Here is a 113,000-nt window from a genome sequence, read left to right as displayed (position 1 = left end):
ATCCACTACGTACCGTGCAAGTTCTCGTCGCTGTCGGGAACCGTAAGTAGTGATGTGTTCAAGAAGTGAATGAATGATTCCGTGCGTAGGTCTGGAATGAAACTTTCGATCTGCTGGCGGACGAGTGGTTAAGGCCGTATGACGCGCAAGTGGACGTACCCAGACACCTTCGATCTGGGTATGTTCCTCGCCGTCAGGGCAGCCACCCGAGTCCTCTAGGAGTCGAGACCCGTGTCGGAAAACAAAGATCCTCACGTACCCACGCCGGAGCTCCTGGGGCAGAAGTTCGTTTATGACTTCACCGAGGGCAACAAGGATCTGAAGGACTTGCTCGGCGGCAAGGGTGCCAACCTCGCCGAGATGACGAACCTCGGGTTGCCCGTCCCTCCGGGCTTCACGATCACCACTGAGGCGTGCAAGGTCTACCTCGAGAGTGGCGAGGAGCCGACGGCGCTCCGCGACGAGGTGAGTGCACACCTCGCCGCCCTGGAGAAGCAGATGGGCAAGAAGCTCGGCCAGGCCGACGACCCGCTGCTGGTCTCCGTCCGCTCCGGCGCGAAGTTCTCGATGCCCGGCATGATGGACACCGTTCTCAACATCGGCCTCTCCGACGCGTCCGTCGTCGGTCTCGCCGCCCAGGCAGGCGACGAGCGGTTCGCATGGGACTCGTACCGCCGACTGATCCAGATGTTCGGCAAGACCGTCCTCGGGGTCGACGGCGACCTCTTCGAGGAGGCGCTGGAGGCCGCGAAGGAGGCCAAGGGCGTCACCGTCGACGTGGATCTCGACGCGGCCGACCTGAAGAAGCTGGTCAAGCAGTTCAAGAAGATCGTCACGCGCGACGCCGGGCGTGACTTCCCGCAGGACCCGCGCGAGCAGATGGACCTGGCCATAAAGGCCGTCTTCGACTCGTGGAACACCGACCGAGCCAAGCTCTACCGCCGCCAGGAGCGCATCCCCGGCGACCTCGGCACGGCCGTCAACATCTGTTCGATGGTCTTCGGCAACCTCGGTCCCGACTCCGGTACGGGCGTCGCCTTCACCCGCGACCCGGCCAGCGGCCACGCGGGCGTGTACGGCGACTACCTGCAGAACGCGCAGGGCGAGGACGTCGTCGCGGGTATCCGCAACACCGTGCCGCTCGCCGATCTGGAGTCGATCGACAAGAAGTCGTACGACCAGCTGATGCAGATCATGCAGACCCTCGAAACGCACTACAAGGACCTGTGCGACATCGAGTTCACCATCGAGCGCGGCCAGCTGTGGATGCTCCAGACCCGGGTCGGCAAGCGCACTGCCGGTGCCGCGTTCCGGATCGCGACGCAGCTCGTCGACCAGGGGCTCATCGACGAGGCGGAGGCGCTCCAGCGCGTCAACGGGGCTCAGCTGGCGCAGCTGATGTTCCCGCGCTTCGACGAGGACGCGAAGACGGTGCTGCTCGGCCGTGGCATCGCCGCGTCACCGGGCGCCGCGGTCGGCAAGGCGGTCTTCGACTCGTACACCGCGGTCAAGTGGTCCCGGTCGGGCGAGAAGGTCATCCTGATCCGCCGCGAGACCAACCCCGACGACCTCGACGGCATGATCGCCGCCGAGGGCATCCTGACCTCGCGCGGCGGCAAGACCTCGCACGCCGCCGTCGTCGCCCGTGGCATGGGCAAGACCTGTGTCTGCGGCGCCGAGGAGATCGAGGTCGACACCAAGCGGCGTCGGCTGACCGTCGGCGGGACCGTCGTCGAGGAGGGCGACATCGTCTCGGTCGACGGCTCCACCGGCAAGGTGTACCTGGGTGAGGTCCCCGTCGTGCCGTCCCCGGTCGTCGAGTACTTCGAGGGCCGGATGCACGCGGGCGCCGACGACGCCGACGAGCTGGTCGCCGCCGTGCACCGGATCATGGCGTACGCGGACCGGGTGCGCCGGCTGCGGGTGCGGGCCAATGCGGACAACGCCGAGGACGCGCTGCGGGCGCGGCGCTTCGGCGCCCAGGGCATCGGCCTGTGCCGCACCGAGCACATGTTCCTCGGCGATCGCCGCGAGATGGTCGAGAAGCTGATCCTCGCGGACACCGACGAGGAGCGTGAGGCCGCGCTTGCCGCGCTGCTGCCGCTCCAGAAGGCCGACTTCATCGAACTGTTCGAGTCGATGGACGGGCTGCCCGTCACCGTGCGGCTGCTCGACCCGCCGCTGCACGAGTTCCTGCCCGACATCACCGAGCTGTCGGTACGGGTCGCGCTCGCCGAGTCCCGCAAGGACGCGAACGAGAACGACCTGCGGCTGCTCCAGGCCGTGCACAAGCTGCACGAGCAGAACCCGATGCTCGGTCTGCGTGGCGTCCGGCTCGGTCTGGTCATCCCCGGTCTGTTCGCGATGCAGGTGCGGGCGATCGCCGAGGCGGCCGCCCACCGCAAGAACGCCAAGGGCGATCCGCGCGCCGAGATCATGATTCCGCTCGTCGGCACGGTCCAGGAGCTGGAGATCGTCCGCGAGGAGGCCGACCAGGTCATCGCCGAGGTCGAGGCGGCCACCGGCACCGAGCTGAAGCTGACGATCGGCACGATGATCGAGCTGCCGCGCGCCGCGCTGACCGCCGGTCAGATCGCCGAGGCCGCACAGTTCTTCTCCTTCGGCACGAACGACCTGACCCAGACGGTGTGGGGCTTCTCCCGTGACGACGTGGAGGCCTCGTTCTTCACCGCGTACCTGGAGAAGGGCATCTTCGGGGTGTCGCCGTTCGAGACGATCGACAAGGACGGCGTCGGTTCGCTGGTCCGCAGCGCCGTCGCGGCCGGCCGGGCCACCCGCCCGGACCTGAAGCTCGGTGTCTGCGGCGAGCACGGCGGCGACCCGGAGTCGGTGCACTTCTTCCACGAGGCGGGCCTCGACTACGTCTCCTGCTCGCCGTTCCGGATCCCGGTCGCGCGCCTGGAGGCAGGCCGGGCGGCGGCAGAGGCGAAGGGCAGCGACAGCCGCTGACCTGATCACCCGGACTCCGGGGCTGTCGTCGGCTCACATCCACCCTCGACGACTCGACGACAGCTCCGGACGACCATGAAGCGGCGGCACCCTGCGCGGGGTGCCGCCGCTTCGTCATGTCCGGATCCCGGGCGGAGGCGCGTCCCCGGCGTCGAGTACTGAGAGCCCGTCGTCCCGGTCGCCGGTCTGTTCCCGGAGCCCCTCGGCCGGCAGCTTCTCGGGGTCTGTCGGCCGGTTGACCCGCTGCCTGCTCCGTCCTTCGGAACGTTCATGTCTCCGACGGCAAAAACTCCGGAAGATTCTTTCGCCGTCGGCGATGAGTTCGATGGCGGCCGGGCGTCTACCCCTTGGAAGCGCTCGAGAGGGGCGCCACGGATGAGCAGAGAAGAGTGGACATGAACCAGATGATCTTCGTGAACCTGCCGGTCAAGGACCTTGAGAGGACGAAGGGCTTCTTCGCCAAGCTCGGCTTCTCCTGCAACCCGCAGTTCACCGACGAGTCCACCGCGTGTCTCGTCATCAGTGACACGATCTTCGCCATGCTCCTCACCGAGCCCCGCTTCAAGGAGTTCACCAAGAAGGACATCGCGGACGCGTCGAAGTCCACCGAGGTGATCATCGCGCTGAGCGCCGAGAGCCGCGAGAAGGTCGACGAGCTGGTCGACACGGCGCTCGCCTCCGGCGGCTCGCCGGCCAACGAGCCCGTCGACCACGGGTTCATGTACGGCCGGTCCTTCCAGGACCCGGACCACCACATCTGGGAGATCATGTGGATGGACCCGGCCGCTGTCCAGGGGCAGGGCTGACGCGTCGGAACACCCCGGGCCTCAAGGGGTGAGGCCCGGCCAGGTCACCCCGGTGAGCTGCTCGGACGCCACCCACAGGCGTTCGCTCGCCACATCGTTCCGCGTCCAGCCCGTCCGCCAGGACGGGGCGGGCGCACCCCGCCAGCCCAGCAGCTTCGGGCCGGTGAACGAGTCGGGGCGCACTCCGGGCGCGGTGGCCGCGTACAGCGTCGGCAGCGCACCGGAGGACGCGGGCTGGGCGAGGATCCGGTTGCCGAGTCCGGCCATCCGTTCCGCGGTCCTGCGGTTCTCCATCCTGGCGCCTGCCGTCTGCAGATTGGTCGCCGCGTATCCGGGGTGCGCGGCCGCGGCGACGACGTCGGAGCCGGCCGCGGAGAGCCGGCGCGCCAGCTCATGGACGAAGAGCAGATTGGCGGTCTTCGAGCGGGCGTAGGCGATCCAACGCCGGTAGTTCCGCTCGCTGTTGAGATCACCCATGTCGATGTTGGACAGAGCGTGCATCCCGCTCGACACGCTCACCACCCGGGCGCCCGGGGTGTTGAGGAGCTTCGGCAGCAGCAGACCGGTGAGAGCGAAGTGCCCGAGGTGGTTGACGCCGAACTGGGTCTCGAAACCGTCGGCCGTCCTCCGGTAAGGCAAGGCCATCACGCCGGCGTTGTTGATCAGCAGATCCAGTCGGTCGGACCGGTACGAAGCAGCGAACTCCCGTACCGAGGAGAGATCGGCCAGATCCAGCGGTGCGAACTCCACCTCCGCGCCCGGCATGGCCGCCCGGAGGCGTGACTCGGCCTCCTTGCCACGGGTCTCGTCACGGCACGCGAGCAGTACCCGCGCACCGCTGCGTGCCAGTTCGCGTGCCGTGACGAGACCGATACCGCTGTTGGCTCCGGTGACCACGGCCGTACGGCCGCTCTGGTCGGGGATGTCGCTCGCGTTCCAGCCCTGGGTCATGGATCAAGCGTACGACCGGAGCCCCACGGCCGGATTCAGCTGCGGAACGGCCCCTTCACCTTGCACGTGATGCCGCCGGAGCAGCGGCGGCCCTGTCGTTCGCCGTCAGGCGGCGAGTACGGCGTGGACCGGTCGCGCCGCGTTCTTTCCGTCTGCGTCCTCATGGTGAGAAGCGTGTGCTGCGGGTGTTGCCCGACCGGATCCTCGCTGTTTCCCGGGAGGAACCTTGCGCTCAGCACCTCCGAAGAGGGTCTGTGAGGGCCGCGGAGCCCCGGAAGCTCAGAGTTCGCTCAACTTTCCGGTCATCCCGCAGAAGCAGTTGGACGGGACACGTATCGCGTCCATAGGGTCGCGAGCATGCCCGACATCACCCTGACCGCCCTCGTTGTCCTGTGCCTCGCCGCTGCCGCCGCGGGATGGATCGATGCGGTGGTGGGCGGCGGCGGGCTGCTCCTGCTGCCCGCGCTGCTGCTCGGTCTGCCGCACGTCCCGGCCGCGCATGTCCTCGGCACCAACAAGGCGGTGGCCGTCGTCGGTACCTCGGGCGCCGCCGTGACGTACGTGCGCAAGGCGCCGGTGAAGGTCGGGACGGCGGTGCGGATCGGTCTGATGGCGCTGGCCGGGTCGATGACCGGTGCCTTCTTCGCCGCCGGGATCAGCAGTGACGTGCTCCGTCCGGTGATCATGGTGGTGCTGCTGGCGGTGGCGGCGTTCGTCATGCTGCGGCCGCAGTTCGGCAAGGAGGCGGGCGGAGGCACGGACCGGCAGGTCACCCGGGCCCGTACCGTCACCGCGATCGTGCTGGTCGGCGGCGGCATCGGCTTCTACGACGGGCTGTTCGGGCCGGGCACCGGCACGTTCCTGGTGCTCGCGCTGACCGCCGTGCTCCACCTCGACCTGGTCACGGCGTCCGCCACCGCCAAGATCGTCAACGTCTGCACCAACGCCGGTGCCCTCGCGATGTTCGCCTACCAGGGCAGCGTGCTGTGGCAACTGGCCGCGCTGATGGCGGTGTTCAACCTGGCGGGTGGGCTGCTCGGTGCGCGGATGGCGCTGCGCAAGGGCAGCGAGTTCGTCCGTGGTGTGCTGCTGGTCGTGGTGTTCTCACTCGTCGCGAAGCTGGCGTTCGACCAGTGGGCCTGACGGCCTCGAGCACGACAGGGAGTGGATCGGCGACCGGGGTCAGCGCACTCCGGTGAGGTGCGCGTACGCGACCACGTTGCCCTGGTAGCCGGTGTCCCGTGAGAAGCCGCCGCCGCAGGTGATCAGCCGCAGCGCGGCGAACGGCGAGGCGCCGTACACCCGCCGGTCGGGGAAGTCCTTGTTCTTGTACACCTCGATGGCGTCGATCGAGAAGACGGCGGTGCTCCCGTCCTGCCGGACCACCTCGACGGTGCTGCCCTTGGTCAGGGTCCCCAGGTCGTAGAAGACGGACCGTCCCTTTGCGTTGTCGACATGGCCGGCGACGAGCGCGGTGCCCTTGGCGCCGGGCGGGGTGCCGTCCTTGTACCAGCCGACGACGTTGCGGTTCTCGGCCGGTGGCACGTCGAGGCTGCCGTCGGACCCGAGCCCGAGGCGGATCATCGGGGCGTCCACCTTGATGCTGGGGATACGGAGACGGACGGGCGTCGAGGGCCGCAACGGGGCGGCGACGGGCGAGCTGGGCTGCACTCCGGGACCGGCGGCGAAGGCCTGGGCGGTGGTCGGCTGCGGCGGTACCAGCACGGTGCCGGCGCCGTGCTGGATCAGCCAGACGCCGACCAGTGCTGCGACGGCGACCAGCCAGCCCTTGGCCTTCTGGAACACGGTCGTCCTCCGGGGTGTCGTCCTCCGGGACGGGGAAGGACGTGAGGAAGGAAGTGGGGGTCCCGCCCCGGTGACGCGCGGCCACCGGGACGGAATCGTGGCGGTACGGGGACGTGGGTACGTCCCCGTCAGCTGTCCGCCTGCGTGCCGCTCGCCCGACGACGCAGGAGCCAGGCTCCGCCGACGGCGGACGCGGCGAGAACGCCGGCACCCGCCGCGATCTGGGAGGTGTCCGGGCGGACGCTGCCGCCTACACCAGTTTTGACGTGCCCGGTGGGAGAGGCGGGCACGGTGGAGCCGTCGCGGCCGTACCCGTTCCCGGTGTCACCGCCTTGGCCGTTTCCGATGTCACCGCCTTGGCCGTTTCCGGTGGTGCGGCCGGTCCCGTTGCCGTTGCCGTTGTCGCGGCCTTGGCCGTTTCCGGTGTCACGACCGGTGTTGCGCCCGGTCCCGTTCCCGTTGTCGCGCCCGGTCCCGTTCCCGGTGGAGTTGCCGGTACCGAAGGGGTTCTGGTTCCCGAGGAGGCTCTCGCCCCTGGCTGCCAGGTTGTCGAGGGAAGGCACCGAGTTGCCGCTGCCCGTGTTGTTGCCGGAGCCGTTGTCCTCCACGGTGCGGGCGGGGGAACCCGCGGCGACGTACTTCGCGCCGTTCGCCGCCTTCACCCGCAGCGTGCCCGTGGCCATTGTGCCGTTCTCGCAGGTCACCTCGATGCGGTACGGACCGGCATGGGCCTCCTTCGGCACCGTGAACGTGCCGACCACCTTCTCCTCGCGAGTGATGGACGCCAGCGTGAAGGCGCCCGCTTTCAGAGGGTTCGCATCCCCGGCGGCCTTCGTGTCGTTCCCGCAAGCGGTGGTGCTCAACGTGACCGTGGTGCCCGGAGCCGCTTCCGCCGGGGAAATCTCCAGCTGACCGACATCCCCTGCATACGCGGACGGCGCGGCGGTGGTCAGGCCGAGCGTCGCAGCCGTGAGTGCTGCGGCGGCGGTGCCGGTCACGAGGCGGGCAGGACTGCGCATGGGGGTTCCTCCGAGCAGAGGCGTTGGCGAGTATCTCCTGGTGCCGAGCTAACGGGCGGCGCGCCACCCATGCATGCTGACACCCGGTCAGCTTTCACCCGACCGGTCCGGGCCGGGCTCCTTGCCGCGAGGTAAATATGCAGGTCACAGCGGGGATGGGAGGGCGGGCGGTCGGCCTCGCGACACACCGTGCTGATCGGGTGACGAGCTACGGGAATGAGTGGTGTATGTCACATGTATGACCTTGCCGGCCCCGGGCACACGCATGACACCCCACGGGACGGCCTTTCCCCCGCCGCCCCGGGTCGCCGCCCTCATCGGACCCACCCCCCTGGGCCCGATGGGGGCGGTCCCGTCCCGTCACCCGGGGGCGAGGGCGGTCCAGGTGACGGCCGGTGGCCGGACACGGGCGCAGGGGGGCTGCCCCTCGGCGCCGGGGAGGTCGCTGCCGGGCCGGCAGGTGCGGCCGGGGAGGTCCGAGCCCTCGATGCCGATCTGCACGGGCCTCATGCTTCCGTCAGACGGTGTCCCAGGGCGCAGCCTCGTACGCCGACCCCACGCGCTTCATGAGTTCCTCGTCGACCACGAACTCGGTGTCGTCGATCCGCCGGATCGGAGCGATGCCCTGCGTGTTGGTGAGGAATGCCGACCGGTAGTCGCCGATCCCGTCCAGCGTCACCGGGCGCCGTACGGACTCCAGCCCGGCGCCCGGCAGTTCTCGTTCCAGCAGGGCCATGGTGATGCCGAGCAGTGCGGGCGCTTCGGGCCAGACGACCGAAGTGTCGTCCCAGAAGGCGACGTTGGTGATCGCCCCTTCCGTCACCGTCCTGTCCGGTGCGATCAGCAGCGCCTCGTCGAAGCCGGAGCGCGCGGCGAGCTGCCCGTAATAGGTCTGGCCGAACTCGCCTGGGCGCTTGATGTGCGGGACGGTGCGGACATAGGGAACGGACATCAGGCAGTGCGGTTCGGTGGACTTCTGCGCCGGTCCGCGCACGGTGACCATGACGGTCGTCCCGGTGTCGCCCGGCGGCAGGAAGGCGTGCACCCGGGTCGAGGCATCCCGTACGCCGGCGCCGTCCAGCGCGTGCCGGATCAGCTCGCGCACCCGGCCGCCGTCGAGCCCATGGCCGAAGAGCTCCCGGTTGGCGGCGTCCAGCCGGGCCAGGTGGAGCGCGAGGCCGCGTGCCTTCCCGTCCCTGACCTGCATGGCGGTGAAGTGACCGTAGTTGGAGAAGGCGGGGATCCGGAGATCTGCCTCCGTTGCTGCGTGTCCGTTGAACTCGACGTACAGGGGCGCGGCGGTCGTCATGTGTTCCACGGTACGCCGGAGAGGTGAGAGGCGGCGCTTGACCTCAACCAAGGTTGACATACGAGTCTCGCCGCATGGAACTCACCACATCACCCCTGAAGGTCGCGGTCATCCTTGCCAGCAACCGCGAGGGCCGCTTCGCCCCGGTCGTCGCCGACTGGTTCCTCTCCCGCACCGCCGCTCACCCGGGCATCGAGACCGACCTGATCGATGTCGCCGAACTCGATCTCCCGTTCGCGCTCACCCACCGCCCGGGACCGGACGTGCAGGCCCGACTGGCGAGAGTGTCGTCCAGGTTGGCCGCCGCCGATGCCTTCGTCGTGGTCACGCCCGAGTACAACCACTCGTACCCCGCCCCGCTGAAGAACCTCATCGACTGGCATCACGCCGAATGGCAGGCCAAGCCCGTCGCCTTCGTCTCGTACGGGGGAGTGTCCGGCGGTCTGCGGGCCGTCGAACATCTTCGCCAGGTCTTCGCCGAGCTGCACGCCGTCTCCCTCCGCGACGCCGTGTCGTTCCACAACGCGGGCGCTCTCTTCGACGACGAGGGCCGGCACAAGGCCCCCGTGGTTGTCGACGCGGCGGCGAAGACTCTGCTCGACCAGCTGACCTGGTGGGGGAGTGCGCTGCGGGACGCCAAGGCGGTCCGCCCGTACGGCGGCTGATCCCTTCTCGACCGGAGGCAGGTCCCGGAGCGAGTGCTTCCGGGACCTGCTCCGTGTCAGCCGACCGAGACCGCGGACCAGGCCGCGGCCACCGCGTTCTGCTCCGCGCTGCCTGCCCCGTACAGGTCCTTCGCCGCGTTGAGCGTCGCAGTGCGGGCGACGGCGTAGTTGGTCGAGGACGTCATGTAGACCGTCAGCGCCCGGTACCAGATCTTGCCGAGCTTGTCCTTGCCGATGCCGCTCAGCGTCGCCCCGTTGCATGTGGTGCCGTTGTGCTGGGCGCCGCCGATCGTCTTCGGGCCGCTGCCCTCGGCCAGCAGATAGGCGAAGTGGTTGGCGACACCGGACGAGTAGTGCACATCCAGATTGCCGACCGAGGAGCTCCAGCAGTCCGCCGATTTGCCGTCCTTGGAGGGCTGGTCCATGAACCGCAGAGCGGCCTTCCCGAAGCCGGACTTCACGATCTTCTCGCCGATCAGATAGTCGCCCGGGTCCTGCGCGTTGTTCGCGTGGAACTCGACCAGCGTGCCGAAGATGTCGGAGGTCGCCTCGTTGAGACCGCCCGGCTCACCGGAGTAGGTGAGGTTCGCGGTCTTGGACGTCACGCCGTGCGACATCTCGTGCCCTGCCACGTCCAGCGCGACCAGCGGCCCGAAGGTGGATCCGTCCCCGTCGCCGTACGTCATGCAGAAGCAACTGTCGTCCCAGAAGGCGTTGTTGTAGTTGTTCCCGTAGTGGACGCGGTTGTACGAGCCCTTGCCGTCCCCGGCGATGCCGTTCCGGCCGTGCACGTTCTTGTAGTAGTCCCAGGTCGTGTCCGTGCCGTACTGGGCATCGACCGCCGCCGACGCGCGGTCGGAGGTGGCGCCGTTGCCCCAATGGTTGTCGGCGTCGGTGAACAGCACCGCAGGGGCCCGGCTCCAGCAGATGGAGAAGATGCAGCCGTCGGTCTTGTTCTGCGCGTCCCCGGTGTACGTGTTGCCGCGCGTCGCGTCCTTGAGCTGGTACGTCGACCCGGACAGGGTCGTCTCCAGCGGGACCGTACCGCCGTAGAGGGACTGGCCGTCTCCGCCGGCCGTCTCCAGGCCGTCCCAGGCGTCGATCTGCCGGCCCGTGCGCGCATCGGTGAGCACGACGCGGGCGACGGGGTTGCCCAGCGAGTCCTTGCCCGCGGCCTCGGTGCGCCAGGCCAGTCTGGGCGTGCCGTGCAGGGCGTCCACGACGAGCTGCGGCTTGGCGGCGACCTTGCGGAGTTTCTCGCCGCGGTGGGCGGAGCGGAGGGCGGCCGCACCCAGGTCCGCGGCCGTCGGCGCGGAGAGGGACGGGTTCACGGTCGGCACAGCGAGATCCCCGCGTACGGCCCGGTCGGCGCTCCGGTAGCCGCCGCCGGGTGCCAGGTGGACGATGAAGTCACCACCCAATACGGGGAGTTGGTGATAGGTGCGGTCGTAGCGCACGTGCTGACTGCCGTCGTTGTCGACGATCACATCGCGCACGGTCGCGTCCTGGGCGACGGTGAGGCCCAGCCCGGCGGCGTGCTCGGCGAGGGCGGCCTCGGCGTGGCGGACGGCTGTGGCGCGGCTCGGGGCGGGGTGGTCGGCCGCGGCTGCGCCCGCGGTGGCGGTGAGGGTGGAGGCCAGCAGGGTCACGGCGGCTGCGGCCACGGCGACCGGGGTGAGGTGCGATGCGTGCCGGATCGTTCTCATCGGACTCCTCGGTGTGCGCGGGGCGATGACGACAGATCTGAGTACGCATCAGATTTAAGGGTTCATGACAGGTCATGTCCATACCGCGTCGGGGGATCGAGGGGAGGACAGCGGGCCGGAGCACCCGGACAATCGACGAAGAAGGAAGCCCGACAGGCAGAAGAACCGAGAAGAACCGAGGAGACCGACGGTGACATCGCCGGCATGGCTGACCGTACTGACCACCACGGACAGCGAGGAGAAGGCCCACGCCCTGGCCCAGGGTGCGGTGGAGGCACGGCTCGCCGCGTGCGCGCAGATCTCCGCGCCCGTCACCTCCGTCTACCGGTGGCAGAACGCCATCGAGACCACCGAGGAGTGGCAGGTGCTGTTCAAGACCACGGCCGAGCGCTACGACGAACTGGAGGAGCACCTCCGGGCGGCGCACGACTACGAGACCCCGGAGATCATCGCCGTGCCGGTGGTACGCGGAAGCGCCGGCTACCTCAACTGGCTGACATCCCAGACCGGCCCGGTCGCGGCCCCCTGACCATGCCGCAGACCGCCCCCGAACTGCCCTTCTTCGTCTACGGAACACTGCTCCCCGGCGAACCCAACCACGACCTGTTCCTCCGCGGCCGGGCGATCGCGGAACAGCCCGCCCTGCTGCCGGGCGCCCTCCTCTACGACGGCCCCGGCTACCCGTACGCGATCGAGGGCCATGGCACCGTGCACGGCACGATGGTGACCGCCGCGCCCGCGAGCTACGCCGAGCTGCTCGTGCAGCTCGACCGGCTGGAGGAGTACGTCGGTCCCGGACACCCGGGCAACCTGTACGAGAGGGTCGCCCGAGAAGTCCGCCTCCCGGCCGGGAAGCCAACCGGCACCGGAACCGCCCGCGCCTGGGTCTACCTCGCCGCCGCTCCGGTCGCCCGCTCCCTCCGCTCCAACGGCACCCTCATCCCCGGAGGCAGCTGGCTCACCCGCCGGCAGCCTCCACCCGCACCGCGCACACCGTGAACTCCGGCATCCGCGACACCGGGTCCAGCGCCGGGTTCGTCAGCGTGCCGGCCCGGCCTTCACCCGCCCGGTGGAACGGCATGAAGACGGTGTCCTGCCGGATGGCCCCGGTGATCCGGGCAGGTGCCACCGCCCGCCCGCGCCGCGAGGCCTCCACCGGGACCGTGAAGTCGGCCGGTGCCTCACCCCTGAGGGGGTGTCCGGACCCTCAGTGCCTCCCCGACCCCGGGCTCCTTCGGCCCCAGGAAGTGCGGGTCCGGCTTGAACGTCGCGTCCAGCGCCGCCTTCCCCGCCGCGAACACCTCCCGCGTCCCGCCGTAGTACCAGGTCGCATCGTGCTTGGCGTCGACCCCGACGCCGTAGGCATCGATCCCCGCGGCGCGGCACAGCGCGATCGCCCGTCGGATATGGAACCCCTGGCTCACCAGCACGGCCCGGTCGACACCGAAGATCTTCTTGGCCCGCACGCAGGAGTCCCAGGTGTCGAAGCCGGCGAAGTCGCTGACGATCCGCTGGTCCGGCACCCCGTGCGCGACGAGAAACGTCCGCATGGCGTCCGGCTCGTCGTACTCCTTCCGGCTGTTGTCCCCGGTGACGAGCACGACCTTCACCTTGCCGTCCCGGTACAGCCCGGCGGCGGCCCGCAGCCGGTTCGCGAGATACGGCGACGGCTTCCCGTCCCACAGCCCGGCCCCGAACACCACGGCGACCTGCTGCGCGGGCGCGTCCGCGGCCGTCCGGACCCGGGCGTCGGCCACGGAGTATGTCCACGTGGAGGGCGCCAGCCCCAGCACACAGGCGATCATGACCCCTTGCACGGCCCGGCGCTGTCCACGCCGCGTGCGCGGCCGCAGCCGCCCCAGCCATTGTGGCCGCTTCCCTCGCATGGGAGCCCCTTGTCAGTGTCGTTGCGTTACCTGGTCGGACGGATATCCGGGCGCAAGGGTTCTCCGCCCTGCGGACTTCTTCGCCGGCGAGCCGTCCACGCGCTCCTGGTGAACCACTGACGAGCCGTCGACATACGCCTTGCGACCGCACGCACCGGACGACGCTCCTCGCGGGGCAAGCATTGCCGGTCACGGAAGTAGCATCGTCCGATGCTGCTTCCCCGGATGATCGCCTCCGACCTCGACGGCACTCTCCTGCGGGGCGACGGGACCCTCTCACCCCGCACCCTCCGCGCCCTGCGCACGGCCGAGAGCGCCGGTGCGGAGGTCGTCCTGGTCACCGCCAGGCCGCCCAGGTTCGTCGACCGGCTCGCCGACGCGACCGGGCTGGCGGGGACGGCGGTGTGCAGCAACGGCGCGCTGGTCTACGACATCGCGACGCGTACGGTCGTCTCCTCCCGCGCCCTGTCCGTCGCCGTCGCCCGGCGCGTGGCCACGGCGGTCGCCGCCGCTGTGCCGGAGGTGGGATTCGCCCTGGAGACCGGCAGCCAGGTGCTGTACGAACCGGCGTACCGGCTGCGGCTCTCCGAGGACATCGACGCCGAACTGCCCGTACCGACCCTCGCCGACCTGTGGCTCACCGACGTGCCCGTCACCAAACTCCTCGCCTGGTCCGCCCGGCTCGACGCGGACACCCTGCTGGCCGCCGCCTGCGAAGGGGCGGGCGCGGCGGGCCGCGAGGTGCAGTTCACGCACTCCGGCGGACGCGGACTCCTGGAGATCAGCGCGTCCGGAGTCACCAAGGCGGGCACCCTCGCCGAGCTCTGCGCCGGGCGCGGGATCGACGCCAGGGAGGTCATCGCCTTCGGTGACATGCCCAACGACCTGACCGTCCTGGCCTGGGCGGGCACCGGCTACGCCATGGGCAACGCCCACCCGGCCGTGCTCGCCGCCGTACCCACGCACACGGTGTCCAACGAGGAGGACGGGGTCGCGCACATTCTGGAGGGCCTCTTCGGGCCGTCGGCCGCTCCGTGAGCCCGCGGCAAAGACCGTCACCGGTCCCGCCCCTCCTGCCCCGTTACGACCGGGCGCCGGCCGGCCAGGCACGTTCCGGCGCACGTGAGGCGCATGAATCCGCAGCGACCGGGCCTCTTCCGGCGTCCGCCTGAGCCGTCTTGTCGGTCCGGCCGATTACTGTCGGAACCATGGACGGTACGCAGGGCACACAGGACCACGGCACCGCGCCCTACGGTGCTGCCGACGCCGAGCGCTGGGACACCGAGCCCGACAAACGGCCCGGTCGCACCGCCTTCCAGCGGGACCGCGCCCGCGTGCTGCACTCCGCGGCGCTGCGCAGACTCGCCGGCAAGACCCAGGTCGTCACGCCCGGCACCCGCAGCCTCGCCTGGGACGCCAGCCCCCGGACCAGACTCACCCACTCCCTGGAGTGTGCCCAGGTCGGCCGGGAGCTCGGGGCCGCACTCGGCTGCGACCCCGACCTGGTCGAGACGGCGTGCCTGGCGCACGACCTGGGGCATCCGCCGTTCGGGCACAACGGCGAGCAGGCGCTCAACGACTTCGCCTCGGACTGCGGGGGCTTCGAGGGCAACGCCCAGTCGCTGCGGCTGCTGACCCGCCTCGAACCGAAGCGGTTCGTGCGCGATGTGCGGACCGGCGAGCTGGTCAGTGTCGGGCTCAATCTGACCCGGGCCGCGCTCGACGCCGCCACCAAGTACCCGTGGCCGCGCGGCGCCCACCCCGCCGACCCCGGCTCGCCGAAATTCGGGGTCTACGAGGACGACCTGCCGGTCTTCCGCTGGGCCCGCGAGGGCGCCCCGCAGCACCGCAAGTGCTTCGAGGCCCAGGTGATGGACTGGTCCGACGACGTCGCGTACTCCGTGCACGACTTCGAGGACGGACTGCACGCCGGTCACATCGACCCCAACTGCCTCTTCGCCGAGCCGGAGCGCCGCGAGATCTGGGACGTCGCGATCGGACGGTACGTCCCGGCCGACACCGACCCGCAGGAGCTGGCCGACGCCCTCGAGCGGCTCATGGCCCAGGAGTGGTGGCCGCACGGCTACGACGGATCGGCCGTCGCCCAGGCCCGCCTGAAGGACGCGACGAGCCAGCTGATCGGCAGGTTCTGCCTCGCGGCCGAGACCGCCACCCGGCAGGCGTACGGGCACGGCCGCCTCGGACGGTACGCCGCCGAACTTGTCGTCCCCCGCGAGGCGCGCAACGAATGCGCGGTCCTGAAAGCGGTGGCCGACCGCTATGTGATGCAGCGCTCCGAACAGGAGGCGATCCGTGCCGACCAGCGGATCATCATCGCCGAACTGGCGGCGGCGCTGACCGCGCGCGCCCCGGAGGGCCTGGAACCGCAGTTCCGCGCGCTGTACGAGCACGCGCCCGACGACCGCGCAGGCAAGCGGGTCCTGGTCGACCAGATCGCCGCCCTCACCGATGCCTCGGCCCGTTCCCTGAACACCTCGCTCACCTCGCGGGGGCGGTGGGCGCGGGAGGGCTGAGAGCCCGCCCCTCGGGCATGTCCTGCGGCGGTGGGGCGCGGCGATGCCGCACAGCGATGCCGCGGGTGATGTGCTGGGAGCACATACCGCACTGCGCAGGGGAGCCGGGACGCCGTGAAAGCAGCCGTCGCACAGCACACCCCATGCCACCGGCCCACTCCGGCCCCGTGGACCGGATGTCGCCGGCTCCGTCCGGAGCACCCTGCTCCGCGTGGTGCCGGCCCGGTTGGCAGACTGGCCTGTGACCACAGGGTGTGACCTGATCGGGGTACACCCTCTTTCGCCATCACGCTGTGTGCGGGACGCTCGCAGTTGGCGGCGCCGCGCAGCAAGCACCGAGGAGGCATCAAGTGGTCGACGCACATCGCACGTTCGTCATCGTCGGCGGAGGACTGGCAGGAGCGAAGGCGGCAGAGACACTCCGGTCGGAGGGGTTCACCGGCCGGGTGATCCTGGTCGGCGATGAGCGTGACCATCCGTACGAACGGCCTCCCCTCTCCAAGGGCTATCTGGCGGGCAAGGAGGCACGCGAGAGCGTATTCGTCCACGAGACGGCCTGGTACGCGGGCGCCGATGTGGAGCTGCACCTCGGCACGCCGGTCACCGCCCTCGACCGCGACGCCCGCTCCGTGGAGCTCGGGGACGGCACGGTCATCCACTACGACAAGCTGCTGCTCGCCACCGGCGCCGAACCGCGCCGCCTCGACATTCCCGGTACCGACCTGGCGGGCGTCCACCACCTGCGCCGCCTCGCGCACGCCGACCGGCTGAAGAACGTGCTGTCCGCACTTGGCCGCGACAACGGCCATCTGGTGATCGCCGGAGCCGGCTGGATCGGCTTGGAGGTCGCGGCGGCGGCCCGCGGATACGGTGCGGAGGTCACCATCGTCGAACCGGAGGCGACCCCGCTGTTCCGGGTCATCGGCCCGGAGCTCGGCCAGATCTTCACCGAGCTCCACAGCGACCACGGCGTCCGCTTCCACTTCGGCCGCAAGCTCACCGAGATCATCGGCCAGGACGGGATGGTTCTCGCCGCCCGCACCGACGACGGTGAGGAACACCCCGCCCACGACGTGCTCGCCGCGATCGGTGCCGCCCCGCGCGCCGCCCTCGCCGAGGCCGCCGGTCTCGACATCGCGGCCCGCAGCGACGGCGGCGGCATCGCCGTCGACGCCTCGCTGCGCACCTCCGACCCGCACATCTACGCGGCCGGGGACGTCGCCAACGCGCTGCACCCGCTGCTCGGTACCCGGCTGCGCGTGGAGCACTGGGCGAACGCGCTGAACAGCGGCCCGGCCGCGGCCCGCGCCATGCTCGGCCAGGACGTCAGCTACGACCGGGTGCCGTATTTCTTCTCCGACCAGTACGACCTGGGGCTCGAATACTCGGGCTGGGCGCCGCCGGGCTCGTACGACCAGGTCGTGATCCGCGGGGACGCGGGCAAGCGGGAGTTCATCGCGTTCTGGCTGAAGGACCGCAGGGTGCTGGCCGGGATGAACGTCAATGTGTGGGACGTCACCGAAACCGTGCAGGAGCTGATCAAGGCCGGCCGGCCGGTCGACGCGGACGCGCTCGCGGACCCGTCGGTACCGCTGGAATCCCTGGCCTGAGCCCTTTGCGGAAGCTGCTGTTCCGTGCCGGGCGGGTGCGCTCACGGTTCCACCCGGCGCCCGCGACACCCATGACGGACCCGTCCTGTCCGAGCCCACCCGTAGACTTCACCCGTGGCAGGCAGGATCAATGACGACGATGTGAAGGCGGTCCGGGACGCGGTCCCGATCGACGCCGTCGTGTCCGAGTACCTGCAGCTGAGGAACGCGGGCGGAGGCAACCTCAAGGGGCTCTGCCCGTTCCACGACGAGAAGTCCCCCTCCTTCCAGGTCAGCCCGAGCAAGGGTCTCTTCCACTGCTTCGGCTGCCAGGAGGGCGGCGACACGATCGCCTTCGTGATGAAGATCGACCATCTCTCCTTCTCCGAGACGGTCGAACGCCTCGCCGCCAAGGCGGGCATCACCCTGCGGTACGAGGAGGGCGGCTACAACCCCTCCCACCAGCGTGGCGAGCGCATCCGGCTGGTCGAGGCGCACAAGATCGCCGCCCAGTTCTACGTCGAGCAGCTGGACAGTCCCGAGGCGGAGATCGGCCGGAAGTTCCTTGCCGAGCGCGGCTTCGACCAGGCGGCCGCCGCCCACTTCGGCGTCGGCTACAGCCCGGCCGGCTGGGACCACCTCACCCGCTATCTACGCGGCAAGGGGTTCAGCGACCGGGAGCTGATCACCTCCGGCCTCTCCCAGGACGGCCGCCGCGGCCCCATCGACCGCTTCCGCGGCCGGCTGATGTGGCCGATCAGCGACACGTCGGGCGAGGTCGTCGGCTTCGGCGCCCGCAAGCTCCGCGACGACGACAACGGCCCCAAGTACCTCAACACCCCCGAGACCGCGATCTACAAGAAGTCGCAGGTGCTGTACGGGATCGACCTCGCGAAGAAGGACATCGCGAAGTCCAGCCGGGCCGTCGTCGTCGAGGGCTACACCGACGTCATGGCCTGCCACCTCGCAGGGATCACCACCGCCATCGCCACCTGCGGCACGGCGTTCGGCGGCGATCACATCAAGATCCTCCGCCGGCTCCTGATGGACAACGGCAGCGCCCGCGTGATCTTCACGTTCGACGGTGACGCGGCGGGTCAGAAGGCCGCCCTGCGCGCCTTCGAGGACGACCAGAAGTTCGCCGCGGAGACGTACATCGCGATCGCCCCGGACAACATGGACCCGTGCGATCTGCGTCTCGTCAAGGGCGACGAGGCCGTTCGCGAGCTGGTCGAACCCCGCACCCCGCTCTTCGAGTTCGCGCTCCGCCAGATCGTCGGGCGGTACGACCTGGAGACCCCGGCGGGCCGCGGCGCCGCGCTGGACGAGGCCGCGCCCGTCGTCGCCCGGATCAAGAACAGCTCCTCCCAGCACGAGGTCGCGGTCCAGCTGGCGGGGATGCTCGGCATTCTCGACACCCAGTTCGTCGTCAAGCGCGTCGCGCAGCTCGCCCGCTGGGCCCGCGAGCGCGGCGACCGGGGTCCCGCACCCGCACCCTCCCGCGGCGGCCCCCCGCACCAGCAGGTCCAGGCCCCGACCGGCCCCTCGGGCCCCGCGCTCAACCTCCGCAGCCCCGCCCACCGCACCGAGCGGGAGCTCCTCAAACTCGCCCTGCAGAAGCCCGCCCTGGTCTCCCCGGCTTTCGACGCCTACGGGGTCGACGAGTTCACCGCCCCGCCGTACGCCGCGGTGCGCCAGTGCATCGCGGAGTCGGGCGGCGCCGAACAGGGCCTCGCCGACAACCGCGAGTATCTGGTCGGCGTCCTCGACGCCGCCCCCAACGACACCGTGCGCAAGCTGGTCACCGAGCTCGCCGTCGAGGTCTTCCACGGCAAGTCCATCGACGAGGCGTACGCGGGCGAGCATCTGGTCAAGGTCCGGCTGCGCGCCGTGGACCGGCGGATCAACGACGTCCAGGGCAGCCTCACCCGCCTGGGCAGCAATGTCGCCCCGGATCACCTGGCGGCCGCGCAGAACGAGGTCTGGGTGCTGCAGCAGTACGCCCAGTCCCTGCGCAATCACGGTGCCGACGCACTCTGACCGCCCCCCCGAGGGCAGCACCCTCCGGTAACCGGCCGGTTACGGACCGGACTCAGAAAGTCCGCGCACGCCCCTCGTGGCAGTGATGTGTCTTCCCCCACACTGGATGGCGGTGCCTGAGTCATCGGAGCGCGGTCCGCCCACTGCACGGTGGGCCCCATCCCCCGCGATCCGGCAGCGATCACCTGGAGGTCGCCCCCGTGCAGACCCGGACCGTGACCACAACCGAGCGTGTCTCGGCCGTCCCCGCGCAGAACCGGGCCATGCATCATCCGGAGGCCGCGGTGGACCCGCCGACACCCGAACCGCCCGAGCTGTCGGACATACCCGAAGCAGCCGGCGTCATGGAGGAGCAGGCGGAGGTGCCCGAACCGCCGGAGCCGCGCGGGCGCCCCGACCCCGGCGGTCCGTCCTCCGACCTCTTCCGTCAGTATCTGCGGGAGATCGGACGCATCCCGCTGCTCACCGCCGCCGACGAGGTGGAACTCGCCCGCCGAGTCGAAGCCGGTCTGTTCGCCGAGGAGCGGCTTGCGGGCACCCCGGACCCGGACTCCCGACTCGCCGTCGATCTGGACCGGTTGGTGGTCATGGGGCGGATGGCGAAGCGCCGTCTGATCGAGGCGAACCTGCGGCTCGTCGTCTCCGTCGCCAAACGCTACATCGGCCGCGGGCTGACGATGCTCGATCTGGTCCAGGAGGGGAACCTCGGGCTGATCAGGGCGGTCGAGAAGTTCGACTACGCCCGGGGCTACAAGTTCTCGACGTACGCGACCTGGTGGATCCGGCAGGCCATGTCCCGCGCCCTCGCCGACCAGGCGCGGACCATAAGGGTTCCCGTCCATGTCGTCGAGCTGATCAACCGCGTCGTACGGGTCCAGCGCCGGATGCTCCAGGAGCGCGGCTACGAGCCGACGCCCGAAGAGGTCGCCGCCCAGCTCGACCTGACACCGGAACGGGTCGACGAAGTGCTGCGGCTCGCCCAGGAACCCGTCTCGCTGCACGCACCGGTCGGCGAGGAGGACGACGTCGCGCTCGGCGACCTGATCGAGGACGGCGACGCGGCGTCCCCTGTGGAGTCCGCCGCGTTCCTGCTGCTGCGAGAGCACCTCGAAGCGGTGCTCTCCACCCTGAACGAGCGGGAGCGGAAGGTCGTCCAGCTGCGCTACGGGCTGGACGACGGCCGGCCCCGCACGCTTGAGGAGATAGGCCGGATCTTCGGCGTGACGCGCGAGCGCATCCGCCAGATCGAATCCAAGACCCTCAACAAGCTGCGGGACCACGCCTTCGCCGACCAGCTCCGCGGCTACCTCGACTAGGTTCTGTGGTCACACGGCCGGACGTCGCACGGCACGCACACACCGGGCGCCGGGCGGCCGCCCTTCGGGCGACGACGGCAGTGTGACCACAGGACTTCCGCGAGGGATCAGTCGACCTCGGCGACCGCCTGCGCGAACTGCGCCGCGTACAGCCGGGCGTAGGCCCCCTGCGCCTCCAACAGCTCCTCGTGCGTGCCCTGTTCGACGATCGACCCGTTCTCCATCACCAGGATGACGTCCGCGTCCCGGATGGTGGAGAGCCGGTGCGCGATCACAAAGCTCGTACGGCCGTGCGCCAGCCGGGCCATCGCCTTCTGGATCAGCACCTCGGTTCGCGTGTCGACGGAGCTCGTCGCCTCGTCGAGCACCAGGATCACCGGGTCGGACAGGAACGCCCGCGCGATGGTGATCAGTTGCTTCTCACCCGCGCTGACCCCGGAGCCCTCGTCGTCGATCACCGTGTCGTAACCGTCCGGCAGGGTACGGATGAAGCGGTCGGCGTGGGCCGCCCTCGCCGCTTCCTCGATCTCCTCCCGGGTGACCTCGCGCGCAGCGCCGTACGCGATGTTGTCCGCGATCGAACCGCCGAACAGCCAGGTGTCCTGCAGGACCATGCCGATCCCCGACCGCAGCGCGTCGCGCGACATCTTCGACACGTCGACCCCGTCGAGAGCGATCCGCCCGCCCGTCACCTCGTAGAAGCGCATGAGCAGGTTGACCAGCGTCGTCTTGCCGGCGCCGGTCGGGCCGACGATCGCGACCGTGTGGCCCGGCTCGACATTCAGCGACAGGTCCTCGATGAGCGGCTTGTCGGGGTCGTAGCGGAACGACACCTTCTCCAGCGAGACGCTGCCGAGCAGTTCCGCCGGACGCTCACCCGTGCTGGGGTCGGCGTCCTGCTCCTCGGCATCCAGCAGCTCGAAGATCCGCTCGGCGGACGCGACGCCGGACTGCACCAGGTTCGCCATCGACGCGACCTGCGTCAGCGGCATCGAGAACTGCCGCGAGTACTGGATGAACGCCTGGACGTCACCGATCGACAGTGAACCCGACGCCACCCGCAGACCACCGACGACGGCGATCAGCACATAGTTCAGGTTCGACACGAACATCATCAGCGGCTGCATGATCCCGCTGTTGAACTGCGCCTTGAAGCTCGCCTCGTACAGCGCGTCGTTCTGCTCGGCGAAGTCCCTCGCGGACTCCTCCTGCCGTCCGAAGACCTTCACCAGGGTGTGCCCGGTGTACATCTCCTCGATATGGGCGTTGAGCTTTCCCGTCACCTTCCACTGCTGCACGAACTGCGGCTGCGACCGCTTGCCGACCCTCGTCGCCACGACCACCGACAGCGGGACCGTCACCAGTGCGACCAGCGCCAGCAGCGGCGAGATCCAGAACATCACGACCAGCACGCCGATGATGGTCAGCAGGGAGTTGATGAGCTGGCCCATCGTCTGCTGCAACGTCTGCGAGATGTTGTCGATGTCGTTGGTCGCCCGGCTGAGCACCTCGCCGCGCTTGGCCCGGTCGAAGTAGGACAGCGGCAGCCGGGACAGCTTCGTCTGGATGTCCTCGCGGATCTGGAACACAACCCGGTTGATCACCCGAATCGACAGGCGTGTCGACACCAGCATCAGCAGACCGGCACCGACGTAGATCGCCAGCGCCGCCAGCAGTACGTTCCCCACCGCATCGAAGTCGATGCCCTGCCCGGGGGTGAAGTCGACCCCGGAGAGCATGTCGGCGAGGCGGCTGTGGCTGTTGCGCAGGCCCTCGACGGCCTGTTCCTTGGTCGTTCCCTCGGGCATCTGCCGGCCGATGACGCCGGCGAACACCAGGTCGGTCGCCTTGCCGAGGATCTTCGGCCCGACGACCGAGAGCCCGACGCTCAGCACACCGGCCGCCAGCATCACGTACAGCGTGGCCTTCTCCGTCGCGAAGCGCCTCAGCAACCGCTTCGAGGACCCCTTGAAGTCCATGGACCGGTCGGTCGGCGCCCCGCCCGCCATCATGCGTCCGCCAGGACCGGCCATTACGCGGCCTCCGCTTCCGTCAGCTGGGAGAGCACGATCTCCCGGTAGGTCTCATTGCCGTCCATCAGCTCGTAATGGGTGCCGGTCCCGACGACCCGGCCCTCGTCGAGCACCAGGATCCGGTCCGCGTCACGGATGGTGGACACCCGCTGCGCCACTATCACCACGGTCGCCTCGGCCGTCTCCCGCGACAGCGCTTCGCGCAGCGCGGCATCCGTCGCGTAGTCGAGCGCGGAGAACGAGTCGTCGAAGAGATAGATCTCCGGTCGCTGCACCAGCGTTCTCGCGATCGCGAGTCGCTGCCGCTGCCCGCCGGAGACATTGGTGCCGCCCTGCGCGATCGGCGCGTGCAGCCCATGCTCCAGCTCCTCGACGAACTCCTTGGCCTGCGCGACCTCCAGCGCGTGCCACAGCTCCTCGTCGGTCGCGTCCGGGTTTCCGTACCGCAGATTCGTCGCGACGGTACCGGAGAACAGATACGGCTTCTGCGGAACCAGACTCACCGTCTTCGACAGCAGCTTCGGCTCCAGCGTCCGTACGTCCGTGCCGTCGACCAGCACCTGGCCGTCCGTCACATCGAGCAGCCGCGGTACGAGACCGAGCAGCGTCGACTTCCCGCTGCCCGTCGACCCGATGATCGCGGTTGTCTCGCCGGGCCGTGCCACCAGATCCACCGACCGCAGCACCGGCTCCTCGGCGCCCGGGTAGCGGAAGTCCACACCCCGCACCTCCAGATGACCGTGGGCGCGCAGCTCCCGCACCGGCTCGACCGGCGGCACGACACTCGAATCGGTCTCCAGGACCTCCTGGATGCGCTCGGCACACACCTCGGCGCGCGGCACCATCATGAACATGAAGGTGGCCATCATCACCGACATGACGATCTGCATCAGGTAGGCGAGGAACGCGGTCAGCGCGCCGATCTGCATTCCGCCGCTGTCGATCCGGTGCGCACCGAACCAGACCACGGCGATCGACGACACGTTCACGACCGTCATCACGGTCGGGAACATCAGCGCCATCAGACGCCCGGTGGAGAGCGCCACATCGGTCAGCTCGGTGTTGGCGCCGCGGAACCGCTTCTCCTCGTACGAGTCCCGCACGAAGGCACGGATGACCCGGTTGCCGGTGATCTGCTCGCGCAGCACCCGGTTCACGGTGTCGAGCCGCTCCTGCATCGTGCGGAACAGCGGCCGCATCCGCCGCACGATGAGACCCACCGCGATGCCGAGTACCGGCACCACCGCGAGCAGTACCGCCGACAGCGGAACATCCTGGCCGAGCGCCAGAATGATGCCGCCTACACACATGATCGGTGCCGAGACCATCATGGTGAACGTCATCAGGACCAGCATCTGGACCTGCTGGACGTCATTGGTCGTACGGGTGATCAGCGAGGGTGCCCCGAAGCGCCCGACCTCACGTGCCGAGAACGACTGAACCCGGTCGAAGACCGACGCCCGGACATCCCGGCCGAGCGCGGCCGCGGTGCGCGCACCGTAGAAGACCGCCCCCATGTTGCAGACGACCTGGGCGATGGAGACGCCGAGCATGATGCCGCCGTACTCCAGGATGTAGCCCGTGTCCCCCGCGACGACACCGTTGTCGATGATGTCGGCGTTGAGGGAGGGGAGATAGAGGGTGGCGCAGGTCTGCAGCAGCTGGAGCGCCACCAGCAGCATGATCGGTTTCTTGTATGGGCCGAGGTAGCCCCGCAGGAGTTTTATGAGCACGCGTGTCTCTCGGAGTCGGCATGAGGTCGGGAGTCGACCCATTTTCCGGCAAGGACCGGTGTGACCGCGAACGTTTTTCCTCAAGCCCAGGTCAAAACGGGACCCGGTCCACCCGCCGGAGAGCGAACCTCCGACCGGGGACCGGCCTATGTCACCGAGAGCGCCCGGCTCAGAGCGTGGAGTCGAACGCCCCGGGGTAGAACTGGTCCCGCGTGGCGGTGTACTGCTGCCGCACCGCCTGGCCGACCGGCAGTTCCTCGCCCGGCTCCAGCACCTGGGCCGCCGCACCCTGCCAGGCCGGGGGAGTCCGCGGATCGAGCGTCCCCTGAGAGACCCCGAGCGCCCAGGCCGCCTGCCGGGCGGCGCCCAGCGCCGCGTACTCGGCCGGCTGCGGTACGACGACCTGTGTACCGAACAGCGCGGGGGCAAGACCCTGCACGGCCGGCAGTTCGGCCGCCGCCCCCAGCAGGAACACCCGACGGACCTCGACTCCACGGCCGCGCAGCACATCGAGGGCGTCGGCCAGCGAGCACAGCATCCCTTCGAACGCCGCCCGCGCCAGATGCTCCGGCTTCATCGACTCGCGCCGCAGCCCGCTCAGCGTTCCCGCGGTGTGCGGCAGATGGGGCGTGCGCTCGCCTTCCAGATAGGGCAGGAGTACGAGTCCGGAGGCGCCCGGCGTCGACTTCAGCGCCAGCGCGGACAGCTCCTCCAGGCTCTCCAGCCCCAGCATCTCGGCGGAGCCCCGCAGCGCACGCACCGCATTGAGTGTGTGCACGACCGGCAGATGCATCCCGGTGGCATCCGCGAACGACGTGATGATCCCGGTCGGATCGGACAGCGCCTCGTGGTGCACCGCCATGACCGAACCGGAGGCTCCGAGCGACACGACCGCATCGCCGACCCCGACCCCGAGTCCGAACGCCGCCGCCATCGTCTCGCCGGTCCCGGCCGAGATCAGCAGCCCTTCGGGCGTCGTCCCGGCCGCATCGGAGGGACCGAGCACCTCCGGCAGCGCCGCCTGTTGTCCGAGCGCGAGCTCCACCAGATCGGGCCGGTACGAACCGGTCCTGGCCGACCAGTACCCCGTCCCGGACGCTGCACCGCGGTCGGTGGTCCGCCGGCTCGGCCGGCCCAGCAGTTGCCACACCAGCCAGTCGTGCGGCTGCAGCACCGCGGCGACCCGCCGCGCCGAATCCGGCTCGCTCCGCGCCAGCCACCGCAGTTTCGACACCGGCTGCGCGGCCTGCGGGACAGCCCCGACCGCCTCGGCCCAGGCCTGCCGCCCGCTGAGCCCGTCGACCAGATCGGCCGCGGCGACCTGCGCCCGCTTGTCGTTGCCGAGGAGCGCCGGACGGACGAGATTGCCCTGCTGGTCCAGCGGCACCAGACCGTGCTGCTGCGCGGAGACACCGATGGCCTGCACACCTTCGAGCAGCCCGCCGGTGGCTGCCTCACCGAGCGAGAGCAGCCACGCCTGCGGGTCCACCTCGGTGGCCTTCGCCTCGACGGGATGTGCGGCGTACCCCTGCCGGAGTACGGCACCAGTGTCCGCATCGCAGACGACGATGTGTGTGAAGGCCGAAGAACTGTCCAAGCCGGCGACTATGCCCATGGGGAGATTCTGCCGCACCGCCGGACCATTCCCGTACGGATGGAGGGCCGGCCGGCCCGGTTACGTGTTGCTGGTGCCCCAGTCGTCCTCGATGCCCTGCCCCCGGCTCCGGTCCCGCAGCGACCGCATCCGCTCGGCCACCGAGGCGGGCATCTTTTCCCCTACTTTGTCGCTCACTGCGTGGTACGCCTTGCCGGCGAACTCGCGGCCGGTCTGCGCCGCAGACTCGGCGCTGTTGCGCACGGCCGGATTCTGGGCGAACTGGCGTGCGGACTTCTTCATCTGCTCGTAGCGCTCGCGTCCGGCCCGTGTGCCGAGTACGTAACCGAGGGCCAGTCCGGCGATGAACGTGAGCCGGTACCGCATGGTTGCCACCCTTCTCCTGCTCCGTGCGACGTGTGCTGCCCGCCTACCCGTCGGCGCCCGAGATCACCCCGCGCGATACCGATTGGCAAAGCACCCCCCTGCTTGCGCTAATGTATGTGTCGCAGCGAACGCGCGCCGCCCGGCAGTAGCCAGGCAGGTAAGGTTCGGTGCAACGCAGCAATCCCCTGTAGCTCAATTGGCAGAGCAGCCGGCTGTTAACCGGCAGGTTACTGGTTCGAGTCCAGTCGGGGGAGCGCGATCCCCTGTAGCTCAATTGGCAGAGCATTCGGCTGTTAACCGGAGGGTTACTGGTTCGAGTCCAGTCGGGGGAGCGGAACGGAAGAGGGCCCTTCGGGGTCCTCTTTCGCGTGCCGGGCCGGAGCCGACGCGGACTCTTTCGCGTCTGATTTCCGCTGTTCGGAAGCGGCCGGCGGCCGACTCTGTCTTCATGGTCATGCGAAGCCGACCATCCGGAGCGAGAGATCGTATGACCGGCTATGCTGCGGCAGACGGCGCGCACACTTGTACGCGCCACGCCGAAAAGGGGCGGTAGCTCAGCCGGTTAGAGCAGCGGACTCATAATCCGTCGGCCGTGGGTTCGAGTCCCACCCGCCCCACGTTCACTGTTCCTGGCGGAAGCGTTTGACCTGGAACAACGCAGAGGCCCCCGCGTCCGCGGGGGCCTCTGCGTGTCCCTCGTGATCGCTCGCTCGCCCCATAGTCGGCCGAAATGTCGATGGCGTCAGGGAGGCGCGCCGGTGGCTTCCCTCGAACAGCGGGTCGCACTGGTGCCGTGACTGGCACTGTTTACCCCATGAGGAGCGCCGTCCGGCGCATGCGATCGCAAGACGGCCGGAGGTCCTGGGGTGGGGTCTCCCCTGCTCGAACGAAGCTGGGAGCTCGGGGGAGGAACTGCCAGGCTTTTTGGCCGACGCGGAAGGGGGTCCCCCTGGCCCTCAATGCCTTGGGGGATGGCGTGCCGGGCGACGCGACGGGGCTGAGCCTGCCGGGAGGGGTACCGGCACCCGCCCGGCCGGACGGTCCTGCTGCTGGAGGTCGCAGAAACGTGGAACGGCGAGCCTACGACCAGTGACTGGGCCTTGACGCTCCTGCGGAAGCATGGGCGCCTGGAGTCCCGGATCCGTCGGCTCCGCAAGGCGGCGTGGGAGCGGACCGTCGCGGACCCCCGGTGGGCAGGGGGTCTGCTTGGCCGGAGGCCGAGGCCGCCCGAGGCGTTGCCCAGGAGCTGACGCGGGAGCTGCGCATGCCGCCGAGCAGAGGGCGGGCGACCCTCACGCGTCGGGGCGACGGCGGCCTGCACGTTATTTGGCGACCTGCACGTTATTAAGGAGTCGCTGCGCCACTCCACGATCCTGCTCGCCCCGGATGCCTGCACGTCCTTGCTGAGGAAGGCCGAACTCGCGATGGGGGAGCGGGCCGCGGCGTGGTGCCGCGGGCCCGAAGGGGCGATGTGCGGCCGGTGGCGGAGTGACGCCCTGCGTGTTCGTCCCGGGGTGCGTCACCGCAGGTCGCGGGGCGTCCTTGCGCGGCCGAGCACCCCACAACGGGGGGTGGACGGTATGAGCTGTCACGAGGAAGTCGCGCCGTGCGGTTGCGCGTTGCTCGCCCGAACCGGCCCGGTGGGTGCCGATGCGGCGCTGCGGTCCGGGGTGCCGTGGTGTGGGTCGGCCGGGATGCGGTCGGAACCTCCCGTGCCTTGAACCGTCAGAAACCGTGTCGGTGAGCCTGGTTGGTGTGCCGCTCGGTGCGCACAAGGGGATGGCCGAGAGTTGCGCATATGCCAAACGAATATGTCATTGGTATATGCATGCTTCGGGGAGTGTGCGGATGCCCAGTCAGGTGCGCCTCGCCCGGCGAGGCACCGTCAGGTCGATTCAGCGAGGGCCCCGTACGGCCCGCCGGCGGGCGGTACGGGAGGGGTGTGCCGGGGAGTCATGCCCGGCAAAGCCCGAGAATTCGGGGCATTTCGTAAGTTTCGCCTGAATCAGCTCTTGCCCGACTTGTTGCGAGTTGGGGGTGGTCGTAATCTCGGAGGTGCCGCAGTTGGAGCAAGGGGCGGCACATCAACCTCGTTAGGAGCCGGAGATGAACGCACGCAGCATCTTCCGCGGAGACAGGGGCCGGGGCTTCGGAGGCTACGGCCGCGGAGGCGGCGGATACGGATTCGGCCGCGGAGGCGGCGGATACGGATTCGGTCGCGGAGGCGGCGGATACGGATTCGGCCGCGGAGGCCGTGGATTCGGCCGCGGATATGGTCGCGGCGGCGGGTGGTGCGGTTACTGACCGTACATCCTCCATCCCAACTGCTTCGAGGCTGGCTCGCGCTTCCGCGCGGGTCCGCCTCGAAGTGTTGGGGCCTGCGTCTATGGCGACGGACCATAGCCCGAGCACCCCTGTGACGTGACGCCCATGAGCCTCCGCAGCTCACCCCGGCATGCAGCCCGCCCTGACGAGCCGACCCAGTACTCGGCCACTGATGTGCCGATCCGCACCGATCCCATCAGTATCGCCGTCTCGTTCCGGCGCTTCTGGCCACTGACGCGGGGGGACCGGCGCTGGATCGTCCTGATCTGTCTGTTCGCCGTCATGGCCGCGATCGCCGAGACCGTGACGATCCTGCTCTTTGCCCAACTCACCGACAAGGCCCTGCAGACAGGCTCCGTCAGCGCCTTCTGGAAGCCCGCCGGTCAATGGTTCGCCGTCGCCGCCCTCGGTGCGGTGGTGGGGTATCTGGGCAGTTCGCTCGCGGCCTGGACCGCCGAACGCTTTGTACTGCGGCTACGGGCGCGGGTCTTCTCGCATCTCCAGACGCTGCCGCCGCACTTCTTCCAGCGCAACCGCCGCGGTGACCTGGTGGAACGACTGACCGGCGACGTGGAAGCCATCGAGCAGCTCGTGGTCTCCGGCATCGTCGGGGTGGCCTCGGCCCTTTTCAGCACGATCTTCTTCTCCGCCGCCGCCCTGTGGCTGCGGTGGGATCTGGCCCTCGCCACCTTTGTCCTGGTCCCGCTCTTCTTCGTCATGACCCGCATGTTCACGGGGCGTCTGCGTGAGGTGTCCCGTCGAGGACGCGCAGCGGACGGTGCCATCACGGCAGTGGTCGAGGAGACGCTGGTCAACGTCGTTCTGACCCAGGCGTACAACAGGCAGCGGGACGAGGAGGAACGGCTCCAGGACAAGGCGCGAAAGCGGCTGAAGGCGGCGGTATCCGGCGTCCGCCTCACCGCGCTTTACGCCGAGACCGTGGAGGTCCTCGAAACGCTCTGCATCCTGACGATCATCGGTCTGGGGGCATGGGAGATCGCCGCAGGACGGATGACCCTGGGACAGCTCCTGGCCTTCGCCGCCTTCATCGGCTACCTCTACCCACCGGTGCGCTCGCTGGGCCAGCTCGGCCTGACGGCCACCGCTGCGACTGCCGCTGCCGAGCGGCTGCTGGAGATCCTCGACGCCCCGCCCGCCGTCACCGACCCGGCCGATTCGGTGCCCGTGCCCGTCCGCAGCCGCGCATTCGGCAAGGTGGAAGCACGCCAGGTCTCCTTCCGCTACCCCGGCAACAGCGAGCCGGTTCTCCGCGACCTCTCCTTCACCGCGAGCCCCGGGGAGCTGCTGGTCATCACCGGCCCCAGCGGCGCGGGCAAGTCGACCTTGGCGTCCCTGCTGCTGAGGTTCTACGATCCCGACTCCGGCAGCATCCGACTGGACAGCGTGTCCGTGGACCGGATGCCGCTCACCCACCTCCGCCGGAACATCACGCTCCTTCCCCAGGACACACTCGTCCTGCACGACACCATCGAGGAGAACATCGGCTGCGGACGTCCCGGCGCCACCCACAGTGATGTCGTGGATGCCGCGCGGGCAGCCGACGCCGACGGCTTCATCAGGGCCCTTCCGGATGGCTACGGCACCGTCATTTCCCCCGGAACCGCCCGGCTCTCCGGAGGCCAGTTGCAGCGCGTCGCCATTGCCCGCGCGATGTTGCGTGACGCGCCCGTTCTGCTGCTCGACGAGCCCACCACGGGGCTGGACACCGTGGCCGCTCAGCGCATCCTCGGACCGCTGCGGCGCCTTGCCGAAGGGCGCACCACCATCGTGATCACCCACGATCTGGCCCTGGCCTCGGACGCCGACCGCATTCTGGTGCTGGACGAGGGCCGGCTGGTGGAGTCGGGCACGCATGCGCAACTTCTCGGTCGGAGTGGTCTGTACGCCACGCTGTTCTCCGCCCAGCCCCCGCCGCGGAACGGTGTCGCCCGCCCTGCTGCCGGCACGTCAGAGGTTTTTTGGCAGTGAGCGGGAGCGGGTGAGCGGGTGAGCCCCGGCGTGCCGGTCCGCGCCGGACGGCAGGCCCCGGCTTCGGCGGCCAGGGCAGCTCCGGGCGAAGGCGGGCGGGGGCCGGTCGTTACCATCCGCTGTGACCGAAACGAGCGAAGAACCCGCCCAGCGCCTCCGCATACTCGCCGACCTGACCCCACTGCGGACCTCGCTCGACTACCGCAGGCTCTGGTTCGGGAACACGGTCTCCTGGATCGGGCAGGGGATGACGGCGCTCGCCGTGTCCCTGCAGGTGTACGACATCACCGGATCCGCCTTCTCGGTCGGGCTGATCGGAATCTGTTCGTTCCTGCCGCTGGTCGTCTTCGGTCTGTACGGCGGTGCCGTCGCGGACACCGTCGACCGTCGCAAGCTGGGGCTGGCCAGCTCGTCCGGTTCGTTCGTGCTCTCCGTCGCCCTGGTCGCCGCCACCGTCGCAGGGGTGGAGCAGGTGGGGCTGCTGTACGTGGTCGTCGCCCTTCAGGCGGTCTGCTTCGCGCTCAACTCACCGGCCCGCAGCTCGATGATCGCCCGGCTGCTGCCGGCCGAGCAGCTGCCCGCCGCCAATGCGCTCAACTCCATGACCAGCACCACCGGTGTACTGGTCGGGCCGATGCTCGGCGGGCTCATCGTCGGCTGGTGGGGGTACCGGGCCGCGTACAGCGTCGACGCCGTCACCTTTACCGCCTCGCTGTATGCGATGTGGCGGCTGCCTCCGATGCTTCCCGAACGCGGGGAGGGTGCGGGGAAGGGGAGCGGGGAGAAGCGGGCCTCCGTCGCCGACGGGCTGCGTTTCCTGGGAGCGCGGCCCAATCTGCGGATGACCTTCTTCAGCGACCTGTGCGCCATGGTCCTCGCCCATCCGCGGGCCCTCTTCCCGGTCGTCGCCGTGGTCTGGTTCGGCGGTGACGCGAAAACCACCGGGCTGCTGGTCGCTGCTCCGGCGCTGGGGGCGCTGCTGGGCGGGGTGTTCTCCGGCTGGCTGGGCCGGATCAGGCGGCACGGGCTGGCGGTGATCGTCGCGGTGATGTGCTGGGGGAGCGCCATCGCCGTTTTCGGGCTGACCCGTCAGCTCTGGCTCGGGCTGATCCTGCTGGCGCTCGCCGGATGCTCGGACACCATCTCGATGGTCTTCCGCAACACCATGCTCCAGGCGGCGGTGCCGGACGAGATGCGCGGGCGGCTGCAGGGCGTGTTCATCGTGGTGGTGGCCGGTGGGCCGCGGCTCGGCGACTTTCTGGCGGGCTCGGTCGCCGACCTGACGTCCCCGGCGGTGGCGGTCACCGGGGGCGGGATCGCATGCGTGGTCGCGGTGTCGCTGCTCGCGCTGAGGTGGCGCGGGTTCACCCGGTACGACGCGCGTGATCCGCAGCCGTGACCGGTCGGACGCCATACCGTCCAAGTGCGGGGCTCGCGGTCCGAAGCAGCGCTCTCGCTTCTGCGCGGTTGGGTACGGAGCCAAGTGGAGGGGCAGAGACAGCAGCCGGTCGCCGACAGACAGCGACCGGCTGGCTGTGACCGGCTGCCGGTGGGCCGGACGGCCGGACTGTGCCGCCGCTCAGGCGGTCGAGTTGGAGAACTCCGGCATGTCGCCCCCGGTCGTCTTGACGTCGATCACCGAGAACGCCGCACCCTGCGGGTCGCTCAGTGCGGCGAACCGGCCGAAGGGGCTGGTCATCGGACCGAACCGGAGGATCGCCCCGCGCTCCGTCGCCTTCGCCACCGCCGCGTCGCAGTCCTCGACGGTGAAGTACACGTTGATGTACGGCGGGACCTCGGGCGGGAAGTCGTCCGTCATCTTCATCCGCCCCATGATCGGGTCGGCGCCCAGGTCGTAGATGGAGAAGTCGATCGCCTCGTCCTTCATCTGCTTCACGTTGTACGGGAAGACGGCGGGGAAGAAGGAGTCCGCCGTCGCGGGTTCCCGGGTGAACACCTCCGACCAGCAGTACGCACCGGGCGTGCCCTTGGCCTCGAATCCCTTGTGCTGCCCCGCCTGCCACACGCCGAACGTCACACCGCTCGGATCGCGGGCCAGCAGCATCGTGCCGAAGTCGCCGACCTGCATCGGGTCCATCAGCACCTCGCCGCCGTTGTCCCGGATCTTCGTGGCGGTGGCGGCGGCGTCGGGCGACGCGAAGTACAGGCACCATGCCGACTGGCCCTCCTGGCCGGGCATGGGCGGTACGACGGCGGCCACCGCCTTGCCGTTCGCGTACGCCTGCGTGTAGTTGCCGAACTCCGACGACGCCTCGCTGAAGGTCCAGCCCAGCACGTCACCGTAGAAGCTCTTCGCCCCCTCCAGATCGGTGAACATGGCGTCCGCCCAGCACGGCGTGCCCTCAGGTTCTGCGGCCATTACTCTGCGCTCCTGACTCGATGATTGGTCCCGTTTTTCACGCTAACCAGCCATTCGTCGCCCCGCATGGTGGACTCGCCGTCGGGTGCCGCGATCGCCTGCCGCGCGTCGGCCGCCTACGCACCGAGCGACCGCTTCATGATCTTGCCCATGTCGTTGCGGGGCAGCGCCTCCAGATAACGGACCGTGCGCGGCCTCTTGTGCGGGGCGAGCTGAGCCGCCACGTGGTCCGCCAGCTCGGCCTCCGCGGGCGGGGCGCCCGGATCGGACGGCACCACCCAGGCGACGATCCGCTCGCCCAGATCCGGGTCCGGCTCCCCGGTGACGGCGGCCTCGCGGACGCCCGGGTGGTCCAGCAGCGCGTTCTCGATCTCGCCCGCGCCGATCTTGTAGCCCCCGCTCTTGATCAGGTCGGTCGCCTTGCGGCCGACGATCCGTACACAGCCGTCCGCGTCGAGGGTCGCCATGTCGCCCGTACGGAACCAGCCGTCCTCGGTGAACGCGGCCGCCGTCGCGTCCGGGCGGTTCAGATAGCCGGTGAAGACGTTCTGGCCGCGTACCTGGATCTCGCCCACAGCGCCCTCGGCCGTCGGGTCGGCAAGCGGGGTGCCGTCCTCCTCGACCAGCCGGAGTTCGACGCCGAGCAGGGGTTTGCCGACCGTCCCGGGCCGCGGTTCGCCGTCCGCACGGACACCGGTGTTCATCAGGGTCTCCGTCATGCCGTACCGCTCGACGACGTGGCGCCCGGTCGCCGCCGCGATCCGCTCGTGGTCATGGACGGGCAGCGCAGCCGACCCCGAGACCAGCAGCCTCGCTCCTGCGAGCGCCTTCGCCAGCCCGGCGGCGTCCGTCGCCGAACTGTCACCGAGGGTCTCGGCCAGCCGGTGGTACATCGTCGGTACGCCGAACAGCATCGTGCCGCCGGACCCCAGTTCCTGGGCCACACCCTCGGCGGAGAACCGCCCCAGATGGCGCACCGAACCGCCCCGGCGCAGCGGACCCAGGACGCCGAGGATCAGACCGTGCACATGGAACAGCGGCAGGGCGTGGACGAGGACGTCGTCGCCGGTCCACTGCCAGGCGTCCTCGAGCGCGTCCAGGGAGGCGGCGATCGCCCGGCGCGGCAGGATCGCGCCCTTGGGCGGGCCCGTGGTGCCGGAGGTGTAGACGATCAGGGCGGGGGACTCGGCGGAGGGCTCGGGGAAGCCGGCGCCGCTCGCCACCGTTGCCGACATGTCGACATCCGTACGGTCCAGCGCGCGCAGCGCGGGCGGGAGCACGTCGCCCGCTCCGGCCAGCACCGCCGACGGGGCGCTGTCGGCGACGATGTGGGCCAGTTCCCGCTCGCCCGTCCTCGGGTTGAGGGGCACGGCGGGCACCCCGGCCCGCAGCGCCGCCACCACCGCGACCACGGTCTCCGGGGTCGGTGTGGCCCAGACGGCGACCCGCCCGGTGCCCGCGAGCCGCGCGGCGAGGGCGTCCGAGGCCGCGGCCAACTGTGCGTACGTCAGGGAGCGTCCGCCGAACCGGACGGCTTCCCGGGAGGCGGCCGGGCTGGAACCGTCCTGGAGCGCAGGCAGAAGAGGAGTCACCCTTCCGACCCTAGTGCTGCGACCGGAAAGGTTTGCCCGGAAGCTCGCGGCGTCCGGTGCGGTGCATCGCAAGGCGGAGGATCGCCCTCGTACCGGACGTACTCGGGGGATGCGACAACGCGGCGAGGGATGGGGTCTCCCCTGCTCGAGCGAAGCCGAGAGCTCGGGGAAGTGCCGGGCGTCGCGAGCCGGTGAACCTTTCCGGTCGCAGCACTGGCGGCGTCCCCCACGACAGGGAGTGGGCTCCCGACTCCCTGTGGGAGGCCCCTCCGCGCCGCGACGCACGCGTCCGACGCCGCGCGCCGATCCGCCGGGGACGACGGGGACGACGGGACAGCCCTCAGCCGGTCCCGCTGGTCAGCGCCGAGACCAGCGGGAGCATCGGCCGGGCGCCGTATTGGCCGGTGAGCGCTCCTGCCGGGATCCGCCCCGGCGAACCGACGGACAGCAGCGGTGGGCCCGAGGACGTACACCTTGTGGGGCACGGGAACCCAGCGCCAGGTCTCCGCAGTCGCAATCCGCCACAAGCTGCGACAATCGCGGTATGGACCGTCTGGACAGGGAAATCCTCAGCGTCCTCCAGGAGGACGCACGGATCTCGTATCGCGATCTGGGGGTACGGGTCGGCCTCAGCGCCAACGCCGCGGCCGACCGGGTGCGCCGGCTGCGCCGGGACGGCGTCATCCGCGGCTTCACCGTGATCATCGACCCGGCCGCCGACACCCGGACGGGCCTGGTGGTCTTCATCGATGTGACGCTGCGTATCGACACGAGCAACGAAGTGTTCGAACGCGCGGTGCTCGCGCTGCCCGGAATCACCGAAGTGGTGCATGTGACGGGCGGGCACGACTATCTCGTACGCGCCACGGTCGCCGATACCGCCGCCCTGGACGGACTTCTGCGCAGGCTCAAGCACGAGGCGGGCGTCGCCCACTCCAGCACCCGGGTCGCGCTCAGAGCGGCGCCTGCCAGGTGACGGTCGCCGAGCGCGAGCCGTCCTCGGTGCGCCCGTCGTCGGCAACCAGCAGCCGGACCGCGGACCGTCCGTCCGGAAGCCGCACAGTCGCATCCACCTCCACCTCTATGGCCGACACTCCGGCCCGCCGGTGCGCCGCCGCCAGGGCGCCCCGCAACGCCGCGAGGAGCTGCTGGTCCACCGGCTGCCGCACCAGGGCGTCCACCGCCCCGGAGAATTGCACCGACGGCTGGAATCCGAGCACGGCGGCCGCGCCCCCGGTCTCCCGCAGCACCCGGCCGCGGAAGGTGGAGGGCGCCTCGGCAGGCGGCTGCTGGAGGGCGAAGATCGCGGTCCGCACTTCCTGAATGGTGGAGTCCAGCTCGTCGACGGCCCGGCTGAGCAGCTCGTCCGTCTCCGGCGCGACGGCCCGGCGGCGGGTCGATTCGAGCATCATTTCCGTCGCGAAGAGCCGCTGGACGACGAGATCGTGCAGATCGCGGGCGATCCGGTCACGGTCCTCGTACACCGCGAGCTGTTCCCTGTTCTGCTGGGCGTCCGCCAGCACCAAGGCGAGCGCCGCCTGCGAGGCGAACTGGGAGGCCAGCAGCCGGTCCACCGCCGTGTACGGCGCGCCGCCGCGCCGCCGGGGCAGAGCGAGGGTGCCGATGAGCCGCCCGCCGCTCTGCAGCGGCAGCATCATGCTGGGACCGAACCGGGTCCGTACATGCGTCGTCATCCGCGGATCGGTCGCCGAGTCGTCGATGAAGACCGGCTCACCGCCCAGCAGCTGCACCAGTACGGGAGAGCCGGGCTCGATGGCGGTGCCGACAATGCCGGCCGGGTCGTCGAGCGTGGAAGCGGTGACGATCTCCATGCCGCCGTCCGCGGTCGGCTGGAGTATCACCCCGGCCGAGGCGTCGGCGAGGATCCTGGCCCGCTCGGCGACGGTCATGAGCGCGTCGGCCGCGTTCGTGCCGCTCAGCAGGGCCGTGGTGACGGCTGCCGCACCCTCGATCCAGCGCTCCCGTTGCCGGGCCGTCTCGTACAGCCGGGCGTTGCCGATCGCGATCCCGGCCTGTGAGGCGAGAACCTGGATCAGCGCCATGTCCGTATCGGTGAAATGCCCGGTGCTCTTCTCCGTGAGATAGAGATTGCCGAACACCTCGTGGTGCACCCGGATCGGAGCCCCGAGGAAGGAACGCATCGTCGGATGGCCGGGCGGCACACCGGAGGAGCGCGCATCGGCGGTCAGGTCGTCGGAGCGCAACGGCTGCGGATGGTCGATGAGCACGCCGAGCAGCCCCGAGTGCCCGTCCGGGAAGCTGCCGATGCGCTCCCGCTCGGCGTCGGTCAGACCGGAGGTGAACAGCTCGGTGATGGTGCCGGCCTCGGGATCGAGGACGCCGAGCGCTCCGTACCGCGCCCCGGTGAGCGCGGTGGCGCTGTCCACGATCTGGGCGAGCGTGGCCCGCAGTTCGAGATCGGTTCGGACGCCGAGCACCGCCTCCAGCAGCATCGGCAGCCCGGGAGGCTCGCCGCTGGAGCGGTTTGCCGCCGGCCCGTCCGCCGCGCCCTGGTCCTCGTGCGTCATGCGGCGCCGCCGCGGTCGTCAGGCGGCCAGCGGGTTGAGGACCAACGGCTCGATCTTGCCGTCCAGCATGGCGCCGAGCCCCAGGACGGAGCAGACGTCGGGGCGCTCGGCGATCTGTACCGGCATGCCCGTCGCATCACGCAGCATCTGGTCGAGGCCCGGCATCAGCGCGCTGCCGCCGACCATCATGATCCCGCGGTCCGCGAGATCGGCCACCAGATCGGGCGGGCAGTCGCGCAGCACCTTGCCGACGCCGTCGTGGACCGCGGTCAGCGGGGTCTCGAAGGCGTGCCGCAGGGCGGCGGTGTCGACGTGCACCGAGCGGGCCAGACCGGTCGCCACGTCACGACCGTGGATCTCGGTCGTCGCGGGACCGTACGGGGTCAGACCGTTGCCGCTGAGCGCCAGCTGCAACGGGCGTACCGACTGACTCGGCAGCATCAACTCGTGGTGCTGGCGCAGATGCTGGATCACCGCGTGGTCGATGGCGTCGCCGCCGATCGGGATCCGGGCGGCCGTGACGATCGAACCGAGCGAGAGCACCGCGATCTGCGTGGTCGCCGCCCCGCACACCATGATCATGCTCCCGACCGGCTGCTCGACCGGGAGCCCACAGCCGACGGCCGCCGCGATCAGCGTGTCGACCAACTCGACCCGCCGGGCGCCGAGCCCGACCAGCGTTTCGACGGCGGCCCGCTGGGCGAGCGGATCGCTGTCGTGCGGGGTGCAGGCGGCCGCCCGCAGCCGCGGCTTGCGGCGCAGCTGGCGGCGGAGCTTCTCGCCGAGCAGATGGCGGAGCATGCGCTGGGCCATCTCGATGTCGATGACGGTTCCGCCGGAGACCGGGCGCGCCACCCGGATGTAGTCGGGGGTGCGGCCCGTCATCTGCTCGGCGAGCGCACCGACGGCGATGAGCGAGCCGGTACGGGTGTTCACTGCGGCGACGCTCGGCTCGTCGACGACGAGCCCGAGCCCCTTGACATACACCCGGGTGCGGGCGGCCCCGAGGTCGACGGCGACATGGCAACGGCGCAACTGCTCAAGACTGACGGTCACGGCAGGTTCTCCCGAGAGCGCTGATGGGGGTGCCGGCGGCAGCCGGCCCTCTCTGCATCGTGCGCCGTCCGGACGAATGGCGCGCGTTGGGATGAGCCGGAGGGAGTATGAGGCTGACGGGTCGACAGATGCGTGCGGCGCGCCGGAGTCAGCCGGGCAGCAGTCGCTGGAACAGCCCCCAGGTGAATTCGGCTACGTACAGCGCACCCGTCAAGGGGTCGGTGATCGCCAGCGCCCAGCGGGTCGGCGCGCTGCCCTCCATCGGGCGGGCCGGGGCGAAGGCACGCGCCACTTCGTCGACGGTGCACGACCAGGGGCGCAGATCCTCGACAGTGCGCAGTTCAGGGCCGGCCGCCCCCGGGGCTCTGACCAGCCATTCGTTCCATACGGCCGCGCCGGGCGCGACCATCACCTCGAACCGCAGATCCGGCCAGAGCGGCACCGGCCAGAGCAGGGCATCGCACTCCAGGTCTCCGATCCGGCGGCGTACGGAGGACTCGGGTTCGCCCAGCACCGATCGGTAGCGGCGCAGCGAACCGCGGCCGCGGGGCGCGCGCACCATCGCCTGCCAGCGGCGGTTCGCCTCCCGCATCTCGGAGAGCGAGGCGTTCAGTTCGTGCCGGGCGTCCTCGACGAGGCCCGGCTGGTGGTCGGCCATCCGGCGGAGCAGGACGAGCTGGAATTCGAGCGGACCGAAGGGGGCGGTGGTCATGGAAGCAACGCTTCCACACAGGATCCTCACATGAGCGGCTTTCTCTGGTGTCCTGTCGGCACTTAATCTTCGGGCGCCATGGATTACTGCCACCCGTGTCAGCGGCATCTCAACGGAGCCCTCGCCTGTGCCGGGTGCGGAACCCCCGTCGAGGCGCTGAGCCACTACGCCACGCCCGCCCTCTCCGGCCACGAACCGGACGCGGAGCGCGCGAAGACCGCACCGCCCGTGCCGGCCGGACGCCGCCGGTCCCGCGGTGCCGCCGAACCTGCGCGGCGCGGTGGCCGGGCGCGGAGCGGCGGCAGCGACGGACCGGCCGGCCGGCAGGAGCGGGGTGGCCGGGGCAAGCGACGTGGCCGGGAAGGGCGAGGTGTCAGGGAAGGCCGTGGCCGTCGGTCGCACCGCCGCCGCGGCCGTACGGCTCTGCTCGCCGTCCTCGGAGTCGTGCTCGCCGCCGGTGCCCTGAGCCTCGCCCGGTCGGCCATCGGCCCGAACGGCGACGACCGCGCCTCCGACTACGTACGTGAGGCCACCGACGTCACGACCGAACCGGCGCCGGACCCTTCGTCGAGCCACGGCATCGACGGCCCCGCACCGGTGGACGGTCCCTCCGAGGCCCCGGCCGGCGAGGCGCACACCTCCGGCACCGGCCGTCCGGCCGCCTCGACCGGCACCGGGGTCCCGGGAGGTGAGGGCTCCGCCCCGCTCGCGGCCACCACCACGCCCTCCAGCGGCGCCGGCCCCTCCACGGAGCCGCCGTCCGGACCGAGTCCCTCCGGGACACCCCGCGACCCGGAGGAGTCGGGGCAGCCCACCGGCAACACGTCACCGTCCCAGAGTCCGACACAGCCCGCACCCGCGCCCAGCCCGACTGCGACGGAGACGTGCTGGTTGCTGTTCTTCTGTTCCTAGGGCGTGTTTCGAAAGTGGCGTCGTCCTCACGTAGGGCGTGCCAGACGCCGCCCGGCAGGCGGGACTTTCGAAACACGCCCTAGGACTCCGCGTCCACGCCCAGCATCCGTCGCAGCAGATCCCGCAGCACCGCGCGGTCCGTGTCCGACAGCTTCGCCAGGGGCTCCCGGGCGAAGCTGAGCGACTCGCGCAGCTGCCGCGCGGTGTCGATGCCCTTCTCCGTCGGGGCGGCCAGTTTCACCCGCCGGTCGGCCGGGTCGGGCCGGCGCTCGACCAGGCCACGGGTCTCCAGCCGGTCGACGATCCCCGTCACGTTCGACGGCTCGCACTTCAGCTTCTGAGCGATCCTGCGCATCGGCATCGGCTCCAGGGCGAGCAGCCCCAGAACCCTGGCCTGCGCGCCGGTCAGTGAGTGCGCGGCCGCTGCCTGGTCGTACTCCTCGTAGTAGCGCGCCACGACCGTGCCGATGAGCTCGACGACTTCGAGGGTCAGAGGGTCTGTTCGCGTGGTGGCCATGACACTCAGGATACCCGGTTGCTTGACAACATGAAATATTTAGGAGCATGGTTGTTTCACGTCATGAAGCTTTTCTCCTTGCAGGAACGCTTCCCCCCACCCGTAAGGCATTGAGGAGACCCTGAGCCCATGTCTGCAGCACTTCCCACGTCCAGCCGTGAATGGCACCTTGTCGCCCGCCCCCACGGCTGGCCGAAGGCCGAGGATTTCGCGCTGCGTGAGGCCGCGGTCACCGCTCCCGGCGAGGGGCGCATTCTCGTCCGCAATCTGCACTTCTCGGTCGACCCGTACATGAGGGGAAGGATGAACGATGTGAAGTCGTACACCCCGCCCTTCAAGCTCGACCACCCCATGGAGGGTGGCGCGGTCGGCGAGGTCATCGCCTCCAACGCCGAGGGGATCGCGGTCGGCGACCACGTCCTGCACGGTCTGGGCTGGCGCGAGTACGCCGACGTCCCCGCCGAGCACGCCGTGAAGGTCGACCCGGACCTGGCCCCGCTCTCCGCCTACCTCGGCGTGCTCGGCATGACCGGCCTCACCGCCTACGCCGGCCTCTTCGAGGTCGCCTCCTTCAAGGCGGGCGACGCCGTCTTCGTCTCCGGCGCCGCCGGTGCGGTCGGCAGCCAGGTCGGCCAGATGGCCAAGCTCAAGGGTGCCTCGCGGGTCATCGGCTCGGCCGGATCCGACGAGAAGGTCAAGCTCCTCGTCGAGGAGTACGGCTTCGACGCGGCGTTCAACTACAAGAACGGCCCGGTGGCCGAGCAGCTGCGCGAGGCTGCCCCCGACGGCATCGACGTCTACTTCGACAACGTCGGCGGCGAGCACCTCGAAGCGGCGCTCTCCTCGCTCAAGGTGCACGGCCGCGCCACCATCTGCGGAATGATCGCCCAGTACAACGAAACCGAGCCGGTGCCCGGCCCGCGCAATCTCGCCCTGGTCATCGGCAAGCGGCTGCGTCTGCAGGGCATGCTCGTCGGCGATCACGCCGCGCTCCAGCCGCAGTTCGTCCAGGAGGTCGCCGGCTGGCTGGCCTCGGGCGAGCTGAAGTACAGCGAGACCTTCGTCGAGGGCATCGAGAACGGCTTCGACGCCTTCCTCGGTCTGATGCGTGGCGAGAACACCGGAAAGATGATCGTCTCCCTCGCCTGAAAGCCACTCACAGGCACCCGTTAGTCTCATTAGAGACCGTCGCGATCGTGGGCGCGAGTCGCGGCGCTACAGCAGAGGAACCCTCAGCATGAGCATTCAGGACATAACCGTCGCGTACACCGCTGTCGCCACCGCAGAGAACGGCCGTGACGGCCGCGTATCCTCCGACGACGGCCGGCTCGACGTCGTCGTCAACCCGCCGAAGGAGCTGGGCGGCAGCGGTGCGGGCACCAACCCGGAGCAGCTCTTCGCGGCCGGCTACAGCGCCTGCTTCCAGGGTGCTCTCGGCGTCGTGGCCCGTCAGGAGAAGGCCGACATCTCCGGCTCCACCGTGACCGCCGCCGTCTCCATCGGCAAGACCGCCGAGGGCGGCTTCGGCCTGGAGGTCGCGATCTCCGCGACCATCCCGAACGTCGACACCGCCACCGCACAGTCGCTCATCGAGAAGGCCCACCAGGTGTGCCCGTACTCGAACGCCACGCGCGGCAACATCAAGGTCGAGCTGTCGGTCGTCTGATCTTCCGTACGGCTCGTACGTGACCGAGGGCCGCATCCCCGCCAGGGTGCGGCCCTCGGTTTTCCAGTGCCGTGACCGGCATTGTTTGCCCGTGAGGAGCGTCGACCAGTGCGTGCGGTCGCAAGGCGGCCGGACGACCTTGGGGAAGGAGCTACCAGGGCTTTCGGCCGCTGCCGGCGCACCTTGCGCCTGCTCTGCATCCTCGTCGACCGGTGCGCACGCCCTCCACGGACGACGGGGACGGCGCTCATCGCGCACCCCGCCTCGGCCTCCTCTCCGCTCAACCCTTGCCCGCACCGTCCGGTTGGCGCTCGACGACGTACAGCAGGAGACCGGTCAGAACACGGACAGCCCCGTCAGTGTGGTGAAGCGGTCCAGGGCCGCGACACCCGCCACCGAGTTGCCGCGTTCGTCCAGGCCGGGGCTCCACACGCACAGGGTGCAGCGGCCGGGCACGACGGCGATGATGCCGCCACCGACGCCGCTCTTGCCGGGCAGGCCCACGCGGTAGGCGAAGTCGCCGGCGGCGTCGTATGTGCCGCAGGTGAGCATGACCGCGTTGACCTGCTTGGCTTCGCTGCGGGTGAGCAGGCGGGAGCCGTCGGAGCGGACCCCGTGGCGGGCCAGGAAGCCGGCGGCCAGGGCGAGATCCGCGCAGGACGCCTCGATCGAGCACTGCCGGAAGTACTGGTCCAGGAGGACGGGCACCGGGTTGGTGATGTTGCCGTAGGACGCTATGAAGTGGGCCAGCGCGGCGTTGCGGTCGCCGTGCGCGGACTCGGAAGCGGCGACCTCCTCGTCGAAGGTGAGATCCGTGTTGCCGCTCTCGACGCGCAGGAAGTCGCACAGGGTGCTCACCGCGTTCCCGGTCAGGGCCTGCAGGCGGTCGGTGACGACGAGGGCGCCCGCGTTGATGAACGGATTGCGCGGGATGCCGTTCTCGTATTCGAGTTGCACCAGGGAGTTGAACGGGTTGCCGGAGGGCTCGCGGCCCACGTGCTCCCACAGGGTCTCGCCCTCCAGGGACAGGACCAGAGCGACTGTGAAGGCCTTGGTGATGGACTGCGTGGAGAACGGCACCCGCCAGTCGCCGACGCCGTACACCGTCCCGTCGAGCTCCGCGACGGCCATGCCGAAGCGGCGAGGATCAGCCGAGGCCAGCGCCGGAATGTAGTCGGCGGGCCGGCCCCGGCCCGGCGTGCTTGCGATGTCGGCGGCGATACGGTCCAGGACCGGCTGGAAGGACGAGGACACGGTCACTCCGGGTTCGTGCGGTGGTTCATCGTCCGCAATTGTGCCGGTCGGCCGCAGGGACACGGCGGGCGGCATCTCGCGCCGCGCCGGCCGGTCGGCGGCACCGCCGTACGGGCCGGGCCCCGACTCCCCGGTCACCGGCGTCCGCCGCCGCCAGTACGCTGACGCCATGCGTGATCTAGGGGCGGGTTTCAGCTATTTGATCAAGGGGCAGAGCTGGGTGGCCCGGCACGGACGATGGTTCGGCTTCGGCCTGATCCCCGGCCTCATCACACTCGTCGTGTACGCGGGAGCGCTCATCGGTCTCGGCTACGGCGCCGACGACCTCGTCGCCTGGGCGACGCCGTTCGCCGACGACTGGTCCAGCCCCTGGCTCGGTCTTCTCCGCACCACGCTCACCGTGCTGGTCTTCGCCCTCGGCCTCTTCCTTGCCGTGATCACCTTTACCGCCGTGACCCTGCTGGTCGGCCAGCCGTTCTACGAGTCGCTCTCCGAGGAGGTCGACCGCACGGAGGGCGGCGAGGTCCCCGAGTCGGGGCTGCCGCTCTGGCGCGAGCTGTGGATCTCCGCCCGTGACAGCATCCGCATCCTGGTACGCGTCACGCTCTACGCCGTCCTGCTCTTCGCTCTCGGGTTCGTCCCGGTCGTCGGCCAGACCGTGGTCCCCGTCATCGGCTTCTGCGTCACCGGCTACTTCCTCGCCGAGGAACTCACCGCCGTCGCGCTCCAGCGCCGCGGCATGGTCCTGGCCGACCGGCTCGTCCTGCTGCGCGGCCGCCGCATGCTGATCCTCGGCTTCGGCGTACCGCTGGGGCTCGCCTTCCTGGTCCCGTTCGTCGCCGTGTTCCTGATGCCGGGCGCCGTCGCCGGGGCCACCTTGCTCGCCCGGCACCTGGTGGCGCCGCCCGCCGGCGACGAGGAAGGGGACAAGGGCGCGTCCCCTTACTCGTACAGCGTCAACACGACTGAGGAGACCTGAGCCGATGACCGAGATCATCGCCGTCGCCGTCATCACCGTTCTCGCCGTCATCAGCCCGGGCGCCGACTTCGCGATGGTCGTGCGCAACAGCTATCTGTACGGCCGGACGACCGGGCTCCTCGCCGCCGCCGGTGTCGCCGCAGGTGTCCTGGTCCATGTCACGTACACCATGCTCGGCGTCGGGCTGCTGATCGCGTCCTCGACCGTCCTGTTCACCGCGATCAAGCTGGCGGGTGCGGCGTATCTCGTCTACATCGGGGTACGGACCTTCTTCGCCCGCAGCGACCTCGCCGTCGACCTGGAGTCGAAGCCGGGACTGAGCCGTCTCGGGGCCCTGCGCACCGGCTTCCTCACCAATGCGCTGAACCCCAAGACCACCCTCTTCGTCGTGTCGACGTTCACCCAGGTCGTCGGACCCGACACCGGCCTGTGGCGGCAGGCCGGCTACGGGCTCTTCATGTCCTTCGCCCATCTGGGCTGGTTCGGACTGGTCGCGCTGTTCTTCTCGCACGCCCACCTGCGTACCGCGATGCTGCGGTGGCAGAAGGTCCTCAACCGGGGAATCGGATCGGTGCTCGTCGGACTGGGTGTCACCCTGGGCTTCGCCCGCTGAGTCCGTGACGGACGTCAGCTCGTGTGCACGTCCAGTGCCGTGCGGACCGCCGACTCCAATGCCCCTTCGATCCAGGCGGGCTTGACCGAGGTGTGACAGCCCGCGAAGTGCAGCGGCCCTTCGACCGAGCGCACATCGGCGAACAGTTCGGTGTTCTGGCCGGGCAGCAGCACCGACGCTTCGCCGTACGCGTACGGGTCGCGCATCCACGACTGGGTGGCGCCGACCCCCGTGTAGAAGACCTCGATGCGCTGCCCGTACACGTGAAACTGCACGCCGCCCAGGGCGTGCGGGTAGCGCTCGTCGTCGTCCAGGGAGTCCCACTTCAGGGCGTCGTCGGCCCAGCTGTACGAGGGAGGAGCGGCAGCCCCTCGGTCCGGAGAGCCGTGGAGCGGCACCTGACCCCGCTCGGGGCTCTCCTCATCCGGTCAGCGCACCGAGAACCCGTACACGGTCGTCGACACGTACTCCTCGCCCGGCCGCAGCACCGTGCTCGGGAACTCCGGCCGGTTCGGCGAGTCCGGGAAGTGCTGCGTCTCCAGCGCGATCCCGGCGCCGGGCGGGTACGGCCGCCCGTCGAGGTGGTCGGCGGTGTACAGCTGCATCCCGGGCTCGGTCGTGGTGACGGTCAGGACGCGCCCCGAGCCGGGGTCGCACAGCTCGGCCACCGGACCGTCCACCGCCTCGTCCAGCACGAAGTTGTGGTCGTACCCCGTACCGACCGTCCGCGCCTCACGGAAGTCGAACCGGGTGCCGTCCACCGGCAGCAGCTCGCCCGTGGGAATCGACTCGCCGTCCACCGGGGTGATCCGCCCGGCCGCGATCCGCAGGGTGTGCCCGGCCGCACTGCCATGGTCGGCGCCGGCCAGGTTCCAGTACGTGTGATTGGTCAGGTTCACCACGGTCGGTGCGTCCGTCGTCGCCCGGTACGCGATGCGCAGCGCCCCGTCCTCGTCCAGGGTGTACGCGGCCGATACCGCCAGCCGCCCCGGGAAGCCCTCCTCGCCGTCCTCCGCGACCAGCGACAGTTCCACGCCGCCCGGGACCTCCCGCGCCTCCCACACGCGCTTGTCGAAGCCGCGGGCCCCGCCGTGCAGATGGTTGCGCCCCTCGTTCCGGGTCACGTGGTGGGTCTGCCCGTCGAGCACGAAGGAAGCGCCCGCGATCCGGTTCGCGTACCGTCCGACCAGGGCCCCGAAGTAGGGGCCCGAGAACGTCTCGTACGCCGCGAGGTCCGGCAGCCCGAGTGTCACTCCGGCCCGCACGCCGTCCCGTCCCGGCACTTCCACCGACTGCACGATGCCGCCGTAGGTCAGGACGCATACCCGCGTACCGGCCCGTTCCAGCGTCCAGCGGTGGACGGCGGTGCCGTCCGCGAGGGTGCCGAAAAGTTCCGTACGCATCGCCGTGCTGCCCAAACCGGTGTCCATGATCACGGACCTTAGAGCACGTGCCGGTGGCGACGCCGGTGGCTACGCCGGGGGCTTCCGAGCCGTGACATTGCGGTACGCGATCTCGGCGAGCCGGGCCTGGCCGCTCAGCCCCGGATGGAACCAGTCCCACGGACTGAGCTGCCGGCCGGTGAACCGGTAGTCGAAGACGGCACCGCCGTCGTACCGGCAGCGCAGATCCTTCGCACACACGTTCCGCAGTACCTCGTTGTACGCCACGACCCGCTCCTGCACCGAGGCGCGGCGCGCCTCGGCCCCGGCGCTCATGTCATCCGCATGGCCCAGCATCGACTTGCAGATGCCCAGCTTCCAGATCTGCCTGCCCAAGGGGTTGTCGCGCCCCGTCGACCAGAGGCGTTTGAGATCCGGCACGCTCGACACGTACACCTGCGCCTTCGGCGCCTTGCTGCGGAGCTGACGCATCGACGCCTCGAACGAGGCCCGGAAGTCCGCCACCGGCGTCATCAGTCCCGCCGAGTCCCGGCAGGCGTCGTTGGCGCCGATCATCACGGTCACCAGGTCCGGCTTCCGCTGTGCCGCGAGAGCCATCTGTTCCGGCAATTGGGCGATCCGGGCCCCGGTCTCGGCGTGGTTCCAGCTGTGCGAGGCCGCACCCGAGGAGCCGAGCAGCCGCACAGCGAGGCTCCTGACCTCGCTGTCCGTGCCGGTCGCCCAGGAGACCTCGGGGCAGTCGGCCAGCACGGAACAGGCGTCGAAACCACGCGTGATGGAATCCCCGACCGCGGCGACCGACCCTGGACTGGGGTTCCAGACGGGGGACGGTGCGGCAGACGGGTGGTGCCGCCCGGCGGCGGACCCCTTGGTCGTCGTGTCCGGCCCGGTGTCACAGCCGGCCAGCGCGGCCACGGCGATCACCGGAAGCGCCGTCAGAACGGCGGCACCGGTGCGCGAGCGATGGCTCGCGGAACGATTCTGCATCCCTCATGCCCTCCCGTTTATGCCCCCGGCAACCCCCGTGGTCCCAGGCGACACACCTGCGCGCCCTGCCGGGTGAAAGCTCTGCGAATGATGGGCACAGGACCGACGGTACGTCACACCTCGGGCGCCACCGCACGGTAGCTTTTCTCCGTCGAACCAGTGCCGCGTTCCGCCACCCGACTCCACTTGGGTGGCTTCGTATCATCACATCACGTCACATACTGTCCCTTTTCCGGAGATTAACTCCCGATGCTGTTTACTGACGACAGCCTCGGGGACCGGCCGAGTAAAGGCGGTACGGGCGCGAGGCCGCTGGGGAAGGCGAACCTCGTCCCACACTGGAGGTCCCGGTGACGACACGTGGAGTTCTGTACGTTCACTCCGCACCGCGCGCGCTCTGCCCACATATCGAATGGGCGGTGGCGGGTGTCCTCGGTGTGCGGGTTCAGCTCGACTGGGTCAGACAGCCGGCCTCGCCCGGCACCTGGCGGTCCGAGTTCTCCTGGAAGGGCGCCGCGGGTACCGCGTCGAAGCTTGCCTCCGCACTGCGGGGGTGGCATCTGCTGCGCTTCGAGGTGACGGCGGAGCCGTGTGCGACGGCGGAGGGCGAGCGGTACAGCTCCACGCCGGAGCTGGGCATCTTCCACGCGGTCACCGGCATGCACGGCGACATCCTGGTGCCGGAGGACCGGCTGCGGGCCGCGCTGGCGCGGTCGGTGCGGGGGGAGACGGAGCTGGAGGCGGAGATCGCCAAACTTCTCGGCAAGCCGTGGGACGACGAGCTGGAGTCGTTCCGGCATGCGGGGGAGGGGGCTCCGGTGCGGTGGCTCCACCAGGTGGTGTGAGGGGCGCCTGCGGCGGGCCTGTTCCCCTGGCTGCCCCTTCCCGAAACCGGGGCTCCGTGTCTCACACGCCGGCGAGACCGGAATCCGGCGCGACAAAAATCAGCCCAGCCGGCGATCGAGGAGCGGGGCCCGCGCACAGAGCCCCGCCGAAACGTCCCGCACGGCGGACGAGGCCCGCCTCCCCACTCGGGGGAGGCGGGCCTCGGTGTACCGGGCGCGGGCCGTGGATCAGACGCTGCGGAACGCCAGCACCACGTTGTGCCCCCCGAACCCGAACGAGTTGTTGATCGCGGCGATCGGCCCCTCGGGCAACGGACGGGGCTCATCGCGCACGATGTCCGCATCCACCGCCTCGTCGAGGTCGTCCACGTTGATCGTCGGCGGAGCCATCCGGTGGTGCAACGCCAGGACCGTCGCAACGGTCTCGATGCCGCCCGCGCCACCGAGCAGGTGACCGGTCATCGACTTCGTCGCGGAGATCGCGACATGGTCGAGGTCGTCGCCCAGAACCTTGCGCAGAGCCTTCAGCTCCGCGACGTCGCCCTGCGGCGTCGACGTGGCGTGCGCGTTGAGGTGCACGACCTCCGACGGCTTGAGATCCGTCTGGTCCAGCAGGTTCTGCATCGCGGCAGCGATCCCGCGCCCCGTCGGCTCGGGCTGGGCGATGTGGTGGGCGTCCGCGGACAGCCCCTGCCCCAGCACCTCGCAGTAGACCTTGGCGCCCCGCGCGGCGGCGTGCTCCGCGGACTCCAGGACCACGACGCCCGCGCCCTCGCCGAGCACGAAGCCGTCACGGCCCGTGTCGTACGGACGAGATGCCTTCTCGGGCTCGTCGTTGTTCTTGGACATCGCCATCATGTTGGCGAACGCCGCGATCGGCAGCGGGTGGATGGCCGCCTCGGTGCCACCGGCGACCACGACATCGGCGCGGCCGGTGCGGATCATCTCGACGGCGTACCCGATGGCCTCGGCACCCGACGCACAGGCGGAGACCGGGGTGTGGACACCGGCCTGCGCGTTGATCTCGAGGCCGACGTTGGCTGCTGGGCCGTTCGGCATGAGCATGGGCACGGTGTGCGGGGAGACGCGGCGTACGCCCTTCTCCTTCAGCACGTCGTACTGGTCGAGGAGCGTGATCACACCACCGATACCGGAGGCGATGACCGAGCCGAGCCGGTCGGGCTGGATCTTCTCGTCCTCACCGGCCTTGCCGGTGAAGCCGGCGTCCGCCCACGCCTCGCGGGCCGCGATCAGCGCGAACTGCGCCGAGCGGTCCAGCTTGCGGGCGAGCGGGCGGGGCAGTACGTCGCCCGGGTCGACGGCCGCGAGGGCAGCGATCCGGACGGGCAATTCGGCGAAACGTTCGCCCTCGAGAGGCTTGACGCCGGAACGACCGGCCATCAGACCTTCCCAGGTCGACGCCGAGTCGCCACCCAGCGGAGTGGTTGCGCCGATACCGGTGACGACCACGGTGCGATTGGTCGAGTTCACTGGAAAATCTTCTCCACGTGTAGAGGGTCGTGAATCAGCGGCGCCACCGCCGGGTGGCGACACACGAGCCGGCTGGATCAGGCCTGGTGCTTCAGGATGTAGTCGGCAGCGTCGCCGACCGTCTTGAGGTTCTTGACGTCCTCGTCCGGGATCTTGACGTCGAAGCGCTCTTCGGCGGCGACGACGACCTCGACCATGGACAGCGAGTCGACGTCCAGGTCGTCGGTGAAGGACTTGTCCAGCTGGACGTCCTCGACCGGGATACCGGCGATCTCGTTGACGATCTCGGCGAGACCGTTGACGATCTCTTCCTGGGTGGCGGCCATGTTGGCGCTCCTTCGATGTGTTTCTGCAGGGTACGGACGTCCGGGCCGGAAGGTCCGGTGTGCCTAGGGGAGAGTAACGACCGTCGCGGCGTAGACGAGACCCGCCCCGAAGCCGATGACGAGCGCGGTGTCGCCGCTCTTCGCCTGACCGGTCGCCAGAAGCCGCTCCATAGCGAGCGGAATCGAGGCGGCGGAGGTGTTGCCGGTGGTCTCCACATCACGGGCGACCGTGACGTTCTCCGGCAGCTTCAGGGTCTTCACCATCGAGTCGATGATCCGCATGTTGGCCTGGTGCGGGATGAAGACGTCCAGGTCTTCCGGAGCGATCCCGGCCGCGTCCAGCGCCTGCTGGGCGACCTTCGCCATCTCGAAGACGGCCCAGCGGAAGACCGCCTGACCCTCCTGCGTGATGGCCGGGAACTTCTCCGGGCGCTCGGCGTGGAACTCGTCCCACGCCACGGTCTGCTTGATCGTCTCGGACTTGTCGCCCTCGGAGCCCCAGACCGTCGGGCCTATGGCGGGGACCTTGGAGGGGCCGACGACGACCGCGCCGGCACCGTCGCCGAACAGGAACGCCGTCGCGCGGTCGTGCAGGTCGGTGAGGTCGCTGAGCCGCTCCACGCCGATGACGAGGACGTACTCCGCCGAACCCTCGACGATCATGCCCTTGGCGAGGGTCAGACCGTAGCCGAACCCGGCGCAGCCGGCGGAGATGTCGAACGCGGCGGGCTTGCCCGCACCGATCTTGTGGGCGATCTCGGTCGCGATGGCGGGCGTCTGCTTGAAGTGCGAGACGGTGGAGACGACGACGGCGCCGATCTGCTCCGGCATGATGCCGGCATCCGCGATGGCCTTGCCGGACGCTGCCACGGACATCGCGGCCACGGTCTCCTCCTCGGAGGCCCAGTGGCGGGTGGCGATGCCGGAGCGGGAGCGGATCCACTCGTCCGACGAGTCGATCGTTTCGAGGATCACCTCGTTGGGCACGACACGGGTCGGGCGGTAGCCGCCGACACCCACGATCCGTGCGTACGGGGCGCCCTGACTGGGCTTGATCTTCGACATGCTCTCGGGCTCCTTAGGCGTCTGCGTGCTCAGCGAGGAGCGCGCGGGCCGCGTCGAGGTCGTCGGGGGTCTTGAGCGCGAGGGTCCGCACCCCGGGCAGTGCCCGCTTGGCGAGACCGGTCAGGGTTCCACCCGGGCAGGCCTCGATGAGCGTCGTGACTCCCAGCTCCTTGAACGTCTCCATGCACAGGTCCCAGCGGACCGGGTTGGCGACCTGGCCGACCAGCCGCGAGATGACCTCGGCGCCGGTGGCGACCGGCTTTCCGTCGGCGTTCGAGACATATGTCACAGTCGGCTCGGAGACCGTCAGTGCCGCGGCGGCCTCGCGGAGCCGGTCGACCGCGGGAGCCATGTGGTGCGTGTGGAAGGCACCGGCGACCTTGAGGGGCACCACGCGGCGTACGCCCTCGGGCATGTCCTTGGTCAGCGCGGCGATCTGTGCGGCGGTGCCGGCGGCGACGATCTGGCCGCCCCCGTTGACGTTCGCCGGGGTCAGCCCGAGCATCTCCAGGTGAGGGACCGTCACGTCGGGGTCGCCGCCGAGCAGCGCCGCCATGCCGGTCTCCGTGACTGCTGCGGCGTCCGCCATGGCGAGCCCGCGGGTGCGTACGAGACGGAGCGCGGCCTCCTCGTCGAGGACACCGGCGAGCGCCGCCGCGGTGATCTCACCAACGCTGTGACCTGCGACAACATCGGGCGACGCGCTCAGTGCGGCGGCGGACAGCAGGCCCGCGGCGACCAGCAGCGGCTGAGCCACCGCGGTGTCGCGGATCTCGTCCGCGTCGGCCTTCGTGCCGTAGTGGGCGAGGTCGAGCCCGATGGCGTCGGACCAGGCCGCGACGCGGTCGGAGGCACCGGGGAGGTCGAGCCAGGGAGTCAGGAAGCCGGGCGTCTGAGCGCCTTGGCCGGGAGCGACGAGTACGAGCACCCTCACACTCTCTCTTGTGAACGGTCCTGAACGCCCGTGGGGACAGGGACGAAGAACCGTAGGGGGAATTGTTGATGTCCGACAAAAGTTTAGGACGGGGTATCCCTGTCGGCCAGGCGCCCCAGAATCAGGGCGATTCGCAGCGTGAACGCCGAGCGGACATCGGAGGGTGACCATCCGGTGACGTCTGTCACACGTCGAAGCCGGTAGCGCACGGTGTTGGGGTGCACGAACAGCATCCGGGCCGCGCCTTCCAGGCTGCTCGCCTGCTCCAGGTACACGCTCAGTGTCTCCAGCAGCGCCGAGCCCGCTTCCTCCAGCGGTCTGTAGATCTCCTCCACCAACTGGTCGCGCGCGGCGGGGTCGCCCGCAATGGCGCGCTCCGGCAGCAGGTCATCCGCCAGAACCGGCCGCGGTGCGTCCTGCCAGGCACCGCACGCCTTGAGCCCGGCGGCGGCGGCCTGGGCGGACCGGGTGGCCGCCAGCAGGTCGGGCACCACGGGCCCGGCGACGACCGGGCCGGCCGCGTACGGGCCGATCAGCGCCTTCGCGACGTGCAGCGGGTTGTCGCTGCCGCCCGCGATGACGACCAGACGGCTGCCGAGCACTCCGGTGAGGACCTGGAGTTTGGCGTGGCGGGCGGCGCGCCGGATCGCCTCGACAGTCAGTTCGCTGTCGCCGTCGGGGGCCGTACCGAGGATCACGCACACATGCTCGGGGGAGTTCCAGCCGAGCGCGGCGGCCCGGGAGACGGCGCCCTCGTCGGCCTCCCCGGACAGCACCGCGTTCACCACGAGCGATTCCAGCCGGGCGTCCCAGGCGCCGCGCGCCTCGGCCGCCTGCGCGTACACCTGGGCCGTCGCGAAGGCGATCTCCCGCGCGTAGACGAGCAGCGCCTCGCGCAGCAGCGACTCGTCGCCGGGCGCGGCGACCTCCTCGATCGCGGCCTCCATGACCTCGATCGTCGTGCGCACCATCTCGACGGTCTGGCGCAGTGTGATCGCTCTGGTCAGCTCGCGCGGAGCAGTGCCGAACACATCGGTGGAGATGGCCTGCGGCGTCTCCGGGTGCCGGAACCACTCGGTGAAGGCCGCGATTCCGGCCTGGGCCACCAGGCCGATCCATGACCGGTTCTCCGGTGGCATCGCCCGGTACCAGGGCAGCGACTCGTCCATGCGGGCGATCGCGTTCGCGGCCAGCCGGCCGGAGGACTGCTCCAGCCGCTTCAGTGTCGCGGCATGCAGGTGGGCGTCATTCGCAGCAGGCTGCTCAGGATCGGGTCGGGGCACGGAGACAAGATTGCCTTATCGGGCCGCGGGTACGGTGGGCCGGGGCCACCGCGGGTCGTACGTCGGGTGCTGTCGCGGGTGGTACTGCCGAGTAGCGGCGAGGGTGGTGGCGGGACCGCCGCGCCGGGCTACCGTGGGCGGGTGATATCCGTTCAGCGCTCCGACGACCGCTTCACGGGTGGGGACGAGGCCGCCGGCATCGAGTCCCTGCACGCCTTCTCGTTCGGCGCCTTCTATGATCCGGACAACCTCCGCTTCGGCGCGGTCCTGGCCTGCAACGAGGAGCGGCTCGCCCCCGGCGCGGGCTTCGACGAGCACCCGCACAGCCATACGGAGATCGTCACCTGGGTCGTCGAGGGCGAGCTGACCCACTGCGATTCGGCCGGTCATGCGACCGTCGTGCGGGCCGGGGATCTCCAGCACCTCAGCGCCGCGGCCGGGGTGCGCCACGTCGAGCGCAACGACGGAGACGTTCCGCTGACGTTCCTTCAAATCTGGCTGGCCCCGCTCTCCCCGGGCGGCGAACCCTCCTACACGATCGTTCCCGGCATCGCCGACTCCACCCCGTACGCCCTCCCGGCGGCAGGCGCCCTGCTGCACGTGCGCAGACTCGCCGAGGGCGAGCGCACGGCGGTGCCGGACGCGGCGCGGGTGTACGTCCATGTGGTCGCCGGGGGCGTGCGGATCGGCGACGAGGAACTGGCACCCGGCGACGCGGCGCGGATCACCAGGGAGGAGGGGCTGGAGCTGATGGCGGTCGAGCCGGCCGAGGTGCTGATCTGGGAGATGGCGGCCTGAACCGGCAGGACCACGGGCAGCCCGAAATCCGGTCGGTCACGGACGTGGCGATGAGTTTTCCCGGCTCGAGGAGTCTCATCACTGTTGCCGAAATTGTTGCCGAAATTGTTGCCGAAGAAACGGGAGGAACGCATGGCTCAGCTACTGAGAGTCCAGAACTTCAATGTCTCAAGTGACGGAGTCGGGGCCGGTGAGGACCAGAGCTTCGAGAGTCCGTTCGGCCACGTCAACCCCGAGAAGCTGTTCGCCTGGGCCGGCGCCACGGCGAGCTGGCCCATGCGCACAGACCCCGGAGGGAGCCGGGGCCTCGACGACTACTTCACGCGCGACTACGCACGCAACATCGGCGCCGAGATCATGGGCCGCAACAAGTTCGGGCCCCAGCGCGGTCCCTGGCAGGACCACGAGTGGCGCGGCTGGTGGGGCGACGAGCCCCCGTTCCGCACCCCGGTGTTCGTCATGACCCACCACGGGCGTCCTTCGTTCACGCTGTCCGACACCACGTTCCACTTCGTCGACGGGGATCCGGCCGCGGTCCTCCAACAGGCGCGGGAGGCAGCCGAGGGCAAGGACGTCCGACTCGGCGGCGGAGTCACCACCGTCCGGCAGTTCCTCGACGCCGGTCTCATCGACACCCTGCATGTGGTGGTCTCGCCGGTGAAGCTCGGATCCGGACTGCGGCTCTGGGAGTCACCCGACGAGCTGCTCGACCGGTACCACCTGGAGGTCGTCCCCAGCCCGAGCGGTGTGGCGCACCACCTGTTCTGGCGGAAGTGACACGAGGGGCCACTCGGAGAGGTCGGCGGGGCGCTACCGGTCCGCGCCCCGCCGCCACATCGACCACATCGGTGGCCCGGCCCGGAACGTCATCTCCTCCTGCACGACGAAGCCGTGCCGCCGGTAGAAGGTCAGATTGCGGCGGTTGCTCGACTCCAGGAACACCGGGCTCCTGTCCGCGTCCGCCTGCTTCAGCAGCCCGCCGAGCACCTGCGACCCGCGCCCGGTGCCGCGCGCGTCCGCGTGGGTGCCGATGTACTCGACGTACCAGTGCGCGGGGTCGGCCGGGTGGCGGTGCTCCAGTGCGAGCAACCGCATTCCGGTCCGGGGAAGTTGGGCCCGCCCCGCCCGCAGGAGCGTGCCCGCGTTGCGCAGCAGATAGCTCACCGGGAGCTTCCACTTCCCGGGCTCCGCCCACACCGCCGCCACCGTGCGGTCCGGGTCGGTCCACACTCGGCCCGCCGGGACCTGCTGAGCCAGATGCGCGGTGAACAGCAGCCGCAGCCGCCGGTCCCGGTCGTGCGGCATCAGCCAGGACCAGACGGGGTCCTCGGCATAGGCGCTGGCGAGTACGGAAGCGAGCGCCGGTACGTCGGAGGCGGCGGCGCGGACTATGTCGGCCATGGCCGAGGAGGGTAGCGGTTCCCCCGGCCTCGGACGAGGACCCGTCGCCCCCCGGGCGTGTGCATGCACATCCGTCCCGAGCCCCTTCGGCGGAGGGCTTCGGGTGAGGTCAGCGGAGCCCGTCGACGAAGCTCTGCCAGGCGGCGGCGCCGAGAGTAAGGACGGGCCCGTCCGGGTTCTTGCTGTCGCGGACGGGTACGGCGCAGGGGAGGCCGTCGGCCACCTCGATGCATTCGCCGCCGGTGCTTCCGCTGTAACTGGACTTACGCCACCGCACGTTCTTCAGTTCGGGACCGGTCTCCATAACGCTCCTCCATCACGCGGGTGATCAGAGCCGCCGAGTCCTCGACAGAGAGGGCGGCGGCCTGCAAGCGAGCGTAACGGAGCGTGGCCTCCTTGACCGTGTCGGGGTTGGCCGTCATATGGCCGGAGACGATGTCCTCCGTGTAGACGATGTCGGGATCGTCGTCGAAGCGCATCGTGGTGAACGAGCCGTCGAGACTGGCGTGTTCACCGGCTGCGAAGGACAGCACCTGGATCTGCATCCAGCGGTGGTCGGCGAAGTCCAACAAGCGCTGGAGTTGCTTCCGCATGACCTCCCGACCTCCGATCGGCCGGTGCAGCACGGCCTCATCAAGGACGACCCAGGCGAGCGGCGGCCGTTCCCGCTCCAGGATGCGCTGGCGCTCCATGCGAGCCGCCACCAGACCTTCGAGGTCGTCCGGCATACCGGTCGCCAGCACTGCCCGCGCGTACTCCTCCGTCTGTAACAGCCCGTACACCAACTGCGCCTGGTACGTGGAGATGTACGCGGCGCGTGACTCCATTTCGGCGTGCGGCTGGAACCAGGTCGGCAGCTGGCTGCGCAGGACCAGGCCGATCAGCCGCGAGAACACCCCGTCCGTGCCGAGTGCCGCGTCCAGCCGCTCGGAGAAGTCGCGGGTGGGCACCTTCTTCGTCGTCTCGACCTGGCCGATCAGGGAACCCGTGCAGAAGATGATGTCGCCGAGCTGGCCCTGTTTGAGGTTGTTGGCCTCTCTCTGGCGGCGCAGCTCCCAGCCGTAATAGTCCAACGGGGAGGCGCTGGGGTCGAGCGATTGGACGTTGGCCACAGCGGGGCACCTCCGGCGTTCAACGCCTCACGGCGTTCGTTTCGGTACGTAGCCGAGCGTAACCACGTCGCTGCACTCTGGTGACATGAATCATGTAATTGATCCGCAGGCCGACGATCTGCTGGAGGCGACCTACCGCGCCGACTTCGCGATCGGTGAGCACTCAGCCAGGCATCTGCGCCGCATCCTGCGCCTCTACCTGACCCGCTGGGGGCTTCTCGACGTCGCCGACGCTGCGGAGTTGGCGCTCACCGAACTGATCGCCAATGTCGTACGGCATGTCCCTGGCCGCCGCTGCCAGACGCTCATCTTCCTGCTCCCGGCCAGGGGTGTGCGCGTCGAGGTCGCTGACGACTGTCCGGAACTGCCTCGTGCGGTCGAGGGCGACGCGCTCGATGAGGGCGGGAGAGGGCTGATCCTGGTCGACGCCGTCACCGACGGGTGGGGCGTGGAGGCGCGCCGCGACGGGACCGGCAAGACGGTGTGGTTCGAGTGCCTGGCCACGAAAAGCGGCCGACGGATGACGTTTCTCAGTGGCGGGAGCCGAGCTCCGCGAGCACCGCGTCCGTGAACGGCGGCCACACCTCCACCGCCCACGACCCGAAGGCCCGGTCGGTCAGCGCGACGCAGGCCGCACCCGCTACCGGGTCGATCCACAGGAACGTGCCGGACTGGCCGAAGTGCCCGAAAGTCGCGGGTGACGAGGAACTGCCGGTCCAGTGCGGCGACTTGTGGTCCCGGATCTCGAAGCCGAGCCCCCAGTCGTTGGGGTTCTGGTGGCCGTAGCCCGGCAGCACGCCCTTCAGGCCGGGGTGTACGACGGTCTGCGCGGCCAGCACCGTACGCGGGTCGAGCAGCCGCGGCGCCTGTATTTCCGCCGCGAACCGCACGAGGTCGTCGACGGTCGAGACACCGTCCTTGGCGGGCGAGCCGTCCACCGTGGTCGCGGTCATCCCCAGCGGCTCCAGCACCGCCTGGCGTATGTACTCCGGGAACGGGATGTCGGTGGCCTTGGCGATGTGGTCGCCGAGCACCTCGATGCCCGCGTTGGAGTACAGCCGCCGGGTGCCCGGCGCGGCCGTCGCCCGGTGCTCGTCGAAGGCGAGCCCGCTGGTGTGTGCGAGCAGATGCCGGACGGTGGACCCCTCGGGCCCGGCCGGTTCGTCGAGCTCGACCGCGCCTTCCTCGTACGCCACGAGTGCCGCATAGGCCGCGATCGGCTTGGTGACCGAGGCGAGCGGGAAACGGTGCGCGGTCGGGCCGTGCGTACCGACGACGGTTCCGTCCGCTCGTACGACGGCCGCCGCCGCGGTGGGGACGGGCCAGTTGTCGATCATCGCCAGGTTTTGCATGTGTACGAGCCTAAAGGGCCGTCCTGCACTGCTCGGAGGGGGTGGCCCGACCGCCGCCGAAACCCGACCCCGTTTGCGCTTGCTTAGAGTGCACTCCAAGGTTCTAGCGTGGAGGTCATGACGGTGATGGAAAGCACCTCCGCAAAGGCGGACGCAAGCGCATCGGCACCCAGGGCGCATCCGCGCCCCGAGGGGCAGGACCGCTACACCATCAGTGAGGTCGCCGCCATCACCGGGCTCACCGCGCACACTCTGCGCTGGTACGAGCGGATCGGGCTGATGCCGCACGTCGACCGGTCGCACACCGGCCAGCGCCGCTTCACCAACCGTGACCTGGACTGGCTGGCCTTCGTCGGCAAGCTGCGGCTGACCGGCATGCCGGTCGCCGACATGGTGCGGTACGCGGAGCTGCTGCGCGAGGGCGAGCACACCTTCGATGAACGGCAGGAGCTACTGGAGGCGACCCGCCGCGACGTGAAAACGCGGATCGCGGAGCTCCAGGACACCCTCGCCGTCCTCGACCACAAGATCGACTTCTATGCGAGTGCCCGACGGGCGCCGGAAAGGCCTTGTGCCTGATGACTGACAACAAGATCGCCACGGTGGAGCTCGGCGACGGCGGCCCGCGGGTCGGCGTGCAGGGACTCGGCTGCATGGGCATGAGCGAGTTCTACGGGGACACCGACGAGGCGGCGGCACGCGAGACGCTGGAGACGGCGCTGGAGGCGGGAGTCACCCTCTTCGACACCGCCGACATCTACGGCAGCGGCGCCAACGAGACGTTCCTCGCCCCGTTTGTCGGAGCGCACCGGGACGAGATCACCCTCGCCACGAAGTTCGCCATCGAGCGGAAGGCCGACGACCCGCAGTACCGGGCCGTGCGCAACGACCCCGCGTACATCCGGCAGGCCGTCGAGGACAGCCTGCGCCGACTGAACACGGACGTCATCGACCTGTACTACATGCACCGCCGCGACCCCGCCGTCCCGCTGGCCGAGTCCGTCGGTGCGATGGCCGAGCTGGTCGAGCAGGGCAAGGTCAAGCAGCTCGGGCTGAGCGAGGTCACCGGCGCGGAGCTGCGCGAGGCGTACGCCGTGCATCCGATCGCCGCCCTCCAGTCGGAGTGGTCGCTCTTCAGCCGGGACGTCGAGCGCAGTGCCGTGCCCGTCGCCGTGGAGCTCGGGGTGACCTTCGTGCCGTACTCTCCGCTCGGCCGGGGTTTTCTGACCGGCGCGTTCACGGACGCGGCGAAGGAACTGTCGGAGGGCGACTTCCGCAAGTACCAGCCGCGCTTCACCGGCGACAATGCGAAGACGAACGCCGCCCTGCTGGAGCCCGTCCACAAGATCGCCGCGGCGCACGGCGCTTCGGCCGCGCAGGTGGCGCTCGCCTGGGTGCAGCAGCGGGCCCAGGTGCACGGGCTGACCGTGGTGCCGATCCCGGGCACCCGCAAGAGCAGCCGGCTGCTGGAGAACGTGGCCGCCACCCGGCTCACGCTGACCGGGGAGGAGCTGGCGCTGCTGGAGCCGATCGCGGGGCAGGTGGCGGGGGACCGGTACCCGGACATGAGCACGACGTCCGCGGCGCGCGAGTAACCGGCCGCCCGAGGCTCACCGCACCTTCCGGGGATCACCGCGCCTTCCCCTCGGTGATCGCGGCGAAGGCGCGCAGCGAGTCCGTGCCGGGGGCGAAGTAGCCGGTGTGGCCGCGGGCGTCGTCGGCCGGGACGCGGCGCGCGCCGAACTCCGGGGCGGCCGGATCGGGGCCGTGGCCGAGCCCTGCCACCTCGACGTTCGGCACGTTGCCGATCCAGTCCGTGGCGTCCTTCGCGGCCCAGACCCGGGCGTCGGTGTGCAGATCGGCGACGTCGTCCGCGCGCATCCCGGGCGAACCGAGGACGACCAGGTCCTTGGCGCGCAGCCGGGACGCGGCGAGCCCGCACACGACAGAGCCGTAGCTGTGGCAGAACACGGCGGGCTCGGGCACACCGTCGGCCGCGAGACCGTCCGTGAACCGGGTCAGCCGGCCGGCCCCCGCCTCGGCGAGCCAGCCCGTCGCGGCATCGATGCCGAGGCCCACGGGGGTGGTGTACCCGGCCCAGGCGACGACGGCGCTGCCGGGCCCGGTCCGGGCGTACAGCGCCTTCGCCATGCCGGCCGGAGTGCCGTACACATCGTTCGTACGGTCGAAGGTCCCGGCGTCGATGTCCGAGCCCGGCACCACGACCGCGACATGGCGCGCGGTGCGCAGGTCGCCGAAGACTTCGGCGACCTGGCCGCGTCCGCGCGGGTCGAACGCGAGGATCTGCCGGCGCTGCCCTGCGGATCCGGCGAGACGGGCGTACCTGGGGTCGTGACTGGCTTGCAAGGAAAGGGCGTTGGCCTGGTAGCGCAACTCGACGGGGACGCCGTCCAGATTGCCGACGACGAGCGGATGGCTTACGACCAGAGCCTGTTGCTGCGCGGCGGTCAACCCCCTGAAGAAGCGGGCCACTTCGTCCGGTGTGTTCCGCCCGGGGTCGGGAAGCTCCCGCCCCAATGCATGATCCGCGCGCCAGGCCGCGGTGCCCGGGGGCGGCCCGGTGAGGGCCTGCTGGGCGTTCCCGGACGCCCACCCGGCCGATCCTGCCGCCACGGTGGTGGCCAGTGCGAACGCGACCAGAGTCCTCGCGTAGCGGCGCATCCCGTCGTCCTCCCTCTCCGGCTGATCCGGCTCCCGTGCGCCGTCCGGCGCGACGGGGAGGAAAGTAGGGAGAGGGCGGGTCGGGGCGCGTCACACCAAGGGGCCAAGTGCGGAGTCATACCCGGGTAGGGCATGGTGGCCACCACCGCCCCGACGGTGCCGCATTCGTCCGGACAGCCGGGTTCGCGGACTGCCTCGCGGATCTGAAGTGACGGACCCTCACCCCTCGCCCGGCACCACGAGCCCCGCCTCGTAGGCGAAGATCACCGCCTGTGCGCGATCCCGCAGGTTCAGCTTGGCCAGCACCCGCCCGATATGCGTCTTCACCGTCTGCTCGGCCAGTATCAGTTTCCCCGCGATCTCCCGGTTGGACAGCCCCCGCGCGATCAGCTCAAGTACCTCCGTCTCGCGCGGAGTCAGCCCGTTCAGCCGCAGTGCCTGACCGCTCCGGGTGGCTCCGGACGGTCCCTGCCGGGCGAAGTCGGCGATCAGACGCCGCGTCACGGACGGTGCCAGCAGCGCCTCACCCGCCGCGACCACCCGTACCGCCGAGATCAGATCCGTCGGCGGCGCGTCCTTCAGCAGGAAACCGGACGCCCCGACGCGCAGCGCCTCGTACACGTAGTCGTCCACGTCGAACGTGGTGAGCATCAGCACCTTGGGCAGGTGCACCACCCCCGCCGGAGGGTTCAGCAGCTCGCGGGCCGCCGCCAGGCCGTCCATCTCGGGCATCCGGACATCCATCAGGACCACGTCCGGGTGGACCCTCCGGCTGACATCGACACCCTGGCGCCCGTCCGACGCCTCACCGACCACGTCGATGTCGCTCTGTGCCGCGAGCAGTGCCGCGAACCCCGCCCGCACCATGGCCTGGTCGTCGACGATGATCACGCGGATGGTCAAGAGTCCTCCGAGGTCGGGGGCGGAACGGGGGCGAGCGGTAGCCGCGCGGCCACCCGGAAGCCGCCGTCGGGCAGTGGCCCGGTGTCCAGCGTGCCGCCCGTCAACCGTACGCGCTCCCGCATGCCGACCAGGCCGTGCCCGGTCCCGGTCGTCTCCAGCGGCGAACCGGGCTGCTCCGCCCGGTCGTTGACCACCAGCACGGTCAGGTGCTCACCGTCGGACGCGACCGACACCCGGGTCCGGGCGCCGGGCGCGTGCCGGACCACGTTCGCCAGAGCCTCCTGCACGATCCGGTACGCCGACAGATCCACCGCCTGCGGTACGCCCGGCAGATCGGCGGCCAGCGACAGCTCGGCCGGCAGCCCCGTCCGCACCGTCGCCTCCACCAGCTGCTGCACCCGGTCGAGTCCCGGCTGCGGTGCCCGCTCGCCCTCCGTGCCGTCGCTGCGCAGGACCGTCAGCAGCCTCCGCATCTCCGCCAGGGACTCCCGCGCGCTCGCCGCGATCGTCCCGAACTCCTCGCGCGCCTCCTCGGGCAGCCCGCTGATCCGGTACGGCGCGGAATCGGCCTGGACCGTGATCACGGACATGTGGTGCGCGACCACGTCGTGCAGCTCACGGGCGATCCGGGTGCGCTCCTCCAGCAGCGTCCGCTGCGCCCGCTCGGCCTCGCTGATGGTCTCCTGCTCGACGAGCCGCCGCTGCGCGTCGCCCCGTTCCCGCAGCGCCGCGCCGATCACCAGGACCACCGCGCCGAGGATCACGAGCAGCAGCGCGCTGCCGTTGCTGCGGTCCGGCGAGATCAGGTGCAGGAGCAGGCTCGCCGCACCCGTCGCCACCCAGACCGAGATCAGGGTCCGCCGGGTCTCGCGCAGGGCCAGCGCGAGCAGCAGGAAGAGATAGCCGATCAGCGTGGGCGGGGGCCACGGCCAGACGTCGTACCTGTGGACCGGATACCCGAGCAGAGCGACCGCGCCCAGGACGTCGGCGGGGAAGATGATCCACCAGGCCTGCAGCGGCCGGTGGGCCAGCATCAGCAGGGGCGCGGCCTGCGCGACGGCAAGGGCTCCCGCCACACCTCCGTTCACCTCGTACTGGTCGGTCAGGACAGTGATCGTGACCGGGACGAAGATCGCGGCGAGGGCGAGGACGACCACGTACGGCAGCAGTCGCTGCCGCCGCTTCGGTGCGTCCGCGAAGAGTGGCGTTGCGGGGTGGGACGGGTGCGCGAGCCTGTGAGCGAGCTTGCGCAGATTGCGACGGGCGGCGCTCGCCAGGCCGTCGGTGACGGGCGGCGGGGGCGGCCCGTGCGGCGGGGAAGAGGACATGGCCCGATCAGCGTAGGCATGGACGGGCGCGAGGGCGTCATACCGGAGTCCCGGTCCACCGCCGCACTTCTCGTACGGGAGTACTACCGGCGTGCCGGACGCCGGGCGTCCGGCGCCGCACGCCTACAGCTCCGCGAGCAGCTGGGCCTTCTTCGCGCTGAACTCGTCGTCCGTCACGAGTCCCGCCCGGTGGAGTTCCCCGAGGTGCCGGATCCGCTCGGCGATGTCCGCCGGATCGCGACGCCCCGCGCCCGCCAGGACGGCGGTCGCCGACACGGGGGCGGACTGGTTCCTGCGTACGGATTCCAGGACGGCGGCGGCGAACGGCAGCGACTCGTGCACCGGGCCGTAGCCGAGCCCGAAGATCACCGCTGCGGGGTCCTGATCGGCCTGGGTGGGCCGCGGGGTCATTGCCTGCGGACCGGGCGCGGCGTCCGTACCGGGCGCCCCGTCCTCCGCGGCCGCACCGGCTTCCACGTCCGCCACGGAAACCGCACTCGCGGCGCCTCGCGGGACCAGCCGCAGGTAGCCGCCGAACGCCTCGGGCGACCGCCACTCGACCCCGCACAGCTCGGTGACCGGAAACGTCTGGTCGCCGGCCTTCCACTTCGCTGTGGAGGCACCCGTCCAGAACCAGCGGAAGGAGATCCGGTCCCCGTCGAAGCCGGCCCGGCCGTCGTACGCCTTGAACTGCATCGGCGCCTCGGGGGCCGCGACCATGAAACGTTCGGCGGGCTCCCCCGCGTCCGCTCCGAGCAGTGCGCGCAGCTCGTCCGCGTAGTACTCGGCGAGCGTCCCGCGTTCGGCGGGCAGCACCAGCCGGTACGGATCGCAGCCGTCCTTCAACTGCCCTGCCGCAGCTTCGAGCAGGGGATCGGCACCGGGCCTCGGCACCGCATGCAGCACCACCGTGCCCCGCTTGCCCGGAGTCAGCGTCACCGACGACAACGCCGCGTGCGGAATGCGGCGTTCACGCAGGCTCTGGAAGAGCTTCGGCGTGCGAATACTCCGTTCGAAGCGGATGAGCACGGAGTCGGTGTCGAACTCCCAGGTGGCATGAATTCCCGCCAGCACATCACCCATGTGCCTCATCGTATGCGGCACTTGCCCGCACGTCCCCCCTCGGCGTATGCCGCAATTCATGCTCCCCAAGAGCTGTTTACGCGCGTCACACGCCTTCGGCGCCGGAAATTCCCTTGTGGCAGGCGCTGTCGGCGCTCGCACAGGTCACCGAGCCGTAGGCACCCACGCCGATGGCGGCGAAGTTGCGAAGGCTCTCGGTGCCCGGCACGAAATAGCCGCTGTGCCCGTTGGCGTCGCCCGCCGAGACGACACGCGCGCCGAAGCCCCGGTCCACCGGATCGGCCCCGTGGCCGAGCCCGCCGACCTCCATGTTCGGTACGTCCTGGATCCAGTCGTTGCGGTCCCGCATCGCCCAGACGGCGGCCGATGTGTGCAGCTGCGCCGCGTGCTCCACCCGCATGCCGGGGCTGCCCGCGACCGCGATGTCGGTGACCCGGGACGGCAGATCCTCCGCGGCGACACCGCACAGCACGGACCCGTAGCTGTGACAGAACAGCGAGACCTTTGCCGTGCCGGGCAGCGCACCGACGAGCGCATTGAGCCGGACCGCGCCGCGCGCGGCGAGGTTCCCCAGGGCAGCGTCCATACCGATACCGGCGGGCGCGGTGTAGTCGGCCCAGGCGATGACGGCGGTCCGGGTGCCGGGGCGGGCGGCGCGCTCCGCCGCGTACAGCGACTTCGCCATGCCGACGGGGGCGGCGTCGACCTTCGGCCCGGTCCGCTCCAGTGTCAGCAGATTGGTGTCGACACCGGGCACGACCATCGAGATCCGCTCGGCCTTGTCCAGGTCACCGAACACCTCGGCGGCGCGGCCCTTCCCGGACGGGTCGAAGGCCAGGAAATGCCGGCCGTGGGCCAGCATCGACCCGAAGCGATTCATCCGGCGCAGCGCCTCCGCGCGGCCGTCAGGGGAGAGCCTGACGTCGTGCATGCGCCGCCGCTCGACCGCCCGTGCCTGAACCAGGGCCCTCCGGTTGGCGCGGTAGCGCAGGGTGACCGGGGCGCCGTTCATATTGCCGACGACCAACGGGTACCCGGTGGCGAGCGCGGACCGCTGCGCGGCGGTGAGCGTGGCGAAGAACTGCGCCAGCCGGTACGGCGGTGCATCGGCGTCCGGCAGCGGGTGACCCGCTATCCGCCCCCGCGCCCAGGAGGCGAGTGCGATGTCGCGCGGCTCGCGGGAGGGTTGGTGACGTACGGCTGTCCAGCCGGTGGTCGCCAGCATCACGAACACGACCGCGACGGCGAGCAGTGCGCGCCATGCGGTGAGCGTGGGGGAGGAGTCGAAGGAAGTCACTTCGGCCCACACTAGGAGACGCGCGACGACCTCTGTGAACCGGGTGACACACATCACTCGCTTGCAGGGAATTGGGGCGGATTTCCCTCACGCTCCGTGCGCGTGCCCGGTACGCTCCGGCGGGTTTCGCGCCGCTCCGGTCCCGCACGGGCCGGTTGTGGTATGGCAGTTGTGAAGTCCGTCATGTTCCGAGATGAGGCATTCGGCACATGGCCGGGGTGGAACTATCCGGCGGAAGGTGCGGGCGTGGCGGTCGCGGGTTCGACCGGCGTACGCCAGTTCCCAGCGAGCGCCGGGGCCAGTTGGTCCAGATAGTCCTCGGTCAGCGTGCGCAGCGACTCCATGCTCGTGTCCCGCCCCTGCCCCCACAGCTGCCCGGTCACCCGCATCACCCCGGAGAAGGCGGCCACGGCAACCCGCGGTCGCGGATCCGTCAGCATGTCGAGGCCCTCGCGCCCGGCGATCACCTCGGCTATCTCGGTCTCCAGGTCGAAGCTGCGCCGCAGGTGGGCCGCGAGCAGGCAAGGGGTCGACTCGATCATCCGGTACGTACGCATGTGGAGTTCGACCGTGACGATCTCCTCGATCGCCTCGCCGATACTGTTCCACGTGCACAGGACCGCGCTGCGCATTGCCTCGAAAGGGGCTTCCGCTGCGGGTCGTTGACGCAGCTCGGAGAGGAAATGCGATTCGATCATTTCCTGGAGGGAGAAGACGGCCTCCTCCTTGCTGGCGAAATAGCGGAAGAAGGTGCGCTGGGAGACCTCGACGGCGTCGACGATCTCGTCGATGGTGGTCGCGTCGTACCCCTGGGTGGTGAAGAGGTCGAGGGCGGCATGCAGCAGGGCGTCCCGGGTGTGTCGCTTCTTGCGTTCCCGCAGCCCGGTCGGTTGCTCTGCGGCGCGCCGGGCATCGGTCACTGAGCGGTCCTCTTTCTGTCTCTTTGGCCAGCTCAGGGTACCTGTGAGCTAAGTGACAGTTACCGGCTAGTGAAATGGTTTGTCAACTGTCAGCGGCTGACACTAGTGTCCCTCGCATGACTAGTCAGACCACCGCAGAAAAGCCGTTGCGGGAGCCGCAGGGCGCTCCTGCTCCCGCCCCGGCCAAGGGGCTCCGCGGCCACCCCTGGCTGACGCTCTTCTCCGTGGCCATCGGCGTGATGATGGTCGCGCTCGACGGCACGATCGTCGCGATCGCCAACCCCGCCATCCAGCAGGACCTGAAGGCCTCGCTCGCCGACGTCCAGTGGATCACCAACGGCTACATGCTCGCGCTCGCGGTCTCCCTGATCACCGCGGGCAAGCTCGGTGACCGGTTCGGCCACCGCCAGACCTTCCTGATCGGTGTCGTGGGCTTCGCCGCGGCATCGGGAGCCATCGGTTTCTCCAGCAGCGTGGCCCTGGTCATCGCGTTCCGGGTGCTGCAGGGTCTCTTCGGCGCCCTGCTGATGCCGGCCGCGCTCGGCCTGCTGCGCGCCACCTTCCCGGCCGAGAAGCTGAACATGGCGATCGGTATCTGGGGCATGGTCATCGGCGCCTCGACGGCGGGCGGACCGATCCTCGGCGGTGTCCTCGTCGAGCACGTCAGCTGGCAGTCGGTCTTCTTCATCAATGTGCCGGTCGGAGTGATCGCGCTCCTGCTCGGTGTGGTGATCCTCAAGGACCACCGCGCCGAGAACGCGCCGCGCTCCTTCGACATCGGCGGCATCGTGCTGCTGTCGCAGGCGATGTTCTGCCTGATCTGGGCGCTCATCAAGGGTGCGGAGTGGGGCTGGGGCGACTTCAAGACGCTCGGCTTCCTGGGGGCGGCGGTGGCCCTGTTCGTGGTGTTCGCCACCTCCCAGAAGAACGTCAGGGAGCCACTGATCCCGCTGGCGATGTTCCGCTCGGTGCCGCTGTCCGCGGGTGTGGTCCTGATGGTGCTGATGGCGTTCGCCTTCATGGGCGGACTCTTCTTCGTCACCTTCTACCTGCAGAACGTGCACGGTCTGAGCCCCGTCGACAGCGGTCTGCACCTGCTGCCGCTGACCGGGATGATGATTGTCGCCTCGCCGCTCGCCGGCGCCATGATCACCAAGTTCGGCCCGCGGGTCCCGCTGGTCGGCGGCATGGTGTGCACGGCGGTCGCCATGTTCGGGATGTCCCAGCTGGAGATCGGCACCGGCACCCTGACCATGTCCATCTGGTTCGGTCTGCTCGGCCTCGGCCTCGCCCCGGTGATGGTCGGCGCCACCGAGGTCATCGTGGGCAACGCTCCGATCGAGCTCTCCGGCGTCGCGGGCGGTCTTCAGCAGGCCGCGATGCAGGTCGGCGGCAGCCTCGGTACGGCGGTGCTGGGCGCGGTCATGGCGTCCCGGGTCGACTCGGAGCTGGCCGGCAACTGGGCGGACGCGAAGCTTCCGCCCCTCGCGCCGGAACAGCTGGACGCCGCGTCCTCGGCCGTCGAGGTCGGCGTGGCACCGGTGGCCGGCAACACTCCGCCGGAGGTCGCGGCGCAGATCGCGGGCGTCGCCCATGACACGTTCGTGTCGGGCATGAGCACGGCGTTCATGGTCGCCGGCATCGTCGCGGTGGTCGCCGCGCTGGTCGCCACGCTCACCAAGCGCGGTGCGAACGCCGAGGCGGGCGCGGGCGCGGGTCACATCTGACCGCTCGCCGCGACGCCCCCGTGGCGTCAACACAGTGCGTACGACAGCCCCGCCGGAACGTTCCGGCGGGGCTGTCGCCTATCAGGGTGGTGTGCTCCGCAGCCCCTTCCAAGGGTGCAGACGGGCAGGTCAGGGTGTGTGCAACTGATGCGCACCACCACGGGGGTCGATGTCCATGCGTACGACCGTTCTTGCCGCCGCCCTGGCTGTCACAGCCCTGATTCCGCAGGCCGCGGCCCGCACCGCACCCGCCCGCCTCGGAGCCTGCGGAAGCGGTCAGCTCTGCCTCTGGGAGAAGCCGGACTTCACCGGCGCCCGGCAGGTCCACGAACTGTCCACCATCGACATCGAGAGCTGTGTCCCGCTGCCACCGGCCGGCCAGGCCCAGGCGCTGGCCAACCGCACCGGCCGGCCCGTCACCACCTACCAGTCGGCGGAGTGCGCCGAGACCGGCGAGTTCGAGACCTATCCGGGCGGTGGCACCTGGGTGCCGCAGTCCCCGTACCGGGTCAGGGCCTTCAAGATCTGGGAGAACTGACGCCGAAGGGCGGCGGACCAAGAGGTCCGCCGCCCTTCGGATCTGTCTGTTCGTGCCTACGCTTCGCCGCCGGCCGCGCCCGGGTCGGCCGCGGTCACGTCCAGGAGCTCGTACCGGTCGATCGCCTGCTTCAGCAGCGAACGGTCGACCCGTCCCTCCTTCGCGAGCTCGGTGAGCACCGCGAGGACGACCGACTGCGCGTCGATGTGGAAGTACCGGCGGGCCGCGCCACGCGTGTCGGCGAAGCCGAAGCCGTCCGCCCCCAGCGACTGGTACGCACCGGGAACCCAGCGCGCGATCTGGTCCGGCACCGAACGCATCCAGTCCGAGACCGCCACGAACGGGCCCTCCGAGCCGGCGAGCTTCCGGGTCACGTACGGGACACGCTGCTCCTCCTCCGGGTGCAGCAGGTTGTACCGCTCCACCTCGACGGCCTCGCGGCGCAGCTCGTTCCAGGAGGTCGCCGACCAGACGTCCGCCTTCACGTTCCACTCGTCGGCGAGGATCCGCTGCGCCTCGAGCGCCCACGGGACCGCCACACCGGACGCCATGATCTGGGCCGGGATCATGCCCTTCTCGCCGCTCCTGAAGCGGTAGATGCCCTTGAGGATGCCCTCGACGTCCACGTTCTCCGGCTCGGCCGGGTGCTGGATCGGCTCGTTGTAGACGGTGAGGTAGTAGAAGACGTCCTCGCTGTTCTCGCCGTACATCCTGCGCAGACCGTCCTTGACGATGTGCGCGATCTCGTACCCGAACGCCGGGTCGTACGCCACACAGCCCGGGTTCGTCGAGGCGAGCAGCTGCGAGTGGCCGTCCGCGTGCTGCAGACCCTCACCGGTCAGCGTCGTACGGCCGGCGGTCGCACCCAGCACGAAGCCGCGCGCGAGCTGGTCGGCCATCTGCCAGAACTGGTCACCGGTGCGCTGGAAACCGAACATCGAGTAGAAGACGTACACCGGGATCAGCGGCTCGCCGTGCGTGGCGTACGCCGAACCCGCGGCGATCAGCGACGCCGTGCAGCCCGCCTCGGAGATGCCGTCGTGCAGCATCTGACCGGTCGGCGACTCCTTGTACGCGAGCAGCAGATCGCGGTCCACTGCCTCGTACTGCTGACCCAGCGGGTTGTAGATCTTCGCGCTCGGGAAGAACGCGTCCATGCCGAAGGTGCGGTACTCATCGGGCGCGATCAGCACGAAACGCTTGCCGATCTCCTTGTCCCGCATGAGGTCCTTCAGGATGCGGACGAACGCCATGGTCGTGGCGATCGACTGCTGACCCGTACCCTTCTTCGCGGTCGCGTACGTCTTGTCCTCGGGCAGGACCAGCGGCTTCGCGCGCACCACACGGGTCGGGACGTAGCCGCCCAGACTCTTGCGGCGGTCGTGCATGTACTGGATCTCTTCCGAGTTGCGGCCCGGGTGGTAGTACGGCGGGTAGCCCTCGTCCAGCTGCTTGTCCGTGATCGGGATGTGCAGCCGGTCGCGGAACCGCTTGAGGTCCTCGACTGTGAGCTTCTTCATCTGGTGGGTCGCGTTGCGGCCCTCGAAGTTCGGACCCAGGGTCCAGCCCTTGACCGTCTGCGCGAGGATCACCGTCGGCTGGCCCTTGTGGGCCTTGGCCGCCGCGTACGCCGCGTAGACCTTCCTGTGGTCGTGACCGCCTCGGCCCAGGTGCAGGATCTGGTCGTCGGTCATGTCCTTGACCATGTCGCGCAGCCGCGGGTCGTCCCCGAAGAAGTGCTGACGGATGTACGCGCCCGACTCGGTGGCGTACGTCTGGAACTGGCCGTCCGGCGTGGTGTTCAGCTTGTTGACCAGGATGCCCGTGCGGTCCTGGGCCAGCAGCGGGTCCCAGGAGCGGTCCCAGACCAGCTTGATGACGTTCCAGCCGGCGCCGCGGAACTGCGACTCCAGCTCCTGGATGATCTTGCCGTTGCCGCGCACCGGACCGTCGAGGCGCTGCAGGTTGCAGTTGACCACGAAGGTCAGGTTGTCCAGGCCCTCACGGGCGGCGATGGAGAGCTGGCCCAGCGACTCGGGCTCGTCCATCTCGCCGTCGCCCAGGTAGGCCCAGACGTGGGACCGGGAGGTGTCGGCGATGCCGCGCGCCTCCATGTAGCGGTTCATCCGGGCCTGGTAGATCGCGCCGAGCGGACCGAGGCCCATCGAGACGGTCGGGAACTCCCAGAAGTCCGGCATCAGCCGCGGGTGCGGGTAGCTGGACAGTCCGTTGGGCGCCTTCGACTTCTCCTGGCGGAAGGCGTCGAGCTGCGCCTCGTTCAGCCGGTCGAGCAGGAATGCGCGGGCGTAGATACCGGGGGACGCGTGCCCCTGGAAGAAGATCTGGTCGCCGCCCAGACCGTCGTCCTTGCCCCGGAAGAAGTGGTTGAAGCCCACGTCGTACAGCGAGGCGGAGGAGGCGAACGTGGCGATGTGACCGCCGACGCCGATACCCGGGCGCTGGGCGCGCGACACCATCACGGCCGCGTTCCAGCGGGTCGCGTTGAGGATCTTGCGCTCGATCTCCTCGTCGCCGGGGAAGAACGGCTCGTCCTTCGTGGCGATCGTGTTCACGTAGTCCGTACTGCGCATCTCCGGCACGGCGACGCGCTTCTCTCGCGCGCGCTCGATGAGCCGGAGCATCAGGTAGCGGGCCCGCTCACGGCCGCGCTCGTCGACGGCGGCGTCGAGTGAGTCGAGCCATTCCTGGGTCTCCTCGGGATCGAAGTCCGGGACCTGGCTCGGAAGGCCGCCAATGATGATCGGGTTGCGATCGGATCCGGAAGCCACGCTGTTCCTTCGCTGTTCGGTGCTGCTCTACGGGGCCTGGTTACGGGAGGCATGCCCCCGGGATGTATGCATGTACGTCAGCACCATCGTGTACCGCGACGGCGCGTACGTCACCTCTACCGAGGGGTAACCGCCAGGTGGGGAGGCATCATGTCCGGTGTGCCAGGGCGGCCCGGCAGACGGGTTGGATCAAAACGCAACCATACGCCCAACCCGTCCAAGCGTTCCCAAAGGCTGTTCGACTCCGATTGGCGGACTGAAACGGCATAAGCTGTGCAAGGACGTAAAGGGTGTGGACGGCCGTGTGGAGCCCAGTCAGGGACCTGCCGATCGTGCGGCGACGTGGCAGGGAACGTCACCGTTTAGGCGGTCTCGCACGCTGGGTACTTGCGCGATCCGCCGCGCCCGTGTGGACTACGGCCAATGCCCCGCGCACGCGCGTGGCTGAAGCATTTTCCGAAACATGATCAGGAGGCAACCCGTGAGCGCGACCGCGGACCACGCGGAGGAACGGACCAACTCGGCTGCACGGCTGGGGTTCGAGCCCGGACAGGTGGTCCAGGAGATCGGCTACGACGACGACGTCGAGCAGGAGCTCCGTGAGGGCATTGAGGCCACTACCGGCCAGGAACTCGTCGATGAGGACTACGACGACGTCGCTGACGTCGTCCTGCTGTGGTTCCGCGACGAGGACGGCGACCTTACGGACGCGCTGGTGGATGCCATTGGTCTGATCGACGAAGGCGGTGTGATCTGGCTGATGACGCCGAAGACCGGCCGCGAAGGCTACGTCGAACCGAGCGATATCAACGAGGCCGGCCAGACAGCCGGTCTTTCCCAGACCAAGAGCATCAATGCGGGCAAGGACTGGACGGGCAGCCGTCTGGTCACCCCGAGGTCGGCCAAAGCCAGGCGCTGAACCGCACTCACCACGAGGCCCCCGCCGGTCGTGCACCTGCGGGGGCCTTCGCATGCCCGTACGCATGTCCCCCACCCGCGCACATCCCTCTCCGCGGGCCCGCCGAGGTCTCTGCGTAGGCTGGGAGCCCACCCGGACAGCCCAGCCCGGTGAAGCAGTGAAGGGACGCGTTTCCATGGCGATCGAGATCGGTACCCAGGCCCCGGATTTCGAGCTGAAGGACAACCACGGCCGGACCGTGAAGCTCTCCGACTTCCGCGGCGAGAAGAACGTGGTGCTGATGTTCTACCCGTTCGCCTTCACCGGCGTCTGTACGGGTGAGCTCTGCGCCCTCCGTGACGAGCTGCCGCGGTTCCAGAACGACGACACGCAGCTGCTGGCCGTCTCCAACGACTCCATCCACACCCTGCGCGTCTTCGCCGAGCAGGAGGGCCTCGAGTACCCGCTGGTCTCGGACTTCTGGCCGCACGGCGCGGCGTCCCGGGCCTACGGCGTCTTCGACGAGGAGAAGGGCTGCGCGGTGCGCGGCACCTTCATCATCGACAAGGAGGGCGTGGTGCGCTGGACCGTCGTCAACGGCCTGCCGGACGCGCGCGACCTGAACGACTACATCAAGGCCCTCGACGCGATCTGATCCGGTTCCGGACGATCCCGCCCCGGTGTTCCGGACGATCTCCTGGCGACCCCCGGCCAAAAGCCTGTTTTGGCCGGGAACCGGTCACTAGGATCCAGTCGTTGATCCGATGCCAACGCAACGTGGAGGCGCCGGCAGTCGTCGGCCCCCAAGAAACCAATGGGAGGACTCGTGGGAGTCAGCCTCAGCAAGGGCGGCAACGTCTCGCTGACCAAGGCCGCGCCCAACCTGACCGCCGTCGTCGTCGGTCTGGGCTGGGATGCCCGTACCACCACCGGTGGAGACTTCGACCTCGACGCCAGCGCGCTGCTGACCAACGCCGAGGGCAAGGTCGGCAGCGACGGTAATTTTGTCTTCTTCAACAACCTCAAGAGCCCCGACGGCTCCGTCGAGCACACCGGTGACAACCTCACCGGTGAGGGCGAGGGCGACGACGAGGTCATCAAGGTGAACCTGGCCGGAGTCCCGGCCGACGTCGACAAGATCGTCTTCCCGGTCTCGATCTACGAGGCCGAGACCCGCCAGCAGAGCTTCGGCCAGGTGCGCAACGCGTACATCCGCGTGGTCAACGAGGCGGACAACAGCGAGCTCGCGCGGTACGACCTGAGCGAGGACGCCTCGACGGAGACCGCGATGGTCTTCGGCGAGCTGTACCGCAACGGCGCCGAGTGGAAGTTCCGTGCCATCGGCCAGGGCTACGCCTCGGGTCTGCGCGGCATCGCGCAGGACTTCGGCGTCAACGTCTGAGGTCCGGCCCGGAGCGCGCGACCGGGCCGTACCTGAGAAGGCACAGCCCGGGCCGCGCCCCGGAGGTGTCCGGCCATGATCCGCCGTACACCCCCAGCACGTCCCCGTCCGGCGCCGCACCGAGTGCGGCGCCGGACGCGCTCAACAGACGGTTCATCGACTCGGGGAGGACTCACATCATGGGCGTCACGCTCGCCAAGGGAGGCAATGTCTCCCTCTCCAAGGCCGCACCCAACCTCACCCAGGTGCTCGTCGGCCTCGGCTGGGACGCACGATCCACCACGGGCGCCGACTTCGACCTCGACGCCAGCGCGCTGCTGTGCCAGTCGGGCCGGGTGCTCGGCGACGAATGGTTTGTTTTCTACAACAACCTCACGAGTCCGGACGGCTCCGTGGAACACACGGGCGACAACCTCACGGGTGAGGGCGAGGGCGACGACGAGTCGATCATCGTGAACCTCAACCAGGTCCCCGCCCACTGCGACAAGATCGTTTTTCCGGTCTCGATCCATGAGGCCGACAATCGCGGCCAGACATTCGGTCAGGTCAGCAACGCGTTCATTCGCGTGGTGAATCAGGCGGACGGCCACGAACTCGCGCGCTACGACCTGAGCGAGGACGCCTCCACCGAGACCGCGATGATCTTCGGGGAGCTCTACCGCTACAGCGGAGAGTGGAAGTTCCGTGCAGTGGGACAGGGGTACGCGTCCGGGTTGCGGGGCATCGCTCTAGACTTCGGGGTCAACGTTTCGTAAAGCCGCGCTCAGCGGGGGAGCCCCGTACACATCCGGGGGAGACCCAGTTACATACATGATGGGGTAACCAGTGCTTCTGAAAACCTTCGGCTGGTCGTTCGCGGTTACCGCGCTCGGCCTGGTCGCAGCGGTGATATACGGGGGGTGGGAAGCGTTCGGCGTGGTCGCGATCCTTTCCGTCCTTGAGATCTCGCTGTCCTTCGACAATGCGGTGGTCAACGCCGGAGTCCTGAAGAAGATGAATGCCTTCTGGCAGAAGATCTTCCTCACGGTCGGTGTGCTCATCGCGGTCTTCGGTATGCGGCTGGTCTTCCCCGTCGTGATCGTGGCCATCACTGCCAAGATCGGGCCCATCGAGGCGGTCGATCTCTCGTTCAACCAGCCCGACCGCTACCAGCAGCTGGTCACGGACGCCCACCCGGCGATCGCGGCCTTCGGTGGCATGTTCCTTCTGATGATCTTCCTCGACTTCATTTTCGAGGACCGTGACATCCAGTGGCTGCGCTGGATCGAGCGCCCGCTCGCCAAGCTCGGCAAGGTCGACATGCTGTCGGTCTGCATCGCGCTCATCGTGCTGCTGGTCTCGGCCATGACCGTCGCGACCCAGGCGCACCAGCACGGCGGTGCGCACGCGGACAAGGCGGAGACCGTCCTGCTCGCGGGTGTCGCGGGTCTGATCACGTACCTCATCGTCGGCGGTCTTTCCGGCTACTTCGAGAACAGGCTCGAGGAAGACGAGGAGCGCGAGCACGAGGCCGAGGAAGAGGCCAGGAAGACCGGCAAGAAGGTGTCCGCGGTGGCACTCTCCGGCAAGGCCGCGTTCTTCATGTTCCTCTACCTCGAAGTCCTCGACGCGTCCTTCTCCTTCGACGGTGTCATCGGCGCCTTCGCCATCACCAATGAGATCGTGCTGATGGCCCTCGGCCTCGGTATCGGCGCCATGTATGTCCGGTCGCTCACCGTCTACCTGGTCCGCCAGGGCACCCTGGACGACTACGTCTACCTGGAGCACGGCGCGCACTACGCCATCGGCGCGCTGGCCGTCATCCTGCTCGTCACCATCCAGTACCAGATCAACGAGATCATCACCGGTCTCGTCGGCGTCGTGCTGATCGGCTTGTCCTTCTGGTCCTCGGTCCGGCGCAACAAGGCGATGGAGGCCGGAGGGGGCGACAACTCAGGCTCCAGGGCGGAGGTCCCGTCCGGGGTGTGACCCGGTAGGGATTGAGGAACGCTCTCAGCGGGGCGGTCCGTACGGCGACGGTTCTCCGGGAACACCCGGACCCGGCCCGTGGGCCGCCCCGCAGTGATGCGTGCGGGGCCTGGGCACTACCGAGACATGTGGGGGTTGGGGATGGCGTTCTGGGACAGCCTGTGGCCGGGGCGGGAAGCACAGTTCGAGTCGGGCAACGCGGCAACCAACTCCATCGTGCTCTCCAAGCGGCACGCCACGGTCTCCCTCACCAAACAGGGCGCGCTGACCGGCAACCTCCGGGTCAACCTCTCCTGGCGGATGCGCACGTCCGACATCGAGGGCAGATCGCGGCAGAGCGGCCGGCTGCTGCGGCCGTTCAAGCTCTTCCAGCCCGATGTGGTCCAGGCGCACACCCAGGGCGTGGTCAACGTCGACCTGGACCTGGGCTGCATGTACGAGCTGACGGACGGCACCAAGGGTGTGGTGCAGCCGCTCGGCAACCTGATCGGCGATCTGAACGCGCCGCCGTACATCAGGCTCAGCGGGGACGACCGCTTCGGGGCGCCGTCGGGGGAGACCGTGTACGTCAACCTCGACAAGCGGGACCAGATCAAGCGGCTGCTGTTCTTCGTCTACATCTACGACCAGACGCCGGCCTTCGACCGTACACACGCCAAGGTGACGCTTTACCCGGGCAACGGCCCGCGGATCGAGATCGAGCTCGACGAGCGGGCCCCGCAGGCGCGCTCGTGCGCCGTGTTCACCGTGGAGAACGTCAAGGGCGATCTGGTCGTGCGGCGCGAGGTGAAGTTCGTCTACGGATTCCAGTCGGAGCTGGACCGGCTGTACGGCTGGGGAATGCAGTGGGGGCGCGGCTACAAGTCCCGGGCCTGAGCGGGCGCCCGCCGCCGCGGCGGTCAGGAGCGGACGAACTGGGGGCCCTGCGGCGGCAGCACGAAATTCGGGTCCGGGGCGGGCGCGGCGGCCGCCGCGGGCTGCGGATAGCCGTATGCGGGCTGCGGTGCGGCCGGCTGCGGGTAGCCGTATGCGGGCTGAGGAGCGGGGGCGGCCGCGGGCTGCGGGGAGCCGTACGCAGGCGGGGCGGCCGGGGCGGCTGCGGGCTGCGGGGAGCCGTACATGGGTTGCTGGTGCTGGACCGTGGCCTGTGAGTCGGTTCCGAGTGCCGGTGCCGGGGGAGACACCGGGGTGACCGTCGGTACGGCGGGGGCAGGATCGGGCTCGGCCGCGGCCTCCGCCTCGTCGACCGAGATGCCGAATGCGGTCGCGAGCCCGACCAGTCCGGTCGGGTAGCCCTGACCGACCGCCCGGAATTTCCAGCCATCGCCGCGCCGGTAGAGCTCACCGCAGATGATCGCGGTCTCCTCGCCGGTCTCCGGCCGCACATCGAACACGGCGAGCGGGTCGCCGCCCGCCGATGCCGCGTCGTAGAGAAGTATGCGGAGATCGTGGACCTGCTGGAAGGCGGCCCCGTCGGAGGAAGCGGCGACGACCACCTGTTCGACCGACGGGTCGAGCGCGCCCAGGTCGGCTTCGATGGTGTCGGTGAGCCCCTCGGCGACACTGCGCTTCGGCAGCCGTCGTACCAGGCCGGAGGGGTGCCGGGGCTGGTTGTAGAACACGAAGTCCTCGTCCGAGCGCACACGGCCACCGGCGCCGAGAAGCAGGGCCGAGGCGTCCACATCGGGCACCCCGGCACCCGGGGTCCAGCGCAGCACGGCCCGTACGGCCACGGCATCGAGGGGGACGTTCGAGCCCTTCAGCATCGCGTGCGTCATGGCGGTCATCCTGCCTGCTGGCTGCCTGCGCAGACAACGTGGGGCCCGAACCATGTCTCGGCAGTGCGTCGGAACCACATCCTCCGGGCCCTGCGGAACCGTCGGGAAATGGACGAGTTACCCGGAATTCATGCATGTGGGGAACCCTCGACACCCGTCCGTACGTACTATTACCGGCCACACGTCGTCCGGCCGATCCGGCAGTACGGGGGAATCACATGCGTCATTTCGGGCACATCTCGCCCGCTGCACGGGAAGGTCTGTTCTTTCAGCAGCCGTGCGAATTCGGTGCGGACTCCCCCGCCCGTATGCTTTCGGCCGCTCTCGGCGCCACCCTGTACTCCCCGGCCACCCGGCCGCGGCTGGCCGATGACGTCCTCAAGCAGGCCGGGCGCGGTGTTGTCTCGATGGTGCTGTGCCTGGAGGACTCCATCGACGACTCCGAGGTGTTGGACGCCGAGGAGAACCTGGTCAGGCAGTTCCGCGACCTCGCTGCGCGCGGCGCCGAGGTGCCGCTGCTCTTCATCCGGGTCCGCGAACCGGAGCAGATAGCCGACCTGGTGCAGCGGCTCGGCAGCTCCGTCCGTTTGTTGTCCGGTTTTGTACTTCCGAAGTTCACGGAAGAGCGTGGTCGTCCGTTCATGGAGGCGCTCACCAAGGCCGAGACGGTCAGTGGACAGCGCCTGTTCGCGATGCCCGTTCTCGAATCGCCCGAGCTGCTGCACCTGGAGACCCGCGCGGCGGCGCTCCGGGGAATCGTCCGCACCGTCAACACGTACCGGGACCGGGTCCTCGCCCTCCGGCTCGGGGTCACCGACTTCTGCTCGGCGTACGGACTGCGCAGGGCGCCCGACATGACGGCGTACGACGTCCAGCTCGTCGCCGCGGTCATAGCCGATGTGGTCAATGTGCTGGGCCGGGCGGACGGGACGGGCTTCACGATCACCGGACCGGTGTGGGAGTACTTCCGCCTTCAGGAGCGCATGTTCAAGCCGCAGCTGCGCCGCAGCCCCTTCCTGGAGGGCCGGGCCGAGGAGCTGCGCACGACACTGATCGAGCACGACCTGGACGGCCTGCTGCGGGAGATCGAGCTCGACCGGGCCAACGGGCTGCTCGGCAAGACCTGCATCCACCCGTCGCACGTCGCGCCGGTGCACGCGCTGTCCGTGGTCAGTCACGAGGAGTTCAGCGACGCGCAGGACATCCTGCGGCCGGAGCGGGGCGGTGGCGGAGTGATGCGTTCCGCATACACGAACAAGATGAACGAAGTGAAGCCGCACCGCGCCTGGGCCGAGCGCACCCTGCAACGGGCCGAGGTCTTCGGTGTCGCGAAGGAAGACGTCGGCTTCGTGGATCTGCTGGCCGCGGGGCCGGCGGAATGAGCGCGTCTCGATGAGCGAACGCGCAGCAAGGAAAGAGACAGCGAACGTGGTGTGGTCGGGTAGCTGGGTGGCGGAGCGGCTGGGCGTCGAGCTCGTCGGCGACGGAAAGCCCGAGGGGGACGGGGAGCTCCGGGAACTGCTGGGCCTCGCCCTGCGCCGCAACCCCAAGCGGGCCCATCTGCTCGTCTCCAACGTGCTGGGCAAGCATGTGCCGCAGCGGCCCTCCGTGGTGTACGGCGCGGGGTTCGAGCTCGGCCTGAGCGTGCGCGCGCTCCTCGGGGAGGCGGAGGCCCGCCGGGCGGTGGTGCTCGGGTACGCGGAGACGGCCACCGGCCTCGGCCACGCGGTCGCCGACGGGCTGGGCGTGGTCCCGTACCTCCACTCGACGCGGCGTCCGGTCGAGGGCGTGGCCCGGGCGGGCGGCTTCGAGGAATCGCACTCGCACGCGACGTCGCATCTGCTGCTGCCGGAGGACCCCGCCTTGCTGGCGCGCGGGAGCGGGGCGCCGCTCGTGCTGGTGGACGACGAGTTCTCCACGGGCAACACCGTGCTCAACACGATCCGCGCGCTGCACGAGCTGTACCCGCGCGACCGTTACGTCATCGTGGCTCTGGTGGACATGCGGTCGGCGGCCGACCGCGAACGGCTGACCGGGTTCGCCGCCGAGATCGGCGCCCGCGTCGACCTGGTGGCCAGGGGTACGGGTACGGTCCGGCTCCCGGACGGCGTTCTGGAGAAGGGCCAGGCCCTGGTCGCCGCCCACGAGCCGGAGCGGGAACCCGCCCGGGCCGACGCGGCAGGGCCCGGCAGCCCATGCACCCGGGTGGAGCTGGAATGGCCCGCCGGCGTGCCCGACGGCGGACGGCACGGCTTCACCCCCGCCCACCGCGAGACGCTCGAATCGGCCCTCCCCGCCATGGCTGCCCGCATCGCCGGTGCCCTGGGCGGTGACGCCCGCCGCATACTCGTCCTCGGCTTCGAGGAGCTGATGTACGCACCGCTCCGGCTGGGTACCGCCCTGGAGGAGCACACCGACGCCGAGGTGCGCTACTCGACCACCACACGGTCCCCCGTCCTCGCCGTGAACGACCCCGGCTACGCGATACGGAGCCGACTGGTCTTCCCGGCCCACGACAATCCGGCCGACGGCCCGGGCGTCCGCTACGCGTACAACGTCGCGGACGCCGGTTTCGACGCCGTGGTCGTCGTCGTCGACTCCGCCGCCGACACCCCGGAACTGCACGCCCCGGACGGCCTGCTGGCGGAACTCGACGCGCACACCTCCCACGTCCTGCTGGCCGTCGTCCCCTCGTACGTCCCGTCGTCCGCCCCCTCCACCGCCCCCGAACGGCAGGAACCTCCCGTGCTGTCCGAGCCCCTCCGCGGCCCAGCCTTCTCCTCCTACGCACCGGAAGAAGTCGGCTGGCTGCTCCAGGACCTCTCGGACACCGAGCTGGAGGCGCCCACCGAGGAGCGCGAGGAGGCGATACAGAGCGGCGGCGCGCACTACGCCGAGTCGCTGCCCGTCGAGTACCAGCCGTCGGCCGAGTACCAGGACCTGTTCAAGGCGGCCCTGGACCTGTCGGCGGCCCGCATCGCGCGGGCCGTCGGAACCGTCACCGAGACGGTCCTCGCCGAGCGCACCCCCCGCCCCGTCCTGGTCTCCCTCGCGCGGGCCGGCACCCCGGTCGGCGTGCTGATGCGCCGCTGGGCCCAGCACCGTCACGGGCTCGACCTGCCGCACTACGCCGTCTCCATCGTGCGCGGCCGGGGCATCGACGCGAACGCCCTGCGCTGGCTGGCCGCCCACCACGACCCCGCCGACGTCGTCTTCGTCGACGGCTGGACCGGCAAGGGCGCCATCACCCGCGAACTGGCCGCCGCACTCGAGGAGTTCGACGGATTCGACCCCGAGATCGCGGTCCTCGCCGACCCGGGCGGCTGTGTCCGCACCTACGGCACCCGCGAGGACTTCCTCATCCCGTCCGCCTGCCTCAACTCCACTGTCTCCGGGCTGATCTCCCGTACCGTCCTGCGGTCCGACCTGGTCGGCCCCCACGACTTCCACGGCGCGAAGTTCTACCAGGAGCTCGCGGAAGCCGATGTGTCCGGCCACTTCCTCGACACCGTCGCCGCCCACTTCGACCAGGTCGTCGACACCGTGGACGCCGAGGTCAAGGAGCTGCTCACGGCCGACCGCGCCCCCACCTGGGAAGGCTGGGCGGCCGTCGAGCGCATCAGCGAGGAATACGGCATCCACGATGTGAACCTGGTCAAGCCGGGGGTCGGCGAGACCACCCGCGTACTGCTGCGACGCGTCCCCTGGAAGATCCTCGCCAAGCGCGGCGCCGGTGCCGACCTCGAACACATCCGGCTGCTGGCCGAGCAGCGCGGCGTGCCGGTCGAGGAGGTCGACGGGCTCCCGTACACGTGCGTCGGACTGATCCACCCGAAGTACACCCGCGGAGCTACAGGCGCGAACGGCAAGGCGGTGGCGTCACAGTGACCCACCCGGCCACTACGACCACCCCGACCGCCCCGACCACCCCTGTGACGCTGGTCGCCAGCGACCTCGACCGCACCCTCATCTATTCGACGGCGGCACTCCAGCTCGCCATGCCGGACGCGGACGCCCCCCGGCTGCTCTGCGTCGAGGTGTACGGGAACAAGCCGCTCTCCTACATGACGGAGACGGCCGCCGCACTCGTCGACGAACTGGCCCGCACCACGGTCTTCGTACCCACGACCACCCGCACCCGCGAGCAGTACCACCGCATCCAGTTCCCCGGCCCCGCACCGAAGTTCGCCATCTGCGCCAACGGGGGACACCTCCTGGTCGACGGCGTTTCCGATCCCGACTGGCAGGACCGGGTGGCCCGCCGGCTGGCCGACGAGTGCGCCTCGCTCGCCGAGGTCCGCGCCCACCTCGTGGCCGCCGCCGACCCCGCCTGGCTGCTGAAGGAACGAGTCGCCGAGGACCTCTTCGCCTATCTCGTCGTCGAACGCTCGCTGCTGCCCACGGACTGGCTGCAGGAACTGGCCGAGTGGGCGGGGCCCCGCGGCTGGACCGTGTCCCTCCAGGGCCGCAAGATCTACGCCGTGCCCAGGCCGCTCACCAAGAGCGCCGCGATGCACGAGGTCGCCCGCCGCTCCGGCGCCACGCTCACCCTCGCCGCCGGCGACTCGCTCCTCGACGCCGATCTGCTCCTCGCCGCCGACCTCGCCTGGCGTCCGGGCCACGGCGAACTCGCCGACACCGGCTGGAGTGCCCCGCACGTCGACGTCCTGACGGAACGTGGTGTGGCGGCGGGCGAGGAGATCCTCCGCCGATTCATCCGGGCCTCCGTCCCCCGGCGCAGTCTCTGAATCCTGCGCGGCCGGCGCCGAACGGCTGCACCGGTTGCGCGGAGCAACACGTGGACGCGATCTTCGACAAGCCCGGGCCGACAGGGAACAGTGGCTGGCAGCCGCCGCGTTCCCGTCGTACGCCGGTACTCGGGGACCTGACCAGCCTGCCCGGCAGGCACGAAGAGAGTCTGCGATGAGCAAGGGAAACGAAACCAAGATCACGGACGAGCTGTACGCGTACATGCTGGCGCACAACCCGCCGCTCGACGCAGTGCAGCGTGAGCTCGTCGAGACCACATACGCACGCTTTCCCGATCAGGCCGGCATGCAGTCCGCCGAGGAGCAGGCGCCACTGCTCGCCTTCCTCGTCCGGCTGACCGGGGCCCGGCACATCGTCGAGGTCGGGACATTCACCGGGTTCTCCGCCCTGGCCATGGCGCAGGCGCTGCCCGCCGACGGGCGGCTGATCGCCTGCGACATCTCGGAGGAGTGGACGGCCTACGGCAGGGAGGCGTGGGAGAAGGCAGGCGTCGCCGACCGGATCGAGCTGCGCATCGCACCCGCGCTCGACACGCTGAGGGCGATGCCGTCCGACCCGCACATCGATCTCGCCTATCTGGACGCGGACAAGGGCAACTACATCCCGTACTGGGAGGAACTGGTGCCCCGCATGCGGCAAGGCGGCCTCGTCGTCACCGACAACGTGCTGTTCCACGGCGGCGTGACCGACCCGCAGGCGACCGGCGGGGCGGCGGCGATCAAGGAGTTCAACGAGCATGTGGCCGCCGACCCGCGGATGGACAGCGTGATGCTCACCGTGGCGGACGGGCTGACACTCTCCCGCAGGAGGTAGCGCCCGCCCGCCGGGTCGAGCGGCGCGGCCGCGTCAGCCGCAGCAACCCCCACCGCAGCAGCCCCCGCCGCCACCGCCACCCGACGGTGCGGCGGGCGCGGACGTGGCCGAACCCCCGCCCACAGCCACGGTGGAGAGGAGCTTCACGGTGTCCTCGTGCCCGGCGGGGCAGGAGGCAGGGGCCGAGGACTCGGCCATCGGACGGCTGAGTTCGAAAGTGTCTCCGCAGGAGCGGCAGCGGTACTCGTAACGAGGCATGACCTCAGGCTAACGGCTACCCCGCAATCGGCGGCGCTGCCCGGCAACGGGATCCGGGGCCGATACGGGAGGGTGCACCGCCGCGCCGTGGCCGCTTCTACGACCGGGCAATCGGCATGGACTGCCGCCGGCTGCGGCGCAACTCCTGGGCCGCCTCATCGGGATGGCGGGCCTGCCAGTAAGGGTTGTCGTGCGGGAGCCCGCCACTGACCCTCCCGTACATCCCGAACATCATCAGCATCAGCCCGACGACAAAGCTGAACAGCACGTTCTGCAGGTGGAAGGCCAGGAAGTTGTAGTCCGTGTCGAGCAGCGCGAGATTGATGAAGCCACTGAGGATGAACGCGATACCGAGGACCATGTTGAGCGTCGAGGCGAAGTTGCCGCCGATCACCATTCCGATGAACAGGAGCAGGCCGACGCAGATGGACAGGACGCTGAGCGCGCCGTTGGTGTTCAGGCCCGCGACGGTGGCACCACCCGTGTCGAAGAAGCCGATCTTGTCGATGAGCCCCAGGATGCCGAAGGCGAGCAGCACCAGTCCCATCAGCCCCGCCCCGACGCGGTAGACGCTGCTGAGCCGGTGATCGACCGGGAGATGCTCGTCCAGCCGGGCCATTCTGCTGGGTTTTGCCGGACCTCGCGCCGCTCGCTGCGGGTGATGAGGGAGACGCGGAGCATGAGGATGGGCCATGGCGGTGCGGCCTCCTTCGGAGTACCACCATGATCTGCCCCGCCCCGGGCCCCGACAACTCGGCTCAGCCCCCGGCGCCACGTTCCTCCCGGATCTCGGAGACCACCCTCGCAGCCGTCTGCCGCACCGCTTCCGTCTCGGTCAGAAAGTGCCAGTAGTCGGGGTGGCGGCCCTCCAGTCCGGCGACGGCGCGCTCCAGCCGGGCCACCCCGTCGTCCAGCGGCCGCGCATGGCGCGGGTCGGGCGTATTGCGGCCCGCCATGGCCAGACGCTGCGCGTCCCGGATCGCGAACCGGGTCCGCTGGATCTCCTGCTGCGGATCCTTGGCCACGGCGTCGAGCCGGTGCAGCCGGTCGCCGGCCGCGGACACCGCCTCGTCCGTCGCGTTCAGCAGGGCCCGTACCGTGGAGAGCCGCGAGGTCGCGTCCGCCCAGCGCTGCTCGTCCCGCGCCGTGGCCGCCTCCTTGAGCTTCTCCTCGGCCTGCCGCACATTGACCGCCGCCTGCTCCGGAACCGGCTGGAGGTCCTGCCAGCACGCGGCCGAGAAACGCCGCCTCAGCTCACTCAGCACCGGCTCCACCGAGCCCGCGCGGGTGGTCAGCGCCTGGGCACGGGTACGCAGCGACACCAGCCGGTGGTCGATCTCGGCGGCACGCTCGGGAAGCTGCGCTGCCTCCGCCCGAATGGCCTCCGCATCGCGCAGCACCTGATCGGCGCGGAGCAGCGTCTCCTGCACGCCGTGCCGGCCGGCGCCCTGGTTGAGCTTGGTCAGTTCGGGGGCGAGGGCCGCCAGACGCGCGGCGAGATCGTCCGCCCGCAGCCCGGACGCGCGCACGGCGTCGAGAGCATTGCTCGCACCGAGCAGCGCCTGCCGGGCCCGCTCCACGGCGGGAGCGAGCCGGGCGAGCTGTGTCTCCGCGTTTGCCAGGAGCGGACCGAGTCCCTGGGCGAACCGGTCGAGCTCGCCCTTGACCCGTACGAGCTCGTCTTTGGCGCCCGTCAGTTCCGTCCTGGCACGCGCGGCGATCGCGGGTTCGAGATCGTCCCGGTCCAGGTCGTGCGCGTCCACCGCCGTGATGTACGCATGGCTCGCCTCGTCGATCCGCCGCCCCAGAGCGGCGAAGTCGTCCACGACCTTGCGCGCGGCGGGCGAACTGTCCACCGCGGTGATCGTCTCGATCGAGATCTGCAGATCGCGCTGGGCGGTGTCCAGCTCGTAGAAAGCCTCCGCGGCCGCATCCTTCGCCGCCTGCGCCTCGACACGCTGGCTCTCCCCACGGCCGCCGAACCAGCGCCGCGTACCTCCACCGGCGAAGGAAGCCGGCAGCGTGGCGGCGAGCAGCGGCACGGGCAGCAGCATCAACCCGAGGACGTCCCTGACGGCGGAAGTGGCACCCGCTCCTGCTTGCGGCCGCGCGTGTGTCGCCGTCACATCCCTCTCCCGTGCCGTTTCGCCCTGCCCGGTTCATTCTCCCACCAGGTAAGGACGAACACACGGGCCGGTTAGTTCGCCGTTCGCACCGTGATCTGGCCGTTGTCGCTGTGCGCCTTCACCACATGGGCACTGTTGTCGCTGCGCGGCACCTTCACCGAGACGCGCCCGTCCCTCGCGGTGGCGGTCACCGCGTACGCCTCCGAACCGTGCGGCAGGTCGATCGTCACCCGGCCGTTGTCGCTGACGCTGTCCACCAGATCCGGCACAGCGCTGAACCCGAGCTGGATCCCCCCGTTGTCCGAGCGCGCGGAGACGGACCTGCTGGAGATCCGCTCCGTGACGACGCCCCCGTTGTCGCACTCCAGCTTCAACGGACCACTGGAGTCACGCACGGTCACGGTTCCGTTGTCGGAGTGGAGCGTGAGGGGAGTGTCGAACCCGGACGCGAGGATCCGCCCGTTGTCCCCGTTGACCGTCACCGCGACGCCACGCGGCACCTTCACCTGGTGGCGCGACCCGCAGTTACTGATCACCGCGTGGCACTTCACCCGCAGCGTGAGCGTGTCGTCCCGCATCGACCACCGGGCATCGGGCCCGCTCCCGAGCACCACCCACCCGTCGACGCGCCGGGTCACCTCGACCTTGCGCACATCGGCCGGCACGAGCTCCACGGTCGTACCGCCGGAGTCGATGGTCAGCGCCTTCCCGCTGAGCGCGAACGACTTGTGCTCGGCCTGCGCGCCGTCCACATCCGCGCTGCCACAACCGGTGAGGGCCAGGGCGACGAGGACAGCCCCGCCGGACGCGACGAGCACGCGGGGTCGGGTGCGAGCGCGGGTGTGGGCGCGGGTGTGAGTGCGAGTGCGGAGTGCCACGGTGATCGATCCCCCATCCGGTCCGGCGGGCTGTCCCGCCGGTGTGGATCCACCGTAGAGAGCGAGCCGGCCCGGGGAGAATCCGGGCGGCTACCGTAAGCGGGGTGGGGATATCCCCCGTCTCCCCGCCGGTCCGGACAACCGTTTGTGAGCATGGGCCCTGTGCCATGTACGCTGTTGCTTCATCCACGGGTGCGTAGCTCAGGGGTAGAGCGCTGCTCTTACAAAGCAGATGTCGGCGGTTCGAAACCGTCCGCGCCCACCAGCCAGAACGCCCCCGCAGCGACCCGCTGCGGGGGCGTTGACGGTAGTAAGTGACGGCAGTTCCTCAGGCGCATCGCGTAGCGGTGGGCTGCGTGAGTAGAGACTTTCTCTACGGGTTCCAGGCCGCTCAAGCCGCGGGGGCCATGTCGATCGGTTACGCCAACAAGCCAGGCAAGGCCGAACGGCTGCACCGAGCCGGAGCCACGGCAGTCATCGAGGACATGGCCGACCTAATCCGGCGTAGCTGACGCGAGCGCGGTGAGAGTTTCTCTACTTCATCAAGGCTCCTCGCTCCGCTCGTCGCGCGCTCCCCGGCTCACCGCCGGGGCCCTGCGCTCCTGTCTCCGCCCCGCTCTGGGCCCCGGCTACGCCGGTCGCGCAACTAGAGCGAGAGATTCTCGACGAAGGGAAACGCAAGGCACAAGACATGCCTCCGGCGGGGGCGCTCAGACTCCGGGATGGACGGGGCACCGTTCGCGAGTGCCGGCCGAATCGTGGCGAGTGTCGTGGAGCTCCCATCCCGACCACCTTCGACCCAGGCAGAGCCGAGCAGCCGCGGCCCAGGGCGTCAAGGTCGTTCGTACAGTGGCGCGCTCCACCTTGACGCCCTGAACCACGCCCGCTCCACGGAGTGTGGGCCGAAGGCGGACGGGATGGGAGCAGGGGTGAGTGGTGGGCAAGGAAGTGGATGGGTGCCGCTACTCGGAGGCGTGCGCTCACCGAGACGCATATCCGTAAACCAGCATCCCGAGACCGACGGAGATGGCAGCCGCCCCTTGCATGAGCGCTGCCTGGAAGGACCACGGGCCCTCCGTCTGCTGCACCTTCCACCTTCTCCAGCGGGCGCAGAAGCCGAAGACAAGGACCAGCATGCCGATGATCACGAAGCCTGCCCCGCCAGCTATTGGATCATTATTGGTCTGGGTGGCGGCAGCGAGACTCGACGGCATGGCGGCCACAGTAGATGACGCAGGTGACCGTGCCCCATCTATGCCCGGTCGTGCGGGGAACCACGGCGAACCACGGGAACAAGTGGGCAGCGCTCAGGACAGCGGCCCCCAACCGATCTACCTGGTCAGGGGCCGTTTACCTGCGGTGGGTGTGGGATTTGAACCCACGGTGACATCGCTGCCACGACGGTTTTCAAGACCGTGCGCAGGGCGCGGTTTGTCGACGCAGCCCCCACGCCCTGAACCGGCCGCTCACGAAGATGCCGACGCCGATGGACAGTGCGATCAGCAAACCCGAAGCCCCACCCTCCAGAGTCGAGTGGCGGCCCTGGGCTGTCGAGGACCCCAGAAAGACGACGATTGCAGCGAAAGTCGCGGCTGTCACGACAAGGCCGATTGCCATTTCAGCCCACCACATCGCCTGCGTCGGTCGAGTCGTCATGGCGTAGTTTTACATCACGCCTCCCTCTCCAGCAGCGAGGTACAGCAACCATCGCGACCGGGCCCAACCGCCAGCAGCCCCGCATGACCGTCTGAGCAGCCGAGCAAACCCCAGCGACCGTGCCGCCCATAGTTCGCATCGAGAGGTTCATCGTGCCCGCTGCGTGCCCGTTCGGAGGGGACGCAGCGGGGACTCACGGGGAACAGCGGCGCCAACCTCGCTCCGGACCAGGTCAGGGAGTCGCCAGGTCAGCGGCCATCCGCATACGGCGTCTTCCAAACTGGTGACATGCCGCACATGCAGCAGCCGCCTACGGCAGGGCCGCAAACCGAAGAACTGGCCCGCAAGGGAATCGTGTCCGAAGTCTGGTCTAGGTTTTGCCTGTGAACCACAGCCGTTCCAACGCCGGGGCGCCCCGCGAGCCCGACTTGCCGCCGTACCAGGTAGTCCTGGCAGAGACTGATTGGGGTTCGCTTGAGACCGCTTTCGGAAACGGTGATGACCTTCCCAAGGTCCTGAGACGGCTGTTGGAGCCCGATCCCAAGGCCCAGGTCACCGCTTTGTCGGAGCTAGGTGAGATGGTCAACCACCAGAGCTCCATCTACGAATCCACTGCCCCCGTCGCCATGTATGTCGCCGGCATCCTCACCCACCCGGCGGCTACGACCCCCCGGCCCTATCGGAACGTACCCATCCGCGCGGCGCTGTTGAACTGGTTGGTTTCCACGGCCTACGACGCCTCCGACGAGATTGTTCGCCGCATGGAACAGTGGTTTCCTGGCTTCCTCACCCACGACAGCACCATGGCGTCCTTCCGGGAGCTGCGCCCGATACTTTATCGGGCCGTCTCGCCCTTCCTGCAGGACGGCCACGAGGACGTGCGCGAAGCAGCCGTCATTGCTGCGCTCATCCTCGCCGAACACCCTGCGCTCGCCGAACACCGCGATCACCTCGCCACGCACGCGCGCCGCATCCTGGACACCAGCAGCGACGACCCCAACCGACGCGTTGCCCGAAACGCCCTCGAAGCATGGGGCCACGACGTCCCCAACCTTGAACGCTTCCAGGAAAAGCCCTGGGACTGCGGGCCACACAGCGATGGCCGCGGCGATCTCGAACCTCCCTTCTGACCGATACGCGCACGGCCCGAAAACGGAACACTGCAGCGGGTGAGAGACACCAACCCAAGGACGCGCGGCCAGCCGAGTTGCTTCGGGACGAAGAGCGTCCGTGCCACATCCGTGCCAGAACGGGCGGGGTCTCACGGGGAATCAGAGTGCGCAGGAGTACGTGGTGCCGGACTCCCCCAGGGCGAGGAGCCCGAGGTCAGGTCCAGAGCGCCCAACCTCGCTTACAAAGCAGATGTCGGCGGTTCGAAACCGTCCGCGCCCACCAGCACAAAGACCCCCAACCGATCATGGTTGGGGGCACCCGCCGCTCTGTGCGAGATCGTTTACGAGGTGCCCGTCAACCGCTAGCCGCCTCAGTCCCGCAGGTCGGGCCAGCCGTCCTTGTTGGAGTAGCTCTCGAAGCAGTACTGAGTTTCCCGGTCCCACTCCTTGGCGGTGGCCAGTTCGTACGCCTCTTCCGGCACGTACAGCAGCCACTCGCCGTCGCGTTCGGTCGACGTGTACGGGGAGAACTTGTCGACGTTGAAGAAGACCCCTTCCCATACGGCCTGTCCTGCGGCGACAACAGCGCAACGGGCGTACAGGAACCCGTCGGCCGACTGCGGGAAGGGGCTCCCGCTCCGGCCTGTCATGTCGGCGACGGGAAGAGCCCCGAACTTCTCCTGGTCCAAGCGGTAGAGAGCCTCAGCATGGCGTTCCGCGAAGCCGATGATGTCGGGGACGGGGCGGCGGCTCAGCTCCTCGGTGAGGCGTTGGCAGCTCGCGTGCGTGGCGACGCCGTCCAGGGTGGCTATCAGTGCCCAGAAGTCCGTCCAAGTCATTCTCATGGGCGCAGGATCTCAGGGCGGTCTGACATCCAAAACTGACATCAACGGCGGCGGATGACGGCGGTCGTACGCGGCTTGCCGTGGCAGGGGCGAGCAGCAGTCCCTGCCCGGTAGCGGCACCGCGGGCGAACTTACAAAGCAGATGTCGGCGGTTCGAAACCGTCCGCGCCCACCAGCCAGAACGCCCCCGCAGCGACCCGCTGCGGGGGCGTTGACGGTAGTAAGTGACGGCAGTTCCTCAGGCGCATCGCGTAGCGGTGGGCTGCGTGAGTAGAGACTTTCTCTACGGGTTCCAGGCCGCTCAAGCCGCGGGGGCCATGTCGATCGGTTACGCCAACAAGCCAGGCAAGGCCGAACGGCTGCACCGAGCCGGAGCCACGGCAGTCATCGAGGACATGGCCGACCTAATCCGGCGTAGCTGACGCGAGCGCGGTGAGAGTTTCTCTACTTCATCAAGGGCTCGCTTCGCTCGCCGTCGCTCCCGGCCTCCCAAGCTGCAAGCAGTCCGATCGGAGATCCAAGGTGCCGCGCACAGCGCGGCGGCGCCGGTCGGTCGCCGCCGCGCCGCTCCTCCTGCCCTGAACCACGCCCGCTCCACGACGTGTGGGTCGAAGGCGGACAGGATGGGAGCTGGGGTGAGTGATGGGTTCGGGTGAGCGGCGAAAGCGGGCACTCACCCAGGAGCAGGAGCGGGGTGTCGCGCCGCGTCAACGTCCGTCCCGTTTCGCAGCGGCGACCACGGCGGAAATGACGGCGGTCACAACGAGGCTCCCCACCATGACCATCCCAACGCCAACCATGAAGAGGCCGCTGGAGTCGTCCGACCAGTCGTCATAGGCGGCAACGGTCAGGCCAACCGTGGTGCCGAGCACAGCGCCTGCGATGTAGCGCCGGGCTGCCGCCCAGTACACCGGCGCCAGCAGAGTCAGCACCAGCCCGATCACCTGCCACGCTTCGTACGGGCCGGTCGTCGTACCGTCAGGTTGCACGTCACGATGCTGGTCCCAGCCCAGCCAGGCAGCCCACGCCGCTAGCGCCACCGCAGCCAGCACGAGTATCGCCAAGAGCTGGGGGACGAGTTTTCGTAGTCGCTGTCTCATGGTTCAAGCGTTCCGGCTCACCCCATAACCGATCAGAGCGTAAGTACTCAGCTCTACCCGAGTACTTCAGCCACGACCGTGATCCACTGTGAGTGGACCACACCGTCATGCCTGGGAATGCCTGTCAGGAGGCGAGGATGGAGAGGCCGTCTCCGAGCAACTTCAGCCCGAGGACGAAGAACAGGACGGCCATCACGGCGACATTGTGCTGAGCTGCCCACTCTTTCCAGTTGCCGAGCGTGGTCTTGGCTCGCTCTCCCCCGAGGAGGAAGACTGCCAACGGGGCCAGCAGGCCGAGGGTGGCGATCACGACGAAGACAACCAGCGATGCGATCTGCTGCCCGACCGGCAGTCCGGCTGAGCCGATCGCGGCGCCCGCGGCGATGGTCAGCGGTGCGTTCTTGGCGTTGAGGGCTGCCAAGGCCAGTCCGAGTGCGAAGACCTTGACCGGCGTGAGACGGTCGATCGCGCCCATCCACTTCGGCAATTGGGCTTGCGACGGATCCTTCGGGCGCCGGCGCCATTGCCGGGCGCCGAAGAGAACGAGGAACACGCCCAGAGCGAGTTTGAGGGCTCCCACCCAGGTGGCCGGGTGTTTGTGGGCGGAGGCACCTGCGGGGGAAGCGATCGCCAGCATCACCGCACCCAGGGCCGAGAGCCCCAGGATCCAGCCGACAGTGAAGAGAACTCCGTTGAGACGTCCCCGAGGCGTGGCGAGTATGAGGATGATGGCGATGATCGGGAGCGGGCTGACCGCGACGGCGGCCGCGAAACCCAGCACGTCACCGAGAACGTGGCCCATGGTTGCCTCCGGGTGGCGATCCAGTGGAGCAGGGGGCGGTGAAAGCGGGTGACCCGGCCGCCCGGGCGGCGGCAACGGGTTGGTGTGCGATGGGCTGCGACACTGTCTTCACGGCCGCGCGGAAGTGGCTGCCCGACAACGGTGATGACGACGTACTCGGCAGGTCTCACCGCATTCCATCTTGCTGCGCCCGGCAGGATCTGTCCTCGGGAGCTTTTCGGGACGCGAGGACCCCGGCGTCGGCCCGCCGCGCCGAACAGGCGACCCCGCAATTGCCGGAGCTACTTGAGATATCACCCTCGGTGACCACAACGCTCCTGGGACGAGATGCGAGGCAGCTCAGCCGCAGGGAGTATTGAAGATGTGAGGGCGATGGCGCCTCATGTCCGAGCGCACGGCTCGCCTCACGCCGGAGCCGACGCACGACTGGGCGCTGCCACCGGTTCCTGACGCCGATGCCCGGCAGGACGGGGTCTTCCAATCTGGGGACCTTGACCGGCGCTCGGTCACCGAATCAGGGCGACGACGGCTGCCTCGATGGGTTCGATGTCCGGATCACCATCATCTGAGGTATCGACTTCAACGACGGCATCGACTCCATTCGGCGGATCGAAAATCGAGCGCTTCATCTCGCCTCGCTGGAACTGAGATGAGAGCTGCCGGTCGACTGCCCCGCCTTCGGCCGCCCGGGCGCGGAGGCGCTCGCCGATGACCGATTCGCGGGCGACGACATGAACAGCGAGCACTCGGGCGTCACATGTGAGTAGCGCATCGAGCAGCTTGCGCGACAACACGGAGGACTCCACGACGAAGCTCGCTCCTGAGGAGGCGAGCAGCTGGGCTGTGTTGACCATCACGGTCTCAGCGCGGAGGCTCAACGGACCGCCGGCGATGTGGAATTCCGAGTTGAGCTGAACACCGCCGTCCTTGGCGACGGAAGCGGAGGACAGCCCGAGACCGGCCTTGATCTCATCCCGGGTCAGGAACGGCACACCGAGGCGACGCGCCGTTGCGCAGGCAACGGTGGTCTTTCCGGCCCCCGGGGACCCGCATACGGCAACCACCACCGGCCGTTCCCACCTCAACATCCGCCGATCCTGCCGGATCTTGACCGTGATGTCTACGAGCCGATCATGGTCGGCTCAGCAGCCTTCAGCGACCGCACCGACCATGGTTCGCATCGAGAGAGCCCAAGGAACGGCCCCAGGTAGACCTGGCATGTACGCAGGTGGACACCTCAGGAGGACCCCAGCAGACCGCCAAGACTTGTACTGCGTCCGCAGAGCCGGCTCAGCGGACGCCATCGCACGCAGTGTGTGGAGGTCGTCAGCCAGCAGCCTTGGCGACGATGCGATCCATCTCCTCCTGACCGAAGGCCCGCAGACTCGTGGTACGGACGTTGCCCACTCCGCCGAGCTGCAGGAGTGTCGCGGTGGCCGTTTCCTCGTCGGGTGCCTCGACGACGGCCACCAGGTCGTATGGACCGACGGTCCAGTAGATGTTCAGGAGTTTCGCCCCGAGCTTCTGTGCCGCTGCGGCGAAGGCCTCGGCGCGTTTCGCAGTGTCCTTATAGTTTTGGACCCCTTGATCGGTCCAGTTCAGCAGCGTGACGTACGTCGGCATGTTCTTTCACCTTCATGAGGAAACCCATTGCGAGGCTCAGCCTGGACGTCATGACTGAAGCCTGCACGAGGTGCGCACCCGAACGAGCACGGGGACGGCACCGCGGGGCCTGTCCCTGAGTGGTGGACACTTCGCGGCGGCTCTGTCGGAGTCCGGCCCCCTACGAGCGGCTCAAGCAGAAGACGACCCAGGCGTAAGCGATCAATGTCAGTCGCACAGGCCTGGGCCGACTCGCCCGGCCCTGGAGCGCGTCATAGCCTGGGGGGACAATTCCAGATCCTGACCAGGCAGCAGGCCGCCTCCCGGCAGGCGGCCGCGCGTCCCGGATCGGCCTTGTCGCCGCCGACCCAGAGGGCTCGCTCCATCATCGTCCGGCACCTGTGCGGCCCGCTTCGGCGCCCTCGTGAGACCGCCGCTGTGCAGGGCCCAAGGCCGGGATCTGTACGTCCTCGCTGGAGGGACTGCCATGCTCTCAGACACCTCTCGGCCTGTCGTGGCAGCAACACTGCCGGTCGTCGCCGAGCACATCGGAGAAATCGCCCAGCGCTTCTACCGGCACATGTTCGCCGAGCATCCGGAACTCCTGAACGGCGTCTTCAACCGCGGCAACCAGGTCCACGGAGATCAGCAGCAGGCGCTGGCCGGATCGGTGGCGGCGTTCGCAAGCGGACTGGTGGAATCACCGGAGCGCATCCCCGAGCACCTGCTCTCGCGGATCGCACACAAGCACGCGTCCCTCGGCATCCGTCCCGATCAGTACCAGATCGTCCACGACAACCTGATGTGGGCGATCGCCGACGTCCTGGGCGACGCGGTCACCCCAGAGGTCGCCGCCGCCTGGGACGATGTCTACTGGCTGATGGCCAATGCTCTGATCAACCAGGAACGCGGCCTCTACAGTGCGCGTGGGGTCAGGCCGGAGACGGTATGGCGGCAGTGGAAGGTCGAGAAGAAGATCCGGGAGACTCCCGACGTCATGACCTTCGTGGTCAAGCGGATCGACGACCGCCTGGTGAAGACCTCGCTGCCCGGCCAGTACGTCACTGTGCGGATGACGATGCCGGACGGGGTGCTCCAGCCGCGCCAGTACAGCCTGACCCGGGCCGACGACGGGGAACACCGCCAGTTCTCGGTCAAGCGGGTCCGCGGTGGCGAAGAGCCCGACGGGGAGATGTCGACGCTCCTGCACGACTCGGTGGACGTGGGCGACATCCTGTCGCTGTCGCTGCCGTACGGCGACGTCGTGCTGGACGACTCGGGACGGCCGGTGGTGTTCGCCACGGCGGGCATCGGGATCGCCCCGGTGGCCGGGATGCTCTCGCACCTCGCCAAGGCCGGGTCCGGGCTGGACATCACGCTCCTCCACGCCGATCTCGACGAGCCCTCGTTTCCCCTGCGCCGCCAGGTCGTGAGCGACGTCCTGGAGTTGCGGCGCGCGAAGCTGTACGCCTGGTACGAGAAGGGCGTGGAGAGCATGGAGCCGCTGAACGGGGTCTTCCAGGGGCTGATGAACCCCGCAGCAGCCGATCTGCCCGACGACGCCCTGTACTACCTGTGCGGCCCGCTGCCGTTCATGCAAGGTGTGCGCAGCAGGTTGCTCGAGCGGGGTGTCGCGCCCCAGGACATCCAGTACGAGGTGTTCGGCCCCGACCTCTGGCAGGCGGACCTGGACTAGGGCGTGTTTCGACAGTCCCGCCTGCTGCGCGACGGCTCATGCCCGCGCATTCCCTGTCATGACTGATGCCATGTCGATGCCGTCACTCGTACGGACGCGTCCGGGTGGTCGTGCGGGCGGGTGCCACGCAGGGTCGGATTCGTTCAGTTGTTCCGCTCCGGTCAAGGAGACTCCCATGGCACAGTCTGCTCCCGCCCCCGGTTACCGGCGCACCTCCGACTCCTTGGATGAGAATCCCTGGGCGGCGGGGGGAGTCTTGTTCGCCGGTGTTCTGCTGATGGTGGACGGCGCCATGGGGATCATCAAGGGGATCTCCGGTATCGCGTCCGACGAGGTCTACAAGCGCATCAGCAAATACACCTTCAAGTTCGATGTGACGGGCTGGGGCTGGATCCACCTCGTGCTCGGCGTGATTCTCGCGCTCGTCGGCTGGAGCATTCTCAAGGGTGCCGGCTGGGCCAGGGCGACGGGTGTGGTGCTGGCTGCGCTCAACATGATCGCCAATTTCATGTGGCTGCCCTACCAGCCGATCTGGGCGGTCATCTCCCTCGCGATCGACGGGTTCGTGATCTGGGCCCTGTGCACCGCCCCTTCGAAGGCGGTCATCCAGTGACGGCGGGAGCAGCGCGTGCGACGGCGGCAGCGGAGGCTTGGATCCGGGGCTGTCCGCTGCTGCGGTGCTCACCGTGAGCGGCCGTGGCAGGGAAGGCGTGCAGGTGATGGGCGAACCGAACGGGCAGGGCGAAGACCTGGTAGCTCTTGCCGCCGAGGCGTACGTGTACGGGTATCCGCTGGTCGTCGGCCTGTCGACGGTCGAGAGATCGATGCAGGAGGGCCTCGGCCCGCTGGCACCGACCCCGTTGAACCACTTCGCGCACGCGGGGCCATGGGCCGGCCCCGATGTGCATGCCGTCTCCGTCGACAACGACACCGCTCATTCGATCGCCCAACTGGACCTGTCCGGAGGGCCGATCCGGCTGCATGTCCCGGACACCGCCGGGGCCTACCACGTGCTGCAGTTCGTGGACGCCTGGACCAACAACTTCGCCTACGTGGGGCGCCGGGCCACCGGCACCGGCGCGGGTGACTGGCTCATCGTGCCGCCGGGCTGGTCGGGCAGGGAGCCCAGCGGGCTGCGCGGGGTGATCGATGCGCCGACCTCCGTCGTCTCGGTCATCGCGCGCAACGTCCTCGGCGGTCCGGACGACATGACGCGGGTGCGGGCGCTCCAGGAGCAGTACACGCTCACGTATCTCGAACCCGGCACGCACCGGACGGGGCTGCCGGCGCCCGACCCCGACGTACCGGCGGAGCTGCGGTTCTTCGAGCAGCTCAGGGTGTGGATGGCCGACTATCCACCGGCCGCCGGCGACTGTGCGTACCAGGACCGGTTCCAGCCCCTGGGGCTGCTGGAGGAGGGGCCCTCGCCGTACGTCTCCGCCGATTCCACTCTCGTCCGCGCACTCACCGAGGGGATGGCGCAGGGCGGGGAGCGGGTCGAGGCGGCTGCCCGGCCGAGCACGGTGACGGGCGGGGGATGGGGGATGGATCCGCATCTCTTCGACTACAACCTCGACCACTTCGGGGTGGGGACGATCGGCTCCCCGGAGTGGAGGATCGCCGACCGGGAGGCGTCCTACCTGGTCAGAGCGGTGGCGGCGCGCGTGGCTCTGTGGGGGAGCCACGGGTACGAGGAGGTGCGCGCGCGCACCTCCCACGACGCCGACGGCAATCCGCTGAGCGGTGTGCACTCCTATGTGATGCGCTTCGAGCAGCCGCCGCCGGTGGAAGCGTTCTGGTCCGTGACCGTGTGCGACACGCCGGATCACCAGCCCGTCGCACACCCGGCGGGCCGGCACTCGCTCGGGGACCGCACCCCCGGGCTGGTACACGGGGCCGACGGGTCGCTGACGGTCCACATCAGCAAGGAGCCGCCGACGGATCCTGCCGCAGCGGCGAACTGGCTGCCCGCGCCCGACGGGAAGTTCCGGCCCGTGCTCAGGTTCTGCATGCCGGGGCGCGCGATCATCGACGGCAGCTATGAGCTCCCTGCCATCGAACTGAGCTGACCCGGGTCTCCCGTGTCCCGGCCCGTTGTCAGTGGGTCGGTCCACACTGGAGTCATGTGCCGCAGCATCAAGACCCTTCGCCCGCCCGCCATCCCCGAGGAGGCCACCGAGGAGGACATCCGGGCGGCCGCCCTGCAGTTCGTGCGCAAGGTGTCCGGCTTCCGGGCTCCGGCCGCGCACAACCAGGAGGTGTTCGACCGGGCCGTGGACGAGATCGCCGCAGCGACCGCCAGACTCATGGACGGTCTTGAGGTGCGGGGGGCGGTCGTCAGGACGCCGTAGAAGCCGAAGCGGGTGCTGGAGCGGATGCCGTGGCGGCCGCCGCTCCAGGGCGGCGCATGAGGTACGCGGCGAGGGCGCCTGCCATGAACAGGGCCAGGACCGAGACCGCCGTACTCAGCCATGTCGTGCCCAGCCACTGGCCGCCGAAGTAGCCGAGGCCCACGCTGTAGCCCGCCCAGGCCACACCGGCCAGCGCCGACCAGGGCAGGAACTCCTTCACCTTGCGGTGCGCGGCGCCCGCGCCCAGGGAGACGACCGAGCGGCCGGCCGGTGCGAAGCGGGCGATGACGACGAGGATGCCTCCGCCGCGGCTCAGAGCCGCGCCGAGGCGTTCCTGTGCGGTGGTGAGGCGGCGGGAGCGGGCAATCGCCCGGTCCAGGCGGTCGCCGCCGCGCCAGGCCAGCCGGTACGCGACGAGGTCGCCGAGCACCGAGGCGGCGGCCGCGCTCAGGATCAGGGCGAGGAGCGACGGCACCTGGGGGACCTCTCCGGGGCTGCCTGCCGTGCCCACGACCGTGGTCGAGCCGGCGGCGGCGGCCGTCGCAGCGGTGATCACCAGGACCCCGCTGGGGAGGACGGGCAGGAAGACGTCCAGGAGCACCGAGAGGGCGACCACGGCATAGATCCATGGGCTGCCGGTCAGCGCACCCACACTCTCAAGCACCTTCTACTCCCCGATTCGTTTCAACGCCGCGACGTCGCAGGGGAGCGGCAGGAGCGGCAGGGCCAGCTGTACAGCGTACGCCTGCCGTTTACCTGAACATCATCGAAGTCCTGAGGATGTTGTGTACCTCACGCGTCACATCTGCACCGTGGGGGAGCGGCGCCCTGTCCCCACTGCCGGCACGGGGCCGGGCATCCGGGGCCGGGCCTGGGATCGGGTCCTGACCGGCCGCGCCGGCGCGCGGGCGCGGTCCTCACTGCGGTCCGCGTCGGTCCGCAGGGCGGGGAGAGCGCCTTCGGTCCGGTGGGGCCGTGAACCGATTGAGCACCTCAGGCCGGGGAAATTCGCGAGTCTGTGCCTGTTCAACATTTCGTCGGACGGTCGAAAACTGCCTACGCGTCGGTGGTCAGTTCCTGGTCCAGTACCGTCTCCAGCTGCGCGCCTGCGCCGTTCCCTTTGGCGTGAACCAATATCAGTGCAGCTTTCCGGCCACGCAGGGTGAGAGTCATCAGCTGATTGCCGAACCACGGTCCGCCGGTCTTCTGCCACTGGATCGGTGACGGACCCGTCCGTCCGTGCCGCGCCAGTGCTCGCCCCAGCCACCGTCCCGCCCGGCTCCAGCCGAAGCGGAATCCCGCCTTGAGCACACCGGGTACCGAGTTGTGCACGGGAGAGCAGGTCAGCTGCAGGATGCGCGCCCCGGGCGCAGCGCCCGGGGCGTCGGCCGGCCACGAGGGCTCCGCGATGTACGCGTGGTGCACATCGCCGGACAGCACGCACACCGTCGCCGGAGCGTCAGGGCCGCTCCCCGCCTCCCGGATCAGCTCGGTCAGCCGGCGGAACGAGGCGGGGAACGCCGCCCAATGTTCCAGATCGGAGCGGCGGCGCAGATTCTCGCCGAACCGCGCCCACCGCCCGCCGGGCCCACTCCGCTCGCCGCGGCACAGCGCGGCGTCCCACTCCTCCGCGTCATGGATGAGTGGCGGAAGCAGCCACGGCAACGACGTACCGATCAAGAGGTGGTCGTACGAGCCGGGGTCGGCGAGCGCCTCCTCGCGCACCCAGCGTGCCTCCTCGGCGTCGAGCATCGACCGCTGCTCCTCGTCGAGAACGCGAGCCGCGCGGGTGTCCACCATCAGCAGCCGTACCCGGCCGAAAGCGCGTCGGTAGCTCCACCGGGTACCGGCGGGTTCGGCGTCCGCCTCGGCGGCGAAGCGGCGCAGTGGCTCCGTGCCGTCCGGCACCGCCCGCACCTCGGCGTAGAGCGGGTCCGCGGCCAGGGCGGTGGGGGAGAGATTGCCGAGGTGCTGGTAGACCCAGTACGAGGCCAGCCCGCTGACGATCCGCTCGTGCCACCAGGGGGTCGCCCGGACATCGGTGAGCCAGGCGGCGCTGGTGTTCCAGTCGTCCACGACGTCGTGATCGTCGAAGATCATGCAGCTGGGGACGGTCGAGAGCAGCCAGCGCACCTCGGGGTCACGCCAGGACTCGTCGTAGAGGTAGGTGTACTCCTCGTAGTCCGCGACCTCGGCCCCCGGCGGTTCGTCCAGGTCCCGGCGTGCGGCGAGGCGGCGGCGGGTCGCCTTCGACGTCTCGTCGGCGTACACCTGGTCGCCGAGCAGGAGCAGTACGTCGGGGCGTACGGCACCGGGGTCGGCGGCGAGCCGGGCGGCGAGGGCGCCCAGGGCGTCGGGGCCGGTGGTGTCGGGCTCGCCGGAGGGGGGAGCCGCCCAGCGGCAGGACCCGAAGGAGATCCGGACGGGCCGATCCCCGGTGTCATCGGCCGATGCCGGCGGCGTGGTGATGGTGCTCCGGGGGAAGCCGGAGTCCTCGAGCGGCCAGACCCGGCGGCCGTCGAGCAGCACCTCGTACGCGGTGGTCGAGTCCGGGGTCAGACCGGTCACCACCACCAGCGCGTAGTGGTGACCGGCGATCGCGAACGTCCGGGACGAGCCGGACGCCCCGGACGCGCATCGGACTTCGGCCGTGGTGGGCCGGTCGGCCTCCACCCAGACGGTCGCGGTGGAGCCCGTCTCCCAGTCGACGTATCGCAGCAGCGGTCCCAGGCGCAGCCCGGCCATGGTGTGCCCTCCTCGCGTCGTCCCGCACGGGCGGAGCTCACGGGCCCGTACGGTACGGGCGGCTCCGTACCGTACGGAACGACGGAGAGGGGCCGGGCGGTTCCGGGGTCAGCAGCCGTTCAGGACCGACTGGAGCGCACTCTTCTCCGCGGAGTCGACGGTCAGGTTGTAGTAGTGCTTCACGTGCACCCAGGCGCGCACATAGGTGCACCGGTACGCGGTACGCGACGGCAGCCACTCGGCCGGGTCCTGATCGCCTTTGGACTGGTTGACGTTGTCCGTGACCGCGATGAGCTGGGGGCGCGTCAGATCGTTGGCGTACGCCTGGCGTTGGGCGGTGGTCCAGCTGCTCGCGCCGGAGCGCCAGGCCTCGGCGAGTGGGACCATGTGGTCGATGTCCAGGTCGGAGGCGGCGGTCCAGGTGGCGCCGTCGTACTCCGAGTACCAACTGCCGCTGACGGCGGCGCAGCTGGAGTCCTGGACGACGTTCGTGCCGTCGCGCTTCAGGACGACCTCGCGGGTGTTGCAGGTGCCCGACTGGGTGATCCAGTGCGGGAACTTGTCCCGGCTGTAGCCGGTCGACGAGCCTTCCGCCGACACCGTCAGCTCGCTCAGATAGGTGCGGGCGGTGGCGGCGCTGACCGGGGTGGGCATGGCCGCCTCGGCGGTGGGTGCGGTGAGCAGCCCCGTGGTTGCGGCAAGTGCGGCGGATGCGACGACCACACCTATACGACGCGCGTAGACACTTGACATGCGAACTCCCTTGATGTGGGGGGATCTTGGACGGGCGACCTGTGGAGCCCGGCCATCGTGGCGGCGCCAGGTTTCTGTGGGGTGGGCGCCAGGTAACAGGGTGGCGACATGAGCACGTCACATCAAGGGCTGGGGTGGACCGGTCTGCGGTGTGAGGCTGCACGGGGGGAAATGCGCGGGCCGTGCGGATGTTCGTGGCCCGTGGGGGCGCCCGGGCCCGTACGCGCGGCAGATGAGGAAGCAGGGGCTGGCGTGTCGACAGGTCCCGGATGCCGGGGCCTTATGGTTGCCGCGTGCTGCTTCCGGTCAACATCACGCTCGGCATCGTCCTCGCCGTGCTGCTCGTGGCGGCCGCCGCCGTCGCCGCCTGGGCCTCGCTCGGCCGGTCGCGCGAGATCGTTCTCGCAGGGCTGCGCGCCGCGGTCCAACTCGCCGCCGTCTCCGTGCTCATCGGCTGGGTGGTCCGCTCGCTGCCGCCGCTGCTCTGCTTCGTGGCGCTGATGTACGCCGTGGCGGTACGGACCGCCGGACGTCGGATCACCGGGAACCGCACCTGGTGGTGGGCGGCTGTGCCGATCGCCGCGGGGGTCACGCCGGTGGTCGCCCTGCTGCTGCTCACCGGGCTCCTGCCGGTCCGGGGCATCGCGCTGATCCCGGTGGCGGGCATTCTCATCGGGGGTGCGCTCACCGCGACCGTACTCGGCGGACGGCGGGCGCTGGACGAACTGACCACACGGCGCGGGGAGGTGGAGGCGGGAATGGCGCTCGGGCTGCTCGACCGCGACGCCCGGCTGGAGATCGCCCGGCCCGCGGCCTCGGACGCGCTGCTGCCGGGGCTGGACCAGACGCGGACGGTAGGGCTCGTCACGCTGCCCGGGGCGTTCGTGGGCATGCTGCTGGGCGGCGCCTCACCGGTTCAGGCGGGGGCCGTGCAACTGTTCGTCCTGGTGGCGCTGATGGCCGTACAGGCGGTGGCCGTTGCCACGGTGCTGGAACTGGTGGCGCGGGGGCGGCTGAGCCGCGACTGAGTCCCGGGGAGGTCTTCCCGGGGTCAGAGGGCCCGAATGTGCAGACGGATCGAGCCGTCGGCCGGCGCCTCCACCCGGATCTGCGTCAGATCCCCGACGTGCGCGTCCGGCGCCAGTGCCGCGGCGCGCGGGCCCACGCCCACGACGCGCATCCCGGCCGCCCGGCCTGCCGCGATACCCGCCTCCGAGTCCTCGAAGACGATGCAGTCGGCCGGGGCGAAGCCCAGTTCGGCCGCACCTTTGAGGAAGCCCTCGGGGTCGGGCTTGCTGGCGCCGACGCATTCCGCCGTGACGCGGGTGGCCGGCATCCGCAGTCCGGCCGCCGCCATCCGGGCCTGGGCGAGCGCCTCGTCGGCGGAGGTCACCAGGGCGTGCGGGAGCGTGGCGATCGCGTCCATGAAGGCCGCGGCGCCGCCGATCGGGACCACGCCGTCGGTGTCGGCGGTCTCCTCGGCGAGCATGACCCGGTTGTCGGCGTAGTTCTGTTCCATCGGCCGGTCGGGCAGGAGTACCGCCATGGTGGCGTACCCCTGCCGCCCGTGGACCACCTTGAGTGCGGCCTCGGGGTCCAGTCCCTCCCGCAGCGCCCAGCGCCGCCAGCAGCGCTCCACCACCGCGTCGGAGTTCACGAGTGTGCCGTCCATGTCGAGCAGGAGGGCGCGTGCGGTGAGGACGGTGGCCGGCATCGGCGGGCTCCAGGGCGCGGGGGAGGAGGGCGGCGTGGGTGAAGAGAACAAGCGGTCCCGCCCGCCGGTCAGGGGGTGCGGGCGAGGACCACTTTGTTCCATCACGATACAAAATCCTGCCCGCGAAAGCGAATCCCTTCCCGAATACGGGAGGAGAGGGACAGCTCCCAGGGGCCGGCCGCCTCCTCAGGAGTGACCGCGGCCCGTCGTCTCCCCCTCCAGTGCGCTCCGGGTGCTCGGGCCGTAGACACCCGGCGGGTCGCCCTCGATGGACTTGTACGACTGGTAGACGCGTACGGCGCTCTCGACCCGGTCCGAGTAGTTGCCGTTGTCGGGTCCGTGGTAGAGCGACACCTCCCGCAGCCGCCGTTGCAGCTCGGTCACCTCGGGGCCGTGGTCGCCGCGCTGCAGCGTGCGGCCCTGCGGTTCTTCGAGCGACGGGGCCGTCGAGGCCGCGGTGGGCTGCGAGACCGTCGCCGATACCGACGGGGCGGGCGGGCGCGAAGAGGCAGCGGATGCGGAGGGTGAGAGCGAGGTGCTCGCAGACGCGGAGGCGGAGACGGATGCGGACGGCGATGCCGAAGCCGACGGGGAGGAGGATGCGGTCGCGGACGCCGACGGCGATGCGTCCGGTGAAAGGGGCGCATCGGGGACGCTCGACACCCGGGGACTCGGGAGCGCCCGGTCGCGCTCGGAGTCCCCGTCCCCGTCCCCACCGAACAGGCCTCCGGCGAACGCCGCGGTGCCCACCACGCCGATCACGGCCGCGCCGACCGCGAGCGCCGCGAAGGGCCGTCGGCGGCGTGGCCGCACCGGGTCCACCGGGCCCACCAGGTCCACGGTCATGTCGTCCGTACGCGGATCATCCGCCCCGGCACTCTCCTGCGGCGGAGGCGGCAGAGGCGACAGAGGCGACAGAGGCGGCAGATCCACCGGCGCCGCCCGGTCGAGGAAGAGCGGCATGGTCATGGCGGCGTCCGCCGAGGAGGCGTCCGCGGGCGCCTCGTCGCCCCCCAGCGTCACGTACGGCCGGATCCGCAGGGGATCGAAGTCCTCCGCCGCCTCGGTCTCCGCCCGCTCGGCCGCACGCCGTGCCGCGCGCTCCGCGCACCCGCACCGGGGCCCGGCGGCTCCGCCGTGCGGTCCCCCGCCTCGTGCGTCCGTCGCTCTGTCGTCCGTGCCGCATTCCGGGCAGACATGTCCGGTCATTGTGGGTCCCTCCCCTTGAACTGCCTGTGATTATGCAGTCCGCCACGGTGATGCCCCAACAGGCCATAACCGTCCACAACGGCCAGGATGGGATGTAGCGGAACCGAGGAGATGTTCATGGCTCACCGGCTGAACCCCCCGGCCCTGGCCCCTGGCGAAGGCCGTTCACAGCGGACGGTCCTGGTCGCCATCGGTGCCCTGCTCCTCGGCATGCTGCTCGCCGCACTCGACCAGACCATCGTCTCCACCGCCCTGCCGACCATCGTCAGCGAACTCGGCGGCCTGGAGCATCTGTCCTGGGTGGTCACCGCCTATCTGCTCGCGTCGACCGCCGCGACCCCGCTCTGGGGCAAGCTCGGCGACCAGTACGGCCGCAAGAAGCTCTTCCAGACCGCCATCGTCATCTTCCTCATCGGCTCCGCGCTCTGCGGCATGGCCCAGAACATGCCGCAACTGATCGCCTTCCGCGGTCTCCAGGGCCTCGGCGGCGGCGGCCTGATGGTGCTCTCGATGGCGATCGTCGGTGACCTCGTCGCCCCGCGCGAACGCGGCAAGTACCAGGGGCTGTTCGGCGCGGTCTTCGGTATGACGAGCATTCTCGGACCGCTGCTCGGCGGCCTCTTCACCGAACACCTCAGCTGGCGCTGGGTGTTCTACATCAACCTGCCGATCGGCGTCGTCGCCCTGCTCGTCATCGCCGCCGTGCTGCACATCCCGGTCCGTCACGCCAAGCACACCATCGACTACCTGGGCACCTTCCTCATCGCCTCCGTCGCCACCTGCCTGGTTCTCGTCGCCTCGCTGGGCGGATCGACCTGGGCCTGGGGCTCGGTGCAGATCATCGGACTCGCCGTCGTCAGTGTGGTGCTGCTGATCGCCTTCGGGTACGTCGAGCGGCGCGCCGCCGAACCCGTACTGCCGCTGAAGCTGTTCCGGATCCGGACCTTCAGCCTCGTCGCCGTGATCAGTTTCGTCATCGGATTCGCGATGTTCGGAGCGATGACGTATCTGCCGACGTTCCTGCAGGTCGTGCACAACATCTCGCCGACCCTGTCCGGTGTGCACATGCTGCCGATGGTGCTCGGTCTTCTCCTCACCTCGACCGTGTCCGGCCAGGTCGTCAGCCGTACGGGCCGGTGGAAGGTCTTCCCGATCCTCGGTACCGGCATCACCGCGATCGGCCTGCAGCTCCTGCACCGGCTCACGGAGCACAGCAGCACCTGGCAGATGAGCGCCTACTTCTTCGTCTTCGGTGCCGGGCTCGGTCTCGTGATGCAGGTCCTCGTGCTGGTCGCGCAGAACGCCGTCGCCTACGAGGACCTCGGCGTCGCGACCTCGGGGGCCACGTTCTTCCGCTCCATCGGTGCCTCGTTCGGTGTCGCCGTCTTCGGCACGATCTTCACCAACCGGCTCACCGGCAAACTCGGCGCGGCCCTCTCTGGCGTCACGCTGCCACCGGGCATCGACGCCGGGCGACTGGCCGCCGACCCGCGCGCCATCTCCCAGCTGCCGCCCGCGCTGAGGGCCCCGGTGATCCACGCGTACTCGACCTCGATCACCGACGTCTTCGTGTACGCGGCGCCCGTCGTCCTGGTCGCCTTCGTCATCGCCTGGTTCCTCAAGGAGGACAGGCTGCGCGGCTCGGTGACGGCCCCCGACAGCACCGAGACCCTGGCCTCGAACCCGGTCGAGCGTTCCTCGTACGACGAATGCGCACGGGCCCTGTCGGTGCTCGCCACCCGCGAGGGGCGCCGCGACGTCTATGTGAGGATCACCGAGCGTGCGGGGTACGATCTGCTGCCCGCGGCCAGCTGGATGCTGCTGCGCATCAAGCGGCACGGCGCCGTCGAACCCGCGTTGCTCGCCGATGCCACCCCTGTACCGGTGCGCGTGATCAGCGATGCGGCGCGACAGCTGGAGGAGCGCGGTCTGGCCCGGCGCGAAGGGGTGCAGCTGGTGCTCACCGACCGTGGTTCGGAGGCCGTGGAGAGGCTCGCGGAAGCGCGTGAGGAGTTGCTGGCCGAGCTGTTGGGCGACTGGTGGGGGCCGGAGCGGCCGACCGACCTGGTCGGACTCGTCGCGGAGCTGACCGCCGAGACGACCGGATCGAGCAGGGAACAGCCGCGCTGCCCGGAGCCGAGGCGGGACCACGCACTCTGACCCGGGCCCGGGGATCCTCCGGCCGGACCCCGGCCGGAGGACAGCTCCCGGTCACAGCGTCCGGGTCACAGCTCCTTGGCGAACCAGTGCTCGGCGTACTGCCGCCGATGGAACGCGGGCACCTCCCGGTAGCCGTGCTTGGCATACAACCCGCGCGCCTCCACCAGATCGTTGCGGGTGTCCAGCCGGATCTGCCGTACGCCGAAGGCGCGCGCCGCACTCTCGACGGCCGCCAGCAGCAACCCGCCGCCGCCCGTCCCACGGAACTCGGGGCGCACGAACACGCGGGTGAGCTCCGCGGTGTCCGCGTTCACCAGGAGCAGCCCGGCACAGGACGCGGGCCTTCCGTCGAATCTGCCGACGACGAACGCGCCGGTCGGTCCCGTGAGCAGGTCGGCGCCGTCGCCGGAGAGCCCCTCGTCGATCTCCTCCGCGGTCGCGGGCCGCTGCCAGTAGCGGCTGGCGACCTCGTCGTAGTAGTCACGGCGCAGGGCGCCCGCGTCGGGAGAGTCGAAGCGTTCGGAGGTCACGGTCCACGTCATGGGCGCCATTGTGACCTGGGCATGACCGGGGAGCCCAACGGTTTCTCGTGCCCTTCCCGGCCAGCTCTGCCCCGTCGCGCCGGGCAAACATTGCCGGTCACGGCACCAGTGCCGGGACCGGCAGCACGTCCAGCCGCGCGCTCACGCCGGCGGCGTTGGGACCGTGACCGGCGGCGGGGGCAGCACAGGGCGCCGCCGGCGCGCCCGGACGCCCAGCAGCCCCGCCACGGCGGCGACCAGCACGACACCCAGGAGGGCCAGCAGCCAGGCCGGGACGCCGGCCACGGTCAGCAGCTCGTTCCGGTAGGTCATGGTCCGGTACGGGGTGTCGGCGGCGCCGGCCCGCAGTTCGTGATCCCCGTCGATCCGCTCCGGGTGCGGGAACGACTGCTCGATCGCGGTGACGAAAACCGGCTTTCCGCCCGCCAGCTCCCGGATCGCCCCGGTGGCCGTGAAGTTCGCCGATGAGGCTGTCGAAGCAGCCGGGTCGACCTTCCCCGCGTACGTCACCCGCGGCGCCTCCCCGCCGATCGCGCCGGCCGGCTCCATCCGGTGGGCGGCCAGCACGTACAGCCCCAGCGACTGCGGTGTCGCTGCGAGCTTCGACAGCCTCATCGGGTAGACGAGCCGCTCGCTCGCGAAGCTCAGCCGCAGCGGGTCGAGCTCGCCCAGCAGGAGTGCGCCCTTCTCCCTGGGGGCGAGGCGGACGGCCACGTACTCCCACTTCCGGTCGACGTACGGCTGCAACGCGGTCGCCAGCCGGTCGGGCAGCTCGAAACCGTTCCGCCGCAGCCAGGTCTGCAGCGCCTCGGGGTCGGTCGCCGTCAGCCGCGCCACATCGAACGGACCGAGCCGCTCCCGCCCGACGACCCCCACCGGCGGTGCGCCGGCCGCGGACGGCGGTGCCGCGGCGTCCACGCCGTCTCCGGAATCGGCGAACGGCCAGTCTCCGGAGCGTGGCCAGAAATAGTGCCGGGTCGCGAGCACCGGCGCGGTGAGGGTTTCGAGTTCCGAGAAGAGCGCCTGATCACCGAGTTCGACGGAGGCGCGGTGCGGTACGGGCATGATCCAGGCAGCCTCCGGGGCGTCCCCGCGGACCGTCAGCCGCATGACGATCTGCTCGGTGCGGCCGTCCCAGCCGACCACCGATGTCTCCCGGTCCACGGTGACGTGCGCGTCCTTGCCGGGGACCATCGCCCCACAGCCGCATGCGTACGCCGGGCCGATCAACGATCCGAGCTGCAGCGAGGCCAGAATCAACAGCAGCGACAGCGCGCGGATTCCCCACGAACCTCGCTTCCCCCGCATCCACCGCATGAACCGCGTTCCTCCCCGTGTCCGTCGTGCCCCGTCGCGACCGGCCGATCAGTCGACCAGGGGGACAGACGTCGGAGTGAACGGTCCGGTTCCGGCCACTGTGTCCGGGCCCGATGAGGCACTCCTGCGTTCTCTCGAGCTCTCCGCGATCATCGCCACGGCCAGCCACTGGGTGCTCGACGCGGTGGGGCGGGGCGCTGGTCATCGGGACCGGATCCCTGCTGACATGCGTCCTGGCGGGGCCGCGGAGGCTGCAACCCGTGGCGGGGCCGCCGGCCGCGGCGGACGGCACGACGTCCGCGGACCACGTGCAGGAGGGGACCGGCGAGGCGGTGGGCAGCAAGCGCTGACCGGGCCGCACCCGGTCCTGCTCCGCCAGGGCGCGGGCCGGGGCGGTTGCCGGCCGAGGTCTTCGTCAGCCGAGGCCCTGGTACGCCGCCGTCACGCGTTCCTCGGCGACGTCGAGGGCATGGCGCACCGCACCCAGGGCGACCGCCCGCTCGCCCGACACCGAGGCTTCCACGACGACCGGTACCAGGGTGTGCGACCGCAGATGCCGGCGCACGGGGTCGAGGAGGACGTCCCCGGCCCGTGACACCCCGCCGCCGATGACGATCCGGCCGGGATCGAGCACCAGCACCAGTGCGGCCAGTCCTCGGGCGAAGCGGGCCGCCACCCGGTCCACCACGTCGACGGCCGCCGGGTCGCCCGCCCGGGCCGCCGTGAAGAGCGGCGCGATGTCGTGGGCGTCACCGACCGCCACACCCGCCTCCAGGGCCAGTCGGTGAATCGCCTCGGCCCCGACGAGCTGCTCGAACGGTCCCATGCCGTCGGCCGGACGCGGTCCTGGAGGGGCGTCCGGCTCGCGCACCAGGTCGATGAAGCCCAGCTCACCCGCCGCCGCCGAATTGCCTCGGTAGGGCCTGCCGTTGATGACGATGCCGGTGCCGATCCGGCGGCCCCACTGGACGAAGACCAGACAGTCGGTGCCCGCCTGCGCACCTGCGCCGGTATCGGCCGCCGTGCCGCGCCGGAGTTCCGCGAGCACGGCGAGATTCACGTCGTTGTCGATGGTCACCGGGCAGTGCAGCCAGTCGCGCAGCAGCGACACCGCCGGCAGCCCGGCCCAGTGGGGGATGCTGGGGGCCAGCAGCACCTCGCCCCGTTCGCGGTCGACGATGCCGGGGGTCCCCGCGCTCACGGCCCACAGGTCCGGCAGCGGTACCCCGGCCTCGGCGGCTGCCGCGGTCAGCGTGCTCCGCGCCGTGGCGAAGAGCTGGGGCCCGGCCGCGCCCCGGTCCACGGCCGCGCGATGGGAGGCCAGCACCTGGCCCGCCAAGTCCGCGATCAGCACCAGCACTTTGTGGGGGCCGATGTCGATTCCGGCGACGTACCCCGACTCGGTGCGGAACCTGGCGTACTGGGCCGGCCGGCCGAGCTGCGGGGATCCGGCGGCCGCGGTGAACTCCACCAGGCCGCAGTCCCTCAGCTCGGTCAGTGCCCTCGTCACCGCGGGCCGCGAAAGGCCGGTGAGGGAGGCGAGGTCGGTGACGCGCGCGGTCGGCGCGTCGCCCTCCCGCAGTGCGGCCAGGACCGCGGCGACGTTCATCCGGCGAAGGACATGCGGACCGGTGGCCGCGGCTCTTCCGACTGGCATATGCGTCAACTCCCCTGACCCACCGTGCTGTCGGCACTGTATCCAGCACGCCCGGAACCCGGACCGTCCGTCCTCTTGACGGCCGCATGGCGCCCAACTCATATTAACGAATGCTCCGTTACTAATTCTGATGAGCACGGTCACATGTCCCGGCAACTCCCGCATCCCTTCACCGGACGAGGTCACCCTTTGAGAAGCCTCAGATCCTGGGCCGTCGCCTGCACGGCCGCCCTCGCTGTCGTCGCCACGGTCCTGAGCGCCCCCGCCGTCACTGCGGAAACCGGGCCGGCGTCGGCCCCCCGCGGTACGCCGGCCTTCGCCCCCGAACCGGCCGAGGAGGCGCTGGCGCGCCTGCTGCCGCACCATGTCACGCAGTTCGACCTGGTGCCGGTGAACCGCCCGCCCTCCGGTGACTACTTCACCGTCTCCGGCACCACCGGCAAGGTGCGCGTCCAGGGCACCAGCCCCGCCGTGCTGCTCAGCGGCGTCAACTGGTACCTGAAATACACGGCCAAGGTGGACGTCGGCTGGCCCGGTGACAGCACGTCGAAGCTGCCGAAGAAGCTTCCCGCGCCCACCGGGACCATCCGCCAGGACGCCTCGGTGCCGCACCGGTTCGCCCTGAACGACACGGACGACGGCTACTCCGGTGCGTACCGTGACTGGGCCTCCTACGAGAAGCAGATCGACGTCCTGGCCCTGCACGGCGTCAACGAGGTCTTCGTGCAGATGGGCGCGGACGCCGTGTACTACGACACCTTCCAGGAGTTCGGGTACACGAAGGAGCAGTTGAAGTCCTGGATACCGGGTCCGGCGCACCAGCCGTGGTGGCTGATGCAGAACATGTCCGGCTTCGGCGGGCCGGTCACGGACCGGCTGCTGGCGCAGCGTGCACAGCTCGGCCGCAAGATCGCAGACCGGCTGCGCCGGCTCGGGATGACGCCCGTCCTGCCCGGCTACTACGGCACGGTCCCGCCCGGGTTCACGGACCGGAACCCCACCGGCCCGGTGGTTCCGCAGGGTGGCTGGGTCGGCTTCGAACGGCCGGACTGGCTGGACCCGCGCAGCGAGATGTACCCCAAGGTCGCCGAGGCGTTCTACCGTCACCAGCGCACGCTGTTCGGTGACTCCACCCTGTACAAGATGGATCTGCTGCACGAGGGCGGCAAGCCCGGCAACGTGCCCATCGGGGACGCCGCCAGGGCCGTCATGAACGCCCTGCAGACTGCGCACCCGGGCGCCACCTGGGTCCTGCTCGGCTGGCAGAGCAACCCCTCCACCCAGCTCATCGACGCGGTCGACCGGAGCAAGCTGTTCATCGTGGACGGACTGTCCGACCGCTACAACGGCCTCGACCGCGAAGCCGCCTGGCACGGAACCCCCTACGCCTTCGGCACCATCCCCAACTTCGGCGGGCATACCACCATGGGCGCCAACACCGCCGTCTGGACCGCACGGTTCCACGAGTGGCGCACCAAGCCGAACAGCGCGCTCCGGGGGATCGCCTACCTCCCGGAAGGGACCGGCGGCAACCCCGTTGCCTACGAGCTGTTCACCGAACTCGCCTGGCATGCGGGCCCGGTGGACCGGACGGCCTGGTTCGCCGACTACGCGGAGCGTCGCTACGGCGGCGCCGACCCGCATGCCGCCAAGGCCTGGGAACTGCTGCGTACCGGCCCCTACAGCACTCCGTCCGGCAGCTGGAGCGAGTCCCAGGACAGCCTCTTCACCGCGCGCCCCTCACTGACCGCCGGTACCGCGGCCAGCTGGAGCCCCTCGTCCATGCGGTACGACGCGTCGACGGTGCAGCGCGCACTCACGGAGCTGCTGCAGGTCGCCCCGGAGCTGCGGAAGTCCGATGCGTACCGCTTCGACGTGGTGGATGTGGCCCGGCAGGCCCTGGCCAACCGCAGCCGCACGCTGCTGCCGCAGATCAGGGCGGCGTACGAGGGGAAGAACCTTGCCCTGTACAGGCAGCGGGCCACCGAATGGAAGCAGGACCTCGCCCTGCTGGACCGGCTGCTGGCCACCGACAGCCGGTTCATGCTGGGGCCCTGGCTGCAGGACGCCAGGTCCTGGGGACGCACCGACACGGAGCGGGCGGCCGCGGAATTCGACGCCCGCTCGATCCTCACCACCTGGGGTGACCGGTCCGGCAGCGAATCCGGCGGGCTGCGCGACTACGCGAACCGTGAATGGTCGGGACTGGTCTCCGACTTCTACGCCAAGCGCTGGACGGTGTATCTCGACTCCCTGGACGCGGCCCTGGTCACAGGGCAGCCGCCGGCCGTGATCGACTGGTTCGCGCGGGACAACGCCTGGAACCTGGAGCGCACGAGCTACCCGGTGCGGCCCGGGGGCGACCCGGTGCAGCTGGCCGATACCGTACGCACAGCCCTTCCGGCACCCGTCGTACCGGGCCCGATCACCGGCATCGGCGGCAGGTGCGTTGCTCCCGAAGGCGGCTCGGCCGCCGACGGAACCGCCCTGCAGCTCTCCGCCTGCGACGGCAGCCCCGGTCAGACCTGGACCGTGCCGGGCGACGGCACGGTGGTCGCGTACGGCAAGTGCATGGACGTCCGCAACGGGGCGACGGCCGACGGCACCGTCGTCCAGCTCTACCAGTGCAACGGCACCCCGGCCCAGTCCTGGACCGCGTTGTCCGACGGCACCCTGCGCAACGTCAAGTCGGCGCTGTGCCTGCACGCCGAGGCCGGTGCCACGGACAGCGCGCGTCTGCTGATCCGGACCTGTGGAACAGCCGCCGAACAGCAGTGGAGGCTCCCCGGATAGCCGGTGCCCTGGGCACCTAGGGCGTGTTTCGAAAGTCCCGCCTGCCGGGCGGCATTTGGCACGCACGCTCGCTGCGTTGTCGGGTCGCCCCGATACGACCGGTATCGGGGCGACCCTCCGCCTTGCGAGCGCACGCACCAGAGGCCGCCCGGCCCGCCCTACGGGCGGACGACGCTCCTTTCGAAACACGCCCTAGGGCCGGAGGGGTGCCGGGACGAACCGCATCGTCCCGGCACCCCTTCGGCGTGGATCGCCGCGTATTCCAGCATCCGCCTGTCCGAGGAGGCCCGCCACTCGAACGGCTCAGGGGCCGGGCGGTACCAGCGCCCAGGCGGCCAGCGACAGCGTGGCCATGGACACGACCGTGGATGCCACCACGGAGTTGCGGGCGAGGCTGGTGTCCAGGCCGTACTGGCGGGCGTAGATGAAGGCGTTCTGGGCGGTCGGGAGCGCGGAACAGAGGACCACGGCGAGCAACTGGTGGTCCGGCAGGTGCAGCAGCGGGCCGCCGACCAGGAAGGCGATCAGGGGCTGGACCAGCGTCTTCAGCACGACCGCCAGACCCACTTCCGTACGCCCTGCAGGCACCGTCGTCGCGGTCGTTGCCGGATCCGGGCGGCCGTGCAGGGACAGGCCGAGGGTGATCAGGGCGGTGGGCACGGCGGCCGCGCCGAGCAGATCACAGGAGTGTTCGAGGGCGTGCGGCAGCCGTACCCCGAGCGCGGAGACGACGACGCCGAGCATCGAGGCCATGATGATCGGATTGCGTACGGGCATGGTCACCATCCGGCGCAGCGCGGCGCCCTTTCCGGAGCCCGCCCCCGTACCGGTGTCCAGCAGCGTCAGGATCACGGGGGAGACCAGCAGCACCTGGAAGAGGATGATCTGGGCGACGAACGACGC

At 69.8% G+C, this 113,000-nt stretch carries 102 protein-coding genes, 5 tRNA genes and 2 pseudogenes (1 of these 109 cut by a window edge); 51 read left to right on the top strand and 58 right to left on the bottom strand.

The window, feature by feature from the left end:
• Positions 1 to 231 precede the first annotated feature (231 nt).
• Positions 232 to 2,970: a pyruvate, phosphate dikinase gene (gene ppdK, locus ACNPQM_RS01300; protein ID WP_358858977.1), complete on the top strand. Its 2,739-nt coding sequence runs from the start codon at positions 232 to 234 to the stop codon at positions 2,968 to 2,970.
• A 395-nt stretch (positions 2,971 to 3,365) separates the two neighbouring features.
• Positions 3,366 to 3,776 (top strand): VOC family protein, encoded by a 411-nt coding sequence (locus ACNPQM_RS01295; RefSeq protein WP_418082483.1) that lies wholly within the window; start codon positions 3,366 to 3,368, stop codon positions 3,774 to 3,776.
• 21 nt (positions 3,777 to 3,797) lie between these two features.
• Here ACNPQM_RS01295 and ACNPQM_RS01290 read toward each other — a convergent pair whose 3' ends face one another.
• Positions 3,798 to 4,727 carry an oxidoreductase gene (locus tag ACNPQM_RS01290; protein WP_418082482.1) on the bottom strand — a complete coding sequence of 310 codons (930 nt, stop codon included), beginning with the start codon at positions 4,725 to 4,727 and terminating at the stop codon, positions 3,798 to 3,800.
• A 357-nt stretch (positions 4,728 to 5,084) separates the two neighbouring features.
• Between ACNPQM_RS01290 and ACNPQM_RS01285 the strand changes: the two genes are divergently transcribed.
• The gene (locus ACNPQM_RS01285) at positions 5,085 to 5,870 is read left to right on the top strand and encodes a sulfite exporter TauE/SafE family protein (protein ID WP_418082481.1); all 786 of its coding nucleotides are present in this window, start codon (positions 5,085 to 5,087) and stop codon (positions 5,868 to 5,870) included.
• Positions 5,871 to 5,909: 39 nt separating this feature from the next.
• On the opposite strand, the gene ACNPQM_RS01280 is transcribed toward ACNPQM_RS01285, so the two are convergent.
• The 4 genes from ACNPQM_RS01280 to ACNPQM_RS01265 all read right to left on the bottom strand — a co-directional run bounded on the left by ACNPQM_RS01280 (position 5,910) and on the right by ACNPQM_RS01265 (position 8,861).
• Positions 5,910 to 6,533: a class F sortase gene (locus tag ACNPQM_RS01280; protein ID WP_418082480.1), complete on the bottom strand. Its 624-nt coding sequence runs from the start codon at positions 6,531 to 6,533 to the stop codon at positions 5,910 to 5,912.
• Positions 6,534 to 6,661: 128 nt separating this feature from the next.
• Complete coding sequence (locus ACNPQM_RS01275; RefSeq protein WP_418082598.1) at positions 6,662 to 7,552, bottom strand: hypothetical protein; 891 nt, start codon at positions 7,550 to 7,552, stop codon at positions 6,662 to 6,664.
• A 360-nt stretch (positions 7,553 to 7,912) separates the two neighbouring features.
• The gene (locus tag ACNPQM_RS01270) at positions 7,913 to 8,053 is read right to left on the bottom strand and encodes a hypothetical protein (protein ID WP_418082479.1); all 141 of its coding nucleotides are present in this window, start codon (positions 8,051 to 8,053) and stop codon (positions 7,913 to 7,915) included.
• 16 nt (positions 8,054 to 8,069) lie between these two features.
• Positions 8,070 to 8,861, bottom strand: coding sequence for an aminotransferase class IV family protein (locus tag ACNPQM_RS01265; protein WP_418082478.1), 792 nt, complete (start codon positions 8,859 to 8,861; stop codon positions 8,070 to 8,072).
• A gap of 74 nt (positions 8,862 to 8,935) precedes the next feature.
• On the opposite strand from ACNPQM_RS01265, the gene ACNPQM_RS01260 reads away from it, so the two are divergent.
• Positions 8,936 to 9,526 (top strand): NADPH-dependent FMN reductase, encoded by a 591-nt coding sequence (locus tag ACNPQM_RS01260; RefSeq protein WP_418082477.1) that lies wholly within the window; start codon positions 8,936 to 8,938, stop codon positions 9,524 to 9,526.
• Between the two features lie 56 nt (positions 9,527 to 9,582).
• Here ACNPQM_RS01260 and ACNPQM_RS01255 read toward each other — a convergent pair whose 3' ends face one another.
• Positions 9,583 to 11,232, bottom strand: a complete 1,650-nt coding sequence (locus ACNPQM_RS01255) for a M4 family metallopeptidase (RefSeq protein ID WP_418082476.1) — start codon at positions 11,230 to 11,232, stop codon at positions 9,583 to 9,585.
• 190 nt (positions 11,233 to 11,422) lie between these two features.
• On the opposite strand from ACNPQM_RS01255, the gene cutA reads away from it, so the two are divergent.
• Together cutA and ACNPQM_RS01245 are read left to right on the top strand one after the other, a co-directional pair.
• Positions 11,423 to 11,761, top strand: coding sequence for a divalent-cation tolerance protein CutA (gene cutA / locus ACNPQM_RS01250; RefSeq protein ID WP_358858968.1), 339 nt, complete (start codon positions 11,423 to 11,425; stop codon positions 11,759 to 11,761).
• A gap of 2 nt (positions 11,762 to 11,763) precedes the next feature.
• A complete protein-coding gene (locus ACNPQM_RS01245) occupies positions 11,764 to 12,231 on the top strand; it encodes a gamma-glutamylcyclotransferase family protein (RefSeq protein ID WP_418082475.1) in 468 nt (155 codons plus the stop codon).
• Here the strand turns inward: ACNPQM_RS01245 and ACNPQM_RS01240 are convergent.
• Positions 12,191 to 12,379: pseudogene (locus tag ACNPQM_RS01240) on the bottom strand (molybdopterin dinucleotide binding domain-containing protein); the annotation flags it as partial. The gene ACNPQM_RS01245 and the pseudogene ACNPQM_RS01240 sit on opposite strands and share 41 nt — an antisense overlap.
• A 34-nt stretch (positions 12,380 to 12,413) precedes the next feature.
• The gene (locus tag ACNPQM_RS01235; RefSeq protein ID WP_358858966.1) at positions 12,414 to 13,118 is read right to left on the bottom strand and encodes a SanA/YdcF family protein; all 705 of its coding nucleotides are present in this window, start codon (positions 13,116 to 13,118) and stop codon (positions 12,414 to 12,416) included.
• Positions 13,119 to 13,343: 225 nt separating this feature from the next.
• On the opposite strand from ACNPQM_RS01235, the gene ACNPQM_RS01230 reads away from it, so the two are divergent.
• The 5 genes from ACNPQM_RS01230 (at position 13,344) to ACNPQM_RS01210 (ending at position 20,597) form a co-directional block, all read left to right on the top strand.
• Positions 13,344 to 14,156, top strand: coding sequence for an HAD family hydrolase (locus ACNPQM_RS01230; RefSeq protein WP_418082585.1), 813 nt, complete (start codon positions 13,344 to 13,346; stop codon positions 14,154 to 14,156).
• Between the two features lie 170 nt (positions 14,157 to 14,326).
• On the top strand, positions 14,327 to 15,652 hold the full coding sequence (locus tag ACNPQM_RS01225) for a deoxyguanosinetriphosphate triphosphohydrolase (RefSeq protein ID WP_418082474.1): 1,326 nt from the start codon (positions 14,327 to 14,329) through the stop codon (positions 15,650 to 15,652).
• Between the two features lie 350 nt (positions 15,653 to 16,002).
• Positions 16,003 to 17,262 (top strand): NAD(P)/FAD-dependent oxidoreductase, encoded by a 1,260-nt coding sequence (locus ACNPQM_RS01220; protein WP_418082473.1) that lies wholly within the window; start codon positions 16,003 to 16,005, stop codon positions 17,260 to 17,262.
• A gap of 114 nt (positions 17,263 to 17,376) precedes the next feature.
• Positions 17,377 to 19,281, top strand: coding sequence for a DNA primase (dnaG, locus tag ACNPQM_RS01215; protein ID WP_418082472.1), 1,905 nt, complete (start codon positions 17,377 to 17,379; stop codon positions 19,279 to 19,281).
• Between the two features lie 200 nt (positions 19,282 to 19,481).
• The gene (locus ACNPQM_RS01210; RefSeq protein ID WP_418082471.1) at positions 19,482 to 20,597 is read left to right on the top strand and encodes an RNA polymerase sigma factor; all 1,116 of its coding nucleotides are present in this window, start codon (positions 19,482 to 19,484) and stop codon (positions 20,595 to 20,597) included.
• A 107-nt stretch (positions 20,598 to 20,704) separates the two neighbouring features.
• Here ACNPQM_RS01210 and ACNPQM_RS01205 read toward each other — a convergent pair whose 3' ends face one another.
• From ACNPQM_RS01205 to ACNPQM_RS01190, 4 genes are all read right to left on the bottom strand, one after another.
• Positions 20,705 to 22,630, bottom strand: coding sequence for an ABC transporter ATP-binding protein (locus tag ACNPQM_RS01205; RefSeq protein WP_418082470.1), 1,926 nt, complete (start codon positions 22,628 to 22,630; stop codon positions 20,705 to 20,707).
• Positions 22,630 to 24,363, bottom strand: coding sequence for an ABC transporter ATP-binding protein (locus ACNPQM_RS01200; RefSeq protein WP_358858960.1), 1,734 nt, complete (start codon positions 24,361 to 24,363; stop codon positions 22,630 to 22,632). Before ACNPQM_RS01200 ends, ACNPQM_RS01205 begins: the two co-directional genes overlap by 1 nt.
• Before the next feature lie 169 nt (positions 24,364 to 24,532).
• On the bottom strand, positions 24,533 to 25,978 hold the full coding sequence (locus ACNPQM_RS01195) for an FGGY family carbohydrate kinase (protein WP_418082469.1): 1,446 nt from the start codon (positions 25,976 to 25,978) through the stop codon (positions 24,533 to 24,535).
• A 60-nt stretch (positions 25,979 to 26,038) separates the two neighbouring features.
• Entirely contained in the window at positions 26,039 to 26,344 is a 306-nt protein-coding gene (locus ACNPQM_RS01190; RefSeq protein WP_418082468.1) for a YtxH domain-containing protein, read from the bottom strand.
• 181 nt (positions 26,345 to 26,525) lie between these two features.
• Between ACNPQM_RS01190 and ACNPQM_RS01185 the strand changes: the two genes are divergently transcribed.
• The 5 genes from ACNPQM_RS01185 (at position 26,526) to ACNPQM_RS01165 (ending at position 32,057) form a co-directional block, all read left to right on the top strand.
• Positions 26,526 to 26,598, top strand: a tRNA-Asn gene (locus ACNPQM_RS01185).
• A 5-nt stretch (positions 26,599 to 26,603) separates the two neighbouring features.
• Positions 26,604 to 26,676: transfer RNA gene (locus tag ACNPQM_RS01180), tRNA-Asn, on the top strand.
• Positions 26,677 to 26,887: 211 nt separating this feature from the next.
• Positions 26,888 to 26,961: transfer RNA gene (locus tag ACNPQM_RS01175), tRNA-Ile, on the top strand.
• A gap of 1,813 nt (positions 26,962 to 28,774) precedes the next feature.
• Entirely contained in the window at positions 28,775 to 30,658 is a 1,884-nt protein-coding gene (locus tag ACNPQM_RS01170) for an ABC transporter ATP-binding protein (protein ID WP_418082467.1), read from the top strand.
• Between the two features lie 121 nt (positions 30,659 to 30,779).
• Positions 30,780 to 32,057, top strand: coding sequence for an MFS transporter (locus ACNPQM_RS01165; RefSeq protein ID WP_418082466.1), 1,278 nt, complete (start codon positions 30,780 to 30,782; stop codon positions 32,055 to 32,057).
• A gap of 180 nt (positions 32,058 to 32,237) precedes the next feature.
• Here ACNPQM_RS01165 and ACNPQM_RS01160 read toward each other — a convergent pair whose 3' ends face one another.
• A complete protein-coding gene (locus ACNPQM_RS01160) occupies positions 32,238 to 33,038 on the bottom strand; it encodes a VOC family protein (protein ID WP_418082465.1) in 801 nt (266 codons plus the stop codon).
• Positions 33,039 to 33,154: 116 nt separating this feature from the next.
• On the bottom strand, positions 33,155 to 34,630 hold the full coding sequence (locus ACNPQM_RS01155) for an acyl-CoA synthetase (protein WP_418082464.1): 1,476 nt from the start codon (positions 34,628 to 34,630) through the stop codon (positions 33,155 to 33,157).
• A gap of 544 nt (positions 34,631 to 35,174) precedes the next feature.
• On the opposite strand from ACNPQM_RS01155, the gene ACNPQM_RS01150 reads away from it, so the two are divergent.
• Positions 35,175 to 35,606: an Lrp/AsnC family transcriptional regulator gene (locus tag ACNPQM_RS01150; RefSeq protein WP_358858953.1), complete on the top strand. Its 432-nt coding sequence runs from the start codon at positions 35,175 to 35,177 to the stop codon at positions 35,604 to 35,606.
• Here the strand turns inward: ACNPQM_RS01150 and ACNPQM_RS01145 are convergent.
• The 3 genes from ACNPQM_RS01145 to ACNPQM_RS01135 form a co-directional block, all read right to left on the bottom strand.
• Entirely contained in the window at positions 35,584 to 37,104 is a 1,521-nt protein-coding gene (locus ACNPQM_RS01145) for a GAF domain-containing protein (protein WP_418082583.1), read from the bottom strand. The genes ACNPQM_RS01150 and ACNPQM_RS01145 overlap by 23 nt on opposite strands.
• Positions 37,105 to 37,197: 93 nt before the next feature.
• Positions 37,198 to 38,235 carry a rod shape-determining protein gene (locus ACNPQM_RS01140; RefSeq protein WP_358858952.1) on the bottom strand — a complete coding sequence of 346 codons (1,038 nt, stop codon included), beginning with the start codon at positions 38,233 to 38,235 and terminating at the stop codon, positions 37,198 to 37,200.
• A gap of 148 nt (positions 38,236 to 38,383) precedes the next feature.
• Complete coding sequence (locus ACNPQM_RS01135; protein WP_418082463.1) at positions 38,384 to 38,947, bottom strand: hypothetical protein; 564 nt, start codon at positions 38,945 to 38,947, stop codon at positions 38,384 to 38,386.
• Positions 38,948 to 39,025: 78 nt separating this feature from the next.
• On the opposite strand from ACNPQM_RS01135, the gene ACNPQM_RS01130 reads away from it, so the two are divergent.
• Positions 39,026 to 39,859 carry an SCO2400 family protein gene (locus tag ACNPQM_RS01130; RefSeq protein ID WP_418082462.1) on the top strand — a complete coding sequence of 278 codons (834 nt, stop codon included), beginning with the start codon at positions 39,026 to 39,028 and terminating at the stop codon, positions 39,857 to 39,859.
• 79 nt (positions 39,860 to 39,938) lie between these two features.
• On the opposite strand, the gene ACNPQM_RS01125 is transcribed toward ACNPQM_RS01130, so the two are convergent.
• On the bottom strand, positions 39,939 to 40,376 hold the full coding sequence (locus ACNPQM_RS01125) for a MarR family winged helix-turn-helix transcriptional regulator (RefSeq protein ID WP_358858949.1): 438 nt from the start codon (positions 40,374 to 40,376) through the stop codon (positions 39,939 to 39,941).
• 129 nt (positions 40,377 to 40,505) lie between these two features.
• On the opposite strand from ACNPQM_RS01125, the gene ACNPQM_RS01120 reads away from it, so the two are divergent.
• Together ACNPQM_RS01120 and ACNPQM_RS01115 are read left to right on the top strand one after the other, a co-directional pair.
• On the top strand, positions 40,506 to 41,525 hold the full coding sequence (locus ACNPQM_RS01120; protein ID WP_358858948.1) for an NADP-dependent oxidoreductase: 1,020 nt from the start codon (positions 40,506 to 40,508) through the stop codon (positions 41,523 to 41,525).
• A gap of 88 nt (positions 41,526 to 41,613) precedes the next feature.
• The gene (locus tag ACNPQM_RS01115; protein WP_384360267.1) at positions 41,614 to 42,042 is read left to right on the top strand and encodes an organic hydroperoxide resistance protein; all 429 of its coding nucleotides are present in this window, start codon (positions 41,614 to 41,616) and stop codon (positions 42,040 to 42,042) included.
• A gap of 336 nt (positions 42,043 to 42,378) precedes the next feature.
• Here the strand turns inward: ACNPQM_RS01115 and ACNPQM_RS01110 are convergent, their stop codons facing one another.
• Positions 42,379 to 43,467, bottom strand: a complete 1,089-nt coding sequence (locus ACNPQM_RS01110; protein WP_418082461.1) for a glutaminase — start codon at positions 43,465 to 43,467, stop codon at positions 42,379 to 42,381.
• Between ACNPQM_RS01110 and ACNPQM_RS01105 the strand changes: the two genes are divergently transcribed.
• A complete protein-coding gene (locus ACNPQM_RS01105) occupies positions 43,466 to 44,275 on the top strand; it encodes an EI24 domain-containing protein (RefSeq protein ID WP_358858945.1) in 810 nt (269 codons plus the stop codon). The genes ACNPQM_RS01110 and ACNPQM_RS01105 overlap by 2 nt on opposite strands.
• A gap of 4 nt (positions 44,276 to 44,279) precedes the next feature.
• Entirely contained in the window at positions 44,280 to 44,888 is a 609-nt protein-coding gene (locus ACNPQM_RS01100) for a LysE family translocator (RefSeq protein ID WP_358858944.1), read from the top strand.
• Positions 44,889 to 44,902: 14 nt separating this feature from the next.
• On the opposite strand, the pseudogene ACNPQM_RS01095 reads toward ACNPQM_RS01100, so the two are convergent.
• The 3 genes and pseudogenes from ACNPQM_RS01095 to ACNPQM_RS01085 all read right to left on the bottom strand — a co-directional run.
• Positions 44,903 to 45,244: pseudogene (locus ACNPQM_RS01095) on the bottom strand (FAD-dependent oxidoreductase); the annotation flags it as partial.
• Between the two features lie 72 nt (positions 45,245 to 45,316).
• Positions 45,317 to 46,318, bottom strand: a complete 1,002-nt coding sequence (locus ACNPQM_RS01090) for an aldose epimerase family protein (protein ID WP_418082460.1) — start codon at positions 46,316 to 46,318, stop codon at positions 45,317 to 45,319.
• 42 nt (positions 46,319 to 46,360) lie between these two features.
• Positions 46,361 to 47,278 carry an SGNH/GDSL hydrolase family protein gene (locus tag ACNPQM_RS01085; RefSeq protein WP_418082459.1) on the bottom strand — a complete coding sequence of 306 codons (918 nt, stop codon included), beginning with the start codon at positions 47,276 to 47,278 and terminating at the stop codon, positions 46,361 to 46,363.
• A 350-nt stretch (positions 47,279 to 47,628) separates the two neighbouring features.
• Between ACNPQM_RS01085 and ACNPQM_RS01080 the strand changes: the two genes are divergently transcribed.
• Entirely contained in the window at positions 47,629 to 48,123 is a 495-nt protein-coding gene (locus ACNPQM_RS01080; RefSeq protein ID WP_358858940.1) for a DUF3145 domain-containing protein, read from the top strand.
• 228 nt (positions 48,124 to 48,351) lie between these two features.
• Here the strand turns inward: ACNPQM_RS01080 and fabF are convergent, their stop codons facing one another.
• The 5 genes from fabF to ACNPQM_RS01055 all read right to left on the bottom strand — a co-directional run bounded on the left by fabF (position 48,352) and on the right by ACNPQM_RS01055 (position 53,222).
• Positions 48,352 to 49,614 (bottom strand): beta-ketoacyl-ACP synthase II, encoded by a 1,263-nt coding sequence (fabF, locus tag ACNPQM_RS01075; protein ID WP_358858939.1) that lies wholly within the window; start codon positions 49,612 to 49,614, stop codon positions 48,352 to 48,354.
• Positions 49,615 to 49,691: 77 nt separating this feature from the next.
• Positions 49,692 to 49,940 carry an acyl carrier protein gene (locus ACNPQM_RS01070; protein ID WP_030925892.1) on the bottom strand — a complete coding sequence of 83 codons (249 nt, stop codon included), beginning with the start codon at positions 49,938 to 49,940 and terminating at the stop codon, positions 49,692 to 49,694.
• A gap of 63 nt (positions 49,941 to 50,003) precedes the next feature.
• Positions 50,004 to 51,005, bottom strand: coding sequence for a ketoacyl-ACP synthase III (locus ACNPQM_RS01065; protein WP_358858938.1), 1,002 nt, complete (start codon positions 51,003 to 51,005; stop codon positions 50,004 to 50,006).
• A gap of 13 nt (positions 51,006 to 51,018) precedes the next feature.
• Complete coding sequence (locus ACNPQM_RS01060) at positions 51,019 to 51,933, bottom strand: ACP S-malonyltransferase (RefSeq protein ID WP_418082458.1); 915 nt, start codon at positions 51,931 to 51,933, stop codon at positions 51,019 to 51,021.
• 89 nt (positions 51,934 to 52,022) lie between these two features.
• Positions 52,023 to 53,222, bottom strand: a complete 1,200-nt coding sequence (locus ACNPQM_RS01055; RefSeq protein WP_358858936.1) for a PucR family transcriptional regulator — start codon at positions 53,220 to 53,222, stop codon at positions 52,023 to 52,025.
• Between the two features lie 141 nt (positions 53,223 to 53,363).
• On the opposite strand from ACNPQM_RS01055, the gene ACNPQM_RS01050 reads away from it, so the two are divergent.
• Entirely contained in the window at positions 53,364 to 54,020 is a 657-nt protein-coding gene (locus tag ACNPQM_RS01050) for a pirin family protein (protein ID WP_418082457.1), read from the top strand.
• A gap of 132 nt (positions 54,021 to 54,152) precedes the next feature.
• Positions 54,153 to 54,797, top strand: coding sequence for a dihydrofolate reductase family protein (locus ACNPQM_RS01045; protein ID WP_418082456.1), 645 nt, complete (start codon positions 54,153 to 54,155; stop codon positions 54,795 to 54,797).
• 33 nt (positions 54,798 to 54,830) lie between these two features.
• Here ACNPQM_RS01045 and ACNPQM_RS01040 read toward each other — a convergent pair whose 3' ends face one another.
• The 3 genes from ACNPQM_RS01040 to ACNPQM_RS01030 form a co-directional block, all read right to left on the bottom strand.
• Positions 54,831 to 55,421 carry a GNAT family N-acetyltransferase gene (locus ACNPQM_RS01040; RefSeq protein WP_418082455.1) on the bottom strand — a complete coding sequence of 197 codons (591 nt, stop codon included), beginning with the start codon at positions 55,419 to 55,421 and terminating at the stop codon, positions 54,831 to 54,833.
• 109 nt (positions 55,422 to 55,530) lie between these two features.
• The gene (locus ACNPQM_RS01035; RefSeq protein WP_418082454.1) at positions 55,531 to 55,725 is read right to left on the bottom strand and encodes a DUF397 domain-containing protein; all 195 of its coding nucleotides are present in this window, start codon (positions 55,723 to 55,725) and stop codon (positions 55,531 to 55,533) included.
• Positions 55,685 to 56,533: a helix-turn-helix domain-containing protein gene (locus ACNPQM_RS01030; protein ID WP_418082453.1), complete on the bottom strand. Its 849-nt coding sequence runs from the start codon at positions 56,531 to 56,533 to the stop codon at positions 55,685 to 55,687. The genes ACNPQM_RS01035 and ACNPQM_RS01030 overlap by 41 nt, the downstream gene beginning before the upstream one ends.
• Before the next feature lie 85 nt (positions 56,534 to 56,618).
• On the opposite strand from ACNPQM_RS01030, the gene ACNPQM_RS01025 reads away from it, so the two are divergent.
• Positions 56,619 to 57,104, top strand: coding sequence for an ATP-binding protein (locus ACNPQM_RS01025; protein WP_418082452.1), 486 nt, complete (start codon positions 56,619 to 56,621; stop codon positions 57,102 to 57,104).
• Here ACNPQM_RS01025 and ACNPQM_RS01020 read toward each other — a convergent pair.
• Positions 57,064 to 57,885, bottom strand: a complete 822-nt coding sequence (locus tag ACNPQM_RS01020) for a serine hydrolase domain-containing protein (RefSeq protein ID WP_418082451.1) — start codon at positions 57,883 to 57,885, stop codon at positions 57,064 to 57,066. The genes ACNPQM_RS01025 and ACNPQM_RS01020 overlap by 41 nt on opposite strands.
• A 117-nt stretch (positions 57,886 to 58,002) precedes the next feature.
• Between ACNPQM_RS01020 and ACNPQM_RS01015 the strand changes: the two genes are divergently transcribed.
• Together ACNPQM_RS01015 and ACNPQM_RS01010 are read left to right on the top strand one after the other, a co-directional pair.
• The gene (locus ACNPQM_RS01015) at positions 58,003 to 58,464 is read left to right on the top strand and encodes a MerR family transcriptional regulator (RefSeq protein ID WP_358858928.1); all 462 of its coding nucleotides are present in this window, start codon (positions 58,003 to 58,005) and stop codon (positions 58,462 to 58,464) included.
• Positions 58,464 to 59,480: an aldo/keto reductase gene (locus ACNPQM_RS01010; RefSeq protein ID WP_358858927.1), complete on the top strand. Its 1,017-nt coding sequence runs from the start codon at positions 58,464 to 58,466 to the stop codon at positions 59,478 to 59,480. The genes ACNPQM_RS01015 and ACNPQM_RS01010 overlap by 1 nt, the downstream gene beginning before the upstream one ends.
• Before the next feature lie 34 nt (positions 59,481 to 59,514).
• Here ACNPQM_RS01010 and ACNPQM_RS01005 read toward each other — a convergent pair whose 3' ends face one another.
• The 6 genes from ACNPQM_RS01005 to ACNPQM_RS00980 form a co-directional block, all read right to left on the bottom strand.
• On the bottom strand, positions 59,515 to 60,567 hold the full coding sequence (locus ACNPQM_RS01005) for an alpha/beta hydrolase (protein WP_418082450.1): 1,053 nt from the start codon (positions 60,565 to 60,567) through the stop codon (positions 59,515 to 59,517).
• A gap of 219 nt (positions 60,568 to 60,786) precedes the next feature.
• On the bottom strand, positions 60,787 to 61,470 hold the full coding sequence (locus ACNPQM_RS01000; RefSeq protein WP_418082449.1) for a response regulator: 684 nt from the start codon (positions 61,468 to 61,470) through the stop codon (positions 60,787 to 60,789).
• The gene (locus tag ACNPQM_RS00995) at positions 61,467 to 62,798 is read right to left on the bottom strand and encodes a sensor histidine kinase (RefSeq protein ID WP_418082448.1); all 1,332 of its coding nucleotides are present in this window, start codon (positions 62,796 to 62,798) and stop codon (positions 61,467 to 61,469) included. The genes ACNPQM_RS01000 and ACNPQM_RS00995 overlap by 4 nt, the downstream gene beginning before the upstream one ends.
• Positions 62,799 to 62,921: 123 nt before the next feature.
• Complete coding sequence (locus tag ACNPQM_RS00990) at positions 62,922 to 63,881, bottom strand: DUF4429 domain-containing protein (protein WP_358858923.1); 960 nt, start codon at positions 63,879 to 63,881, stop codon at positions 62,922 to 62,924.
• An 85-nt stretch (positions 63,882 to 63,966) separates the two neighbouring features.
• Positions 63,967 to 65,178, bottom strand: a complete 1,212-nt coding sequence (locus ACNPQM_RS00985; RefSeq protein WP_418082447.1) for an alpha/beta hydrolase — start codon at positions 65,176 to 65,178, stop codon at positions 63,967 to 63,969.
• Between the two features lie 224 nt (positions 65,179 to 65,402).
• Positions 65,403 to 66,098: a TetR family transcriptional regulator gene (locus tag ACNPQM_RS00980; RefSeq protein ID WP_418082446.1), complete on the bottom strand. Its 696-nt coding sequence runs from the start codon at positions 66,096 to 66,098 to the stop codon at positions 65,403 to 65,405.
• Between the two features lie 116 nt (positions 66,099 to 66,214).
• Here ACNPQM_RS00980 and ACNPQM_RS00975 point away from each other — a divergent pair, with 116 nt between their 5' ends.
• Together ACNPQM_RS00975 and ACNPQM_RS00970 are read left to right on the top strand one after the other, a co-directional pair.
• Positions 66,215 to 67,825, top strand: coding sequence for an MFS transporter (locus ACNPQM_RS00975; protein WP_418082445.1), 1,611 nt, complete (start codon positions 66,215 to 66,217; stop codon positions 67,823 to 67,825).
• Positions 67,826 to 68,000: 175 nt separating this feature from the next.
• On the top strand, positions 68,001 to 68,363 hold the full coding sequence (locus ACNPQM_RS00970) for a peptidase inhibitor family I36 protein (RefSeq protein WP_358858919.1): 363 nt from the start codon (positions 68,001 to 68,003) through the stop codon (positions 68,361 to 68,363).
• 56 nt (positions 68,364 to 68,419) lie between these two features.
• On the opposite strand, the gene aceE is transcribed toward ACNPQM_RS00970, so the two are convergent.
• Positions 68,420 to 71,152 (bottom strand): pyruvate dehydrogenase (acetyl-transferring), homodimeric type, encoded by a 2,733-nt coding sequence (aceE, locus tag ACNPQM_RS00965; protein WP_358858918.1) that lies wholly within the window; start codon positions 71,150 to 71,152, stop codon positions 68,420 to 68,422.
• A 481-nt stretch (positions 71,153 to 71,633) separates the two neighbouring features.
• On the opposite strand from aceE, the gene ACNPQM_RS00960 reads away from it, so the two are divergent.
• The 6 genes from ACNPQM_RS00960 to ACNPQM_RS00935 all read left to right on the top strand — a co-directional run bounded on the left by ACNPQM_RS00960 (position 71,634) and on the right by ACNPQM_RS00935 (position 76,296).
• A complete protein-coding gene (locus ACNPQM_RS00960) occupies positions 71,634 to 72,071 on the top strand; it encodes a DUF3052 domain-containing protein (protein WP_358858917.1) in 438 nt (145 codons plus the stop codon).
• Positions 72,072 to 72,246: 175 nt separating this feature from the next.
• Positions 72,247 to 72,705 (top strand): peroxiredoxin, encoded by a 459-nt coding sequence (locus ACNPQM_RS00955; RefSeq protein WP_418082444.1) that lies wholly within the window; start codon positions 72,247 to 72,249, stop codon positions 72,703 to 72,705.
• Positions 72,706 to 72,876: 171 nt separating this feature from the next.
• Positions 72,877 to 73,452, top strand: a complete 576-nt coding sequence (locus ACNPQM_RS00950) for a TerD family protein (RefSeq protein ID WP_418082443.1) — start codon at positions 72,877 to 72,879, stop codon at positions 73,450 to 73,452.
• 179 nt (positions 73,453 to 73,631) lie between these two features.
• A complete protein-coding gene (locus ACNPQM_RS00945; RefSeq protein ID WP_418082442.1) occupies positions 73,632 to 74,207 on the top strand; it encodes a TerD family protein in 576 nt (191 codons plus the stop codon).
• Positions 74,208 to 74,277: 70 nt separating this feature from the next.
• Entirely contained in the window at positions 74,278 to 75,420 is a 1,143-nt protein-coding gene (locus ACNPQM_RS00940; protein ID WP_418082441.1) for a DUF475 domain-containing protein, read from the top strand.
• Between the two features lie 141 nt (positions 75,421 to 75,561).
• Positions 75,562 to 76,296, top strand: a complete 735-nt coding sequence (locus ACNPQM_RS00935) for a TerD family protein (RefSeq protein ID WP_358862834.1) — start codon at positions 75,562 to 75,564, stop codon at positions 76,294 to 76,296.
• 23 nt (positions 76,297 to 76,319) lie between these two features.
• Here ACNPQM_RS00935 and ACNPQM_RS00930 read toward each other — a convergent pair whose 3' ends face one another.
• Positions 76,320 to 77,198: a TerD family protein gene (locus ACNPQM_RS00930; RefSeq protein WP_418082440.1), complete on the bottom strand. Its 879-nt coding sequence runs from the start codon at positions 77,196 to 77,198 to the stop codon at positions 76,320 to 76,322.
• A gap of 218 nt (positions 77,199 to 77,416) precedes the next feature.
• Here ACNPQM_RS00930 and ACNPQM_RS00925 point away from each other — a divergent pair, with 218 nt between their 5' ends.
• The 4 genes from ACNPQM_RS00925 to ACNPQM_RS00910 all read left to right on the top strand — a co-directional run bounded on the left by ACNPQM_RS00925 (position 77,417) and on the right by ACNPQM_RS00910 (position 82,781).
• Positions 77,417 to 78,580, top strand: a complete 1,164-nt coding sequence (locus ACNPQM_RS00925; RefSeq protein WP_358862830.1) for an HpcH/HpaI aldolase/citrate lyase family protein — start codon at positions 77,417 to 77,419, stop codon at positions 78,578 to 78,580.
• Positions 78,581 to 78,590: 10 nt separating this feature from the next.
• A complete protein-coding gene (locus ACNPQM_RS00920) occupies positions 78,591 to 81,086 on the top strand; it encodes a phosphoribosyltransferase (RefSeq protein ID WP_418082439.1) in 2,496 nt (831 codons plus the stop codon).
• Positions 81,083 to 81,946: an HAD family hydrolase gene (locus tag ACNPQM_RS00915; RefSeq protein WP_358862828.1), complete on the top strand. Its 864-nt coding sequence runs from the start codon at positions 81,083 to 81,085 to the stop codon at positions 81,944 to 81,946. The genes ACNPQM_RS00920 and ACNPQM_RS00915 overlap by 4 nt, the downstream gene beginning before the upstream one ends.
• A 175-nt stretch (positions 81,947 to 82,121) precedes the next feature.
• The gene (locus tag ACNPQM_RS00910; RefSeq protein WP_418082438.1) at positions 82,122 to 82,781 is read left to right on the top strand and encodes an O-methyltransferase; all 660 of its coding nucleotides are present in this window, start codon (positions 82,122 to 82,124) and stop codon (positions 82,779 to 82,781) included.
• A gap of 33 nt (positions 82,782 to 82,814) precedes the next feature.
• Here the strand turns inward: ACNPQM_RS00910 and ACNPQM_RS00905 are convergent, their stop codons facing one another.
• The 4 genes from ACNPQM_RS00905 to ACNPQM_RS00890 form a co-directional block, all read right to left on the bottom strand.
• Complete coding sequence (locus ACNPQM_RS00905; protein ID WP_418082437.1) at positions 82,815 to 83,039, bottom strand: FmdB family zinc ribbon protein; 225 nt, start codon at positions 83,037 to 83,039, stop codon at positions 82,815 to 82,817.
• 97 nt (positions 83,040 to 83,136) lie between these two features.
• Positions 83,137 to 83,658, bottom strand: a complete 522-nt coding sequence (locus ACNPQM_RS00900; RefSeq protein WP_418082436.1) for a DUF4383 domain-containing protein — start codon at positions 83,656 to 83,658, stop codon at positions 83,137 to 83,139.
• A gap of 139 nt (positions 83,659 to 83,797) precedes the next feature.
• Positions 83,798 to 85,165, bottom strand: coding sequence for a hypothetical protein (locus ACNPQM_RS00895; protein ID WP_418082435.1), 1,368 nt, complete (start codon positions 85,163 to 85,165; stop codon positions 83,798 to 83,800).
• A gap of 71 nt (positions 85,166 to 85,236) precedes the next feature.
• Positions 85,237 to 85,983, bottom strand: coding sequence for a DUF4097 family beta strand repeat-containing protein (locus ACNPQM_RS00890; RefSeq protein ID WP_418082581.1), 747 nt, complete (start codon positions 85,981 to 85,983; stop codon positions 85,237 to 85,239).
• 250 nt (positions 85,984 to 86,233) lie between these two features.
• Here ACNPQM_RS00890 and ACNPQM_RS00885 point away from each other — a divergent pair.
• Positions 86,234 to 86,308: transfer RNA gene (locus tag ACNPQM_RS00885), tRNA-Val, on the top strand.
• A gap of 91 nt (positions 86,309 to 86,399) precedes the next feature.
• Entirely contained in the window at positions 86,400 to 86,555 is a 156-nt protein-coding gene (locus tag ACNPQM_RS00880) for a hypothetical protein (protein WP_418082432.1), read from the top strand.
• 843 nt (positions 86,556 to 87,398) lie between these two features.
• Here ACNPQM_RS00880 and ACNPQM_RS00875 read toward each other — a convergent pair.
• Positions 87,399 to 87,495 (bottom strand) — tRNA-Ser (locus tag ACNPQM_RS00875).
• Between the two features lie 587 nt (positions 87,496 to 88,082).
• On the opposite strand from ACNPQM_RS00875, the gene ACNPQM_RS00870 reads away from it, so the two are divergent.
• Complete coding sequence (locus tag ACNPQM_RS00870; RefSeq protein WP_418082434.1) at positions 88,083 to 88,829, top strand: hypothetical protein; 747 nt, start codon at positions 88,083 to 88,085, stop codon at positions 88,827 to 88,829.
• A 353-nt stretch (positions 88,830 to 89,182) separates the two neighbouring features.
• Here ACNPQM_RS00870 and ACNPQM_RS00865 read toward each other — a convergent pair whose 3' ends face one another.
• Positions 89,183 to 89,656 carry a DUF4240 domain-containing protein gene (locus tag ACNPQM_RS00865; RefSeq protein WP_418082433.1) on the bottom strand — a complete coding sequence of 158 codons (474 nt, stop codon included), beginning with the start codon at positions 89,654 to 89,656 and terminating at the stop codon, positions 89,183 to 89,185.
• A gap of 266 nt (positions 89,657 to 89,922) precedes the next feature.
• Between ACNPQM_RS00865 and ACNPQM_RS00860 the strand changes: the two genes are divergently transcribed.
• Positions 89,923 to 90,078, top strand: a complete 156-nt coding sequence (locus ACNPQM_RS00860; RefSeq protein WP_418082432.1) for a hypothetical protein — start codon at positions 89,923 to 89,925, stop codon at positions 90,076 to 90,078.
• A 285-nt stretch (positions 90,079 to 90,363) separates the two neighbouring features.
• On the opposite strand, the gene ACNPQM_RS00855 is transcribed toward ACNPQM_RS00860, so the two are convergent.
• The 4 genes from ACNPQM_RS00855 to ACNPQM_RS00840 form a co-directional block, all read right to left on the bottom strand.
• On the bottom strand, positions 90,364 to 90,756 hold the full coding sequence (locus ACNPQM_RS00855) for a hypothetical protein (RefSeq protein ID WP_418082431.1): 393 nt from the start codon (positions 90,754 to 90,756) through the stop codon (positions 90,364 to 90,366).
• A 124-nt stretch (positions 90,757 to 90,880) separates the two neighbouring features.
• Positions 90,881 to 91,558, bottom strand: coding sequence for a GAP family protein (locus ACNPQM_RS00850; RefSeq protein WP_418082430.1), 678 nt, complete (start codon positions 91,556 to 91,558; stop codon positions 90,881 to 90,883).
• 506 nt (positions 91,559 to 92,064) lie between these two features.
• Positions 92,065 to 92,646, bottom strand: a complete 582-nt coding sequence (locus tag ACNPQM_RS00845) for an AAA family ATPase (protein ID WP_418082429.1) — start codon at positions 92,644 to 92,646, stop codon at positions 92,065 to 92,067.
• Between the two features lie 238 nt (positions 92,647 to 92,884).
• Positions 92,885 to 93,181, bottom strand: coding sequence for a GYD domain-containing protein (locus ACNPQM_RS00840; RefSeq protein WP_418082428.1), 297 nt, complete (start codon positions 93,179 to 93,181; stop codon positions 92,885 to 92,887).
• Between the two features lie 466 nt (positions 93,182 to 93,647).
• On the opposite strand from ACNPQM_RS00840, the gene ACNPQM_RS00835 reads away from it, so the two are divergent.
• From ACNPQM_RS00835 to ACNPQM_RS00820, 4 genes are all read left to right on the top strand, one after another.
• Complete coding sequence (locus ACNPQM_RS00835; protein ID WP_418082427.1) at positions 93,648 to 94,856, top strand: globin domain-containing protein; 1,209 nt, start codon at positions 93,648 to 93,650, stop codon at positions 94,854 to 94,856.
• Between the two features lie 175 nt (positions 94,857 to 95,031).
• Positions 95,032 to 95,469, top strand: coding sequence for a hypothetical protein (locus tag ACNPQM_RS00830; protein ID WP_418082426.1), 438 nt, complete (start codon positions 95,032 to 95,034; stop codon positions 95,467 to 95,469).
• A 106-nt stretch (positions 95,470 to 95,575) separates the two neighbouring features.
• On the top strand, positions 95,576 to 96,925 hold the full coding sequence (locus tag ACNPQM_RS00825) for a DUF1254 domain-containing protein (RefSeq protein ID WP_418082579.1): 1,350 nt from the start codon (positions 95,576 to 95,578) through the stop codon (positions 96,923 to 96,925).
• A 54-nt stretch (positions 96,926 to 96,979) separates the two neighbouring features.
• Positions 96,980 to 97,207, top strand: a complete 228-nt coding sequence (locus tag ACNPQM_RS00820; protein ID WP_358862430.1) for a DUF2277 domain-containing protein — start codon at positions 96,980 to 96,982, stop codon at positions 97,205 to 97,207.
• Here ACNPQM_RS00820 and ACNPQM_RS00815 read toward each other — a convergent pair.
• The 3 genes from ACNPQM_RS00815 to ACNPQM_RS00805 form a co-directional block, all read right to left on the bottom strand.
• Complete coding sequence (locus ACNPQM_RS00815) at positions 97,194 to 97,871, bottom strand: DedA family protein (protein ID WP_418082425.1); 678 nt, start codon at positions 97,869 to 97,871, stop codon at positions 97,194 to 97,196. The two genes, ACNPQM_RS00820 and ACNPQM_RS00815, sit on opposite strands and share 14 nt — an antisense overlap.
• Positions 97,872 to 98,263: 392 nt before the next feature.
• On the bottom strand, positions 98,264 to 99,952 hold the full coding sequence (locus tag ACNPQM_RS00810; protein WP_418082424.1) for an alkaline phosphatase D family protein: 1,689 nt from the start codon (positions 99,950 to 99,952) through the stop codon (positions 98,264 to 98,266).
• A gap of 108 nt (positions 99,953 to 100,060) precedes the next feature.
• Positions 100,061 to 100,705, bottom strand: coding sequence for an HNH endonuclease family protein (locus ACNPQM_RS00805; protein WP_418082423.1), 645 nt, complete (start codon positions 100,703 to 100,705; stop codon positions 100,061 to 100,063).
• Between the two features lie 293 nt (positions 100,706 to 100,998).
• Here ACNPQM_RS00805 and ACNPQM_RS00800 point away from each other — a divergent pair, with 293 nt between their 5' ends.
• On the top strand, positions 100,999 to 101,733 hold the full coding sequence (locus tag ACNPQM_RS00800; RefSeq protein WP_358862434.1) for an ABC transporter permease: 735 nt from the start codon (positions 100,999 to 101,001) through the stop codon (positions 101,731 to 101,733).
• Between the two features lie 23 nt (positions 101,734 to 101,756).
• Here ACNPQM_RS00800 and ACNPQM_RS00795 read toward each other — a convergent pair whose 3' ends face one another.
• Together ACNPQM_RS00795 and ACNPQM_RS00790 are read right to left on the bottom strand one after the other, a co-directional pair.
• On the bottom strand, positions 101,757 to 102,419 hold the full coding sequence (locus tag ACNPQM_RS00795; RefSeq protein WP_418082422.1) for an HAD-IA family hydrolase: 663 nt from the start codon (positions 102,417 to 102,419) through the stop codon (positions 101,757 to 101,759).
• A 186-nt stretch (positions 102,420 to 102,605) separates the two neighbouring features.
• Complete coding sequence (locus ACNPQM_RS00790) at positions 102,606 to 103,628, bottom strand: peptidoglycan-binding domain-containing protein (protein WP_418082421.1); 1,023 nt, start codon at positions 103,626 to 103,628, stop codon at positions 102,606 to 102,608.
• Between the two features lie 117 nt (positions 103,629 to 103,745).
• On the opposite strand from ACNPQM_RS00790, the gene ACNPQM_RS00785 reads away from it, so the two are divergent.
• Positions 103,746 to 105,788 (top strand): MFS transporter, encoded by a 2,043-nt coding sequence (locus tag ACNPQM_RS00785; protein WP_418082420.1) that lies wholly within the window; start codon positions 103,746 to 103,748, stop codon positions 105,786 to 105,788.
• 65 nt (positions 105,789 to 105,853) lie between these two features.
• Here the strand turns inward: ACNPQM_RS00785 and ACNPQM_RS00780 are convergent, their stop codons facing one another.
• The 3 genes from ACNPQM_RS00780 to ACNPQM_RS00770 all read right to left on the bottom strand — a co-directional run bounded on the left by ACNPQM_RS00780 (position 105,854) and on the right by ACNPQM_RS00770 (position 109,304).
• Positions 105,854 to 106,330, bottom strand: a complete 477-nt coding sequence (locus ACNPQM_RS00780) for a GNAT family N-acetyltransferase (protein ID WP_418082419.1) — start codon at positions 106,328 to 106,330, stop codon at positions 105,854 to 105,856.
• Positions 106,331 to 106,471: 141 nt separating this feature from the next.
• On the bottom strand, positions 106,472 to 107,638 hold the full coding sequence (locus ACNPQM_RS00775; RefSeq protein WP_418082577.1) for a DUF2330 domain-containing protein: 1,167 nt from the start codon (positions 107,636 to 107,638) through the stop codon (positions 106,472 to 106,474).
• Between the two features lie 424 nt (positions 107,639 to 108,062).
• Entirely contained in the window at positions 108,063 to 109,304 is a 1,242-nt protein-coding gene (locus ACNPQM_RS00770; RefSeq protein WP_418082418.1) for an ROK family transcriptional regulator, read from the bottom strand.
• A gap of 189 nt (positions 109,305 to 109,493) precedes the next feature.
• Between ACNPQM_RS00770 and ACNPQM_RS00765 the strand changes: the two genes are divergently transcribed.
• Positions 109,494 to 112,097 (top strand): alpha-N-acetylglucosaminidase TIM-barrel domain-containing protein, encoded by a 2,604-nt coding sequence (locus ACNPQM_RS00765; protein WP_418082417.1) that lies wholly within the window; start codon positions 109,494 to 109,496, stop codon positions 112,095 to 112,097.
• Positions 112,098 to 112,400: 303 nt separating this feature from the next.
• Here the strand turns inward: ACNPQM_RS00765 and ACNPQM_RS00760 are convergent, their stop codons facing one another.
• A protein-coding gene (locus ACNPQM_RS00760) for an AEC family transporter (protein ID WP_418082416.1) crosses the window boundary here: on the bottom strand, positions 112,401 to 113,000 show its 3' portion. 369 nt of this gene lie beyond the right edge of the window; only the last 600 of its 969 coding nucleotides appear in the window; its start codon lies beyond the right edge, outside the window; it ends in the stop codon at positions 112,401 to 112,403.

The organism is Streptomyces sp. NPDC056231 (assembly GCF_048270745.1).
Classification (GTDB): Bacteria; Actinomycetota; Actinomycetes; order Streptomycetales; family Streptomycetaceae; genus Streptomyces.
The sequence above is the reverse complement of the archived record's forward strand: the minus strand, read 5'-3'. Positions and strand labels throughout refer to the sequence as shown.

Bases quoted from the DNA above. Each gene is read 5' to 3' on its own strand.
- ACNPQM_RS01295 (WP_418082483.1), top strand. From the start codon at position 3,366: ATGAACCAGATGATCTTCGTGAACCTGCCGGTCAAGGACCTTGAGAGG.
- ACNPQM_RS01290 (WP_418082482.1), bottom strand. From the start codon at position 4,727: ATGACCCAGGGCTGGAACGCGAGCGACATCCCCGACCAGAGCGGCCGT.
- ACNPQM_RS01285 (WP_418082481.1), top strand. From the start codon at position 5,085: ATGCCCGACATCACCCTGACCGCCCTCGTTGTCCTGTGCCTCGCCGCT.
- ACNPQM_RS01275 (WP_418082598.1), bottom strand. From the start codon at position 7,552: ATGCGCAGTCCTGCCCGCCTCGTGACCGGCACCGCCGCCGCAGCACTC.
- ACNPQM_RS01265 (WP_418082478.1), bottom strand. From the start codon at position 8,861: ATGACGACCGCCGCGCCCCTGTACGTCGAGTTCAACGGACACGCAGCA.
- ACNPQM_RS01260 (WP_418082477.1), top strand. From the start codon at position 8,936: ATGGAACTCACCACATCACCCCTGAAGGTCGCGGTCATCCTTGCCAGC.
- ACNPQM_RS01255 (WP_418082476.1), bottom strand. From the start codon at position 11,232: ATGAGAACGATCCGGCACGCATCGCACCTCACCCCGGTCGCCGTGGCC.
- ACNPQM_RS01245 (WP_418082475.1), top strand. From the start codon at position 11,764: ATGCCGCAGACCGCCCCCGAACTGCCCTTCTTCGTCTACGGAACACTG.
- ACNPQM_RS01235 (WP_358858966.1), bottom strand. From the start codon at position 13,118: ATGCGAGGGAAGCGGCCACAATGGCTGGGGCGGCTGCGGCCGCGCACG.
- ACNPQM_RS01230 (WP_418082585.1), top strand. From the start codon at position 13,344: ATGATCGCCTCCGACCTCGACGGCACTCTCCTGCGGGGCGACGGGACC.
- ACNPQM_RS01225 (WP_418082474.1), top strand. From the start codon at position 14,327: ATGGACGGTACGCAGGGCACACAGGACCACGGCACCGCGCCCTACGGT.
- ACNPQM_RS01205 (WP_418082470.1), bottom strand. From the start codon at position 22,630: ATGGCCGGTCCTGGCGGACGCATGATGGCGGGCGGGGCGCCGACCGAC.
- ACNPQM_RS01195 (WP_418082469.1), bottom strand. From the start codon at position 25,978: ATGGGCATAGTCGCCGGCTTGGACAGTTCTTCGGCCTTCACACACATC.
- ACNPQM_RS01190 (WP_418082468.1), bottom strand. From the start codon at position 26,344: ATGCGGTACCGGCTCACGTTCATCGCCGGACTGGCCCTCGGTTACGTA.
- ACNPQM_RS01170 (WP_418082467.1), top strand. From the start codon at position 28,775: ATGAGCCTCCGCAGCTCACCCCGGCATGCAGCCCGCCCTGACGAGCCG.
- ACNPQM_RS01160 (WP_418082465.1), bottom strand. From the start codon at position 33,038: ATGGCCGCAGAACCTGAGGGCACGCCGTGCTGGGCGGACGCCATGTTC.
- ACNPQM_RS01150 (WP_358858953.1), top strand. From the start codon at position 35,175: ATGGACCGTCTGGACAGGGAAATCCTCAGCGTCCTCCAGGAGGACGCA.
- ACNPQM_RS01145 (WP_418082583.1), bottom strand. From the start codon at position 37,104: ATGCTGCTGGAGGCGGTGCTCGGCGTCCGAACCGATCTCGAACTGCGG.
- ACNPQM_RS01135 (WP_418082463.1), bottom strand. From the start codon at position 38,947: ATGACCACCGCCCCCTTCGGTCCGCTCGAATTCCAGCTCGTCCTGCTC.
- ACNPQM_RS01130 (WP_418082462.1), top strand. From the start codon at position 39,026: ATGGATTACTGCCACCCGTGTCAGCGGCATCTCAACGGAGCCCTCGCC.
- ACNPQM_RS01125 (WP_358858949.1), bottom strand. From the start codon at position 40,376: ATGGCCACCACGCGAACAGACCCTCTGACCCTCGAAGTCGTCGAGCTC.
- ACNPQM_RS01120 (WP_358858948.1), top strand. From the start codon at position 40,506: ATGTCTGCAGCACTTCCCACGTCCAGCCGTGAATGGCACCTTGTCGCC.
- ACNPQM_RS01115 (WP_384360267.1), top strand. From the start codon at position 41,614: ATGAGCATTCAGGACATAACCGTCGCGTACACCGCTGTCGCCACCGCA.
- ACNPQM_RS01105 (WP_358858945.1), top strand. From the start codon at position 43,466: ATGCGTGATCTAGGGGCGGGTTTCAGCTATTTGATCAAGGGGCAGAGC.
- ACNPQM_RS01110 (WP_418082461.1), bottom strand. From the start codon at position 43,467: ATGGCGTCAGCGTACTGGCGGCGGCGGACGCCGGTGACCGGGGAGTCG.
- ACNPQM_RS01100 (WP_358858944.1), top strand. From the start codon at position 44,280: ATGACCGAGATCATCGCCGTCGCCGTCATCACCGTTCTCGCCGTCATC.
- ACNPQM_RS01090 (WP_418082460.1), bottom strand. From the start codon at position 46,318: ATGGACACCGGTTTGGGCAGCACGGCGATGCGTACGGAACTTTTCGGC.
- ACNPQM_RS01085 (WP_418082459.1), bottom strand. From the start codon at position 47,278: ATGCAGAATCGTTCCGCGAGCCATCGCTCGCGCACCGGTGCCGCCGTT.
- ACNPQM_RS01070 (WP_030925892.1), bottom strand. From the start codon at position 49,940: ATGGCCGCCACCCAGGAAGAGATCGTCAACGGTCTCGCCGAGATCGTC.
- ACNPQM_RS01065 (WP_358858938.1), bottom strand. From the start codon at position 51,005: ATGTCGAAGATCAAGCCCAGTCAGGGCGCCCCGTACGCACGGATCGTG.
- ACNPQM_RS01045 (WP_418082456.1), top strand. From the start codon at position 54,153: ATGGCTCAGCTACTGAGAGTCCAGAACTTCAATGTCTCAAGTGACGGA.
- ACNPQM_RS01040 (WP_418082455.1), bottom strand. From the start codon at position 55,421: ATGGCCGACATAGTCCGCGCCGCCGCCTCCGACGTACCGGCGCTCGCT.
- ACNPQM_RS01035 (WP_418082454.1), bottom strand. From the start codon at position 55,725: ATGGAGACCGGTCCCGAACTGAAGAACGTGCGGTGGCGTAAGTCCAGT.
- ACNPQM_RS01025 (WP_418082452.1), top strand. From the start codon at position 56,619: ATGAATCATGTAATTGATCCGCAGGCCGACGATCTGCTGGAGGCGACC.
- ACNPQM_RS01020 (WP_418082451.1), bottom strand. From the start codon at position 57,885: ATGCAAAACCTGGCGATGATCGACAACTGGCCCGTCCCCACCGCGGCG.
- ACNPQM_RS01015 (WP_358858928.1), top strand. From the start codon at position 58,003: ATGACGGTGATGGAAAGCACCTCCGCAAAGGCGGACGCAAGCGCATCG.
- ACNPQM_RS01010 (WP_358858927.1), top strand. From the start codon at position 58,464: ATGACTGACAACAAGATCGCCACGGTGGAGCTCGGCGACGGCGGCCCG.
- ACNPQM_RS01005 (WP_418082450.1), bottom strand. From the start codon at position 60,567: ATGCGCCGCTACGCGAGGACTCTGGTCGCGTTCGCACTGGCCACCACC.
- ACNPQM_RS00995 (WP_418082448.1), bottom strand. From the start codon at position 62,798: ATGTCCTCTTCCCCGCCGCACGGGCCGCCCCCGCCGCCCGTCACCGAC.
- ACNPQM_RS00990 (WP_358858923.1), bottom strand. From the start codon at position 63,881: ATGGGTGATGTGCTGGCGGGAATTCATGCCACCTGGGAGTTCGACACC.
- ACNPQM_RS00975 (WP_418082445.1), top strand. From the start codon at position 66,215: ATGACTAGTCAGACCACCGCAGAAAAGCCGTTGCGGGAGCCGCAGGGC.
- ACNPQM_RS00970 (WP_358858919.1), top strand. From the start codon at position 68,001: ATGCGTACGACCGTTCTTGCCGCCGCCCTGGCTGTCACAGCCCTGATT.
- ACNPQM_RS00955 (WP_418082444.1), top strand. From the start codon at position 72,247: ATGGCGATCGAGATCGGTACCCAGGCCCCGGATTTCGAGCTGAAGGAC.
- ACNPQM_RS00945 (WP_418082442.1), top strand. From the start codon at position 73,632: ATGGGCGTCACGCTCGCCAAGGGAGGCAATGTCTCCCTCTCCAAGGCC.
- ACNPQM_RS00935 (WP_358862834.1), top strand. From the start codon at position 75,562: ATGGCGTTCTGGGACAGCCTGTGGCCGGGGCGGGAAGCACAGTTCGAG.
- ACNPQM_RS00930 (WP_418082440.1), bottom strand. From the start codon at position 77,198: ATGACGCACGCGATGCTGAAGGGCTCGAACGTCCCCCTCGATGCCGTG.
- ACNPQM_RS00925 (WP_358862830.1), top strand. From the start codon at position 77,417: ATGCGTCATTTCGGGCACATCTCGCCCGCTGCACGGGAAGGTCTGTTC.
- ACNPQM_RS00920 (WP_418082439.1), top strand. From the start codon at position 78,591: ATGAGCGAACGCGCAGCAAGGAAAGAGACAGCGAACGTGGTGTGGTCG.
- ACNPQM_RS00910 (WP_418082438.1), top strand. From the start codon at position 82,122: ATGAGCAAGGGAAACGAAACCAAGATCACGGACGAGCTGTACGCGTAC.
- ACNPQM_RS00905 (WP_418082437.1), bottom strand. From the start codon at position 83,039: ATGCCTCGTTACGAGTACCGCTGCCGCTCCTGCGGAGACACTTTCGAA.
- ACNPQM_RS00900 (WP_418082436.1), bottom strand. From the start codon at position 83,658: ATGGCCCGGCTGGACGAGCATCTCCCGGTCGATCACCGGCTCAGCAGC.
- ACNPQM_RS00865 (WP_418082433.1), bottom strand. From the start codon at position 89,656: ATGAGAATGACTTGGACGGACTTCTGGGCACTGATAGCCACCCTGGAC.
- ACNPQM_RS00855 (WP_418082431.1), bottom strand. From the start codon at position 90,756: ATGAGACAGCGACTACGAAAACTCGTCCCCCAGCTCTTGGCGATACTC.
- ACNPQM_RS00850 (WP_418082430.1), bottom strand. From the start codon at position 91,558: ATGGGCCACGTTCTCGGTGACGTGCTGGGTTTCGCGGCCGCCGTCGCG.
- ACNPQM_RS00845 (WP_418082429.1), bottom strand. From the start codon at position 92,646: ATGTTGAGGTGGGAACGGCCGGTGGTGGTTGCCGTATGCGGGTCCCCG.
- ACNPQM_RS00840 (WP_418082428.1), bottom strand. From the start codon at position 93,181: ATGCCGACGTACGTCACGCTGCTGAACTGGACCGATCAAGGGGTCCAA.
- ACNPQM_RS00835 (WP_418082427.1), top strand. From the start codon at position 93,648: ATGCTCTCAGACACCTCTCGGCCTGTCGTGGCAGCAACACTGCCGGTC.
- ACNPQM_RS00830 (WP_418082426.1), top strand. From the start codon at position 95,032: ATGGCACAGTCTGCTCCCGCCCCCGGTTACCGGCGCACCTCCGACTCC.
- ACNPQM_RS00825 (WP_418082579.1), top strand. From the start codon at position 95,576: ATGGGCGAACCGAACGGGCAGGGCGAAGACCTGGTAGCTCTTGCCGCC.
- ACNPQM_RS00820 (WP_358862430.1), top strand. From the start codon at position 96,980: ATGTGCCGCAGCATCAAGACCCTTCGCCCGCCCGCCATCCCCGAGGAG.
- ACNPQM_RS00810 (WP_418082424.1), bottom strand. From the start codon at position 99,952: ATGGCCGGGCTGCGCCTGGGACCGCTGCTGCGATACGTCGACTGGGAG.
- ACNPQM_RS00805 (WP_418082423.1), bottom strand. From the start codon at position 100,705: ATGTCAAGTGTCTACGCGCGTCGTATAGGTGTGGTCGTCGCATCCGCC.
- ACNPQM_RS00795 (WP_418082422.1), bottom strand. From the start codon at position 102,419: ATGCCGGCCACCGTCCTCACCGCACGCGCCCTCCTGCTCGACATGGAC.
- ACNPQM_RS00790 (WP_418082421.1), bottom strand. From the start codon at position 103,628: ATGACCGGACATGTCTGCCCGGAATGCGGCACGGACGACAGAGCGACG.
- ACNPQM_RS00785 (WP_418082420.1), top strand. From the start codon at position 103,746: ATGGCTCACCGGCTGAACCCCCCGGCCCTGGCCCCTGGCGAAGGCCGT.
- ACNPQM_RS00780 (WP_418082419.1), bottom strand. From the start codon at position 106,330: ATGACGTGGACCGTGACCTCCGAACGCTTCGACTCTCCCGACGCGGGC.
- ACNPQM_RS00775 (WP_418082577.1), bottom strand. From the start codon at position 107,638: ATGCGGGGGAAGCGAGGTTCGTGGGGAATCCGCGCGCTGTCGCTGCTG.
- ACNPQM_RS00770 (WP_418082418.1), bottom strand. From the start codon at position 109,304: ATGCCAGTCGGAAGAGCCGCGGCCACCGGTCCGCATGTCCTTCGCCGG.